General features: G+C 69.5%; 113 protein-coding genes and 1 pseudogene (1 of these 114 cut by a window edge). 67 read left to right on the forward strand and 47 right to left on the reverse strand.

Annotated elements, in window-relative coordinates:
* Nucleotides 1-180: 180 nt before the first annotated feature.
* Together ACIBTM_RS43025 and asnB are read right to left on the reverse strand one after the other, a co-directional pair.
* Nucleotides 181-753, reverse strand: a pseudogene (locus tag ACIBTM_RS43025) (alpha/beta fold hydrolase); the annotation flags it as partial.
* A gap of 54 nt (nt 754-807) precedes the next feature.
* Entirely contained in the window at nt 808-2742 is a 1935-nt protein-coding gene (gene asnB, locus ACIBTM_RS43030) for an asparagine synthase (glutamine-hydrolyzing) (protein WP_395882900.1), read from the reverse strand.
* A gap of 192 nt (nt 2743-2934) precedes the next feature.
* Between asnB and ACIBTM_RS43035 the strand changes: the two genes are divergently transcribed.
* Together ACIBTM_RS43035 and ACIBTM_RS43040 are read left to right on the forward strand one after the other, a co-directional pair.
* Nucleotides 2935-3873: a cytochrome c oxidase subunit II gene (locus ACIBTM_RS43035; RefSeq protein ID WP_395882901.1), complete on the forward strand. Its 939-nt coding sequence runs from the start codon at nt 2935-2937 to the stop codon at nt 3871-3873.
* A gap of 40 nt (nt 3874-3913) precedes the next feature.
* The gene (locus ACIBTM_RS43040) at nt 3914-4333 is read left to right on the forward strand and encodes a cytochrome c oxidase subunit 4 (RefSeq protein ID WP_240594082.1); all 420 of its coding nucleotides are present in this window, start codon (nt 3914-3916) and stop codon (nt 4331-4333) included.
* A gap of 64 nt (nt 4334-4397) precedes the next feature.
* On the opposite strand, the gene ACIBTM_RS43045 is transcribed toward ACIBTM_RS43040, so the two are convergent.
* The gene (locus ACIBTM_RS43045) at nt 4398-5273 is read right to left on the reverse strand and encodes a DMT family transporter (protein ID WP_395882902.1); all 876 of its coding nucleotides are present in this window, start codon (nt 5271-5273) and stop codon (nt 4398-4400) included.
* An 82-nt stretch (nt 5274-5355) separates the two neighbouring features.
* Here ACIBTM_RS43045 and ACIBTM_RS43050 point away from each other — a divergent pair, with 82 nt between their 5' ends.
* A complete protein-coding gene (locus ACIBTM_RS43050; RefSeq protein WP_395882903.1) occupies nt 5356-6318 on the forward strand; it encodes a GlxA family transcriptional regulator in 963 nt (320 codons plus the stop codon).
* Here the strand turns inward: ACIBTM_RS43050 and ACIBTM_RS43055 are convergent.
* Nucleotides 6315-6710: a cupin domain-containing protein gene (locus tag ACIBTM_RS43055; RefSeq protein WP_395882904.1), complete on the reverse strand. Its 396-nt coding sequence runs from the start codon at nt 6708-6710 to the stop codon at nt 6315-6317. The two genes, ACIBTM_RS43050 and ACIBTM_RS43055, sit on opposite strands and share 4 nt — an antisense overlap.
* A gap of 52 nt (nt 6711-6762) precedes the next feature.
* Here ACIBTM_RS43055 and ACIBTM_RS43060 point away from each other — a divergent pair, with 52 nt between their 5' ends.
* Nucleotides 6763-7728: a helix-turn-helix domain-containing protein gene (locus ACIBTM_RS43060; protein WP_395882905.1), complete on the forward strand. Its 966-nt coding sequence runs from the start codon at nt 6763-6765 to the stop codon at nt 7726-7728.
* Nucleotides 7729-7913: 185 nt separating this feature from the next.
* Here the strand turns inward: ACIBTM_RS43060 and trpD are convergent, their stop codons facing one another.
* The 3 genes from trpD to ACIBTM_RS43075 form a co-directional block, all read right to left on the reverse strand.
* Nucleotides 7914-8945 (reverse strand): anthranilate phosphoribosyltransferase, encoded by a 1032-nt coding sequence (trpD, locus tag ACIBTM_RS43065; protein ID WP_395882906.1) that lies wholly within the window; start codon nt 8943-8945, stop codon nt 7914-7916.
* A 4-nt stretch (nt 8946-8949) separates the two neighbouring features.
* Nucleotides 8950-9360, reverse strand: a complete 411-nt coding sequence (locus ACIBTM_RS43070; RefSeq protein ID WP_016336048.1) for a hypothetical protein — start codon at nt 9358-9360, stop codon at nt 8950-8952.
* A 61-nt stretch (nt 9361-9421) separates the two neighbouring features.
* A complete protein-coding gene (locus ACIBTM_RS43075) occupies nt 9422-9838 on the reverse strand; it encodes a hypothetical protein (protein WP_395882907.1) in 417 nt (138 codons plus the stop codon).
* 95 nt (nt 9839-9933) lie between these two features.
* Between ACIBTM_RS43075 and ACIBTM_RS43080 the strand changes: the two genes are divergently transcribed.
* The 4 genes from ACIBTM_RS43080 to ACIBTM_RS43095 are packed head-to-tail and all read left to right on the forward strand — an operon-like array spanning nt 9934 to nt 14225.
* The gene (locus tag ACIBTM_RS43080) at nt 9934-10557 is read left to right on the forward strand and encodes a heme-copper oxidase subunit III (RefSeq protein ID WP_076168078.1); all 624 of its coding nucleotides are present in this window, start codon (nt 9934-9936) and stop codon (nt 10555-10557) included.
* A 55-nt stretch (nt 10558-10612) separates the two neighbouring features.
* Complete coding sequence (locus ACIBTM_RS43085) at nt 10613-11431, forward strand: c-type cytochrome (protein ID WP_395882908.1); 819 nt, start codon at nt 10613-10615, stop codon at nt 11429-11431.
* Nucleotides 11428-12561 (forward strand): ubiquinol-cytochrome c reductase iron-sulfur subunit, encoded by a 1134-nt coding sequence (locus ACIBTM_RS43090; protein ID WP_395882909.1) that lies wholly within the window; start codon nt 11428-11430, stop codon nt 12559-12561. Before ACIBTM_RS43085 ends, ACIBTM_RS43090 begins: the two co-directional genes overlap by 4 nt.
* Nucleotides 12558-14225 (forward strand): cytochrome bc complex cytochrome b subunit, encoded by a 1668-nt coding sequence (locus tag ACIBTM_RS43095; protein ID WP_125794857.1) that lies wholly within the window; start codon nt 12558-12560, stop codon nt 14223-14225. Before ACIBTM_RS43090 ends, ACIBTM_RS43095 begins: the two co-directional genes overlap by 4 nt.
* 148 nt (nt 14226-14373) lie before the next feature.
* Here the strand turns inward: ACIBTM_RS43095 and ACIBTM_RS43100 are convergent, their stop codons facing one another.
* Nucleotides 14374-14658: an Lrp/AsnC family transcriptional regulator gene (locus tag ACIBTM_RS43100; protein WP_016336037.1), complete on the reverse strand. Its 285-nt coding sequence runs from the start codon at nt 14656-14658 to the stop codon at nt 14374-14376.
* 37 nt (nt 14659-14695) lie between these two features.
* A complete protein-coding gene (locus ACIBTM_RS43105; RefSeq protein WP_395882910.1) occupies nt 14696-16417 on the reverse strand; it encodes a DEDD exonuclease domain-containing protein in 1722 nt (573 codons plus the stop codon).
* A gap of 96 nt (nt 16418-16513) precedes the next feature.
* Between ACIBTM_RS43105 and ACIBTM_RS43110 the strand changes: the two genes are divergently transcribed.
* The 4 genes from ACIBTM_RS43110 (at nt 16514) to ACIBTM_RS43125 (ending at nt 20960) form a co-directional block, all read left to right on the forward strand.
* Nucleotides 16514-17902, forward strand: a complete 1389-nt coding sequence (locus ACIBTM_RS43110; RefSeq protein WP_395882911.1) for an NYN domain-containing protein — start codon at nt 16514-16516, stop codon at nt 17900-17902.
* An 81-nt stretch (nt 17903-17983) separates the two neighbouring features.
* Nucleotides 17984-18226 (forward strand): hypothetical protein, encoded by a 243-nt coding sequence (locus ACIBTM_RS43115; RefSeq protein ID WP_395882912.1) that lies wholly within the window; start codon nt 17984-17986, stop codon nt 18224-18226.
* A gap of 446 nt (nt 18227-18672) precedes the next feature.
* Nucleotides 18673-19725: a C40 family peptidase gene (locus ACIBTM_RS43120; protein WP_395882913.1), complete on the forward strand. Its 1053-nt coding sequence runs from the start codon at nt 18673-18675 to the stop codon at nt 19723-19725.
* A gap of 77 nt (nt 19726-19802) precedes the next feature.
* Nucleotides 19803-20960 (forward strand): glycosyltransferase family 4 protein, encoded by a 1158-nt coding sequence (locus ACIBTM_RS43125; protein ID WP_395882914.1) that lies wholly within the window; start codon nt 19803-19805, stop codon nt 20958-20960.
* A 4-nt stretch (nt 20961-20964) separates the two neighbouring features.
* Here the strand turns inward: ACIBTM_RS43125 and ACIBTM_RS43130 are convergent, their stop codons facing one another.
* Nucleotides 20965-21588 (reverse strand): uridine kinase, encoded by a 624-nt coding sequence (locus tag ACIBTM_RS43130; RefSeq protein WP_395882915.1) that lies wholly within the window; start codon nt 21586-21588, stop codon nt 20965-20967.
* A gap of 124 nt (nt 21589-21712) precedes the next feature.
* On the opposite strand from ACIBTM_RS43130, the gene ACIBTM_RS43135 reads away from it, so the two are divergent.
* The 10 genes from ACIBTM_RS43135 to ACIBTM_RS43180 all read left to right on the forward strand — a co-directional run bounded on the left by ACIBTM_RS43135 (nt 21713) and on the right by ACIBTM_RS43180 (nt 33515).
* The gene (locus tag ACIBTM_RS43135) at nt 21713-22066 is read left to right on the forward strand and encodes an SRPBCC domain-containing protein (protein ID WP_378371447.1); all 354 of its coding nucleotides are present in this window, start codon (nt 21713-21715) and stop codon (nt 22064-22066) included.
* 25 nt (nt 22067-22091) lie between these two features.
* Entirely contained in the window at nt 22092-23291 is a 1200-nt protein-coding gene (locus ACIBTM_RS43140) for a cytochrome P450 (RefSeq protein ID WP_395882916.1), read from the forward strand.
* Nucleotides 23292-23316: 25 nt separating this feature from the next.
* A complete protein-coding gene (locus tag ACIBTM_RS43145) occupies nt 23317-24597 on the forward strand; it encodes an adenosylmethionine--8-amino-7-oxononanoate transaminase (RefSeq protein WP_395882917.1) in 1281 nt (426 codons plus the stop codon).
* Nucleotides 24598-24836: 239 nt separating this feature from the next.
* Nucleotides 24837-27089, forward strand: a complete 2253-nt coding sequence (locus ACIBTM_RS43150) for a bifunctional SulP family inorganic anion transporter/carbonic anhydrase (RefSeq protein WP_395882918.1) — start codon at nt 24837-24839, stop codon at nt 27087-27089.
* A gap of 318 nt (nt 27090-27407) precedes the next feature.
* A complete protein-coding gene (locus tag ACIBTM_RS43155; RefSeq protein WP_395882919.1) occupies nt 27408-29594 on the forward strand; it encodes a SulP family inorganic anion transporter in 2187 nt (728 codons plus the stop codon).
* 49 nt (nt 29595-29643) lie between these two features.
* Complete coding sequence (gene bioD, locus ACIBTM_RS43160) at nt 29644-30366, forward strand: dethiobiotin synthase (RefSeq protein ID WP_395882920.1); 723 nt, start codon at nt 29644-29646, stop codon at nt 30364-30366.
* An 84-nt stretch (nt 30367-30450) separates the two neighbouring features.
* Nucleotides 30451-31467, forward strand: coding sequence for a biotin synthase BioB (gene bioB, locus ACIBTM_RS43165; RefSeq protein ID WP_395882921.1), 1017 nt, complete (start codon nt 30451-30453; stop codon nt 31465-31467).
* The gene (locus tag ACIBTM_RS43170; RefSeq protein ID WP_395882922.1) at nt 31454-31657 is read left to right on the forward strand and encodes a hypothetical protein; all 204 of its coding nucleotides are present in this window, start codon (nt 31454-31456) and stop codon (nt 31655-31657) included. Before bioB ends, ACIBTM_RS43170 begins: the two co-directional genes overlap by 14 nt.
* Nucleotides 31658-31804: 147 nt before the next feature.
* On the forward strand, nt 31805-32410 hold the full coding sequence (locus tag ACIBTM_RS43175; RefSeq protein WP_395882923.1) for a DUF2567 domain-containing protein: 606 nt from the start codon (nt 31805-31807) through the stop codon (nt 32408-32410).
* A 46-nt stretch (nt 32411-32456) separates the two neighbouring features.
* Entirely contained in the window at nt 32457-33515 is a 1059-nt protein-coding gene (locus ACIBTM_RS43180) for a M48 family metallopeptidase (RefSeq protein ID WP_395882924.1), read from the forward strand.
* Nucleotides 33516-33593: 78 nt separating this feature from the next.
* On the opposite strand, the gene ACIBTM_RS43185 is transcribed toward ACIBTM_RS43180, so the two are convergent.
* Both ACIBTM_RS43185 and ACIBTM_RS43190 read right to left on the reverse strand, forming a co-directional pair.
* Nucleotides 33594-34310: an LON peptidase substrate-binding domain-containing protein gene (locus ACIBTM_RS43185; protein WP_395882925.1), complete on the reverse strand. Its 717-nt coding sequence runs from the start codon at nt 34308-34310 to the stop codon at nt 33594-33596.
* Nucleotides 34311-34350: 40 nt separating this feature from the next.
* Nucleotides 34351-34986: an NUDIX domain-containing protein gene (locus tag ACIBTM_RS43190; protein WP_395883007.1), complete on the reverse strand. Its 636-nt coding sequence runs from the start codon at nt 34984-34986 to the stop codon at nt 34351-34353.
* A gap of 115 nt (nt 34987-35101) precedes the next feature.
* Here ACIBTM_RS43190 and nadA point away from each other — a divergent pair, with 115 nt between their 5' ends.
* From nadA to ACIBTM_RS43210, 4 genes are read left to right on the forward strand one after another with little or no spacing between them, the layout of a single operon-like run.
* On the forward strand, nt 35102-36112 hold the full coding sequence (gene nadA / locus ACIBTM_RS43195; protein ID WP_063277377.1) for a quinolinate synthase NadA: 1011 nt from the start codon (nt 35102-35104) through the stop codon (nt 36110-36112).
* Nucleotides 36109-37764 (forward strand): L-aspartate oxidase, encoded by a 1656-nt coding sequence (locus tag ACIBTM_RS43200; RefSeq protein ID WP_395882926.1) that lies wholly within the window; start codon nt 36109-36111, stop codon nt 37762-37764. Before nadA ends, ACIBTM_RS43200 begins: the two co-directional genes overlap by 4 nt.
* A complete protein-coding gene (gene nadC, locus ACIBTM_RS43205; protein ID WP_395882927.1) occupies nt 37761-38651 on the forward strand; it encodes a carboxylating nicotinate-nucleotide diphosphorylase in 891 nt (296 codons plus the stop codon). The genes ACIBTM_RS43200 and nadC overlap by 4 nt, the downstream gene beginning before the upstream one ends.
* 46 nt (nt 38652-38697) lie before the next feature.
* Nucleotides 38698-39882 carry a S8 family serine peptidase gene (locus ACIBTM_RS43210; protein WP_395882928.1) on the forward strand — a complete coding sequence of 395 codons (1185 nt, stop codon included), beginning with the start codon at nt 38698-38700 and terminating at the stop codon, nt 39880-39882.
* A 64-nt stretch (nt 39883-39946) separates the two neighbouring features.
* Here the strand turns inward: ACIBTM_RS43210 and ACIBTM_RS43215 are convergent, their stop codons facing one another.
* From ACIBTM_RS43215 to ACIBTM_RS43240, 6 genes are all read right to left on the reverse strand, one after another.
* Nucleotides 39947-40324, reverse strand: coding sequence for a hypothetical protein (locus tag ACIBTM_RS43215; protein WP_395882929.1), 378 nt, complete (start codon nt 40322-40324; stop codon nt 39947-39949).
* 10 nt (nt 40325-40334) lie between these two features.
* The gene (locus ACIBTM_RS43220) at nt 40335-41681 is read right to left on the reverse strand and encodes an alpha/beta hydrolase (RefSeq protein WP_395883008.1); all 1347 of its coding nucleotides are present in this window, start codon (nt 41679-41681) and stop codon (nt 40335-40337) included.
* A gap of 30 nt (nt 41682-41711) precedes the next feature.
* Nucleotides 41712-43016 carry a WXG100 family type VII secretion target gene (locus ACIBTM_RS43225; RefSeq protein WP_395882930.1) on the reverse strand — a complete coding sequence of 435 codons (1305 nt, stop codon included), beginning with the start codon at nt 43014-43016 and terminating at the stop codon, nt 41712-41714.
* Nucleotides 43013-43417, reverse strand: coding sequence for a hypothetical protein (locus ACIBTM_RS43230; RefSeq protein WP_395882931.1), 405 nt, complete (start codon nt 43415-43417; stop codon nt 43013-43015). The genes ACIBTM_RS43225 and ACIBTM_RS43230 overlap by 4 nt, the downstream gene beginning before the upstream one ends.
* A 109-nt stretch (nt 43418-43526) precedes the next feature.
* Entirely contained in the window at nt 43527-43829 is a 303-nt protein-coding gene (locus tag ACIBTM_RS43235) for a hypothetical protein (RefSeq protein ID WP_005155348.1), read from the reverse strand.
* Between the two features lie 21 nt (nt 43830-43850).
* On the reverse strand, nt 43851-44192 hold the full coding sequence (locus ACIBTM_RS43240) for a WXG100 family type VII secretion target (RefSeq protein ID WP_076153289.1): 342 nt from the start codon (nt 44190-44192) through the stop codon (nt 43851-43853).
* Nucleotides 44193-44422: 230 nt separating this feature from the next.
* Here ACIBTM_RS43240 and ACIBTM_RS43245 point away from each other — a divergent pair, with 230 nt between their 5' ends.
* Complete coding sequence (locus ACIBTM_RS43245) at nt 44423-45376, forward strand: hypothetical protein (RefSeq protein ID WP_395883009.1); 954 nt, start codon at nt 44423-44425, stop codon at nt 45374-45376.
* Nucleotides 45377-45426: 50 nt separating this feature from the next.
* Here the strand turns inward: ACIBTM_RS43245 and ACIBTM_RS43250 are convergent, their stop codons facing one another.
* On the reverse strand, nt 45427-46125 hold the full coding sequence (locus ACIBTM_RS43250) for a S1 family peptidase (protein ID WP_378371463.1): 699 nt from the start codon (nt 46123-46125) through the stop codon (nt 45427-45429).
* Between the two features lie 182 nt (nt 46126-46307).
* On the opposite strand from ACIBTM_RS43250, the gene cpt reads away from it, so the two are divergent.
* Nucleotides 46308-46844 (forward strand): chloramphenicol phosphotransferase CPT, encoded by a 537-nt coding sequence (gene cpt / locus ACIBTM_RS43255; protein WP_395882932.1) that lies wholly within the window; start codon nt 46308-46310, stop codon nt 46842-46844.
* 386 nt (nt 46845-47230) lie between these two features.
* On the opposite strand, the gene ACIBTM_RS43260 is transcribed toward cpt, so the two are convergent.
* Nucleotides 47231-48271, reverse strand: coding sequence for a DUF222 domain-containing protein (locus tag ACIBTM_RS43260; RefSeq protein WP_395883010.1), 1041 nt, complete (start codon nt 48269-48271; stop codon nt 47231-47233).
* Nucleotides 48272-48861: 590 nt separating this feature from the next.
* Between ACIBTM_RS43260 and ACIBTM_RS43265 the strand changes: the two genes are divergently transcribed.
* Complete coding sequence (locus tag ACIBTM_RS43265; RefSeq protein ID WP_395882933.1) at nt 48862-49353, forward strand: hypothetical protein; 492 nt, start codon at nt 48862-48864, stop codon at nt 49351-49353.
* Nucleotides 49354-49382: 29 nt separating this feature from the next.
* On the opposite strand, the gene eccCa is transcribed toward ACIBTM_RS43265, so the two are convergent.
* Nucleotides 49383-53324, reverse strand: a complete 3942-nt coding sequence (eccCa, locus tag ACIBTM_RS43270) for a type VII secretion protein EccCa (protein WP_395882934.1) — start codon at nt 53322-53324, stop codon at nt 49383-49385.
* A 152-nt stretch (nt 53325-53476) separates the two neighbouring features.
* On the opposite strand from eccCa, the gene ACIBTM_RS43275 reads away from it, so the two are divergent.
* Genes ACIBTM_RS43275 through eccD form a run of 6 tightly spaced genes read left to right on the forward strand, consistent with a single transcriptional unit; the run spans nt 53477 to nt 58897 of the window.
* A complete protein-coding gene (locus ACIBTM_RS43275) occupies nt 53477-54256 on the forward strand; it encodes a WXG100 family type VII secretion target (RefSeq protein ID WP_395882935.1) in 780 nt (259 codons plus the stop codon).
* A 21-nt stretch (nt 54257-54277) separates the two neighbouring features.
* Complete coding sequence (locus ACIBTM_RS43280) at nt 54278-55306, forward strand: hypothetical protein (RefSeq protein ID WP_395882936.1); 1029 nt, start codon at nt 54278-54280, stop codon at nt 55304-55306.
* A gap of 18 nt (nt 55307-55324) precedes the next feature.
* Entirely contained in the window at nt 55325-56674 is a 1350-nt protein-coding gene (locus ACIBTM_RS43285) for a WXG100 family type VII secretion target (protein WP_395882937.1), read from the forward strand.
* A 14-nt stretch (nt 56675-56688) separates the two neighbouring features.
* The gene (locus ACIBTM_RS43290) at nt 56689-57198 is read left to right on the forward strand and encodes a hypothetical protein (RefSeq protein ID WP_395883011.1); all 510 of its coding nucleotides are present in this window, start codon (nt 56689-56691) and stop codon (nt 57196-57198) included.
* Nucleotides 57195-57524: a YbaB/EbfC family nucleoid-associated protein gene (locus ACIBTM_RS43295; protein WP_360971370.1), complete on the forward strand. Its 330-nt coding sequence runs from the start codon at nt 57195-57197 to the stop codon at nt 57522-57524. Before ACIBTM_RS43290 ends, ACIBTM_RS43295 begins: the two co-directional genes overlap by 4 nt.
* Entirely contained in the window at nt 57521-58897 is a 1377-nt protein-coding gene (gene eccD / locus ACIBTM_RS43300; RefSeq protein WP_395882938.1) for a type VII secretion integral membrane protein EccD, read from the forward strand. The genes ACIBTM_RS43295 and eccD overlap by 4 nt, the downstream gene beginning before the upstream one ends.
* A gap of 98 nt (nt 58898-58995) precedes the next feature.
* Here the strand turns inward: eccD and ACIBTM_RS43305 are convergent, their stop codons facing one another.
* Nucleotides 58996-60069, reverse strand: coding sequence for a type VII secretion protein EccE (locus tag ACIBTM_RS43305; protein ID WP_395882939.1), 1074 nt, complete (start codon nt 60067-60069; stop codon nt 58996-58998).
* A gap of 147 nt (nt 60070-60216) precedes the next feature.
* Between ACIBTM_RS43305 and eccB the strand changes: the two genes are divergently transcribed.
* The 3 genes from eccB to ACIBTM_RS43320 are packed head-to-tail and all read left to right on the forward strand — an operon-like array spanning nt 60217 to nt 63031.
* Nucleotides 60217-61641 (forward strand): type VII secretion protein EccB, encoded by a 1425-nt coding sequence (eccB, locus tag ACIBTM_RS43310; protein WP_395882940.1) that lies wholly within the window; start codon nt 60217-60219, stop codon nt 61639-61641.
* Nucleotides 61638-62378 (forward strand): response regulator, encoded by a 741-nt coding sequence (locus ACIBTM_RS43315; protein WP_395882941.1) that lies wholly within the window; start codon nt 61638-61640, stop codon nt 62376-62378. Before eccB ends, ACIBTM_RS43315 begins: the two co-directional genes overlap by 4 nt.
* On the forward strand, nt 62375-63031 hold the full coding sequence (locus ACIBTM_RS43320; protein ID WP_016335996.1) for a response regulator transcription factor: 657 nt from the start codon (nt 62375-62377) through the stop codon (nt 63029-63031). The genes ACIBTM_RS43315 and ACIBTM_RS43320 overlap by 4 nt, the downstream gene beginning before the upstream one ends.
* Here ACIBTM_RS43320 and ACIBTM_RS43325 read toward each other — a convergent pair.
* Nucleotides 63028-63924 carry an SMP-30/gluconolactonase/LRE family protein gene (locus ACIBTM_RS43325; RefSeq protein WP_395882942.1) on the reverse strand — a complete coding sequence of 299 codons (897 nt, stop codon included), beginning with the start codon at nt 63922-63924 and terminating at the stop codon, nt 63028-63030. The two genes, ACIBTM_RS43320 and ACIBTM_RS43325, sit on opposite strands and share 4 nt — an antisense overlap.
* A gap of 68 nt (nt 63925-63992) precedes the next feature.
* On the opposite strand from ACIBTM_RS43325, the gene ACIBTM_RS43330 reads away from it, so the two are divergent.
* The gene (locus ACIBTM_RS43330) at nt 63993-64481 is read left to right on the forward strand and encodes an Lrp/AsnC family transcriptional regulator (protein ID WP_395882943.1); all 489 of its coding nucleotides are present in this window, start codon (nt 63993-63995) and stop codon (nt 64479-64481) included.
* Here ACIBTM_RS43330 and ACIBTM_RS43335 read toward each other — a convergent pair.
* Nucleotides 64429-65223: a carbon-nitrogen hydrolase family protein gene (locus ACIBTM_RS43335; RefSeq protein ID WP_395882944.1), complete on the reverse strand. Its 795-nt coding sequence runs from the start codon at nt 65221-65223 to the stop codon at nt 64429-64431. The two genes, ACIBTM_RS43330 and ACIBTM_RS43335, sit on opposite strands and share 53 nt — an antisense overlap.
* An 84-nt stretch (nt 65224-65307) precedes the next feature.
* On the opposite strand from ACIBTM_RS43335, the gene hisD reads away from it, so the two are divergent.
* The 3 genes from hisD to hisB are packed head-to-tail and all read left to right on the forward strand — an operon-like array spanning nt 65308 to nt 68326.
* The gene (gene hisD / locus ACIBTM_RS43340) at nt 65308-66633 is read left to right on the forward strand and encodes a histidinol dehydrogenase (protein ID WP_395882945.1); all 1326 of its coding nucleotides are present in this window, start codon (nt 65308-65310) and stop codon (nt 66631-66633) included.
* Entirely contained in the window at nt 66630-67730 is a 1101-nt protein-coding gene (locus tag ACIBTM_RS43345) for a histidinol-phosphate transaminase (RefSeq protein WP_395882946.1), read from the forward strand. Before hisD ends, ACIBTM_RS43345 begins: the two co-directional genes overlap by 4 nt.
* Entirely contained in the window at nt 67727-68326 is a 600-nt protein-coding gene (gene hisB, locus ACIBTM_RS43350) for an imidazoleglycerol-phosphate dehydratase HisB (RefSeq protein ID WP_007029930.1), read from the forward strand. The genes ACIBTM_RS43345 and hisB overlap by 4 nt, the downstream gene beginning before the upstream one ends.
* A gap of 59 nt (nt 68327-68385) precedes the next feature.
* On the opposite strand, the gene ACIBTM_RS43355 is transcribed toward hisB, so the two are convergent.
* The 3 genes from ACIBTM_RS43355 to ACIBTM_RS43365 are packed head-to-tail and all read right to left on the reverse strand — an operon-like array spanning nt 68386 to nt 69763.
* The gene (locus tag ACIBTM_RS43355) at nt 68386-68958 is read right to left on the reverse strand and encodes a dihydrofolate reductase family protein (RefSeq protein WP_395882947.1); all 573 of its coding nucleotides are present in this window, start codon (nt 68956-68958) and stop codon (nt 68386-68388) included.
* Nucleotides 68958-69422 (reverse strand): SRPBCC domain-containing protein, encoded by a 465-nt coding sequence (locus ACIBTM_RS43360; RefSeq protein ID WP_395882948.1) that lies wholly within the window; start codon nt 69420-69422, stop codon nt 68958-68960. The genes ACIBTM_RS43355 and ACIBTM_RS43360 overlap by 1 nt, the downstream gene beginning before the upstream one ends.
* Nucleotides 69423-69424: 2 nt before the next feature.
* Complete coding sequence (locus ACIBTM_RS43365; protein ID WP_395882949.1) at nt 69425-69763, reverse strand: ArsR/SmtB family transcription factor; 339 nt, start codon at nt 69761-69763, stop codon at nt 69425-69427.
* A gap of 88 nt (nt 69764-69851) precedes the next feature.
* On the opposite strand from ACIBTM_RS43365, the gene ACIBTM_RS43370 reads away from it, so the two are divergent.
* Nucleotides 69852-70007, forward strand: coding sequence for a hypothetical protein (locus tag ACIBTM_RS43370; RefSeq protein ID WP_016335988.1), 156 nt, complete (start codon nt 69852-69854; stop codon nt 70005-70007).
* Nucleotides 70008-70113: 106 nt separating this feature from the next.
* Here the strand turns inward: ACIBTM_RS43370 and ACIBTM_RS43375 are convergent, their stop codons facing one another.
* Nucleotides 70114-72288 (reverse strand): MMPL family transporter, encoded by a 2175-nt coding sequence (locus ACIBTM_RS43375; RefSeq protein WP_395882950.1) that lies wholly within the window; start codon nt 72286-72288, stop codon nt 70114-70116.
* 160 nt (nt 72289-72448) lie between these two features.
* Between ACIBTM_RS43375 and ACIBTM_RS43380 the strand changes: the two genes are divergently transcribed.
* Both ACIBTM_RS43380 and ACIBTM_RS43385 read left to right on the forward strand, forming a co-directional pair.
* Nucleotides 72449-73018 (forward strand): TetR/AcrR family transcriptional regulator, encoded by a 570-nt coding sequence (locus tag ACIBTM_RS43380; protein ID WP_395882951.1) that lies wholly within the window; start codon nt 72449-72451, stop codon nt 73016-73018.
* A gap of 46 nt (nt 73019-73064) precedes the next feature.
* Nucleotides 73065-73937 (forward strand): hypothetical protein, encoded by an 873-nt coding sequence (locus ACIBTM_RS43385; RefSeq protein ID WP_395882952.1) that lies wholly within the window; start codon nt 73065-73067, stop codon nt 73935-73937.
* Here the strand turns inward: ACIBTM_RS43385 and ACIBTM_RS43390 are convergent.
* Nucleotides 73934-74482, reverse strand: a complete 549-nt coding sequence (locus ACIBTM_RS43390) for an RNA 2'-phosphotransferase (RefSeq protein WP_395882953.1) — start codon at nt 74480-74482, stop codon at nt 73934-73936. The genes ACIBTM_RS43385 and ACIBTM_RS43390 overlap by 4 nt on opposite strands.
* Nucleotides 74483-74528: 46 nt before the next feature.
* On the reverse strand, nt 74529-74990 hold the full coding sequence (gene soxR, locus ACIBTM_RS43395) for a redox-sensitive transcriptional activator SoxR (RefSeq protein WP_395882954.1): 462 nt from the start codon (nt 74988-74990) through the stop codon (nt 74529-74531).
* 52 nt (nt 74991-75042) lie between these two features.
* On the opposite strand from soxR, the gene ACIBTM_RS43400 reads away from it, so the two are divergent.
* From ACIBTM_RS43400 to ACIBTM_RS43410, 3 genes are read left to right on the forward strand one after another with little or no spacing between them, the layout of a single operon-like run.
* The gene (locus ACIBTM_RS43400; RefSeq protein ID WP_395882955.1) at nt 75043-75735 is read left to right on the forward strand and encodes a transketolase; all 693 of its coding nucleotides are present in this window, start codon (nt 75043-75045) and stop codon (nt 75733-75735) included.
* 4 nt (nt 75736-75739) lie between these two features.
* Nucleotides 75740-76630, forward strand: a complete 891-nt coding sequence (locus tag ACIBTM_RS43405; RefSeq protein WP_395882956.1) for a transketolase family protein — start codon at nt 75740-75742, stop codon at nt 76628-76630.
* A 10-nt stretch (nt 76631-76640) separates the two neighbouring features.
* Nucleotides 76641-77069, forward strand: a complete 429-nt coding sequence (locus ACIBTM_RS43410; protein ID WP_395882957.1) for an NUDIX hydrolase — start codon at nt 76641-76643, stop codon at nt 77067-77069.
* Here ACIBTM_RS43410 and ACIBTM_RS43415 read toward each other — a convergent pair.
* The 3 genes from ACIBTM_RS43415 to ACIBTM_RS43425 all read right to left on the reverse strand — a co-directional run bounded on the left by ACIBTM_RS43415 (nt 77055) and on the right by ACIBTM_RS43425 (nt 79218).
* Nucleotides 77055-77723 (reverse strand): NIPSNAP family protein, encoded by a 669-nt coding sequence (locus ACIBTM_RS43415; RefSeq protein WP_395882958.1) that lies wholly within the window; start codon nt 77721-77723, stop codon nt 77055-77057. The genes ACIBTM_RS43410 and ACIBTM_RS43415 overlap by 15 nt on opposite strands.
* 44 nt (nt 77724-77767) lie before the next feature.
* The gene (locus tag ACIBTM_RS43420; RefSeq protein ID WP_395882959.1) at nt 77768-78940 is read right to left on the reverse strand and encodes an acyl-CoA dehydrogenase family protein; all 1173 of its coding nucleotides are present in this window, start codon (nt 78938-78940) and stop codon (nt 77768-77770) included.
* Nucleotides 78941-79038: 98 nt separating this feature from the next.
* Nucleotides 79039-79218 (reverse strand): hypothetical protein, encoded by a 180-nt coding sequence (locus ACIBTM_RS43425; protein ID WP_395882960.1) that lies wholly within the window; start codon nt 79216-79218, stop codon nt 79039-79041.
* Nucleotides 79219-79353: 135 nt separating this feature from the next.
* Between ACIBTM_RS43425 and hisH the strand changes: the two genes are divergently transcribed.
* The 3 genes from hisH (at nt 79354) to ACIBTM_RS43440 (ending at nt 81152) form a co-directional block, all read left to right on the forward strand.
* Complete coding sequence (gene hisH / locus ACIBTM_RS43430) at nt 79354-79977, forward strand: imidazole glycerol phosphate synthase subunit HisH (protein WP_395883012.1); 624 nt, start codon at nt 79354-79356, stop codon at nt 79975-79977.
* Nucleotides 79978-79986: 9 nt separating this feature from the next.
* Nucleotides 79987-80724 (forward strand): bifunctional 1-(5-phosphoribosyl)-5-((5-phosphoribosylamino)methylideneamino)imidazole-4-carboxamide isomerase/phosphoribosylanthranilate isomerase PriA, encoded by a 738-nt coding sequence (priA, locus tag ACIBTM_RS43435; RefSeq protein ID WP_007029948.1) that lies wholly within the window; start codon nt 79987-79989, stop codon nt 80722-80724.
* Between the two features lie 80 nt (nt 80725-80804).
* Nucleotides 80805-81152 carry a DUF1330 domain-containing protein gene (locus tag ACIBTM_RS43440; RefSeq protein ID WP_395882961.1) on the forward strand — a complete coding sequence of 116 codons (348 nt, stop codon included), beginning with the start codon at nt 80805-80807 and terminating at the stop codon, nt 81150-81152.
* 80 nt (nt 81153-81232) lie between these two features.
* Here the strand turns inward: ACIBTM_RS43440 and ACIBTM_RS43445 are convergent, their stop codons facing one another.
* From ACIBTM_RS43445 to ACIBTM_RS43485, 9 genes are all read right to left on the reverse strand, one after another.
* Complete coding sequence (locus tag ACIBTM_RS43445; protein ID WP_395882962.1) at nt 81233-81619, reverse strand: PPOX class F420-dependent oxidoreductase; 387 nt, start codon at nt 81617-81619, stop codon at nt 81233-81235.
* Nucleotides 81620-81628: 9 nt separating this feature from the next.
* Nucleotides 81629-82363: an ABC transporter permease gene (locus ACIBTM_RS43450; protein WP_395882963.1), complete on the reverse strand. Its 735-nt coding sequence runs from the start codon at nt 82361-82363 to the stop codon at nt 81629-81631.
* Nucleotides 82360-83085 (reverse strand): ABC transporter ATP-binding protein, encoded by a 726-nt coding sequence (locus tag ACIBTM_RS43455; RefSeq protein WP_395882964.1) that lies wholly within the window; start codon nt 83083-83085, stop codon nt 82360-82362. Before ACIBTM_RS43455 ends, ACIBTM_RS43450 begins: the two co-directional genes overlap by 4 nt.
* Nucleotides 83086-83134: 49 nt before the next feature.
* Nucleotides 83135-83695: a putative glycolipid-binding domain-containing protein gene (locus ACIBTM_RS43460; RefSeq protein ID WP_395882965.1), complete on the reverse strand. Its 561-nt coding sequence runs from the start codon at nt 83693-83695 to the stop codon at nt 83135-83137.
* On the reverse strand, nt 83692-84615 hold the full coding sequence (locus ACIBTM_RS43465) for an NADP-dependent oxidoreductase (RefSeq protein ID WP_395882966.1): 924 nt from the start codon (nt 84613-84615) through the stop codon (nt 83692-83694). Before ACIBTM_RS43465 ends, ACIBTM_RS43460 begins: the two co-directional genes overlap by 4 nt.
* Before the next feature lie 28 nt (nt 84616-84643).
* The gene (locus ACIBTM_RS43470; protein ID WP_395882967.1) at nt 84644-85642 is read right to left on the reverse strand and encodes a hypothetical protein; all 999 of its coding nucleotides are present in this window, start codon (nt 85640-85642) and stop codon (nt 84644-84646) included.
* On the reverse strand, nt 85639-86148 hold the full coding sequence (locus ACIBTM_RS43475) for an RNA polymerase sigma factor (RefSeq protein WP_395882968.1): 510 nt from the start codon (nt 86146-86148) through the stop codon (nt 85639-85641). The genes ACIBTM_RS43470 and ACIBTM_RS43475 overlap by 4 nt, the downstream gene beginning before the upstream one ends.
* A 90-nt stretch (nt 86149-86238) precedes the next feature.
* On the reverse strand, nt 86239-87459 hold the full coding sequence (locus ACIBTM_RS43480) for a phytase (RefSeq protein WP_395882969.1): 1221 nt from the start codon (nt 87457-87459) through the stop codon (nt 86239-86241).
* Between the two features lie 10 nt (nt 87460-87469).
* Nucleotides 87470-88072, reverse strand: coding sequence for a TetR family transcriptional regulator (locus tag ACIBTM_RS43485; RefSeq protein ID WP_395882970.1), 603 nt, complete (start codon nt 88070-88072; stop codon nt 87470-87472).
* Nucleotides 88073-88110: 38 nt separating this feature from the next.
* On the opposite strand from ACIBTM_RS43485, the gene hisF reads away from it, so the two are divergent.
* The 5 genes from hisF (at nt 88111) to ACIBTM_RS43510 (ending at nt 90932) form a co-directional block, all read left to right on the forward strand.
* On the forward strand, nt 88111-88884 hold the full coding sequence (hisF, locus tag ACIBTM_RS43490) for an imidazole glycerol phosphate synthase subunit HisF (RefSeq protein WP_395882971.1): 774 nt from the start codon (nt 88111-88113) through the stop codon (nt 88882-88884).
* The gene (locus tag ACIBTM_RS43495) at nt 88881-89270 is read left to right on the forward strand and encodes a hypothetical protein (RefSeq protein ID WP_395882972.1); all 390 of its coding nucleotides are present in this window, start codon (nt 88881-88883) and stop codon (nt 89268-89270) included. Before hisF ends, ACIBTM_RS43495 begins: the two co-directional genes overlap by 4 nt.
* Nucleotides 89260-89622, forward strand: coding sequence for a phosphoribosyl-AMP cyclohydrolase (gene hisI / locus ACIBTM_RS43500; RefSeq protein WP_126733711.1), 363 nt, complete (start codon nt 89260-89262; stop codon nt 89620-89622). The genes ACIBTM_RS43495 and hisI overlap by 11 nt, the downstream gene beginning before the upstream one ends.
* On the forward strand, nt 89619-89981 hold the full coding sequence (locus ACIBTM_RS43505) for a DUF1304 domain-containing protein (RefSeq protein WP_395882973.1): 363 nt from the start codon (nt 89619-89621) through the stop codon (nt 89979-89981). Before hisI ends, ACIBTM_RS43505 begins: the two co-directional genes overlap by 4 nt.
* 222 nt (nt 89982-90203) lie before the next feature.
* Nucleotides 90204-90932 (forward strand): hypothetical protein, encoded by a 729-nt coding sequence (locus ACIBTM_RS43510; RefSeq protein WP_395882974.1) that lies wholly within the window; start codon nt 90204-90206, stop codon nt 90930-90932.
* Nucleotides 90933-91069: 137 nt separating this feature from the next.
* Here the strand turns inward: ACIBTM_RS43510 and ACIBTM_RS43515 are convergent, their stop codons facing one another.
* Complete coding sequence (locus ACIBTM_RS43515; RefSeq protein WP_395882975.1) at nt 91070-91675, reverse strand: TetR family transcriptional regulator; 606 nt, start codon at nt 91673-91675, stop codon at nt 91070-91072.
* A gap of 95 nt (nt 91676-91770) precedes the next feature.
* Between ACIBTM_RS43515 and ACIBTM_RS43520 the strand changes: the two genes are divergently transcribed.
* The 5 genes from ACIBTM_RS43520 to trpA all read left to right on the forward strand — a co-directional run bounded on the left by ACIBTM_RS43520 (nt 91771) and on the right by trpA (nt 96902).
* Nucleotides 91771-93333, forward strand: a complete 1563-nt coding sequence (locus ACIBTM_RS43520; RefSeq protein ID WP_395882976.1) for an anthranilate synthase component I — start codon at nt 91771-91773, stop codon at nt 93331-93333.
* Entirely contained in the window at nt 93326-93886 is a 561-nt protein-coding gene (locus ACIBTM_RS43525; RefSeq protein ID WP_395882977.1) for a Trp biosynthesis-associated membrane protein, read from the forward strand. The genes ACIBTM_RS43520 and ACIBTM_RS43525 overlap by 8 nt, the downstream gene beginning before the upstream one ends.
* 192 nt (nt 93887-94078) lie before the next feature.
* Nucleotides 94079-94888 (forward strand): indole-3-glycerol phosphate synthase TrpC, encoded by an 810-nt coding sequence (gene trpC, locus ACIBTM_RS43530; RefSeq protein ID WP_191257522.1) that lies wholly within the window; start codon nt 94079-94081, stop codon nt 94886-94888.
* On the forward strand, nt 94885-96114 hold the full coding sequence (trpB, locus tag ACIBTM_RS43535; RefSeq protein ID WP_395882978.1) for a tryptophan synthase subunit beta: 1230 nt from the start codon (nt 94885-94887) through the stop codon (nt 96112-96114). Before trpC ends, trpB begins: the two co-directional genes overlap by 4 nt.
* A complete protein-coding gene (trpA, locus tag ACIBTM_RS43540; RefSeq protein ID WP_395882979.1) occupies nt 96111-96902 on the forward strand; it encodes a tryptophan synthase subunit alpha in 792 nt (263 codons plus the stop codon). Before trpB ends, trpA begins: the two co-directional genes overlap by 4 nt.
* A gap of 67 nt (nt 96903-96969) precedes the next feature.
* Here trpA and ACIBTM_RS43545 read toward each other — a convergent pair whose 3' ends face one another.
* A complete protein-coding gene (locus ACIBTM_RS43545) occupies nt 96970-98343 on the reverse strand; it encodes a glutamine synthetase (RefSeq protein WP_395882980.1) in 1374 nt (457 codons plus the stop codon).
* 96 nt (nt 98344-98439) lie between these two features.
* Here ACIBTM_RS43545 and ACIBTM_RS43550 point away from each other — a divergent pair, with 96 nt between their 5' ends.
* The 3 genes from ACIBTM_RS43550 to lgt are packed head-to-tail and all read left to right on the forward strand — an operon-like array spanning nt 98440 to nt 101836.
* On the forward strand, nt 98440-99582 hold the full coding sequence (locus ACIBTM_RS43550; protein ID WP_395882981.1) for an amidohydrolase family protein: 1143 nt from the start codon (nt 98440-98442) through the stop codon (nt 99580-99582).
* On the forward strand, nt 99579-100748 hold the full coding sequence (locus ACIBTM_RS43555) for a M20 family metallopeptidase (RefSeq protein WP_395882982.1): 1170 nt from the start codon (nt 99579-99581) through the stop codon (nt 100746-100748). Before ACIBTM_RS43550 ends, ACIBTM_RS43555 begins: the two co-directional genes overlap by 4 nt.
* A gap of 29 nt (nt 100749-100777) precedes the next feature.
* Nucleotides 100778-101836 (forward strand): prolipoprotein diacylglyceryl transferase, encoded by a 1059-nt coding sequence (gene lgt / locus ACIBTM_RS43560; RefSeq protein ID WP_395882983.1) that lies wholly within the window; start codon nt 100778-100780, stop codon nt 101834-101836.
* Between the two features lie 248 nt (nt 101837-102084).
* Here the strand turns inward: lgt and ACIBTM_RS43565 are convergent, their stop codons facing one another.
* Both ACIBTM_RS43565 and ACIBTM_RS43570 read right to left on the reverse strand, forming a co-directional pair.
* Complete coding sequence (locus ACIBTM_RS43565) at nt 102085-103149, reverse strand: diacylglycerol kinase (protein ID WP_240593913.1); 1065 nt, start codon at nt 103147-103149, stop codon at nt 102085-102087.
* 13 nt (nt 103150-103162) lie between these two features.
* Complete coding sequence (locus ACIBTM_RS43570; RefSeq protein ID WP_395882984.1) at nt 103163-103948, reverse strand: SDR family oxidoreductase; 786 nt, start codon at nt 103946-103948, stop codon at nt 103163-103165.
* 325 nt (nt 103949-104273) lie between these two features.
* Here ACIBTM_RS43570 and gltB point away from each other — a divergent pair, with 325 nt between their 5' ends.
* The 3 genes from gltB (at nt 104274) to ACIBTM_RS43585 (ending at nt 111911) form a co-directional block, all read left to right on the forward strand.
* Nucleotides 104274-108842, forward strand: coding sequence for a glutamate synthase large subunit (gene gltB, locus ACIBTM_RS43575; protein ID WP_395882985.1), 4569 nt, complete (start codon nt 104274-104276; stop codon nt 108840-108842).
* Nucleotides 108835-110343 (forward strand): glutamate synthase subunit beta, encoded by a 1509-nt coding sequence (locus ACIBTM_RS43580; protein WP_395882986.1) that lies wholly within the window; start codon nt 108835-108837, stop codon nt 110341-110343. Before gltB ends, ACIBTM_RS43580 begins: the two co-directional genes overlap by 8 nt.
* Before the next feature lie 173 nt (nt 110344-110516).
* Nucleotides 110517-111911, forward strand: a complete 1395-nt coding sequence (locus ACIBTM_RS43585) for an alpha/beta hydrolase (protein ID WP_395882987.1) — start codon at nt 110517-110519, stop codon at nt 111909-111911.
* On the opposite strand, the gene ACIBTM_RS43590 is transcribed toward ACIBTM_RS43585, so the two are convergent.
* Nucleotides 111912-111928 carry the 3' end of a hypothetical protein gene (locus ACIBTM_RS43590; protein ID WP_395882988.1) on the reverse strand. 400 nt of this gene lie beyond the right edge of the window, so 17 of the gene's 417 nt are visible here — the last part of the coding sequence; its start codon lies off the right edge, out of view; its stop codon occupies nt 111912-111914. It abuts the gene before it with no gap.

Here is a 111928-nt window from a genome sequence, read left to right on the forward strand (position 1 = left end):
GCCGGGGGGGCCCCCCCCCCCCCCCGGGGGGGCGGGGGCGCCCCCCCCCCCCCGCCGGCCCCCCCCCCGCCCGGGGCGGCCGGGGGGGGGGGGGGCCCCCCCCCCGCGTCCGGTCAGGATGGCGGCGAGTTCGGCGGGCCTCGAAAGGTGCGGGCAGTGCCCCGCGTCGATCTCGATCGCGGTGACCCCGAGCCGTTCCCGGGCGGCTCGTCGCAGCCATGCCAGCCGGAGAGTGCGGTCCCGGGTGGGGACGATCACCGTCGACGGGATCTCCGGCGCCACCCCGGCCCGATGCGCCGCGAGCACCGCGGGGTCGAACAGCCGCAGACTGTCCAGCGCCAGCCGTTCGGTCTCGGGATCGCAGTCGTGGAAGAGGAATTCCGACGCCTTCGCGGGATCGGTCGTCGGGTCCACCCCGATCCAGTCCGGTTCGAGCACGTCCCGCGCCTCGTCTCGCAAGCTCCGGCCACCGGCGAAATCGGGGATGTAGGCGGCGACCCACACCAACGCCCGCGCGTCGAGCGCTTCGGCGATCGAGGGAAGCAGGACTCCGGCCCCGGAATGGGCCACCACGACCGGCCGTTCGCCGTCGTACTGGTCTCGCGCGTGCTGCGCGTAGCCTTCGACCTGCAGTTCTCGCGAGGTCAGCAGATCCACCGCGATCGTGCGGTGCCCGGCGGCGGTGAGCAACTTCGCCACCCTGTCCCAGCCCGCCGGGCTCTGCGTCGTGCCGTGCACGAGGACGAAGTCCATCGCTCCATGCTGGCCTCCACCGGGTGAACGGTGAAGGCCAGTGCGGAGTCGTGACTAGAGTTTCACCGGGTAGACGGGTTCCGGCACCTCGGGCTTGATGCGGTTCTCGACGAAGATGCCGTGCCACAGCATGAACACCAGCAGCGCCCACAGCTGACGGCTGCGGTCGAGCTGCCCGGCCTTGTGCTCTTCGAGCAGCGCCAGGACGGCCTTCTTGTCGAGCAGCGCGTCGGTCTGCGAGTCCGAGATGATGCCCTTGGCCCAGTCGTACATCTCGTTGCGCAGCCACAGCCGGATCGGCACCGGGAAGCCCAGCTTGCGCCGGTTCAGCACGTGGCCGGGGATGATCTTCGCCAGCGCCTGGCGCAGCGCGTACTTCGTGGTGCCGTGCGCGAGCTTCTGGTCGAGCGGGATGGTCGAGGCGACCTTGAACACCTCGGCGTCGAGGAACGGCACGCGCAGTTCCAGCGAGTTCGCCATGGTCACCTTGTCGGCCTTGACCAGGATGTCGCCGCGCAGCCAGGTGTAGAGGTCGACGTGCTGCATCCGCGCGACCGGGTCCCAGTTCTCCGAGATCTTGTACCAAGGAGCGGTGACGTCCTTGAAACCGATCCCGTCCTCGTACGTGCGCAGCACCTTGCGGAGCTGGTCGTCGCGGAAGTTGCGGGCGTTGCCGTAGTAGCGGTCTTCCAGCGGCAGCGCCCCGCGCCGCAGCAGGTCCTTGCCGCGGGTGCCCTCCGGGATCTTCGTGGAGACCTTGCCGATGATCTTCCGCATGCCGCCGGGGATCTTCTCGAACGGCGCCAGCGAGATCGGCTCGTTGTAGATCGTGTAGCCGCAGAAGAGCTCGTCGGCGCCTTCGCCGGACAGCACCGCCTTGACGTGCTTGCGGGCCTCGCGCGCGATGAACCAGAGCGGTACGAGCGCCGGGTCCGCCACCGGGTCGTCGAGGTACCAGACGATGAGCGGCAAGGCCTCCATCATCTCGTCGGCCGACACCGTGCGGATCACGTGCTTCACGCCGATCGCGGCGGCCGACTCGGCGGCGACGTCGACCTCGGAGTAGCCCTCGCGTTCGAACCCGGTGGTGAACGCGATCAGGTTCGGGTTGTGTTCCTTGGCCAGCGTCGCGGTCGCCGTGGAGTCGATACCGCCGGAGAGGAACGCGCCGACCGTGACGTCCGGGTCGGAGATCATGTGCTTGCCGACCGAGTCGCGCATCACATCGGCGATGCGCTCGTACAGCTCGTCGGCCTCGGCCTGGCTGTTCACCGGCTTCGCGTTGAACTGCGGGTGGAAGTAGCGCGTGAACTCGACGTCACCGCCGGGGGCCACCCGGAACGACGTGCCGGACTCGACGCGGCGGACACCGGTGTGCATCGACTCGGGTTCCGGCACGTACTGCAGCACCAGGTAGTGCTGCAGGGCCGTCTTGTCCAGCTCGTCCTCGACGCCGAGCACGCTCGAAAGCTCCAGCAGGCTCTTCTTCTCGCTGGAGAAGGCGACCTTGCCGGGACCGGCCGAATAGAAGAGCGGCTTGATGCCGAACGGGTCCCGCGCGCCGAAGACGACCTTCTCCTGCGAGTCCCAGATCAAGAAGGCGAACATGCCGCGCAGCTTCTTGACCGCCTCGTCGCCGAGGTAGTGGTACGCCGCGACGATGGCCTCGCCGTCGCCTTCTGTGGCGAACTTCGCACCGTGCTCGGCGGCCAGCTCGTCGCGCAGCTCTTTGTAGTTGTAGATCTCGCCGTTGAAGTTCAGCGTGTAGCGCTCGGGAGCCTCCGGCGGACCCCACACCAGCGGCTGGTGGGCATGGTCGACGTCGATGAAGGCCAGCCGGTTGAAGCCGTAGACCACCTCGGCGTCGGCCCAGGTGTCGTGCTCGTCGGGGCCTCGGTGCCGCTGGCAGCGCATGGCCGCGTCGACGGCGTCACGGGCGCTCGCAGCGTCGGCTTCGGTCGAACAGATCAGTCCAAGCAGGCCGCACACGTCTAGTTCACACACCTCTTGTTGGCCGAGCGGGGAGAAGGGCCCAGTATGCCGGTGGGTGTGTACACCCGGATGTGGTGGGGGATACGCGTGTTGGGGTTACCCCTTAGTCAGCGCGGCGCCGCAACTCGGCTAGGCTCCGGCTGTCACGAAGATCGGTCGAGGAGGCTCTGGGTGAAAGGGCAAGGCGCAGTGGGAAATCCAGAGCGCACCCCAGTTAAGCGGGCTGGTCGCGTCGCAGCGCTCGCCGCGCTGGTGATGCTGACCGCGACGGGCTGTTCCGGGGACGAGATCCTCCGCTTCGGCTGGCCGGTCGGGGTGACCCCGCAGGCGCACGACATGCGGAACCTGTGGACGTGGACCGTCATCGCCGCGCTGGCCGTCGGTGTCATCGTCTGGGCGCTGATCTTCTGGACCGCGATCTTCCATCGCAAGAAGAAGACCGCCGACGGCGCGGAAGAGGAACTGCCCCGTCAGTTCCAGTACAACATCCCGCTGGAGCTCTTCACGGTCGTCGTCCCGACGATCATGGTCTGCGTGCTGTTCTTCTTCACCGCGACCACCGAGAACCGCGTGCTCGCCGAGACGGACAACCCGGACGTCACGGTCGACATCGTCGCGTTCCAGTGGAACTGGGAGTTCAAGTACAAGAGCGACTCCAAGAACCACGAGGACCCCGAGATCACCACGGTCGGCAGCTCGACCGAGATCCCGCTGCTGGTCCTGCCGACGAACAAGACGATCCAGTACAACCTGCGGTCGGCCGACGTCATCCACTCGTTCTGGGTGCCGGAGTTCCACTTCAAGCGGGACGTCATGCCGGACCCGGAGAAGAACAACCAGGACTTCACCTTCCAGAACTCGATCGACAAGGAAGGTTCGTTCGTCGGCCGCTGCGCCGAACTGTGCGGCACCTACCACTCGGGGATGAACTTCGAGGTCAGGGCCCTGTCGCCGGACAAGTACGCGCAGTACATCCAGCTCCGCGGCACAGTGAACCCGAAGAGCGGCAAGCCGAACACGGCTTCCGAGGCGCTGACGGCGATGAACTGCGGCGACCTGTGCTCGCCCTACGCCGTCACCACCACCCCGTTCAACACCGACCGCACCGCGCGGGTCGCGTCCAACTGACCCGGCTGTTCGAGCCCGAAACAGGAGTGAGGCAACGTCCATGAAGGTCGAAGGACGGATTTTCTTCCTCGTCGCGGTCTTCTCCGTCATCGTGGCGGGTATCTACGCGTACATGACCGGAACGATGACCCGGGACGGCGTCGAGCCGGTCGGTGTGGTGGCCCTGATCCTCACCGGTGGCCTGGCCTTCCTGGCCGGGAGCTACCTGCAGTTCGTGGCGCGGCGCATCGAGCCGCGGCCGGAGGACCGGGAAGACGCCGAGATCAGCGACGGTGCCGGTGAGCTGGGCTTCTTCAGCCCGGGCAGCTACTGGCCGATCGGTCTCGCGGCGGCCGCCGCGCTGACCGGTGTCGCGCTCGCGTTCTTCCACATCTGGCTGCTGATCATCGCGCTGGGCCTGGTCATCATCGCCATCGGCGGGCTGGTGTTCGAGTACCACACCGGTCCGAATCACGAGTGACGTTCTGACGCCGAAAGCGGCGCCTCGGTCTTCGGACCGGGCGCCGTTTTTCGCATTCAGAGGACTAAACGCGGGCGGGTTGACGTGCCGGCGTGCGCTTCGGCGCCAGTGCGGCCGCCAGGACGGCCAGCATCCCCACCCCTTCCGGCCAGGTCGGCCGGTGGCCGTAGGCGAGGATGTCGACGACCACCGCGACCACCGGATAGACGTAGGACAGCAGCGCCACCGTCGTGGTCGGCAGCTTCCCGATACTCGCGTACATCAGCACGTACATCAGCGCGGTGTGCACGGTTCCCAGCAGGACCAGCCACAGCAGGCCTGAGGTGTCCGTGGGCAGCGGCGTGACCAGCAGGGCGGGTGCGAGCACGATCGTGCCCGTCACGAGCTGTACGGCCGCGAGGACGTGCGGACGGACGTGCTTGAGCTGCTTCGCGACGAACGAGGCGCCGGCGTAGAGCGCGGCCGCGCCGAGGGCGAGCGCGATGCCGGCCAGCCGTACGGGCTTGCCGTCGGCGCCGTGCGCGGACAGGGAGATGAGCGTCACCCCGCCGAACGCGATCAGCGCCCGGACCAGCTGGCTCTTCGCCATCTTTTCGCCGAGGAACGCCGCCGCGAGACCGACCAGCATCAGCGGCTGGGTGTGGTAGACGACGGTGCTGACCCCGATCGAGGACAGCGAGTACGAGGCGAACAGCAGCACCCAGTTCCCGACGAGGAACAGGCCGCCGAGGACGGCGAGCAGCAGGTCGCGGCGGCTGAGCGTCCACGGGCGGAGCCAGCCGCGAGCCGCGCTCCACACCAGGAGCAGCAGACCGCCGACGAGGCTCCTCGCGAACGCCACGGCGGGGGCGTCGGCGCCGCTTTCGAGGACGACGGCGCCGATCGTGCCGGACAGCGCCATCGCGGCCGTCCACTGCAACACGGGGTTGTTCTTGTTCATGGCGACCACTTTCGCCCTGGTGACCGCGGTCGGCCAGTGTCAGAGATGACATCGACCGCAAAACTTGTGACACACTGCCCGGATGGATGTGAAGAAGGTCGCGGTGGTGCTCGCCGACCAGGTCTCGCCGTTCGAACTCGGTGTCGCCTGCGAGGTCTTCGGCACCGATCGCAGCGCCGACGGCATCGAGGGCTGGGACTTCGCGGTCTGCTCGCCCGGCGGCGCGAACGTCCTGAGCTGGTCCGGTTTCGGGCTCGACGGGCTGCGGGGCCTTGACTTCGCGGCGTCCGCGGATCTGCTGATCGTCCCGACCTGCGCACCGCGCAGCGCGAGCCCGCCGGAGCCGGTGATCGAGGTCCTGCGTGACGCGGCGAGCCGGGGCGCCTGGGTCGCGGGTTTCTGCGCAGGCGTCTTCTCGCTCGGCTACGCGGGGCTGCTCGACGGGCGCAATTGCACCGTCCACTGGGTCTACGAGCAGGAGTTCCGGTCGCGCTTCCCGACGGCGAAGGTCGATCCGAAAGCGTTGTACGTCGACGACGGTGGCGTTCTCACCAGCGCGGGAACCGTCGCCGCCGTCGACCTGTGCCTGCATCTGGTGCGGGAACTGCGCGGCGTCGCCGCGGCCACGACGCTGGCCAGGCGGATGGTCGCGGCACCGCACCGGGTCGGCGGGCAGGCCCAGTTCGTGCAGGCGCCGGTGCCCGAAACGGCCGCGCCGGACGACACCGTGCTCGCCGAAGCGCTCGAATGGATCGAGCGGCGCTTGGACCGGCCGTTCACCGTTTCGGAGCTCGCCCGTCGCAGCGGTTTGGGGGAGCGCACGTTCCTGCGCCGGTTCTCGGCGGCCACCGGTACGACACCGCACCGATGGCTCACCGAGCGCCGCCTCGACCGCGCGCAGTCACTGCTCGAAGAGGGTCGTCTGTCCATTGAGGACATCGCGGTCGCCTGCGGGTACGCCTCCGCCGCGGCGTTGCGGCATCAGTTCGGCAAGCTGCGGGGGACCAGCCCGAGTGCTTACCGCAGGACGTTTTCCGCCGGCTAGAAGGAGATTTCCTGTCCGACGGTGACTTGGACGTGGTCGGGGACCTCGTCGTGCTCGTCGCCGACGGAGAGCGTTCCGGTCGGCTCGAACAGCAACAGCGACGCACCGTCCACTGAGGACGGTTTGTGGAAGGTCCCGCGCGGGACGACGAACACGGAGCCGCGCGGCAGCGTGACGACGCGTTCGCCGTCCTCTTCGCGCAACGCGATGTCCAAGGTCCCGTCGAGAACGAGGAAGAACTCGTCGGTGTTCTCGTGGACGTGCCAGATGTGCTCGCCCGCGACCTTCGCGAGACGGACGTCGTAGTCGTTGACGTGGGCGACGATCCGCGGGCTCCAGATCTCGTCGAATCCGGCCAGTGCGGTTTCCAGATCGATCGGCTGCTTGCTCATGATCCGATCCTCGCCGCTGGACCGCCGGAGACGTGAGTGCTAGGAATCGCATATGTCGCATGATTCCTCGCACAAGGTCGCCGTCCTGGTCGACGAGGGCTCCAACCCCTTCGAAATGGGCGTCGCGACCGAGCTCTTCGGCCTGCGGCGGCCGGAGCTGGGCAGGCCTTGGTACGACTTCACGTTGTGCGCGGCCGAGCCGTCCGTGCGCATGCACCTGGGCATGTTCACTCTCACCGGGGTCGCCGGGCTCGAAGCCGTGGAAGCCGCCGGCACGGTGATCGTGCCCAACCGGCCCGATCCGGAGAGCCCGGCCAGGGAGTCGGTACTGAGCGCCATCCGCGCCGCGGCCGCGCGGGGTGCACGGCTGGTGAGCTTCTGCACCGGCGCCTTCACCCTCGCGCAGGCGGGGGTCCTGGACGGGCGGCGCGCGACGACGCACTGGAAGTGGGCCGGACGGTTTCGCGCGCTGTTCCCCGACGTGCTGCTGGAACCGGACGTGCTCTTCGTCGACGACGGCGACGTCCTGACCGCGGCGGGCAGTGCGGCCGCGCTCGATCTGGGGCTGCATTTGATCAGCCGCGACCACGGCGCCGAGATCGCGAACGCGGTGAGCAGGCGGCTGGTGTTCGCCGGGCACCGTGACGGCGGTCAGCGGCAGTTCGTCGAACGCCCGCTGCCGCCGGTGCCGGACACTTCGCTGGCGCCGGTGCTCGCGTGGGCGCGTGAACGGCTGGACCGGCCGCTGACCGTCGCCGACCTCGCCACGCGTGCGGCGGCCAGCCAGGCCACGCTGCACCGGCGGTTCCGTGCCGAACTGGGGACGACGCCGCTGGCGTGGCTCACGACGGAACGGATCGCGCTGGCGTGCCGGCTGATCGAGCGCGGGGAGCAGCGGCTGGACCGCGTTGCACGGGCTTCGGGGTTCGGGACCGCTGCGAACCTGCGTACGCAGCTTCGGCGGGCTACGGGACTGACGCCTACGGCTTACCGGGCGCGTTTTAGTACCGCTTCGTGATGGGTCGCCGATGCTATGAACGGTCCGTTCCTTGCAAATTTTGCAAGGAACGGACCTTTCATAGCGCTCTCTGGAGGGGGCGGCGTCCGGAGGGGAGCCGGCGGTCGCGGAGTGTCATGAAAGGGTCGTTCAGGACGAAAAACGTCCTGAACGACCCTTTCATGACACTCTCGGGTCCTGAGGCGTCAGGCGAAGGCGATCCACCGGTTCAGCAGGTCCGCCGCCGCACCCGAATCGATGGCCGAAGCCGCCCTCGTGAGCCCGGCCGCCAGATCGTCTTCCAGTGACCCCGAGAACCCGGCGAAAACCGCCAGCGCGGCCGCCGAGTTGAGCAGTACCGCGTCCCGCACCGGCCCGGTCTTCCCGGCCATCACCTGACGGAACACGTCGGCGTTGTGGGCGGCGTCCCCGCCGCGCAGGTCCTCCGCGGTCGCCCTGGCGATGTCCAGCGAAGCGGGGTCGAAGCTCCGCTCGGTGATCTCGCCGCCGGAGACCACCCACACCGAACTCGTGGTCGTGGTCGTGATCTCGTCCAGTCCGTCGTCGCCGCGCACGAGCAGGACGGTCATACCGCGCCGCGCGAACACCTCGGCCAGCACGCGGGTCTTGTCCTCGTACGCGCAGCCGATCAGTGAACTGCGCGGCTGCGCCGGATTGGTCAGGGGACCCAGCAGGTTGAACGTCGTCGGCACGCCGAGCTCGCCGCGGGTCGGGCCCGCGTAGCGCAGGGCCGGGTGGAACTTCGGCGCGAAGCAGAAGCCGATGCCCAGCTCGTTCACGCTGCGCTGGACCGTCTCGGGCGGCAGGTCGATCGTGACGCCCAGCTCCTCCAGCACGTCCGCCGCGCCGGACTTCGACGACGCGCTCCGGTTGCCGTGCTTGGCCACCGGGGCACCGGCCGCTGCCGTCACCACCGTGGCCATGGTGGAGATGTTGACCGAGTTGGACCGGTCGCCGCCGGTACCGACGATATCCACCGACGGCCTGTCGATGGTCACCCGTTTGGCGTGCGCCAGCATGGCGTCGGCCATACCGGAGATCTCCGCCGGTGTCTCACCCTTCGCGCGCAGCGCGACGGCGAATCCGGCGATCTGGGAGGGCGTCGCCGCCCCGCTCATGATCTGGTCCATCGCCCACGCGGTGTCCTCCTCGGACAGATCCGCCCGCGCGATGAGCTGGTTGAGCAGGGACGGCCAGGTCTTGGCTGCCGCGCTCATCGGCTCAGCCGTGCACGGCCGGCACCCGCCGGGCGCGCAGCACGTCGGCGACGGTCTCGGCGGCGGTCAGCGGGTCGAGCGGGTGGACCAGCACCGCGTCGGCCTGCGACCAGGTCGCGAGCCAGCGGTCGTCCTTGCGCCGCACCGAAACCACGATCGGCGGGCAATCCTCGATCTCGTTCTTCAGCTGACGGGTCAGCCCGATGCCGCCGGTCGGCTGGGCCTCGCCGTCGAGGATGGCCAGGTCCACGTTGCCCGCGTCCATCTCGACGAGGACCTCGGAGATGCCGGACGCCTCGGTGTAGTCCACCCGGCCGAGGTCGGCGGCGGGCCTGCGGCCGACGGCGTTGATGATCGCCTCGCGCACTTCCGCCTTGTGGCTGAACACCAGGATCCGCATCGCCTGCTCGCCCATGAGCGCGCCTCCGCCTCGTCTAGTCATGTCGACCCCGCGATGTTATCCGCCATGACCGACATCACGTCGACGCACCCGACGGCTGGAGCGCGTCCCAGCCCAGCGAATCGCCGCCGAGCCGTTGCGCGAGCCCCGCCATCCGTGACCGTTCCTGCGCGCAGTGCAGCGCGTCGAGGGTCTGGACCCTCAGTGCGTGCGCGAGGGCGAACTCGCCGTCGGGCTCCTGTTCTCGCAGCTCCCAGCCGTCCTGGGCGAGGATCGAGGCCGCCTCCGCCACCTTTTCGGGCGGCAGCTTCAAGTGATGGCGCAGGATCGCGGGCGCTTCGGCGACCCAAGCGGGTGATCTCGCCAACGCCGAAGAATCCGCCTCGGCCGGATCGAAGGCCTCCACGACGATCTCCACGCCGGGCGTGTCGACCGTCAGGCCCGGCACGGAAGGCTTCCTGACCAGGTCACGAAGCCGATCTAGTAAACCCATGAGTAGCCCGGTTCCCACTTTCGTTCAGATGTGACCCGACACGCACGCGACCCGCCGTGGACCCACCCGGCGGGCGCCATGCGTGAGAGGACATAATGCGACGCGTGACAACGGCAGCTCCCACCATCAGCCAGCGGGTCCACTCGCTGAACCGGCCGAACATGGTCAGTGTCGGCACCATCGTGTGGCTGTCCAGCGAACTGATGTTCTTCGCCGGACTGTTCGCCATGTTCTTCACCGTGAAGGCGCAGAACGCGTCCGGCCAGTGGCCGCCGCCGCTGCACGGTGAGCCCTTCCACCTGAACATCGCGCTGGCGATCCCGTTCACCGTGATCCTCGTGGCGTCGTCGTTCACCTGCCAGTTCGGCGTGTTCGCCGCTGAAAAGGGCGACGTCTTCGGCCTTCGCCGCTGGTACATCATCACGTTGATCATGGGCGCGATCTTCGTCGGCGGCCAGGGTTACGAGTACCTGAACCTGATCCACGAGGGGCTGACGATCCCGTCCGGCGCGTACGGCACGGTCTTCTACCTCGCGACCGGGTTCCACGGCCTGCACGTCATCGGCGGGCTCATCGCGTTCGTGTACCTGCTCATCCGCACCAAGCTGAGCAAGTTCACCCCGGCCCAGGCCACCTCGGCGATCGTCGTGTCGTACTACTGGCACTTCGTCGACATCGTGTGGGTGGGTCTGTTCGCGGTGATCTACATCCTTCCGTGAACGAAGCCGCCACCACGACCTATCGGCCTGAACTGACAGCAAGGGTTGCCGCAAGATGACCTCCAGCAAGAACAACACGGAGCGCCGCTTCCGCAAGCGGTCGAAGGCACGCAGGCGTTTCGCCGGCGTGCTGGCGCTCGGGATCGCGCTGCTCAGCGTGGGCGGGTTGTACGCCGTTTTCGCCCCGGAGCCGCAGACCGCGCAGGCGCAGGGCGAATCCGCCCTCCTGCGCGAGGGCGAGAAGCTCTACAACAACACGTGTATCGAATGTCACGGGCCGAAGCTCGAAGGTGTCACCGACCGTGGCCCGAGCCTCATCGGCATCGGCGACGCGGCCGTGTACTTCCAGACCTCCACCGGCCGCATGCCCGCGGTGCGTCAGGAAGCCCAGGCGCAGCGGAAGCCGCCGAAGCTGTCCGAGGCCGAGATCAACGCGCTCGGCGCCTACATCCAGGCCAACGGCGGCGGCGCGCAGCGTCCCGCCGAGAAGGGTGACGCGCTGCGCGGCGACGACGTCGCGCGCGGCAGCGAACTCTTCCGCCTCAACTGCGCCTCCTGCCACGGCTTCACCGGCCGCGGCGGCGCGCTCTCCTCGGGCAAGTTCGCCCCGAACCTGGACCCGGCCACGGAAGAGCAGATCTACACCGCGATGCTCACCGGGCCGCAGAACATGCCCAAGTTCTCCGACCGGCAGCTGTCGCCGGAGGAGAAGAAGGACATCATCGCGTTCGTGAAGTCCGTGAGCGACGGGAACAACGCTCCCGGCGGTAGCTCGCTCGGCGGACTCGGCCCGGCTTCGGAGGGCGCGATCGCGTGGATCGTCGGGATCGCCGCGCTGATCGGCGTGACGTTGTGGATTGGATCGAAGGCATGAGCGCCGAAGGGCCGAAGCCGCCGACAGAGGCGGAATTGGCGGACATGGATCGCGACCAGCTCGTCAAGCTGGGTACCGCGCTCGACGGGGTCGAGATCGTGGAGTACCCGAAGCCGTGGCCGGTCGAGGGGACACGGGCGGAGAAGCGCGCCGAGCGCGCCGTCGCCCTCTGGTTCGTGCTGGCCGCGCTGTCCGGCCTCGCGTTCGTGGTCCTCATCGCGTGGCCGCACTGGTTCGAGTACAAGGAGCCGGGTACGACCGGCTACACCAAGTACACGCTGTACACGCCGCTGCTCGGGGTCACCCTCGGGCTCGCCGTGCTCAGCCTCGGTATCGGTGTGATCCTCTACACCAAGAAGTTCATCCCGGCCGAGGTCGCGGTCCAGGAGCGCGGGGACGGCGGTTCCAAGGAGGTCGACAAGGCCACCATCATCGCCCAGCTCGCCGACTCGGGCAGCCGCAGCACCATCGCGCGCCGGTCGATGATCAAGCGGTCCGCGGGCGCCGGTGCCGGCGTGCTCGGCCTCGCCGTCGCGGCGCTGCCGATCGCGTCCTTCATCAAGGACCCGTGGAAGGACACCGAGAACCGCGACTCGCTGTGGCACTCGGGCTGGAAGAAGAACTTCCCGGACGAGGTCGTCTACCTGCGCCGCAACACCGGCCGTCCGCACGAGATCTCCCTGGTCAGGGCCGAGGACCTCGACGCGGGCGCGATGGAGACGGTGTTCCCGTACCGCAAGTCCGAGGAGCACGACGAGCACGCGCTGTCGGCCGCCTTCAAGCGGGTCGACAACCCGGTCATGCTGATCCGTCTCCGCCCGACCGACGCCGCCAAGGTCGTCAAGCGTCAGGGCCAGGAGGACTACAACTTCGGCGACTACTACGCGTACACGAAGATCTGCAGCCACGTGGGCTGCCCGACTTCCCTGTACGAGCAGCGGACCAACCGCATCCTCTGCCCGTGCCACCAGTCGCAGTTCGACGCGCTCCACTACGCCAAGCCGATTTTCGGTCCGGCGACGCGGCCCCTGGCCCAGCTTCCGATTACAGTGGACTCTGAGGGCTACCTGATCGCGCGCGGAGACTTCAACGAGGCCGTCGGACCGGCCTTTTGGGAGCGTAAGTCATGAGTTCACTCACCACCCCGACCAAGGGGACGAACCCGGTCGAGAAGGCCGCGGGCGCTGGTGCGAAGTGGGCCGACGACCGGTATCACCTGGCCAAGGGCATGCGGCACCAGCTCAACAAGGTGTTCCCGACGCACTGGTCGTTCCTGCTCGGCGAGATCGCGCTCTACAGCTTCATCATCCTGTTGCTGTCGGGTGTCTATCTCACGCTGTTCTTCGACCCCTCCATGGAGGAGGTCGTCTACAACGGCAGCTACACCGGCCTGCAGGGTGTCGAGATGTCGCGGGCCTTCGCGACCACGCTCGACATCTCGTTCGACGTCCGGGGCGGTCTCTTCGTCCGCCAGCTGCACCACTGGGCCGCGCTGATCTTCGTGGCTTCGATGATGGTGCACATGTTCCGGATCTTCTTCACCGGCGCGTTCCGCCGCCCGCGTGAGGCGAACTGGGTCATCGGCGCGCTGCTGCTGGTCCTGGGCATGTTCGAAGGCTTCTTCGGCTACTCGCTCCCGGACGACCTGCTCTCCGGTACCGGTATCCGCGCGACCCTCTCGGGCATCGTGCTCTCGGTGCCGGTCATGGGCACCTGGATCCACTGGGCGCTGTTCGGCGGGGAGTTCCCCGGCAACGAGATCATCCCGCGCCTGTACACGATCCACATCCTGCTGCTGCCGGGCATCATGCTCGGCCTGGTCGCCGCGCACCTCGCGCTGGTCTGGTACCAGAAGCACACGCAGTTCCCTGGCGTGCGCCGCAAGGAGACCAACGTCGTCGGCGTCCGCATCATGCCGGTCTTCGCGCTCAAGGGCGGTGCGTTCTTCGCGCTGGTCACCGGCGTCATCGCGCTGATGTCGGGTCTCTTCCAGATCAACCCGATCTGGAACATCGGCCCGTACAACGCGGCGCAGGTCTCGGCGGGTTCACAGCCCGACTGGTACATGGCCTGGGCCGACGGCATGCTGCGGATCTGGCCCGCGTGGGAGCTCTACCTCGGGAATTACACGGTCCCGGCGGTGTTCTTCCCCGGCGCGGTCGGGATGCCGCTGCTGATCGGGTTGCTGGTGATGTATCCCTGGATCGAGCGAAAGCTGTCCAAGGACACCGCGCACCACAACCTGCTGCAGCGTCCGCGCGACGTCCCGGTCCGGACCTCGCTGGGCATCATGGCCCTGACGTTCTTCGCGGTCATCATGCTGTCGGGCTTCAACGACATCATCGCGTTCGCCTTCGACATCTCGCTGAACGCGACGACCTGGGCCGGCCGGATCGGTGTCCTGCTGCTGCCGCCGATCGCCTACTACATCACCTACCGGATCTGCCTCGGCCTCCAGCGGGCCGACCGCGAGGTGCTGGAGCACGGTGTCGAAACCGGCATCATCAAGCGCCTGCCGCACGGTGAGTTCATCGAGATCCACCAGCCGCTCGGCCCGGTGGACGACCACGGCCACGCGATCCCGCTCGAGTACCAGGGCGCTTCGGTGCCGAAGAAGATGAACAAGCTCGGCTCGGCCGGACACGCCGTCGCCGGTTCGACCTGGTCCCCGGACCCGGTCGAGGAGACGATCGCGCTGGAGCGCGCCCGGTCCAACGGGCACGGCAACGGCAAGGTCGACGACATCGGTGGCGAGCCTTCCGAGGAGCGCAAGGAGATCACCTCCGGGCACTAGACCCGGGAGACACGCGTGAAGGCCCCCTTCCCTCGGCTGAGCTGAGGGAAGGGGGCCTTCACGCGCTTACGGACGCTATGAAAGGTCCTTTCCTTGCAAAATTTGCAAGGAAAGGACCTTTCATGGCACGTGCGGCGGGGAAAGCGGCTCAGGCGCCTTCGACGCCGATGTCGAAAGCAGACTCCTTGTCGGCCTTCGAGTACGAACGGAACGCGATATGCGTGACGGTGCTCAGCACGCCGGGGACCTTCCCGATCTTCGCCGGGATCAGATCCGCGAGGTCTTCGTGGGCCGTGACCCGGACCGAAGCGACCAGATCGACGTCGCCCGCGCAGGAGTAGACCTCGCGGACACCCTCGATGTCCGCGATCGCCTGCGCCGCCTCGGGGATGGCATCGGCTTCGACCTGGATCAACACGATCGCCGTGATCAAAGGGTCCTCCTACATCGGTGAATCCGGTGCTGAAATCCTAGCCCGCCACGCGTTCCAGTGCCGTCGCGCTCGCCGCGAGATCGAGCCACTCCTGCCAGCCGCCCGCGACGGCCGCCGGCTCCGCCCAGGGATGTGTGGTGCGCACTAGCCGGACGCCGGGACGGGTCAGCCAGCGCAGGAGGATGCCGATCTCCTCCGGGATCGCGCCGAAGAGCGGCCCCTGCCCCGGGAGCACCGTCTCCGCCGAGGCCACGAGCATCTCGACGACCGGCATCGGCGGCACCCCGCGCCGGGCGACCCCCGCCGACGCGAGCCTGCCGTGCCGGATCACCGCCAGTTCCCAGCCGCCGTTCCCGTCCGGCCCGGCGGCGATCAGCTCGGGAATACCCGCCAGCGCCGACTGCCGGTGCGCCCGGCCGACCGCTCGGATCAGCCCGGCCAGCTGATCGCGATGCTGGGCGGCCTGTTCGTAATGTTCCGCCGCGGAGAGCCGGGCCAGCTGGTCGGCGGCGGCCCGCAGCGGCCGTCCGTCCGTTCCGGCGATGAGGCCGGACACCGCCAGCACTCCCGGCCGGTACGCCTCGGCCGTCTGCAGCCCGGCGCACGGCGCCCCGCAGCGGCCGAGTTCGGCGAGGACACAGGGTGTCCCGCTCGGCGCGGTCGCCGAGATGCGCTGGGTGCACGTCCGCAGCCCCGAGGCGCCGGCGAGGGTGTCCGCGGCGGACCGGGCGTCGGTCTGGGTGCGAAAGGGCCCCAGCGTCCCGTCTCGCGGCATGCGGACCACCGACAGGCGTGGGAACGCCTCCTCGGTCAGCGCGACCCACCACGCGTGCCGTGGGTTCTTGGAACGGCGGTTGTACATGGGACGGTGGGCGGCGATCAGCCGAAGCTCCCGGACGGCGGCTTCGAGCGCGTGCGCGCATTCGACCGCGTCGACCCGCTCGACCAGCGCGACCATCTCCCGGATCCGCCCTCGGCTCTCCGAACCGGTGAAGTACTGCCGGACCCGGCGGCGCAGATCGGACGACGTCCCGACGTAGAGGACCTCGTCGCTCGGGCCGCGGAACAGGTAGACGCCGGGCCTCGACGGCAGATGCTCGGCAAGTGACCGTTTGCGGCGCTGGGCCGTGGTCACTTCGGGCAGGTAGTCCAGCAGCTCTTCGAGGGTGTGGACGCCGAGATTGCCCACCCTTTCCAGCAGCGCGTGCAGGACGTCGACGGTGGCGCGCGCGTCCGCCAGCGCGCGGTGGTTGGGCGTCGTACGCGCCCCGAACAACGCCGCCAGCGCGGAAAGCCGGTAGCTGGGCGTCTCGTCGCGGGAGATCACCCGGCGCGCGAGCCGGACCGTGCAGACGACGGCCGTCTTGGGCCAGTGGTAGCCGTGGCCCTCGCAGGCCGCGCGCATGAATCCGGTGTCGAAGGCGGCGTTGTGCGCCACGAGCACGGCACCGGAGATGAATTCGAGGAACGCGGGCAGCACGCGCTCGATCCGGGGAGCGTCGTAGACCATCGCCCCGGTGATGCCGGTGAGTTCGACGATCTGGGGCGGGATCGGCATCCCCGGGTTGACGAAGGTGGCGAACTCGCCGATCACCTCGCCCGCGCGGATCTTGACCGCGCCGATCTCGGTGATCCCGTCCGGACCGGGTTTCGTCCCGGTGGTCTCCAGGTCGAATACGACGAAAGTGATGTCCCGCAAAGGAGTTCCCAGCTCGTCGAAGGCGAGTTGCGCCGCGCCGGGCCGCCGTCCGGTGTCCATGGTCGGGCACAGTAGGGGCGGGTACCGACAATCCCAGGATGCGCGCACGCCGTCCCATCGAGCGCGCCCGGAGGGCATGGGGCCTACGCTGGAGCGATGCAACCGCAGCCCGCAGTGCCCGAATCGCCCGAGGACGCCACCGGCGGCCCCTCGGGTGTCGTGGCGTCGGCGGGTGCGCCGGAGACGTCCGAAGAGGTGCCTGCCGAAGGCTGGACGGCGTTGCCGGAGACCGTGCGGGAACGGATCGCCGAGCTGGCGGCCGCCGCCGTCGGCAAACTGCCGCTCGCCGACGTGCCGAGGCAGCTGCGCCCGGTCGCGAAGTTCGCCCCGGCGAAACGCGCGAAACTCGGCGGGACGGCGTTGCTCACCGCGTTGGGGGAGTCTTCGCAGTTCCGGGTCGCGGTCACCGAATGGCTGCGCGACCACCGCAAGGACGCCCTCGACCCGAACGCCCCCGATTCCGTCGCCGCCGCGGCCGCCGCCGTGCTGCTCGGCGAGGCGGGCGCGGCCGGACGGGTCCGGCTGGTGGCGAAGAACGCCGAGGAGACGGCGTTGCGCGCCGAACGAGATGCCGCGTTGGCCCGCAACCAGCGGCTGGAGACCGAGCTCGCGCAGCTGCGCGAAGAACTGCGCGAAGCCAAGGAGATCGCCGGTGGGGCGCGGGGCGAACGCGACGCCGAGGTCGAAAAGCTGTTGAAGCGCCTGCGGGAACAAGGTGTCCAGCTCCGACAGGCGAAGGACGCCGTCGCCGAGGCGCACGATCGGCTCGAAAGCGGAGGCGCCGAGACCGCCGAAGAGATCAAGGCGCTGAAGGCCCAGTTGGACCGTGAGAGGCAGCGTGTCGCGACAGAGCGGGCGCGGGCGGAGAAGGCCGTCACGGACGCCGAGATCGCCCGTCAGTCCGCCCGTGAGGCGCGTCAAGCCGACGAGGTCAGGCTCGGGCTGCTGCTGGACACGATCGAAGGCGCCGTCGGCGGGCTGCGCCGCGAACTTTCGGTGAGTGCCAGGGGCAGGCGTCCGGCGGACATGGTGCGCGGCGCGACGTCGGGTCTCGGGGCGGGCGGCAAGATCCAGGACGTCACCGCGCTCGACCGGTACCTCGCGCTGCCCAACGTGCATTTGATCGTCGACGGCTACAACGTCACGAAGACCGGGTATCCGGAGCTGGCGCTTTCCGACCAGCGCGACAGGCTGATCCACCAGCTGTCCGCGCTCGCCGCGCGGACTTCGGCCGAGGTCACCGTCGTATTCGACGGTGCCGGTGTGCTTTCCGTGCCCGCCGCGGTGCCGCGCGGGGTGCGGGTGCTGTTCTCCGAACGCGGCGTGCTCGCGGACGACGTCATCCGGTCCCTCGTCGCGGCAGAGCCGCCAGGACGGCCGATGGTGGTCGCGAGCACGGACCGGGCGGTGGCGGATTCGGTACGGGGCAAGGGCGCGCATCCGGTGCCGTCGGCGGTACTGGTGTCGCGGCTCAGCCGGGTTTGACGGCGGCGCGTCCCACGAGGCCCGAAACTGTCGGTGGTCGCTCTTAATGTGCACCTCACCACTGAAAGTGAGGAGCCCGAGATGGACGACAAGGCCATCGCCGATATAGCGGACATAGAGACGCTCGTCATCGATTGCGACCGGTGCGCGGTCCGGGGTGACGCATGCCATGACTGTGTCGTCAGCGTCCTCCTCGGCGCGCCGCTCGCGCTCGAATGGGACGCCGACGAGCGGAAAGCGGTCGACGCGCTCGCCGAAGCCGGGATGGTGCCACGCCTCCGGATGGTCGAGATCGTGGCGCAGGAGCGCCGGAAATCGGCCTGAGGACACACCCCGACCGGGGCATTCGACGAGTGGTCGATCCGATCGGGTGAACGGTAGGTAGTCGTGATCGGCCCCAGGTTGTAACGCCCGTCACACCTTTCCGCTCATGCTGGTCCGAAGGTGTTTCGGCGCATCACGGAGAGTTTTTGCGCTTTCCATGGTGGACGCGGTGCCCGTGGTTTCGTAACCTGTCCGAGATCTCGTGGCCGGAAGTCGTCGCCAGACGGCGACACGGGATCGCCACTGAGGCAGCTTTGTCGGGGAGCTGCACCGGAATCAGCCACGCGCCAAACCTGTTGCGATAGCACTCGGCCAGGCGCGAGGCGGGAACGCGGGGAACCGCGCGGGCCTCACGGTCGGCGTCGCGGCTTCGCGGAAGAGGGCCCCCGACCTCTTCGTCCCGGGTTCCGAGTCGGTGGCCGACAGCAAAGGAGACACGCGCGACCGTGCAGTCGCATCCAGTCAAGCGCGTGGTGTCAGGAGCTTTGGCCGCGGCCGCGGTGATCACCGCGGTGACAGTGGCCCAGCCTTCCGCCACCGCTGCCCCAGGCCCCGCCCTCCAACAGCCCCCGTCCGGCTCGGACGCGCTCGCCAAGTACCGCGACCTCGCGGCACAGGCCGAGAAGGCGAACGAAGACCTCCTCAAGGCGAAGGACGACCTCGCCGCGAAGCAGGGTGAGCTCGACAAGGCGACCGCCGACGCCGCCGCGGCCAAGGATCTCGGTATCAAGGCGGCCGGTGACGAGAAGACCTTCCAGGCCGAGGTGAACAAGTTCGCCGGTGCCTCGTTCACCAGCGGTGTGCAGCTGAACAAGCTGTCGTCGCTGCTGTCGGGCGCGTCGACCCAGGACTTCCTGGAGCGTTCCTCGGCACTCGAGGTCCTCGCCGCGAACAAGAACACCGCTCTGACCAACCTGAGCGGTGCCGTCGCCCAGGCCGCGGCCGCGGCCAAGCAGGCGGCGGACGCCCAGAACACGGCCACCACCGCCCGTGACGCAGCCGCAAAGCTGACCACGGACATCGAGGCGCGCCAGAAGACGCTGAGCGAGCAGATCAAGGAGATCGAGCGGGCCGGCGGCAACCTGAGCGCCGCGGACCGGGCCGCCCAGAAGGACAAGGGCGGCGCTTTCCCCAACCTGCCCGCTCCGGGACCGGCCGCCGCGGCGGCCCTCCAGGCCGCGAAGAGCAGGCTCGGCAGTGCCTACGTTTGGGGCGCGACCGGTCCGTCCACCTTCGACTGCTCGGGTCTGATGCTGTGGGCGTACAAGCAGGCCGGTCTCACCCTGCCGCGGTCCAGCCGTCAGCAGTCGACCTTCGGCGCCCCGGTGCAGAGGTCGCAGCTCCAGCCGGGCGACCTGGTGTTCTACAACTCGCCGGTCTCGCACGTCGGTATGTACGTCGGCAACGGCATGATGGTGCACGCACCGACCTCCGGTGACGTCGTCAAGGTGTCGCCGCTGCAGAACAACTACGTCGGCGCCCGTCGCCCGACGGCCTGACGAACAGACGCGAAGGGGCGGTACCGCGCAGGCGGTGCCGCCCCTTTCGCCTGCGGCGGGCCAAGTAGCCTGCAGGGGTGCTGAGGACCCTGCTGGTGACCAACGACTTCCCGCCCCGGCCGGGCGGTATCCAGAACTACCTGAACTCGCTGGCCACCCGCCTGCCCGCGGACGACCTGGTCGTCTACGCCCCCTCATGGGAGTCGAGCACCGGCTCGCACGGCGAGTTCGACGCCGCCGCCCCGTTCGAGGTGGTGCGCCATCCGACGTCGCTGATGCTGCCGACCCCGGACGTGCTCAAGCGGGCGAAGGAGATCATGCGCGCCCGTGACTGCGAAGCCGTCTGGTTCGGCGCCGCGGCGCCGCTGGCGTTGCTGGGGCAGCCGCTGCGTTCGGCGGGCGCGCGCCGGGTGCTGGCGTCGACGCACGGCCACGAGGTCGGCTGGTCGATGTTGCCGGGCTCCCGGCAAGCGCTGCGGCGGATCGGCGACACCGTCGACGTGATCACGTACGTCAGCAAGTACACGCGCTCGCGCTTTTCGGCCGCTTTCGGCCCGATGGCGGGGCTGGAGATGCTCCCGTGCGGCGTGGACACCGCGCTCTACCGGCCGGATCCGGCCGCGGGCAAGGAGATCCGCGAGCGGCACGGTCTCGCCGACCGGCCGACGATCGTCTGCGTTTCGCGGCTGGTGCCGCGCAAAGGCCAGGACATGCTGATCAAGATCCTGCCCGAGCTCCGCAAGCGGATCCCTGATGTGGCGCTGCTGCTCGTCGGCGGCGGCCCGTACCGCAAGACGCTCACGGGGCTCGTCGAAGCGCTGGGCGTCGAAGACAGCGTCGTCATCACCGGATCGGTGCCGTGGAAGGAGTTGCCCGCGCACTACAACGCGGGCGACGTCTTCGCGATGCCCGCGCGGACGCGCGGGAAAGGGCTCGACGTCGAGGGGCTGGGCATCGTGTACCTGGAAGCCTCGGCGACCGGGCTGCCGGTCGTCGCCGGGAATTCCGGCGGTGCGCCGGAAACGGTGCTGGACGAGGTCACCGGGCACGTCGTCGACGGCCGCGACGAGCGGCAGCTGAGGGAGACGCTGGCCGCGTTGCTGGCCGATCCGGTGCGGGCACGGCGGATGGGGGCCGCCGGTCGCGACTGGGTCGGCGAGAACTGGCGGTGGGACACCATGGCGAGCCGGCTTTCCGGCCTGCTCGACGGCGACGCCGTCGCGGCGGTGCGCTGAGGAGTCAGGGTTCGTAACGCGCCGGATGTTTCGGATCGTCGACGCGGATGACCACGTCCGACAGCGCCGACGGGTCGACTTCCTGTTCGTAGCGCGCATAAGCGGGGAGCGCCCACGCGTCGGGCACCCGCCGCTTCAGCGCGCCGGGCGAGAGCCACAGGTGCACGCTCAGGTCGAACGCGAGCCCCGCGCCGAACAGGAACTCGCCGTCCACCAGGACGACGCCGCCTTCGGCCAATTCGACGCGTTCGGCGCGGGTGGCGCGATCGCGCACCGGATCCCACAGCGACGGGAGGACCAGGCCGCTGCCGTCCTCGGCGAGCGGGTCGAGCACCTCGCGGCGCAGGGCCCCGAGGTCGAGCCAGTCGCTGTAGCGCGAATCCGGGTCCTCTTTGCCCCGTTCGAAGCGCAACGAGGCGGGGCGGAGGAAGTCGTTCGCCGAGATCCGCAACACCGCGTGACCGGCGATCCGCAGGGGATCGACCAGGGCGTCGGCGAGTTCTGTGGTGTTGGTCGCACCGGCCGCGCCGTCGATCGCGACCGCGATCCGGCGGCGGCCCGTGATCGCCGTGATGCGCTCGGTCAGCTCGGACACCAGCAGAGCGGGAGAAATCGGACGGTAGCGCACGGAAAGACATCCTCCACCCGGACCGGTGACCGTCGCACGCTACACCCGATGGGATGATGGCCCGGTGACCAAAACAACGGCCAAAACAGCCGGAAGTGGTTGGCAGGTAGGCGTTTCCCAGACGGTGCCGTACACCAGCACTCAAGTGTGGGACTTCCTGGTCGGACGCGAGGGTGTGGGCATCTGGCTCGGACCTGGTGCCGAACTCGGCCACGAGCTGGGCGCGGCGTACGAGACGGCCAACGGGACGACCGGCGAGATCCGCGGTCGCTCCGAGGGCGACAAGCTCCGGCTGACCTGGCGCCCGAAGGACTGGGACCACGACTCGACCTTGCAGATCACGGTGAGCGGTACCGACCAGAAGACCACGCTGCGTTTCCACCAGGAATGGCTCGCGGGCGCCGACGAGCGCGAGGAACAGCGGGCATACTGGACCGAAGTGACCGAGCGAGTGGTGGCCGCGCTGGCCGAACGCTGACCGGCGCGCCGGGGGAGGCGTACCGATGGGGGAACCGAAGAACCTGGACTGGGATTTCGTCCAGGATCCACACCGGGTTTCGGCACTGCTGCGTGAAGAGGGCCCGGCCCGCAAGGTCCGGCTGCCGCGCGGCCTGAACGTCTGGCTCGTCACCGGGTACGCCGAAGCCCGCGCGATCCTCTCGGATCCCCGGGTGGGCAAGGATCCGGCGGCCGTCCAGCGGCTCTTCGAACGCGACGGCTTCGAATCCTCCGGTGACAGCGCCGTCCGGGCGTTGAACGGGCATATGCTCAACTCCGACCCGCCGGACCACACGCGGCTGCGCAAACTGGTCAACCAGGCCTTCACCACCCGCACGGTTTCCCGCCTGCGGCCGAGGATCGAGCAGATCACCGCGGAACTGCTGGACGGCATCGGCGACGCCGAGCGCACCGACCTGCTGCCCGCTTTCGCGGTCCCGTTGCCGATCCGGGTGATCTGCGAACTGCTCGGCGTCCACGCGGGCGACCAGCCGGCGTTCGCGACCTGGTCGAACACGATGCTCGCCTGGTCGACGCCGGAGGAGCTCCAGGCCGCGGCCGCGAAGATGCACGCGTACCTCGTCGACCTCATCGAAGAGAAACGCGCCGAGCCCGCCGACGACCTGCTTTCGGGCCTGATCCACGCCAGCGACGAAGGCGATTCGCTCGCCGCGGACGAATTGCTGGCCATGGCGTTCCTGCTGCTGGTGGCGGGCTTCGAGACGACGGTCAACCTGATCGCGAACAGCGTCTTGGCACTGCTCCGGGAGCCGGAACAGCTGGCCGCCCTCCGCGCCGATCCCACCCTGCTTCCCGGCGCGGTCGAGGAGTTCCTGCGCTACGACGGCGCGATCCACCTGGCGACCATCCGGTTCACCAAGGAACCCGTCCTGGTCGGTGCCGTCGAGATCCCGGCTGACGAGTTCGTGCTCGTCTCCCTCCTCGGCGCGAACCGGGACGCCGGACGGTTCGAAGACCCGCACCGCCTGGACGTCACGCGCTCGGCGGCGGGGCATCTCGCGTTCGGGCACGGTATCCACCACTGCGTCGGTGCCCCGCTGGCCCGCCTGGAGGCCGAGATCGCCTTGCGCGGGCTGCTGGAGAGGTTCCCCGCACTCGGCCTGGACGCCGAACCGGAAACCTTGCGATGGCGGGAAAGCACCCTGGTCCACGGCCTGGAGACCCTCCCTGTGCGCCTGCGCTGAGGAGGGCGTGTCGTAGGGTCGCCGGATGGACGCCGCCGAACTCCTCGCGCTCGACGCGGAACACGTCTGGCACCCGTATGGGCCGATGCCGAGCACGATCGGCTCCCTGCTGGTCCGCGAGGCGAGCGGGGTGCGGCTCACCCTCGACGACGGCCGCGAACTGGTCGACGGCATGTCGTCCTGGTGGGCGGCGATCCACGGCTACCGGAACCCGGTGCTGGACGCGGCGCTGGCCGAGCAGGCGGGCCGGATGAGTCACGTGATGTTCGGCGGGCTCACCCACGAACCGGCCATCAGGCTGGCCAAGACGCTGGTCGACCTCGCGCCGGAGGGCTTGCGGCACGTCTTCCTGTGCGATTCGGGGTCGGTGTCGGTCGAGGTCGCCGTCAAGATGTGCCTGCAGTACTGGCAGTCGGTGGGGCGCAAGGAGAAGCGGCGCCTGATGACCTGGCGCGGCGGCTACCACGGTGACACGTTCACCCCGATGAGCGTCTGCGACCCCGAGGGCGGGATGCACGCGCTGTGGCGCGGGATTCTGCCGGAGCAGCTGTTCCTGCCCAAACCACCCGGCGGTTTCGCCGACGAGCCGGATCAGGGCTATCTGGACCTGCTCGCGACCGAGATCGAGCGGCACGCGGGCGAACTGGCCGCGGTCATCGTCGAGCCGGTCGTGCAGGGCGCCGGCGGTATGCGGTTCCACCCGCCCGCGTACCTGCGCGCGCTGCGCGAGATCACCGAGGCCAACGACGTCCTGCTCGTCTTCGACGAGATCGCCACCGGTTTCGGCCGCACCGGCCGGATGTTCGCCGCCGAGCACGCCGGGGTCACTTCCGATGTCCTGTGTCTCGGCAAGGCGCTGACCGGTGGATACCTGACGATGGCGGCGGCGTTGTGCACGCCGGAGATCGCCGACGGGATCTCGCGCGGTGAGCTGCCCGTGCTGGCGCACGGCCCGACGTTCATGGCGAACCCGCTGTCCTCGGCCGTCGCCAACGCTTCGCTGGGGATCCTGGCCGGAGGCGGCTGGAAGTCCGACGTCCCGCGGATCGAGGCCGCGTTGACGGCCGGTCTCGAACCGGCTCGCGAGCTGCCCGCGGTCGCCGACGTGCGGGTGCTCGGCGCCATCGGCGTGATCGAACTGGACCATCCCGTGGACATGGCGGTGGCGACGGAGATCCTCACCGGGAACGGGGTCTGGCTGCGCCCGTTCCGGAATCTGATCTACACGATGCCGCCCTACATCTCCGAGGCGGACGACCTCGCCGCGATCACTTCCGCAATGGTCTCGGCCGCACAAAAAGCGTAAAAAGGGCAAAGTTCAGCCCAAAGAGTGTGACAGCGGCCACAGCAATCCGGAGAGGCCACGCTCGGTACAGAGCGTGGTCGCGAGTTGATCTTGGTCAGGCGAACGGGCGAGTCCGATCGAGGTCCATCTCGGGCGGTTTGCCGCTAAAGCGTGATATGTCCTAGTTCGCGGGCGCACAAGCAAACCTGAGAAACCTTTGCGTAGCGGACTTTTGCGCGCCGATCGGGTTTCCTGCCCCCATGATCGACATCGTTGGTGATGAGCACGACACCGGGCCTCCGGGCCGCCGCAATCCCGCATCGACCCTCCTGAAGAACCTTCGCCACGACGTCCCGGCTTCGGTCGTCGTCTTCCTCGTGGCGGTCCCGCTTTCGCTCGGCGTCGCACACGCCGCCGGAGCCCCCTTGCTCGCCGGACTCGTCTCCGCCGTCGTCGGCGGGATCGTCGCGAGCTTCTTCGGCGCCTCCGCCCTGCAGGTCAGTGGTCCCTCCGCCGCGCTGACCATCGTCATCGCGGAGACCATCGCCACCTTCGGCTGGGCCGCCACCTGCGCGATGACCGTCGCGGCGGGCGCGGTCCAGATCCTCTTCGGCCTCACCCGCGTCGCACGGGCGACCCTCGCGATCTCACCCGCGATCGTGCACGGCCTGCTCGCCGGGATCGGCCTGATCCTCGTCCTCGGCCAGCTGCACGTCGTACTCGGCGGGGTGGCGCGGGGTTCCACGATCGAAAACATCCTCGCGCTGCCGGGCCGGATCGTCGGTCATCACGACCAGGCCGCGCTGGTCGGCGTGGTCACCGTCGGGGTCCTGCTGGCTTGGACCCGGATGCCGCGTGCGGTGCGCCGCGTGCCCGGCCCGCTTGCCGCCGTCGCGCTGGCGACCGGCCTTTCCGTCGCGGCGGGGATGGACCTGCCGCGCGTCGACCTCCCGAACGGGCTGCCGGGGCTGGGTTTCGTCCCCCAGGCGCCGTCCGGATCCTGGGTGGCGATCATCGCCGCCGTCCTCTCCATCGCGCTCATCGCCAGCCTGGAGAGCCTGCTTTCCGCCGTCGCCATCGACAAGCGCCGCGACGGTCCGCGCACCGACCTCAATCGCGAACTGGTCGGCCAAGGCCTGGCGAACGTCGCCGCCGGTTCGCTCGGCGGCTTCCCGGTCACCGGTGTCGTCGTGCGCACCATGACCAACTTCGAAGCGGGCGCCCGCACCCGGATGTCGGCGATCCTGCACAGCGTCTGGATCCTCGGCTGCTGCCTGTTCCTGGCGGGCGCGCTGCGGTTGATCCCGCTCGCCGCGCTCGCCGGTCTCCTCGTCCACGTCGGCGCGAAACTGGTCAACCTCACCAATCTCCGCGAGGTCCGCCGCCACGGCGATCTGCCGGTCTATCTCGCGACCCTGCTCGGCGCGGTCGCCGTCAACCTGCTGACCGGGGTCGCCGCGGGGATCGTGGTGGCGCTCGCCTTGATGCTGCGCCGGATGTTGTTCTCCGGGATCCACGTCGAACGGGACGGCTCGCGGACCAGGGTCGTCATCGAAGGCGCGCTCACTTTCCTTTCCGTGCCAAGGCTCACGACCGTGCTGGCCGAAGTTCCCGAGCGCGCGGAGGTGACGCTGGAACTGTTCGTCGACTACCTCGACCACGCCGCTTTCGACTGCCTGCGCGGCTGGCAGCGCGCGTACGAACGCGCCGGGGGAACGGTGATCGTCGACGAGGTCGGGCATCCGTGGTTCGAACGCGGCAAGGCGGGCGTGCCGACCGTGCGCCGCGGTGTGGCGTCCCGGGTGGTGCCGCGCTGGCTCGCGCCGTGGTCGCAATGGCAGGCCGAACATCTCGAACTGCCGAGCCAGCGCGGCGGCAGCGTTCCGTTGTGCCGCGGCGCTTCGGAGTTCCAGCGGCGGACGGCACCGCTGCTGCGGAGCACCTGGGACGGGCTGGCGAACGGGCAACAGCCGCATACGCTTTTCATCACCTGCGGCGACGCGCGGATCGTGCCGAACCTGATCACCACGAGCGGGCCGGGCGACCTGTTCACCGTGCGGAACATCGGGAATCTCGTCCCGCGCGCCGAAGCGGATTTCTCGGTGGGGGCGGCGATCGAGTACGCCGTCGGGCTGCTGCGGGTGCGGGAAGTGGTGGTGTGCGGGCATTCCGGCTGCGGAGCGATGAAGGCGTTGCTCGGGGACGCGCCCACCGGCCTCGCGCACCTCGGCGGCTGGCTGCGCCATGGCGAGGCGACCATGCGGCGCAGGGACAGCGAAGGGCCGGTGCTGCTCGACGGCACGCGGCCGGCGCACGAAGGTGATCAGCTCGCCCTGCACAACGTGGTGCAGCAACTGGAAAACCTGCGCTCGTACCCGGTGGTCGACGCCGCGCTTGCCCGAGGGGAACTTCGGCTGACCGGGATGTACTTCGACGTCGGGAAGGCGAACGTCTATCTGTTCGACGATGCGCTGCGGTCGTTCACCTCGGCCGCGACCCCGGTGAAGTCCTGAGGTAAGGCGACCACGCGTGCTTGGAGACCGATCTCGCGTGATTGGAGGCGGAACTCGCCGGTCGCGTGAGTTTCGCCCCGAAGCACGCGTGATCCGGCTTCAAGCACGCGTGATCCGGCTTCGCGTTCGGGGCTTTGGGTTGACCGGGCGGCCGACCGGTACATCCCAGGATTCGGGAGCCGGTAAGGCTTTTCGCAACTCGGGAGACATCTTCGGGCAACAAATCGAGCCGAAAGTGGGCCACGCCACCCGTCTGTAGGGTGATATTCACTCGATCAGGTGGTGCATATCGGACAATTCACCAGTTTCCTGGTGATCATGAAACAACCTCTCGCCGTGCTTCGTCACGACCTGCCCGCCTCGTTGGTGGTGTTCCTCGTCGCCGTCCCGCTTTCACTCGGGATCGCTCTCGCGTCAGGGGCGCCGATCGTCGCGGGGCTGATCGCGGCGGTGGTGGGAGGTGTGGTCGCCGGCGCGCTGGGCGGTTCCCCGCTTCAGGTGAGCGGCCCGGCCGCCGGGCTGACGGTGATCATGGCCGAGACCATCGCGACCTTCGGCTGGGCGACCACCTGCGCGATCACCGTCGCCGCGGGCGCGCTGCAGATCCTGCTGGGGCTGAGCCGCATCGCCCGCGCGGCGCTCGCCATCTCGCCCGCCATCGTCCACGGCATGCTCGCCGGGATCGGGGTCACGATCGTTCTCGGTCAGCTCCATGTCGTGCTGGGTGGGTCGGCGCAGAGTTCGGCGCTCGAGAACATCGCCGAGCTGCCCGCACAGGTCGTCGGCCACCACGACACCGCCGCGCTGATCGGTGTGCTCACGATCGGCATCCTGCTCGTATGGCCGCGGCTGCCCAAAGCCGTCCGCAAGGTGCCCGGCCCGCTCGCCGCGATCGCGCTGACGACCGTGCTGTCCGTCGCCATCGGGATGACCCTGCCCCGGGTCAACCTGCCGGGTGACCTGCTCAACATCCGCTTCGCGCCCGAATTCCCGGACACCGGCTGGGGCGCGTTCACCGTCGCGGTCGTCACCATCGCCCTGATCGCGAGCGTGGAAAGCCTGCTGTCGGCCGTCGCCGTCGACAAGATGCACACCGGGCCGCGGTCGAACCTCGACCGCGAACTGATCGGCCAGGGCGCCGCGAACATGACCTCCGGCGCGCTGGGCGGTCTCCCGGTCACCGGTGTGATCGTCCGCAGCTCGACCAACGTCGCGGCCGGCGCCCGCACCCGGGCGTCCGCGATCCTGCACGGCGTCTGGATCCTGGTGTTCGTCGCCGCGTTCGCCGGGCTCATCCAGAACATTCCGCTCGCCGCGCTGGCCGGTCTGCTCGTCCACGTCGGCGCGAAACTGGTGAACCCCGGCCATATGAAGCAGGTCCTCAAACACGGCGATCTGGGGCTGTACCTGGTGACGCTCGCCGGCGTCGTCGTCTTCGACCTGCTCACCGGCGTCCTGCTCGGTATCGCGCTTTCGGTGCTGCTGATGCTGCGGCGCACGGTGTGGTCCGGGATCCACGCCGAGCGCGATGGCGACGAATGGCGCGTCGTCGTCGAAGGCGTCCTGACGTTCCTTTCGGTGCCGAGGCTCAGCCGTGTGCTCGCGACCGTGCCCGACGGCGCGAAGGTGACCTTGGAACTGGTCGTCGACTACCTCGACCACGCCGCCTTCGAGAGCCTGTCGAACTGGCAGCAGGGCCACGAACGCGGCGGCGGCACGGTGCTCGTCGACGAGGTCGGGCATCCGTGGTTCGCCAAGGGCAAGTCCGGCGATCCCACGCTGACCCGGACTGCCGCGGCGCGTTCGGTGCCGCGGTTCCTCGCGCCGTGGTCCGACTGGCAGGCCAAGGACCTCGAACTGCCCGGACAGCGTGGCGGGCCCACCCTGCGCGGGGCGACCGAGTTCCAGCGGCGCACCGCCGCGCTCATGCAGCCCGCGCTCAGCAAACTCGCCGGTGGCCAGTCGCCGCACACCCTGTTCATCACCTGCGGCGACGCGCGGATCGTGCCGAACATGATCACCACGAGCGGTCCGGGTGACCTGTTCACCGTGCGCAATATCGGGAACCTGGTGCCCGCCCGCCGGGCCGATCCGTCGATGGGCGCCACCGTCGAGTTCGCCGTCGGCGTGCTGAAGGTGCGCGAGATCGTGGTCTGTGGTCATTCCGGCTGCGGTGCGATGCAGGCGCTGGCCACCGGAGCCCCGGACGGCGCGCCGATGCTGGCCTCCTGGCTGCGGCACGCCGAGCCGAGCGCGCGCCGCGAGGCCCCGGTGACCCTCGACGGCGAACGCCCGGACACCGAGGTCGACCGGCTGGCGCTCAAGAACGTGCTTCAGCAGCTGGAGCACTTGCGTCACTATCCGCTGATCGCCGAGGCGGAGGCGCGCGGCGAGCTGCACCTGACCGGGATGTACTTCGACGTCGGGGCGGCGCAGGTCTATCTGTCGGACGGCGAGAGCCCGGCGTTCGCGCCAGTCGGGGCCGTCGCCACATCCGGGGGCTAACGGACGCCGTTCAGCGCGACTCGATCCGGACCCACTAAGTTCAACGCACGTGAGCATGCTGGTCATGACCGGCACCGGTACGGGTGTCGGCAAGACGATCTCCACCGCCGCCATCGCCGCTCTGGCCGCCGGGCAGGGCCAGCGTGTCGCCGTGCTGAAACCGGCGCAGACCGGAGTGGGCCCGGACGAGCCGGGCGACCTCGCCGACGTCCTCCGCCTCGCCGGTCCGGTCACCACTCGTGAGCTGCGGAGATACCCGGATCCGCTGTCGCCGGAAGCGGCGGCCAGGCTCTCGGGACTGCCGGCGCTGGCCCCGAGCGAGATCGCCGCCGCGGCGAGCGCCCTCGACGGCGAACACGACCTCACCCTCATCGAGGGCGCGGGCGGGTTGCTGGTCCGGTTCGACGCCGACGGGGCCACGCTGGCCGACGTCGCGTGGTCGCTGGGCGCGCTGGTCATCATCGTCGCCGAGGCCGGGCTGGGCACGCTCAACGCGACCGCACTGACCGCCGAGGTCGCCACCAGACGCGGCCTCACCGTGGCCGGGGTGATCATCGGGTCGTGGCCGGACGAGCCGGACCTGGCGGCGGTGTCGAACCTGCGGGACCTGCCGGTCGCCGCCGGGGCCCCGCTGCTGGGCGTGCTGCCTGCCGGGCTGGGCACGGCCGACCCCGAGGAGTTCGCCGAGCGGGCCAAGGCGGGTCTCTCGCCGTGGTTCGGTGGCGAGTTCGACCCGGAATGCTTCGTCGGCCGCGCCTCGGCACAGAAGTGACCTGCGTCGCTGTGGCCGAGCCGCCCGGTCGTGCACGATGATGTGCCTTCGCTTCACCGCCCCACCCCGAACAGGAGCCGCCTCGTGACCACTGCCCCGGAGACCGTCGACATCCTCGCCGTGGCGCGTGACCAGGTCCTCGAGCGTGGTGTCGGGCTCAACGAAGAGCAGCTCGTCGAAGTCCTGCGGCTCGGCGACGACCACCTGACCGATCTGCTGGCGCTGGCCCACGAGGTCCGGATGCGCTGGTGCGGTCCCGAGGTCGAGGTCGAGGGCATCATCAGCCTCAAGACCGGCGGCTGCCCGGAGGACTGCCACTTCTGCTCGCAGTCCGGCCGGTTCCCGACGCCGGTGCGTTCGGCGTGGCTGGACATCCCCGGCCTGGTCAAGGCCGCCCGCCAGACCGCCGAGACCGGCGCGACCGAGTTCTGCATCGTCGCCGCCGTCCGCGGCCCCGACAAGCGGCTGCTCTCGCAGGTCCGCGAGGGGATCAAGGCCATCCGCGAGGACGGCAACGACATCCAGATCGCCTGCTCGCTCGGCATGCTCACCCAGGAGCAGGTCGACGAGCTCGTCGAGATGGGCGTGCACCGCTACAACCACAACCTGGAGACCGCGCGCTCGCATTTCGCGAACGTCGTCACCACGCACACGTGGGAAGAGCGCTGGGAGACCCTGCGCATGATCCGCGAGGCGGGCATGGAGGTCTGCTGCGGCGGCATCATCGGCATGGGGGAGAGCATCGAACAGCGCGCGGAGTTCGCCGCGCAGCTGGCCGAGCTGAACCCGGACGAGTGCACGATGAACTTCCTCATCCCGCAGCCGGGCACGCCGTACGAGGGCTACGAGGTCGTCGAGGGCAAGGACGCGCTGCGCACCGTGGCCGCGTTCCGGCTCGCGATGCCCCGTCCGCTGCTCCGCTTCTCCGGCGGCCGTGAGCTGACCTTCGGCGATCTGGGCACCAAGCAGGGCATGCTCGGCGGTATCAACGCGATCATCGTCGGCAACTACCTGACCAACCTCGGCCGCCCGGCCACCGCGGACCTGGCGATGCTCGACGAGCTGAAGATGCCGGTGAAGGCGATCAGTGACGTCCTCTGACCCAGCGGCGTACTGCGTCCACTGTGGACAGCCGTCCGACGGTGGCGCGGAACATCCGGCCTGCCACAACCCGAGAACAGCGCTCGAGCCGCCGCGGTACTGCACGTACTGCGCGCGGCGGATGGTCGTCCAGATCACCCCGGTCGGCTGGACGGCCCGGTGCAGCCGGCACGGCGAACTCGCCGGCTGACCCGCGTTTCGTCCTCTGAATGCGGTACTTGCACGCGCAACTACCGCATTCAGAGGACGAAACGCGGGTGATGCGGTGCCGGGTTGCGTGCGCTGGGGGCGTCATTGGTTACGCTCTGCACAAGCAGCTCGAGGGAGGAGTCCGGGGTTGGGCGAGACGACGGGTAAACCGGCGCACCTGTCTTCCAGCGTGCCCGACCCCTGGTCGGTGCCCGTGCTGCCGAGGCCGCGCCGCCCGTACCCCAAGGTCGTCGTCAAGGCCGATCTGCTGCCGGCGGTCAGCGTCCTGTCCACGGCGGGGCTGCTCGGTTTCCCGTTGGCCTGGCTGTGGGCGCGGCTCGCGCCGCCACAGCGGATGCGGGTGATCAACGACCACGGCGGCCTCGCCCCGCTGGAGCTGGAGAGCTGGCACCGCTTCGACGACCTCGCCATCTACGGTTTCCTCGCGCTCGGCGCCGGGCTGCTGATCGGCATCGTGACCTGGCTGCTGCGGGAACGCCGCGGGCCGGTCGTGCTGATCGCCGCGACCGGTGGCGCGACCCTCGCGGGCTGGCTGGGGACGACGATGGGTGTCTCGTTCGCCAACGGCCGCTACGAGATCGGCGCGGCGCCCGCCGTCGGCGACGTCATCGCGAAGGCGCCGCAGATCGAATCCCCGTGGATCATGCTCGCCGCGCCGTTGATGACGACACTGGCGTACACGCTGCTGACCGCGTGGAACGGCAGGGAAGACCTGGGCCGCCGACTCGGCTGACGAAATTCCTCTAGGGTGGGCGGCAACTTCTCTAGGGGGCTTTCTCTTGACCGACGACATCGAGGTTTCCCGGCACAACGCCGTCCGCTTCCCGGGTATCAGCCCGCGCGCGTACGAGCACCCTGTCGATCGCGGCGCTTTGGCCACGCTGCGCGCCGTTCCGGGGTTCGCGCAGGTCGTGAAGGCGGTTTCCGGCTTCTACACCGAACGCGGCGAGCGGCTGATGGCGCTCGCGTCCGCGATCCGGGTCGGCCCGAAGCAGTATCCGGAACTGGACAGGCTGCGCAACGAATGCGCGGAGACCCTCGACCTCGACCGCGTGCCGAACCTGTTCGTCGAGCGCAGCCCGGTCCTCAACGCGCAGACGATCGGAATGGACGAGCCGTTCATCGTGCTCAACACCGCGACCGTCGAGTCGATGGACCTGGCGTCGCTGCGGTTCGTGATCGGGCACGAGATGGGGCATGTGCTGTCCGGGCACGCGGTGTACCGCACTATCCTGATCCGGCTGATCAAACTGCAGATGTCGATGTCGTGGACGCCGGTGAGCGCCATCGGTATCCGGGTGATCATCGCAGCGCTGAGCGAGTGGTACCGGAAGGCCGAGTTGTCCTGCGACCGCGCTGGGCTGTTGTGCTCGCAGGACCCGACCGCCGCGCTGCGGTCGCAGATCCTGACCGCGGGCGGCATCGACCCGGCGAAGATCGACATCCCGTCCTTCCTGCAGCAGGCCTCGGAGTACGAGTCGGTCGAAGACCTCCGTGACAGCTACCTGAAGCTGCGCAACGTCGAGACGATGACGCATCCACTGGCCGTCGTGCGCGCCGCCCAGCTGCAGAAGTGGGCCGCGTCCGAGGAGTACCGGGGGATCCTGGCAGGCGAGTACCCGCGCCGCGACGCGGACGCGCCTTCGTCCACCTGGACCGACGACCTGAAGTCGGCCGCGAAGTCGTACAAGGACTCCTGGAACAGCTCGGCCGATCCGCTGACGAAGGTGTTCAGCGACGTCGGCGAGGCGGTGTCCGGGGCGGCGGGCAAGGTGTGGAACAAGTTCGGCGGGGGCAACGGGGCGGACGAGGGGTCTTCCTCGGAGCCCGGCAAGTAGCGTCTCTCGCGTGCTATGAACGGGACGTTCCTTGCAAATTTTGCAAGGAACGTCCCGTTCATAGCACGTGAAGGGGGTTCAGTTCAGGTTCGAGGGGCGCGTGAACTCGCCGAGTTCCCCCGGCGGCATCGGGACCGCGCCCAGTGTGCTGAGGAAACCCGCCTCCCGCGTCAGCAGGCGGCACGCGATCCGCAGCCGCCGCAGCGGGTTCGTCTCCTCCAGCAGGCGCTGCCGGTCCTCCAGCGGGAGCAGGCAGTCGGCGGTGAGCCGGTACGCGAGCGCCGCGATGTCGCCGTCCTCGGGTGGTGTGGTCCAGTCGTCGGCGTTCCAGGCGGACTCGCAGTAGCGCCGGTGCGCGGCCTTCGCGACGTCGGCGAGCCTGGTGACGGTGTCGCCGTGCACCGTGGCGACCCGGTCGTCGGGCACCCATTCGACCGAGCCGATCAGGTACGGCGCGGAAACGCGGTCGATCTCCAGCAGCCGGAACCGGCGCCGCGCGGTGGTGACGACGTCGAATCTGCCGTCCGGCAGCCGTTTCGCCTCGCGCAGCACCGTGCTGCAGCCGACCTCGTGGACGTGTTCGGGCCCGCTGACCTCCCTGATCATCGCCGAACGCAGCGCGACGACGCCGAACTCGCGGTCCGGGACGACTTCGGCGACGAGGTCGGCCATCAGCTGCCGATACCGCGGTTCGAAGATGTGCAACGGAAGGTGTGTTCCGGGCAGAAGCACTGTCTGTAGCGGGAACAGCGGCAAGATCGCCTTCCCGGTGGACTCCTCGCTCGGCTCGGTCACCCGTTCAAGGTACGGGGACCGGGAGGACTTCGCAGGTCGGTCACTTCCCGCTCGGCGGACGGAACACCGCGAACGGGTCGGTGATCTGCATCCCCTTGCCCGCGAAGGAGAACAGCGCCGCCGGACGGCCGCCGCTGCGCCCGGGCGGGGCGGTGTGGCCGGTGGGCACGAGCAGCCCGCGCCGGGACAGCACACGCTGCAGGTTCGTCGCGGACACGCGGTAACCCAGCGCAGCCGAGTACAGCCTCCGCAACGCCGAAACGGTGAACTCTTCCGGGGCGAGCGCGAACCCGAGGTTCGTGTAGCAGAGCTTCGAGCGGAGGCGGTCCCGCGCGCGCAGGACGATGGACTCGTGGTCGAACGCCGTCCGGGGGAGCTCGGAAACGTCGTGCCACTCGGTGTCTTCGGGGATCTCGGGGTCCACATCGGACGGTACGAGGCCGAGGAACGCCGTCGCGACGACGCGGGGGCCAGGCACCCGGTCCGGCGCGCTGAAGACCGCCAGCTGCTCCACATGCTTCAGCTGGCGTACGTCGACCTTCTCCGCGAGCTGCCGCCGGATGGACGCCTCGACGTCTTCATCCGGGCGAAGCCTGCCGCCGGGAAGGGACCAGCGACCCAGATGCGGATCGAGCGCGCGCCGCCACAGCAGGACCCGGAGTGTGTCCGAGCGCACTTGAAGGACCGCTCCCAAGACCTCGTGGGCGAGGGGGGTCTGGGTGTTAAGATGACTTCGCACGGTTTTCGATTATAAGGCGAAAACCGGAGACAGGTCCAGGAGGGCCAGAACGATGACGAGCACTCTGCAGAACGACTTGACTCCGTACGGTGGCGTGGTCGCCGACGCGGCTTGGGCGGAGGAGGTGCGAAGCCTCGCGCGCAAACGCGACGCCGTTCTGCTCGCGCACAACTATCAAGTCCCCGAGATCCAGGACATCGCCGATTTCACCGGCGACTCCCTCGCGCTCAGCCGCATCGCGGCGAGCAGTGACGCGTCCACCATCGTCTTCTGCGGCGTGCACTTCATGGCCGAGACGGCGAAGATCCTGGCACCCGAAAAGACGGTCCTGATCCCGGACGCGCGGGCGGGCTGCTCGCTCGCGGACTCGATCACCGGCGCCGAACTGCGCGCCTGGAAGGCCGAGCACCCCGGCGCGGTCGTCGTGTCGTACGTGAACACCACGGCCGAGGTCAAAGCGGAGACCGACATCTGCTGCACCTCGTCGAACGCCGTCGACGTGGTCGCCTCCATCCCCGCTGACCAGGAAGTTCTCTTCCTGCCGGACCAGTTCCTCGGCGCGCACGTCAAACGCGTGACCGGCCGGGAGAACATGCACATCTGGGCCGGGGAGTGCCACGTGCACGCCGGGATCAACGGCGCCGAGCTGGCCGAGCGGGCTTCGGAGAACCCGGACGCCGACCTGTTCATCCACCCGGAATGCGGCTGCGCGACCTCGGCGCTGTACCTGGCGGGCGAGGGCGCCGTCGCCCCCGAGCGGGTCAAGATCCTCTCGACCGGCGACATGGTCCACGCCGCCCGCGACACCAAGGCGAAGTCGGTGCTCGTGGCCACCGAGATCGGGATGATCCACCAGCTGCGCAAGGCCGCGCCGGAGATCGACTTCCGCGCGGTGAACGACCGGGCGTCGTGCCGGTACATGAAGATGATCACGCCAGCCGCCCTGCTGCGGTCGCTGCGCGAGGGGGCCGACGAGGTCCACGTCGACGCCGAAACCGCCGCCCGTGCCCGCGCTTCCGTGCAGCGCATGATCGAGATCGGGCAGCCTGGCGGCGGAGAATGACCGACCCGGTTACCGCTCTTCAGGCGAAAACCCATCCGGTCTGGGAGGCCGCCGCCGATCTCGTGGTGATCGGCAGCGGGGTGGCCGGGCTCACCGCCGCGCTGCGCGCGCACGAGCTCGGCCTGCACGTCCTGGTGGTCACCAAGGCGACGGTCTCCGACGGCAACACCCGCTGGGCGCAGGGCGGCATCGCGGTCGTGCTGGAGGGCGAGCACGAGCGAGGCGACTCGGTCGGCAAGCACGCCGAGGACACGCTCACCGCCGGTGCCGGGCTCTGTGACTCCGACGCCGTCCGGTCCATCATCGCCGGTGGCCCGGCCGCGGTGGCCCGGCTGCGTGCCGAGGGCGCCCGCTTCGATCTGGCGGCCGAAGGGCGGCCCGAACTGGCCCGCACGAGGGAAGGCGGGCACAGCGCGTTCCGCGTCATCCACGCGGGTGGTGACGCGACCGGCGCGGAGGTCGAGCGGACACTGGTCGCGACGGCCGGTGACCGCCGGATCCCGGTGCTGGAGCACCACATCGCCGTCGACGCGATCCGCACGCCCGCGGGCGAGGTCGTCGGTGTGACCGTCCTGGACCACAACGGGGTGCCCGGTGTCGTCCGGGCGCCCGCGGTGCTGCTGGCCAGTGGCGGACTGGGGCAGCTCTACCAGGCGACGTCGAATCCGGAGCTCGCCACGGGGGACGGGCTGGCGCTGGCGTTGCGCGCGGGCGCGCAGGTCGCGGACGTCGAGTTCGTCCAGTTCCACCCGACGGTCCTGTTCACCCCCGGCGCGCGCGGCCGGCTCCCGCTGGTCACCGAGGCGGTGCGCGGCGAGGGTGCGACCCTGCACGACGCGACGGGCGCCTCGGTGATGCGCGGGGTCCACCCGCTCGGCGATCTCGCGCCGAGGGACGTCGTGTCGGCGGCGATCACGCGCCGGATGGCGCAGGCGCCGGGCGGTGTCGACGACCACGTCTTCCTCGACGCCACCGGGATTTCCGGCTTCGCCAAACGGTTCCCGACCGTGCACGCGGCGTGCGCGGCGATCGGGCTGGATCCGGCGAAGGAGCCGATCCCGGTCACGCCCGCGGCGCATTTCGCCTGCGGCGGGGTGGTGGCCACTGTGGACGGACGTTCCGGTGTTCGCGGTCTCTACGCCGCGGGCGAGGTCGCGAGGACGGGCCTGCACGGCGCGAACCGCTTGGCCTCCAACAGTTTGCTCGAAGGTCTCGTGGTCGGGCGGCGGGTGGCCGAAGCGGTCGCCGCCGATCTCGCCACCGGGCGGCTCGCCGACCCGCGCCGAGGTGTGCTCGCGCCTCCGGTGCTGGCGCCGGTGGCCGACCGCGACGCGCTGCAGCGGGCGATGAGCCGGTACGCCGCCATCGGCCGGGACGCCGAAGGTCTGTCGGTCGTCGGATCGGTGCTGGATCTTTCGGTGGTCGAGAGTCCTTTGTGGACACCGAAGATCGTGGAGGACGCGGCGCTCACCCTGGTGGCGGAGGCGCTGGTCGCGGCCGCCGCGCGCCGGACGGAGTCCCGTGGCTGTCATGTGCGGACCGATTTCCCCGGCCGCGACGACGACGTTTGGCAACGCGGTCAGCTCATCCGGCTCAGCCCCTCCGGGCAGCCGGTGCTGGCCGATCCGATCGCTTTGGAGGGTGTGGCATGAGCGAGTTCTCCCCGTGGGTCGTCAAGGCGCTGGCCGATCACGGCCTCGATGTCGCCGATGTACAGCGCGTCGTCACGACGGCGCTGGCCGAGGATCTGCGGTACGGCCCCGACGCGACGACGAACGCCACCGTGCCCGAAGCCGCCTGTGCGCTGGCCGAGCTCAGGCCGAGGACGGCCGGGGTGGTCGCCGGGATCCCGGTGGCGCTGGCGGTGTTCGACGTCGTGCTCGGTTCGAGCCTGGAGATCCTGGCCGCCCGTGACGACGGCGATCGGCTGACCGCCGGTGAGCCCGCGCTGGTCGTCCGCGGTCCGGTGCGGGGACTGCTCACCGCCGAACGGACCGCGCTGAACCTGCTGTGCCACCTGTCCGGTATCGCCACCGCCACCGCCGCCTGGGTGGCCGCGGTGGAGGGAACGGGTTGCCAGGTCAGGGATTCCCGCAAGACCCTGCCCGGGCTGCGGCTGCTGGAGAAGTACGCCGTCCGCGCGGGCGGCGGGGTCAACCACCGGCTCGGGCTCGGCGACGCGGTGCTGATCAAGGACAACCACGTGGTCGCCGCCGGTTCGGTGACGGCCGCGCTCGCCGCCGCGCGCGAGCACGCGCCCGAATTGCACTGCGAGGTCGAGGTCGACGACCTGGCCCAGCTGGAGGAGGCGCTCACCGCGGGCGCCGACGAGGTGCTGCTGGACAACTTCACGCCCGACGAATGCGCGAAAGCGGTCGACCGGCGTGACGAGGTTTCCCCGAAGACCCGCCTGGAATCCTCGGGCGGTCTGCGGCTGGACGTCGCGCGGGCGTACGCGGAGTCCGGTGTGGACTTCCTCGCCGTCGGGGCACTCACGCATTCCTCACCCGCGCTCGACCTCGGGATGGACCTGCGCTGACGTGACCCACTAGAATTCCCTTGTGTGACAAGGGAATTCTGGAGGAATGGTGGGCTTTGCCGGTAAAAGTGCCGTCGCGGGATGCGTCCTGTTTGTGGGATCACTCAGCGTGGCACTGCTCGGCACTCCCGTCCCGTCGACGGCGGTCGCCGAGCAGTGCGCCAACCCGACGGGCACTTACACCGCGGCGGTCCCGTGGGGACAGCGGCTGATCGATCCCGGCCGGCTCTGGCCGCTGTCCCGCGGCACCGGCCAGCTGGTCGCGGTGATCGGCACCGGCGTCGACGGCGGCAACGGCCAGTTCGCGCCGGGGCAGCTCCTCGGCGGACAGGGCACCGAGGCCGAAGACTGCGACGGCCGGGGCACGATCGCCGCCGGGATCGTCGGTGCGCAACCGGATCCGTCCACGACGTTCACCGGTATCGCGCCCGGCGCCAAGATCCTGCCGATCCGCTACACCCAGGTGAACGGCGGCGGCGATCCCGGGCAGCTCGCGGGCGCCATCGAAACCGCGCTGAACCGCGGCGCCGGGATCATCCTGATCGCCGTCCCGGCCGCTTCCGACAGTCCCGCGCTGACCGGCGCCGTCTCGCGCGCCAAGGAGAAGGGCGCGCTGATCATCTCGCCCGCCGCGGGGAGCCAGCAGGGCCAGACGTCGTACCCGACCGCCACACCGGGCGTGCTCGCCGTGGGGTCGACCAATCAGGCGGGCGAGGCCGTGCAGACGGAATCCGGTTCCTACGTGGGGATTTCCGCGCCTGGCGCCGAACTGGTCAGCACGTCCGCCGGCGCGGGCGGGACGGTGGCGCACCGGTGGCCGGTGAGCGACCCGAGCCTGGCCGCCGCGCATGTCGCCGGTGTCGCCGCGCTCGTACGCGCGTACCACCCCGAGCTGTCGCCGGAGCAGGTCGTCGCCCGGCTGACGCTGACCGCGCACCGCGGCCCGAGCGGTGGGCACGATCCCCGGCGGGGCTGGGGCGCGATCGACGCCTACGCCGCCGTTTCCGCCTCGATCCCGGCTGGTACGCCTGGCCCGGGAGGACCGCCGAGCGTCGGTCCGGACACCTTCGTCGTCCCTGCGGCTGCCCCGGCTCCCACCAGGGCGGACAAGGTCTCCGGTGTGCTCGCCATCGCCGGGGTGGCCCTCGCCATCGCGGCGGGCGTGGTGGTGGCCGCGGTCCGTCGGGGCAAGCGCCGGGGCTGGAAACCTTCGCGATTCCGCGCCTCGTGAGCGGCAGCGGTGTACTGGGGGACACCACTGCCGCTCACGAGGTCTTTCGCGACCCCCTGGGGTTTTAGGGGACGGATACGCAGGCCGTCGAGCCCACGATGGCCACGCCGTCACCGGCGCGGGAGACGTGCACGTTGAAGTCGGCGCCGTCGCGGCTGAACTGCGCGATCAGCTCGCGCGGGTTGCTGCGGTCGCGCCACCGCCAGCCCTGGCCTTCCAGCATGGGCAGGACGACGTCGACGAGTTTGCGGATCGCGTCGGTCGCGTCGTCCACGCGGAGGCCGTACTGCCAGCAGAGCGTCCGGCCCGGCTGGGCGGGGTCGCAGTCCAGTTCGCCTTCCACGGTGCGCTCCGCGGCGGTGCCGAAGGTGCCGGCGACACCGTCGATGACCGCCGTGAGGTCCTCGGCCAGCGGGTCGAGTTCCGTGTTCCTGGTGAGCATCACAAACCCCTCACAAGCCTCGTCCGACGCCTTCGATGACCATCTCGCGCAGCGAGCCGCCGGTGAAGCCTTCGTGCGTGACCGCGCCACCCGTGATCACACCGTAGATGTTGTTCCACGAATCGGAGCCCGGCTTGAGCACACCGCTGTGGGAATCGAAACCCCACTGCAGATCGCCGTTCGCGTCACGGCCGGTTTCCAGTTCGACGACGCCGGGGAAGCGGTCGGGGTCCGCTCCGTGCCCGGCGCCGAGCCATTCGACCAGCCCCGCGTTGCCCTGCGCGATCACGATCGGGTCGAAGGGGGCCGTCATGGAGTACCGCTGCACACCGGCCTGACTGGCCGGGAGGTCGCTCGGGCTCCAGATCCCGTGTCCCATACCCGCGGACTCGACATGCAGCACCTGATCGGCCCTGAGCCCGAGCTGCTCGGCGAGTCCCACGGTCGCACCGCCGTAGCTGTGCCCGACGGCGGTGACCACGACACCCGGTCCGGCGTGGCTGTCGATCTGGCCGCGCAGCTCGTCGCCGAACGCCTTGAGATCGGGCGCCATCGTCTGCGCGTAGTGCGCGGCCGGGCCTTCGGTGACGACGTTCTGGGGGAAGACCCCGTCGGCCCAGACCACCATCGCGGTCCGGCCGGTGGCGTCCGCGGCGACCAGGCTCTTGCCGAGGTCGGCGTAGCTCTGGAAGTTGTCGAACGAGGTGTTGACGCCGGGGACGAACAAGCCGACGTTGCGGGTGCCCGGCTCGATGCGGCCGACCAGTTCGACGATGCGCCCGTTGCCGGACGGGTCGAACCGCAGGATCTGCCGGTCGTTGGCGAGGATGTCCTCGTACAACGCGATCCGGGTGCGCGCGCTCGCGATGTCGTCGGCTTTCCCGCCCTGCGCCAGCAGATTCGCGAGCCGTTCGCGTTCGGCGGTCAACGCGTCGGTGACCTTCGCGCGGTTCTCGGCGATCGCGGTGGCCCACGACCCGGTGTCGGCCGCGCCGCCGACGCCTGCCGGATTCCCGGCCTTGGGCAACGGGTTCTCCGGCATCAGCGACCGGTACGAGGCGGCGACCTGGACGTCGGCGCGCCGGTAGCCGCCACCCGCGGCCGTCAGCCCTTGATGGATCACCGTCGCCTTGGTGATCTGGCCGTCGAGTTTGCCCGCGACGTCCTTGATCGTCTTGGTGTAAGTCGCCGAAGCCGCGCTGGAAGCCGAAACCTGGCCGAACGCGGTCGCGGGGACGTTCTCACCCGCCAGCGCGGTCTGCGCGGTCTTGAGCACACCGGCGCGCTGTTCGAGTTCGGCCGCCGCCGCTTCGAGCCTGGCGGGGGCGACTCGGTAACCGCCCGCACTGGATGCCATCACCGAGCCGCCTCTCCTGGTCGAAATAGATCAGTACTGTTCGGGTTCTTCGCCGAGCACGGCGGGAGCGACCGGGGACGACTGGCCCCAGACGTTCTCGGTCTCCACGAGCCACGGCGGGATCCGCCGTCCGGACCCCATGTCGCCGCCCGCGCCCATGCCCATCGGCATCATGGGCATCATCGGCATCGCGCCCTTGGCCGCCGCCGCGCCCGCGGCACCGGCCGCTCCGCCCGCCAGACCGCTCATCGCGCTGCCCGAGCCGCCGTCGCCCGCCAGACCGGAGAACGCGGCCGGAGCCTCGCCGGGGCCGGAGAACCCGCCGCCACCGCCGGCGCCGATCGCGCCACCGTCCAGCGACGGCGCGCCGCCACCGCCGACCGGGATGCCGCCGCCGGCGCCGCCCGCGGTCGCGCCCGCCGCACCGGCACCGCCGCCCGCGGGCTCGCCGTTCTTGTCCTTGTCGTTCTTGCCGTTCGCCCACGCGGGCACCCGCGGCATGATCGAGCCGAACCGGCCGAACGCGGCGGCCGAGGCCGCGGCGAGACCTGCGGTGAACATGTCGCCGAACAACGGGTTCGACTTGGGCGGCTGGCCGGGCTGCCCGGTGGTGGGCGGCGTGGAGCCATCCGAGGGCAGCGGATGCGTGTTGTCGCCCGGAACGACGCCGACGCCCGGGGTGCCGCCGATGTTGTTGCCGATCGAGCCGCCCGGGGCCGTGCCGCCACCGGTGACCGGCGGCGGGGCGACGGCGTTCGGCGAGGCCGGGATCGACTCCTCGGCCGTGGAGTACTCGCCCGCGAGCTGGGTCATCACCACGATCGCCTTGCTGTGCGCCGCGCTGGCCGCGCTCGCGGCCTGCTGCTGTGCTTCGACGTTCGCGATGGCCTGCTGTCGTTGCTGGGCGGCGCTGATGATCGTCGCCTGCGACGAATCCGGCGGCAGGAGCGGCGGATTGACGGCCAGCGCGAGATCGGCGGGGGAGACGTCCGGCACCGCGACCGGCGGCGGCATCTCCTTCTTGGCCTTCACCAGCGCGTCCGCCGCGTCCTCGAGGAGGTGGTTCATCGCGTTCGCGGTCTGGGCGACCTTGCGGATTCCGCCGACGAGGTCGGTGATCATCGTGTGGTACTTGTCGGCCGCTCCGCCGGTCCAGCTGGTGGAGAAGTCCTTCAGCTCGCCGGTCAGGTTCTCGGCCTGTTCGAACAGCCCGGAGCCGGTGGACTGCCATTTGTGGGCCGCGTGGCGTGCCGTGTTGGGGTCGCCCGCCTGCAGCATCGCGTAGAGCTGCTGGTGCGAATACGCGGCGAAGTTCGTGTGCGCGGTGCCGGTCATCCCTTGTTCCCCCCGCCGTTCGAGCCGCTGTTACCGCCCAGCACGCCCCCGAGGACGTTGAGCAACGGATCGAGCAGCCCGGTCTGCTGGCTCGAGTGGTTCATGTCGCCCGCCACCGAATCGTCGGCCGCCGCGTAACCGTCGGCGACGGTCGTCGTGACGTCCTGCGCGAACGTGATCGCGCCCTTGACCTGATCCAGCAGGCCCTGCATCTCGGCGACGGCCTCCTGGTGCGCCTTGTTGAGTGAACCCGCCTCCCCGAACTCGCCGAACAGCAGCGGCTGTTCGCTCAGGGTCAGCAGGAAGTCGTTCGGCTTGGACATCGCGTGGATCTGGGTCTCCAGTTCCCGCACGAAGTCCTTCAGTGATTCCAGATGGACGTAGTACGACTGGTCTTGCATTGATCCCGGCTCTCTCGTGATCGGCCATGCCAACAAGGGACGACTACGCGCAAAGCCGGCCGGCCGGTGCCGAGGGGGGTGAAAGCACCGGCCGGCCGACGGATGGGGATCAGCCGGCGAACAGGCCCTGGTTGCGGTTCTCCAGGCTGTGCTGGAGATCGTGGGCGTCGCCGACCTTGCCACCGAACTGCGCGATGATCGCCACGATGTCCGCGGTGGCCTGGCGCAGGCGGGTTTCAGACGCACGGGCGGCCTCACCGGCGGAGCTGCCGGAGGCGTACCAGGTCTGGGTGATCGGCTGCAGGTTGGTGTGCAGCTGTTCGAGCTGTGAGGTGAGCGCCTTGGCCTTGGCGGCCAGCGAGGCCGAGCTGTGCTGCAGCGCGGCGAAGTTGATTTCGACGACGTCAGCCATGATTGGTGGTCCTCTCGCGGATCAGGGGTTCAGCCGGTGGATCACGGTCTGGTCGACGACTCCGCTGACGCCGGTGAGGCTTTCCCGGACCTGCTCGTCACCCGAGTTGTAGTTCCGGTTGCTCTCGTGAACGAGGCGCGACATCGTGTTGAGCTCGTTCACGGCGATGGTCATCTTCTCCTGCAGGCGGCGCTGCAGGTCCCAGAACGCGACGGCCTGGTCACCCTTGTAGTTGTGCAGGGTCTGGGTCAGCTCGCTCTCCAGGCTGGCCATCGTGGTCTTGGCGTTCGACGCGGTCTCCTCGAACCCCTGGACGGCGCGCGCCATCGCAGCTGCGTCTGCCTGATATCCCGTACCGGTCATTGATGGGCCACCTCCTCTCATCTCGCTGGAAATCCCGGTGAGCACCAGGGGACGCCCTGTCTGCTCTTGTGAAGGACACGCTAGAAAAGAGGGGAGTGCGGTCAAACGGCACAACTGCCGGTCGCGGTGACGGCACTATTACCCACAGGTCGGCGGTAGGGCTTCCCCCACCTTCGATCTGGGGGAGTACTCCAGTGTCCGGATCGGAGCTTCCCGGCACGCTCGAATCCATGGTGGACAAGGGATCCAGGGCAGTACCGCATCGCCCGTTGATGATCTTGGCGGCGGCGATGGCGGTGCTCGGGGTGATCGCGCTCGGCGGCCTGGTCTTCGACGATCGCAGCCTCGTCAACGCGCCCATTTGGCTCAAACCGCTCAAGTTCACGATTTCCGTGGGGCTCTACGCGGTGACGCTGGCCTGGTTGATCGGGCAGCTGACCCGGGGCAAGCGGCTCGGCTGGTGGCTCGGGACGGTGTTCGCGGTCGGCCTCGGCCTGGACATGGCGCTGCTGTTCTGGCAGATCGCCGTCCGCGGGCGGACGCTGCACTTCAACCGGGAGACCCCGCTCGACCAGTGGATCAACAACATGGTCGCGAACGGCGCCTTCACCGGTTGGGGAGTGACGGCGGCCATCGCGATTCTCCTGCTGTTCCAACGTCTTCCCGACCGGGCGATGAGTTCCGCGTTGCGCGCGGGTGCCGCGTTGTCGGTCGCCGGAATCGGGATCGCGCTGCTGATGTTCGGGCCGAACGAGCAGCAACTGGCCCAGTTCCGCGCCGGCGAACGGCCGTCGATCGTCGGCGCCCACGCGGTCGGTGTGCCCGACGGCGGGCCGGGGCTGCCCGTGCTGGGGTGGAGCACGGTCGGCGGGGACATGCGCATCCCGCATTTCTTCGGGATCCACGCGATCCAGGTGTTGCCGCTGGTCGCTTTCGGGCTGCTCAAACTCGCCCGGCGGTATCCGGTGCTCGAATCGGAATTCGTGCGGCGGAATCTGGTGCGGACCGCTTCGGTGGGCTTCGCGGGACTGCTCGTGCTGCTCACTTGGCAGGCTCAGCGAGGACAGTCCATCGTGCACCCGGATTTCTGGACGCTGGTCGCCGGCACCGGGATCATCGCCGTCGTGGCCGCGGGATCGGCGCTTTCGCTCAGGGCTTCGCGGCCGATGCATCAATTGACATGAGAATCCGGAAAGGGGCCGTTCGCCATGAACGGCCCCTTTTCCTTTTCGGGTCAGACTCCAGCGGTGGTGCGGATCCAATCGCGGCTCGCCGCGACACTGGCGTAGTTCTGGGTGCCCTGCGGGTTCGTACCGGAATTGCTGCCGGTCGAGCAGACGCCGACCTGGACGCCGTTCGAAAGCTGCGGGCCGCCCGAGTCGCCGTGCCAGGCGGAACCGTTGATGCCGACGCTGGCGATGGCCTGGCCGCCGTACGCGTCACTGCTGGTGCCGGTGATGCGGACGTCGGCCGTCTTCAGGACGCTCGAAGGCGGATTGTTGCCCTGGGTGCGGCCCCAGCCGTAGATCTGATTCGTGGTGCCGTTGGCCGGGTTCGCGGTGCCGAGCTTCATGTACGTCGTGCTGACCGCGGTCGTGAGGTGCAGCAGGGCGATGTCGCCGCGCGGGGCGGCCTTCTGCTGGTCGACGTCGGCCTCGGTGCCCTGGTTCAGGTTGACGTTGCCGACCTTGACATGCATGCCGGGCTTGTTGAGGCAGTGTTTCGCGGTGAGGACCCATTGCGGCGCGATGATCGTGCCGGAGCAGTTGAAACCGCCGAACGCGGTGGCGTCGTCCCAGTAGATCTGGGCGCCCCACGGCGCGGAACTCACGGTGCCGCCGCCGATGATGTCCTGACCCGCGTTCGCGGCGGGGGTGGCGGCAAGGGTCAGTGCCGCGGCGGCGCCCGCCACCGTAGCGACAATCTTGGACATACGCATGAATACGCCCTTCGGCCTGCGTCGGGGAAACCGTTTCGAGTCGAAACGGTTTCACCAAGTTAGGCGGCGGTAAGGGTTTTGGTAACCTACCGAAGTCGGTAAACGTCGCGAGGAAAGTATTGAGCCGTCCGTTGTATCCGTTTTGTTGGAAAAGCGTTCGTCTTTAGGCTGTCAGCGTGACGACAACGGTGATCGTGCTGAACGGCGGCTCCAGTTCCGGCAAGTCGGGGATCGCCCGGTGCCTGCAAGCGGTACTGCCGGACCCCTGGCTCACCCTCGGCGTGGACACCTTGATCGACGCCATGCCCGCCGCGGTGGACAAGGGGATCGATTTCGCCGCGGACGGCGGGGTGAATGTCGGATGCGGCTTCCGGCGGCTCGAGGACGCGTGGATGGCCGGTGTCGCGGCAATGGCGCGGGCGGGTGCCCGGGTCATCGTCGACGACGTTTTCCTGGGTGGCGCCGCATCACAACGGCGGTGGCGTGACGCGTTGGACGGGCTTGAGGTGCTGTGGGTCGGGGTCCGATGTGACGGTGTCGTGGCAGCCGGACGGGAAACGGCGCGCGGGGACCGGGTCGCGGGAATGGCGGAGGCGCAGGCCGAGAGCGTGCACCGGGGCGTGGTCTACGACTTCGAGGTGGACACGGGGGTGAACGAGGCTCTGGCCTGCGCCCGGGAGATCGCCGCGCTGACGTTCGCTGCCGAAGAGTGAGAGGCGCTTTCCGGCTGCTCATTGTCGGCGTGGTGCTCTCGCTGGGAGCTCTTTCGTTGCCTCCCAGGGTGAGATCAACGCTCGCGTGTGGACGCGCTTTTCGCGCTTCGCCTGGCGGACCCATTGGCAACGAAATGACCACCGCCATCGCCGTGCGTTGCGTCAGTACATGCCCTGCTGAGCGCTTCGGTGAAGTTGGGCCGGGTCGTTCTTCGTGGCGGAGGGATGCGCGGTCGTTCCGAGTCGCGCGCACGACGGAGGGCATGCCGGTGTCGCTGGCAGGCGCGCTCTCGGGCGTGTGCACCGCACGACTTCCGGACCGGGTTTTGGGCGTGCCGGTGTTGCCGCCCGGTGTGTTTCCGGGTGGCTTCAAGGGTGTGTGTGGGTTAGAGGGGTGGGGTGTTGTCGTCCGGTGGTTGGGGTCGTGGGTGGTGGAGTGGTTCGGGGGTGGTGGTGTGGGTGTGGCCGGTGGGGGTGGTGATGGTCATGCCGCCGTTGCCGGTGGGGTCGGTGGTCCAGCCGGGTTCTTCTTTGAGCATGTTGTGGATTTTGCAGGCGGTGTGGCAGTTGTGGTGGTCGGTGTTGCCGTCACGGGCCCAGGTGGTGATGTGGTCGATCTCGGAGAACGCGGCGGGGCGGTGGCAGCCGGGGTGGGTGCATTCTTGGTCGCGGGCTGTGATGAGTCGGGCGAGTGAGGCCGGGGGCCGGTAGGTGCCGGGGCTGGCTTCGAGGAGTTGACCGGTGGCGGGGTCGGTGATCAGCCGGGACCAGGTCGAACCAGGGTCGGTGGCGATCTCCCGGGTGAGCCAGCCGGGGATGGGTCCGTAGCCTGCCAGGGTGGCGGGGTCTTCACGGGCGCCGGTCAGGGTGAGCAGGTCGACGTAGACGTGGATGTGCGCGCGAGGGGTGCCGTGCCCGTCCTCGGCCAGGAGCCGCTCGGCGAAAACGTCCGCGCGGTGCTGATCCAGCGTTCGGGACTTGTCGGAGTGGCGGCGGGCCTTGGCCGCGCGGGACAGCGATGCGTACACCGAACTCGCCACTTCGGCGGGAAGATAGCCAGACAGCTTCGACATGGTCTCGTCTTCGTGTTCCAGCGAGACATGCCGCAGCGCGCGTTTCCGCTCGGCGCGTTCGCGGTAGCCGTCGGGGTCGAATTTCTGTACCGCGTGATCCACCGATTTCCGGATCGCCGTGGGATCACGGCCGGCGAGCCGTTTGGTCATGAACGCGTCCACCAGTGCGGCGACCTCGTCGGAGACCTCACGGGTCAACTGGCTGACCTTCGACGCCTTGTACAGATCGATGTCACCCTTCTCCAGCGCCGCCAACGTGTTCGGCAACCGCGCCACCAAAGCACACGAGGTCTCGACCAGCAGATACGCCTGATTACGAGAGACCGAGAAAGCCAAAGCGACCTCCTCGGTCACCGATCTTCGCGAACCACCCACCGCGGCGAACCCGGCTATCGAATGCACCTGCCGCCCCTGCGCACGACGAAGCACCACCTCTTCGTCATACGCGGCATCGAGAAGACGAGCGGCTTTCGGATTAAAAGCAAGAGACTGGGTCATAACCATGATCGTACTCGAACGTGAGTTCGATCACCACTGAATCCGCGCCTGTACGCGATCTGCATTGGCGACCACTTCTTCCGCGGCCCCTCATGCACCACGCGAGTCAGAAACGGCGATTTCAGCACCTTGCGTTCCTTTGGACGCTTTCGCATCCGATCAGCCCGGCGCTGCGCAACCAACGGCGAATACGCCTCCCGATCACCTGCCTCAACCCGAACGCGATCAACTCACGCTCCATCGACCGCTACGGAACAGTGCGACGGACCACGCTATTCGTCACTTCGGGGTTTGAAGGTTCCGTGACTTAGGGCTTGGCCCTCGACCGCCGCTCCTGCGGGCTACATCCCGGAATTCCGCCAACCGCGCACAGCGGTCGCGATCCATGAGTAGGTTCCACCGTGTCCATGACCCTCACACGTAGGAACCGGCGGATCATGACAGTTTTGAACACCCTGATCACAACGGCTGCCGGTGCGCTGGCGGCCACCGTCGGTGTCGTGGTCGGAGGTCTCGTCACTCGTCGCAGCCAGGACCGGCATTGGCTGAGGGAAAAGCAGCTTGCGGCATATGCCGAGCTTCTGGGGCACTATGCCCAGTTCACGATGGTTCTCAAGCGTGCCCATGCCGACCGGCAGGGGTGGGACTACGAGTGGGGCGAGTGGAGCGCGGCGTTGGTCTCGGCCAGCATCGTGTCGCCGCCGAAGGTCGCGGCAGAGATCATCGACTTCGCCCAGGCGGTCAACACCTTCCTGGATCGCGCCAGCGTGGATACGACCGAGCACGCCTTGACGGCGCACGAGTTCGAACAGGCGAGTATGGCGCCGGCTGCGGCCCAGCTCAACCTGATCAACGCGATCCGACGATCACTGGGAAGACGCCACGGAGCGCTGTCGGAGGCGATCGGTGGATCGCTGGGCCCATCCTTGACTGGCTAACTGAAGCGCCGCCCACGAGGCGGCCCAGCTCAATCCTCCACAGGCTTCGTCCACGCCACCTGTACCAGCCCCGTCCCATGCCGTCGCGACACCAGCACACCCCGTCCGGCGGGCTGCGGTCCCGGCTTCACGTCCCCGAGCAGTGCCCCTTCGTCCCGGGAGCCGGACATCACGAGGCCGGGCGAGCCCAGCTCCCGGATCCGTTGCAGCACAGGTTCGAACAGGGAACGGCCGGCGCCGCCGCTGCCGCGCGCGATGACGAGGTGGAGCCCGATGTCCCTTGCCTGCGGCAGGAATTCCAGCAGCGGCTGCAACGGGTTCCGGCCAACGGTCGCGACCATCTCGTAGTCGTCGACGAGCACGAACAGCTCCGGGCCCCGCCACCAAGACCGGTTCCGCAGCTGCTCCGGCGTGACGTCCGGGCCGGGCAGCCGGTTCCGCATCGCCTGCTGACACTGGTCGATCAGCCCGTTCAGCACGGTTTCCGAACCCGCGTAGCCGAGCAGATGCGAATCCGGCACCGCGCCCAGCATCCCGCGCCGGTAGTCGGCGACCACGATCGCCGCTTCCTCCGGGGAGTACTTCGACACGATGCCTTGCGCGATCGCCCGCAGGAGCGAACTCTTGCCGGATTCCACATCGCCGAAGGCCACGAAATGCGGTTCGGTGGCGAAGTCGAGATGCACCGGCCGCAGGTTCGATTCCGCGATGCCGAGCGTGACCTGCTTGCGGGGCCCGGCTTCCAGCGAGTCCAGCGGGACCTCGGCAGGCAGCAGCCGGACCTGCGGCGCCGCCGCACGATTCCAGGCCGCCGAAATCCGGCGGTTCAGATCCAGGCCACCGGCGCCGACGGTATCCGGGCGCTGGTCCGAGTCGATCCGCGGGAGCGCCGCGAGGAAGTGCAGTTTGTCGGCGGTCAATCCGCGGCCCGGCCGGTCCGCCGGGACGTTCTGCGCGATCTTGCGGTCGATCAGCGAGTCCGCCGGTTCACCGAGCCGCAGTTCGAACTTGGTGCCGATCGCGTCCCGCAACGGCGCACGCATGCCCATCCACTGGTTGATCGAGACGACGACGTGGATGCCGAAACCGAGCCCGCGTGACGCGAGGCTGGTGATCTGTTCCTCCAGCTGCTCGTATTCCTGGCGGATCGTGGTCCAGTTGTCCACGAACAGGAAGACGTCGCCGAATTCGCGGCCTTCCGTACTCTCCCGGAACTCCGAGCGCCGCTGGCGGAACGTCGTGATCGACTCGATCCCGTTGGCGGAGAAGAACTCCTCGCGCTGTTCGAGCAGGGTCGTCAGCTCCGCCACCACCCGGCGGCACCGCTGGGCGTCGCGCCGCGTCGCGTAGCCGGACACGTGGGGCAGCCCTGCGATCGGTGCCAGCGCGCCACCACCCATGTCCAGCACGAACAGCTGGACCTCTTCCGGCGTGTGGGTCAGCGCGAGCATCGCCGCGATGTCGCGCATCAGCGTGCTCTTGCCGCTCTGCGGCGCCCCGACGATCAGCGCGTGCCCGGCGGCGCCGGAGAAATCGGCCCACAGCATGTCGCGCCGCTGCTCGAAGGGCTTGTCCACCAACGCGACCGGGATCATCAGCTTGCCGTTGCCGCCCCAGCCCAGCGGGCACAGGCCGCGTTCGGGGTCTTCGCCGAGCGGCGGCAGCAGCTGGTCCAAGGTGGGCGGTTCGGCCAGCGGCGGAAGCCAGATCTGGTGCGCCTCCGGGCCTTTGCCTTCGATCCGCGAGATCATCGCGCCGATGATCGTCTCGCCGGTGCCCTTTTCGACCGGCTCCTCGGCTTCGACGGTCACCGGGATCTCGACCGGTGCCAGCGTGAACGGCATCAGCCCGAGACTCTGCCCGTCCTTGCGCACGATCTTGCTGCGCGGCGGCAATTCCCCCGAGACGTACGCGGCCTTGAGCCGGATGAGGGTGTCGTTGTCGGACTTCAGATACGCCGAACCCGGCACGGGCGGCAGCTGGTACGCGTCCGCGACGCCGAGGACCGCACGGCTCTCCGACGCGGAGAACGTCCGGAGGCCGATCCGGTACGAGAGATGCGAATCCAGCCCGCGCAGCCGCCCTTCCTCCAGCCGCTGCGAGGCCAGCAGCAGGTGGATCCCGAGACTCCGGCCCAGCCGCCCGATCGCGACGAACAGGTCGATGAACTCCGGCCGCGACGACAGCAGCTCGCTGAATTCGTCGATGATCACCAGCAGCGACGGCAACGGCCGCAGGTTGACACCCGATTCCCTGGCCTTTTCGTAGTCCCGCACCGACGCGTAGTTCCCGGCGGCGTGCAGGAGTTCCTGACGCCGCAGCAGTTCGCCGTTCAGCGCGTCCGCCATGCGGTCGACCAGCGCGAGATCGTCGGACAGGTTGGTGATCACGGCGCAGGTGTGCGGCAGCCCCGTCATCCCCGCGAACGTCGCGCCGCCCTTGAAGTCGATCAGCGCGAGGTTGAGCTTCTCCGAAGAATGCGTGACGGCGAGCGCGGTGACCAGTGTCCGCAGCAGCTCGCTCTTGCCGGATCCGGTCGCGCCGATGACGAGGCCGTGCGGGCCCATACCGCCTTCCGCCGACTCCTTGAGATCGAGGTCGACGGGCCTGCCTTCGGGGTTGATGCCCAGCGGGATCCGCAGGCGGTCCCGCGCCGAACGCGGTGCCCAGGTGACCGCGGTGTCGGTGTCGCGCGGATCGCCGATGCCGAGCAGCCCCGCCAGCCCGAACGTCGCCGACATCGGCGCCTCGCTGACCACCGCCGCCCCCTGGAACAGCGGCGTCAGCATCCGGGACAGCGCCTCCGCGGCCCCACGGTCCAAGGTGTCCGGCTTGCCGAGAAAACCGAGCCGCTGTTCCGTCCCGTCGCCGACGACCATCCCGAGCTGATCGGGACTCATGTGCAGGCTCAGCAGCCGTTCCGACGAGACCGAACGCGGCTGCTCGGTGCCGATCTCCACCACGGTGACGCCGAGCCTGCCTTCTTCGGCGACGAGCCGGGTGTCGCCGTGGACGTGCCCGCCGTCGACGATCACGACGATCTGGGGCAGGTCCAGCCGGGCGTCCGGCCGACGGGTGAACGCGGGCCGGTCACCGAGGTCGGCGCCGAGGAGGTCGGCGAGCTTCCCGGAGTCGGCGTCCACGAGCCGCCGCGGGCCTGCCGCGTCGGCGGCGGTCGAGGCGACGTGCGGCAGCCACTTCGCCCATTCCCAGTCGTGCAGCCTGTCGTTCTTGACGCATAACGCGATCCGCAGGTCACCGGGCGAGTGGAAGGTCGCGAGCTGGGTCAGCAGCGCCCGCGCCGTGCCGAGGGTGTCCGGGCGCCGTCCGGACAAACCGACCTGCGCGAACGACCGCAGCGAGATCGCGACCGGGAGCCCGTCCACCGTCGAGTAGGTGCGGATGAAGTGCTTGAGGTTCGTCGAGCACACCGGGTCGAGGTCTTCCAGCGGCACGGTCTGCGGCGCCTTCAACGGGGTCGCCAGCCGCTGCGGCCCCGTCCCGACGCGCACCTGCCCGAACTGCGGATCGGACCGGCGGCGGTCCCACAGCCTCCCCGTCTCGATGTACGCCCACAGATCCGCCGGGTCGGGCTGCAACGCCGCCATCGCCGCGCGCTGGTTGTCCGCGATCTCGCGGACCTGGCCGCGCAAACCGGTCAGATACCGCTGGTAGTCCCGGCGTTCCTCGTTGATCTGCGCCTTCTTCTGCGCGCCGCCGCGCCCCAGCGACATCACGACCATGCCCACCATCGCGGTGAGGAACAACGCGCCGAAGATGTAGGTCATCACCCCGCCGTCGCGTCCGATGTAGACGAACGACATGGCGCCCATGCCCAGCATCATCGGCATGAACATCAGCAGCTGCATGGCTCCGCCGCCAGCGCCCTTCGGCAGCATCGGCGGGGACTGCAGGACGATCTCTCCGGGCTGCTCGCCCAGGGCCGGCAGGCGGTCGCGAGTGGCGCTCATCAGGGTCTTTCTGGCCGCTTGTGGGTAATCCTGCCGATCATTCTGGCCACTCGTGCCGCCCTCTTGGTGGGTACTTTTGCCGTCCGCTCACGTCTGGTGGCGAACTTACGCTGCTGGTCACGCAGACGTGGGGGAACGAGAGAAGGAGAGTCATGGTCGGCACGGGCGAGTACCGGGCGGAGCCCGAGGCCATGCGCTCGGCGGTCGGGAACCTGGGCGGCATCATCATGCAGGGCATCAACGTCGTCGCCGACCTGGAACGCACCGTCCTGCAGCCGATGTCGTTCGCCACGTTCGGCAGCGCGGTGGCGGCGGCCAACACGGCGATGCAGAGCCAGCAGGTGGTCGCGGTCCGCACGCTCCTGCAGCTGCTGCAGCAGATCAACGGCTTCATCAAGAGCAGCGCCGACGCGTACCAGGCCGCCGACGAGGCGGTCGCGGGCGGATACGGCGGCCGTCCCGGCGGCGGTGCCGGATCGACGTCTTCGTCGATCTGGGGGAACTCGCACGCCTCCGAGCTGGCGACGCTGGCCATCAACGACAGCGCCGGGGGCGACGGCGAGCCGTCTTCGGTCGGCAACGTGCTGCGCTACCTGCAGGACGCGCGGCTGGGACAGCTCGGCGACCACCCGATCACCGACACGCGGTTCCACGGCGTCTCGGATTTCAACGACTGGCTGGCCGGTGACGCCGACAACCAGGCGCGGGTCGGGGTCATCGAGGTCTACGCCGGTACGGCCCGCAATTTCGGCGACGTGCCGGGCGGCGTGCACAGCGGCGACGTCGTCGTGGTCGAACCGCTCCTGTTCACCGACAGCAAGCCGATCATCGCCATCGCCGGAGAGGGCGGGCTGCTCTACAACCACGGAATCGTCGACGCGGACATCAACGGCCTGGCGAAGGTCAGCGTCTACCGCCCGGCTTCCGTCTGACTTCCGGCCTGAGGAGCGACCATGCTGACTTACCCCAATTCCAGCGCGATGGACGCCACGGCGTCCTCGGGCGGGCCGATCACCATCCTGCCGCAGATCCTCACCGGCCAGCCGGAGCAGATCGCGAAGCACGTGCTCGAAGTGCTCAAGAAGGCCAACGAGTTCCTCACCATGTACAACGAGGTGACGAAGGCCGCCGAGCAGCTGGGCAAGATCTGGTCCGGCGGCGCGTCGGATTCCGCGCTGAAGAAGATCACCGACTCCCTGAACTCGCTGACCAAGATCATCCAGGTCGTGCAGAAGGGCGCCGAACTGCTCGGCATCGCCGGGACGCTGATCAAGACCGCGCAGACCGCTTACAAGGCGGTGGTCTCGGCGGTGAACCCGACCGTCGCGGGCCTGATGTCGAATCCTTGGACCTACGGCGCCGCTGTCGCGCTTTCCACCGCCACCAGCGCTTCGCTGCGCGCGTTCATCACGGCGATCGGCGCGCTGCTGAAGGCGCTCGGCGTGGTCGACCTCGCCAACCAGATCACCCAGATCGCCACCATCATCGGCGAGGTCCAGAAACTGTTCGGGCACAACGACGCCGGTGACAACGGCGCGGCGGGCAACTCGGCGGTCTCCGGCACCCCGGTCACCAATCCGCAGGCGCCGGGGTCGGTCGCCAGCGGTTCGGGACAGGCCGCGATCGGCGGCTCGGGCGGCGGTTCGGCGCCGGGCGAGACGCCGCCGTTCACCCAGTACCGGCCGCCCGCGCTGGGCGGCAACGGTTCCCAGGGCAACTGGCCGGGCGGCGCCGACGCCTGGATCCCGGTGGACAGACCCTCGGGTGGCGGTGCGGGTTCCGGCGGCTCGTTCCCGGGAGCGGGCGCGGGCAACGGGAACACGGTCACCATCACCACCGACCTGAGCACCGGGAAGTCCACCGTGCAGGCGCCGGGGGGTCAGGACATCGATATCGACATCGACATGAACTACGGCGGAAAGCACTTCGAACAGCACATCGACATCGACGCAGGCGCGGATTCACCGGCGAAGGGCAGGTAAACCGTGTGGGGGAGCGGTGTGGTCGACGCTTCGGGCGTCGTCAGCTCGATCCTGTCGAATTACCGGCGGCTCGTGGTCGAGTACCAGCGGCGGGTCACCGGTGACCCTTCGGCGCTGACCGCGGCCGGTCAGCGGTGCGGCGACCGGGCGTCGACGGTTTCCGGCCGGGCGGACGAGATCGGCAAGGCGTCGAAGGCGCTCAACGCGTCTTGGGAAGGCGACGCCTACACGGCGTTCTCCGCCTCCGCCACGAAACTGAGCCAGGAACTCGGCGAGCTCGGCGCGAAACTGAGCGACCAGTCGAACCGGCTGCGGGCGGGCGCGCAGGCGCTGCAGGGCGCCAAGTCCTGTGTGGACTCGATCCTCGCCCAGTTCGACCAGTACGCCGCGCAGCTCACCAGCCAGGCACGGACGGCGAACGCGAACGCGGTCAACGCGTTCATCTCCGCGGCCCGTCAGCTCGGCGAACGGGCCGCGCAGGCGGCACAGGAGATCGCCGACGAGCTGAGCGAGGAACTCGCGCGGCTGTTCCCGCCGGAGGGCACCGGCCGGATCGAGCACGAACTCGGCAAGTGGGGCCGCGGCCCGTTGTACTGGCTCAACGGCGAAGCGCTCGACGGCCGCAAGCGCCCGCGTTCGCATCCTTCGTGGTTCGGCAATTCCGGCTGGAAGAAGCTCACCTGGGACGGTCTCGAAGGCACGCGCGCCCCGCGGGCCGGCGAAACCCCGTTCGGCAGGCCGAAGCCGGAAGGCCTGCGCGACAAGGTCTGGGGCAACACCGAGATCACCTACGCCAAGTGGAAGCAGGAGCAGGACGGCTTCACCCCGGGGTGGGACGCCAAGATCTCCACACAGGGCTGGGACTTCAAAGCGTCCGGGCACGCCGAATTGGCCGCCTTCAAGGAAGAACTCGAACGTAAGGGCGAGTGGGGCGTCGCATCGGCCGGTGCCAAGGGGACCGCGTTCGTCGGTGGTGAGGTGAACGGTTCGCTGCAGGCGGGCGCGCACGGTGTCGGCGTGCACGCCAACGCGTTCGTGGGCGGCAAGATCGAAGGCGAGCTCGCGGCGGACGTGGCCGGTGTCGGTGTCGGCGCGAGCGGCACCCTCCAATATGGACTCGGCGCGCAGCTGGACGGCCAGGCCGTTTACGACGCCGGGCATATCAAGGTCAACTTCAAGGCGGGTGTCGCGCTCGGTCTCGGTGCCGGGCTCGGCGCGAAGATCGACATCGACCTGCCCAAGATCGCGGACACCGTCGGCGAATACGGCGGCGCGGCCGTCGACGCGGTGAGCGGCGCGGCGGGCCAGGCGGCGGACGCCGTCGGCGAGGCGTGGGACGACGCGATCTCCTACGTGGGCACGTGGTGACGGGAATGAACGACATGGCGACGCAGGACCGGGTCTCCCTTCCGCTCGGCTTCGACATCCCCGACGGCTGGGTGCCGGTCGAGCCGTCGTCCGTCGGCGCCGAGGGCGCGGTCTTCGTCGCGGTGCACCGCGGAACCGACGCGGAGTTCATCCCGAACATCACCCTGAGCGTCGGGCAACGCCCGGACCAGGCACAGATCACCGACATCGCCGACGAGGCCGTCGAACGCCTCGGCAGGTCCATGGCCGCGCTCGAAGTGGTGCGGCGCAAGGTGATCGGCACCGGCATCGCGCCGGGGGTGACGCAGGTGCTGCGTATCCGCACCGGCGAAGGACAGGATCTCGTACAGACGCAGGTGCTGCTGACCGTGCCAGGGGCGAACCCGGCCGAGCGGCTGATCCTCGAGATCGCCTGCACCGCGACCCCCGAGGCGGCCCGCGGCCTCGGCGACGACTTCCGGCGGTTCGTGGGCAGCGTCCACGTCCGGCGGGGTACCACCGCAGATGAAGGAGAAGACTCGTGACCACCGACCCCTACGCCATGCCGGATATGGACGAGTTGCTGGACCAGGTCCGCAAGCAGACCGAAGAGGTGCAGCGCATCCAGCGTTCGGTCGAGGCGATGGAGGTCAAGGCGCACTCCCGGCAGAACGAGGTCACCGTCGTGCTGCGCGGAGACGGCCGGTTCACCTCGATCGACATCGACCCGCGCGCGATGCGTCAGTACGACGCGCGCAACCTCTCGGAGATCGTGCTGGAGGCGGTCAACAACGGGCTGCAGAAACTGGCCGAGGCCAGCAGCGCCAAATTCGCCCCGGTCATCGAGTCCGCCAAGTCGATCGAAGCATGACGGCCGCGATCGCGGGCTCCACCCGGCGCGTCACGGTGGTGACACCGCGGGCGCGCGTCGATGTGGCGCTGCCGCAGCAAAGCACGTTCGCCGAACTCGTCCCGCAGCTCGTGCGGCTCGCGGGTGCTTCGGGGCAAGCGTCGGCAGAGCATCCCGGCTGGGTGCTGTCCCGGCTCGGCGGCGCTCCGCTCGCGCTCGGGCTCACGGTGGCCGCCGCGCAGGTGCGCGACGGCGAAGTCCTCCATCTGACCCCGCGGGAACGCCCGCGGGGTCCGCTGCTGTTCGACGACGTCGTCGACTCGATCGCCAGCGTGGCCGAGTCGGGCACCGGCCGCTGGGGGCCGTCGGTGGCGCGCAAGGCGGGCATCGTCGCGTCCGTGGTGCTGCTGCTCGCCGGTGGGCTGCTGGTGCAGGCGGCGGCGTCCGGGAGCGTGCTCGCGCCGATCGGGACCGGGCTGCTCGCGCTGGTCCTGGTGCTGGGCGGTGGCGCGCTGAGCCGCGCGTACGGCGACGCGGAGGCCGGTGCCGCCGGTGCGCTCGCCGGGGTCGGCGCGGCTCTGCTGGCCGGGATGTCGATCCTGTCGCCGCATCCGCTGTTCTCCCTGTCGGCGGGACCGCTGGCCGCCGGGCTCGCCGTGGTGACCGTGTACGGCGTGATCGCGGCCGTTTCGGTGGCGGATCGGCTGCCGTGGTTCGTCGCGGTGACCGTCGCGGCCGGGCTCGGCGCGATCACCACCGCCGTCGTCCTGCTGGCCGACGTCCGCCCGGTCTCGGCGGCCGCCGTGGTCGCCGTCGTGGCGACGGCACTGGCAGCGGTGGCGCCGATGATGGCGCTGCGGCTCGGCAGGCTGCCGCTGCCACGGGTGCCGGACGACATGGACTCGTTCCGTGCCGACGAGAACCCTTCGCTCGGCGAGGACATGGTCGGCGGCACGACCTACGCGCAGGCGTTGCTGACCGGCCTGCTCGTCGCGCTCGGGCTCGTCGTGGTCTCGGCGTCGGTGGTCCTGTCGTCGTCCGGCGGGGCTTGGGAAGCGGGTCTGTGCGCGCTGCTGGGGCTGGCGCTGATGCTGCGCTCGCGCGCGTTCGCCGGCCGTTCGCAGCGGCTCGTGCTCGTCGGGTTCGGTGCGGCGGCACTGGCGGCGGCCGGTTTCTGGCTCGCCGCGGGCGGCCCGCGCTCGTTCATCTTCGCCGCCGGTTGTGCCGTCGTGGTCGCGGCGGGCGTCTGTCTCACCTACGCGACGCGTGTCGCGAAGGGACGTCGTTCTCCTTACTGGGCAAGGACTCTCGATATCGTCGAGTTCCTCGTGCTGCTCTCGCTGGTCCCGTTCGTCGGCATGATCGCCGGGGTCTACGAGGCCGTGCGGGGCTGATCTTCTCTTCCCGCATTCAGAGGACGAAACGCGTCGCGTCCGTGGAGGACTCCTTCCCTACCCTCAGAGAAGAAAGGAATCCTCCACGGACCGTCCCCTCAGTTCTCCAGCGCCAGCGGCAGGGTCCGCCGCACCGCCGCCGCGTGCCGTCCGTGCAGCGGGGTCACCGCGATCCCGCTCGGCCGCACCGTTTCCGCCCCCGGCCGACCGCCGACCCGGATGGTCACCTCGGACTTCTCGCGCCCGCCAGGAGAGCGGTACAGCGTGTACGAAGTCGCGGTGAACGCCGAGCCGGGGACGTGAAGATCCAGTGTCCGCGCGAGATCCCGCTCCGACCGGGGCCGGTAACAGACCTGCGACGCGCCGCCCCCGTCCCAGGACCGCCAGCCGTCCACCGGCGCGCCCTGGCCGCTGCCGAGCGCGACGCGCAGGTTTTCCGCCACCTCACCGGCTTCGAGCACGGTGCTTTCGAAGCCGGCTTCGGCCAGCGAGCCCATGAGCGACAGCGCCGCGCAGGCGGTGCTCCGCAGCGCGCCCAGTTCCCCGCCGCCCCTGGCGAGCGCCGCGATCGGCGCCTCCTCGGGCCGGTACCGGACGGTGAGCCAGCGGACGCGCAGCACCGAATGTCCATTGGGGACGGTCCAGGTCAGCAGTTGCGCGCTGGACAAAGGGATCCCGGTGCTCGTGTACGCGTCACGCAGGATGCCGACGAGCGTGTCCGATGCGGGCGCCACGGCGCCGGGGGTGAGCCGGACGATCGCGCTCCATCCGTCACTCACCTCGGCGACGCCGAAACGGTTGCCCGCGCGGTCGACGTGCTGACGCACCCGGACCGGACCGGCGAGCCGGTGCAGCGGATCGGGGACTTCGGATTTTTCCCGGCGCTTCAGCCGGTAACCGGCCCAAGTGAGCACCCAGCCCGCGGCATGGCGTCCGGCGAAACGGACCGAAGTCGTCAGCACGAGGACGCCGGCGACGGCGGCGATACTGATCCGCGCGGCCTGCGGGATCCCGTCGACGGTGAAGGCCAGTAGGATCGCGATCCCGGCGATCTCCCAGAGCGCCGCCTGCGGCGGGCGGATCGGCAGCAGCCAGCGCAGTGGCGCCGCACCCGCGACGGCATGCGCGGGAGCGTGTTCTTGGGCCGGGCGGGCCGGGGCATCAACCGACAAGGAATTCCCCTTCTCCGTGCACGCGCCCGACGGTAACCCCGCCCCGCGCGGGGGAGGGGCGTAAAAAATACCCTCACCGCGAACCGGCGCCTGAACCTAACGTGAGCACCCTCGAACGGGTGGGCACGAACGGCGGGGGACGGGAGCGTGTGGACGCAGCGGGACCAGATCCAGGCCTACCAATTCCTCCGCAGGAGACTGGTTTCGGCACTGGTCTCGGCTGACGCCAACCATCCGGTCGCCCCGAGCCGCAGGCTCGTCATCGGCACCCTGTGCGGCCTCGGCGTGGCGTTGCTGGTCACCGCGGTGTTCGGCGTGATCGGCCTGCTGAACCCTTCCGGCGGCAAGGACTGGCTGGCCGGCGGCAAGGTGATCGTCGAGGAGGGCACCGGCGCGCGCTACATCCTCGGCCAGGACGGCGCTCTGCATCCGGTGCTCAACTACGCCTCCGCGCGGCTGATGGCGGGCGGCAACGGCGAGGCCACTGTGACCGTCCCTTCGGACAAGCTCGCGAAGGCGCCGAGAGGTTCGCAGATCGGTATCCCCGGTGCCCCCGACTCGCTGCCCGCGTCGGCCGCGCTGGTGAACACCCCGTGGACGAGCTGCTCGCGGACGACCCAGGACGCTCCCGCGTCGGCCGAACCGGAGACGACGGTGCTCCTCGGCGCGCCCGCCGCCGGGATCGACCTGCCGAGGGACCAGGCCGTCGTGGTCCGCGTTCCCGAGGGGGAGCGCTACCTCGTGACGGCAGGGCGCCGCTACAAGCTCACTTCGGAAGCCGCCACGGCGTTGCAGTTCGACACCTACCCGGCGATCGCGGTGTCCTCCCGGTGGATCGGCACCGTCCCCGCCGGACGCGATCTGGCCTACCGCGCGGTCGACGACGCGGGGCGCCCCGGCCCGAAGGTCGGCGGCACCGCGACGAAGGTCGGTTCGGTGCTCGGCGTCGTCGACGCGATGGCGTCGCCCAACGACGCGACGTCGTACTACCTCGTCCATGCCGAAGGGCTCGAACCGATCGGCCAGACCGAGGCGAGCCTGCTGATCAACACCCCGCAGAACGCCGATGCCTACACCGGTGTCCCGGCGCCCGTCGCGGTGCGCGCGGCCGACGTCGCCGCGGTGCCGAAGGTCGGCACGGCGAGGGCGGGCGGGGCCGATCCCGCGGAGTATCCGGACCGGATCCCGCGAAAAGCGCCCGTTACCGGACAGTCCGTGACGTTATGCGCACAGGGTTCTCGAATCGTTATCTCCGCACAGGTCCCGTTGCCGCAAGGTGCGAAGGCGATCCCGGTGACGGCGCGGACGGACGCGTTGGTCGCCGACGCCGTCTTCGTGCCCCCGTCGGGAGGCGCGGTGGTGGCGGAATCCGGTTCCGGCACGGTCTACGTCGTCACCGACACGGGCCAGAAGTACCCGGTGGCGAGCACTGAGGCACTCGCTTCCCTCGGCTACGGCCAAGCCGAACGGCAACCGGTTCCGAATGGATTGCTGGCACTGGTTCCGCGCGGGCCCGCGCTGGATCCGGCACAAGCGGGACGTGCGGTGTCCGCGGCGGGTGGGACGGGGTGATCGGGAACGTGCAGAGGACTGAAGACAGGCCGGAGACCGACCGGGTCGACGTCGCGGTGATCGAAGACCATCCGTTGTACCGGCACGCCGTGGTCCGGGTCCTCACCGAGGCCGAAGGCATCGAACTGGGCGCGGTGGTCGATTCGGTCGCCCGGTTCCACGTGCATCCGCAGCCGCCCGGCAGCGTGGTACTGCTCGACCTCGGCCTGCCGGGGACCGCCGGGGCGGCTGCCGTACTCCAGGTGTGCGAACTGGGTCATCACGTGCTCGTGGTGTCCGCGCAGGCCGAGCCCGAGCAGGTGCTCGGCGCGATCGCGGCCGGTGCCAAGGGTTTCCTGTCCAAGGACGTCGACGTCGACGAACTGCTGACCGCGATCAGGACGGTCGCGCGAGGCCGGGCCTACGTTTCCGCGGTGGTGGCCGGAATGATCATCAAGGACAACGCCGACCGTCCCGTGTCGGCTCCGGACGTCGCGCTTTCCGCGCGGGAGAAGCAGGTCCTGCGGCTCGTCGCGGCGGGCGAACGCGACGTCGACATCGCCCGCATCCTGGGCATCGGAGTTCGGACGGTCCGCGGTTATCTGGACCGGATCCGTGACAAACTCGGAGAGAGAAGGCGGGCCGGTCTGGTCCGCAAGGCCATCCAGCTCGGGCTCGCGTCTCCGCCGGAGGTGCCCGGTCCGTCTCGGCCGGTCGCGCCCCGCGCCGACGCGGGCGGATTCGAAGGACGCCGGTGAACGCAGACGAGCAGCAGCCGAAACGCAGTACGCCGATCAACGTCGGGGTGATCGAGGATCATCCGTTGTACCGGGACGCCGTCGCGCGTGTCCTCACCGAAGCGCCCGACATCGAGCTGGGCGCCGTCGCCGACTCCGTCGCGCGGTTCGCCGTCCAGGAGCAGCCTCCCGGCAGCGTCGTCGTCCTCGACCTCAAGCTGCGCGGTGTCCAGGACGCCGCCGCGGTGCTCGAGGTGGGGCAGATGGGGCACAAGGTGCTCGTGGTGTCGGCGCACGCCGAGCAGCCCGAGGTCTTGGGCGCCATGCAGGCCGGGGCGAAGGGCTTCCTGTCCAAGGACGTCGACGGCGACGAACTCCTGCGCGCCATCCGCACCATCGCCGAAGACAACGCGTACGTGTCGCCGACGCTGGCCGGGATGATCATCCAGGACAGCGAAGACCGCCACGCCGGGCCCAAGATCGTCCTGTCCGAACGGGAGAAGCAGGTCCTGCGGCTGGTCGCGGCCGGTGAACGGGACGTCGACGTGGCGGAGATCCTGAACATCAGCGTGCGGACGGTGCGGTCCTATCTCGACCGGATCCGGGACAAGACCGGCGAGCGGCGGCGCGCCGGCTTCGTCCGCGTGGCGATCCGGGAAGGCCTGCTGCGCTAGAACCGCGGCCCCGAGAAGTTCACCCGCAGCGTGTACACCGAACTGGACGCGGTGATGAACAGGTCGTTCCGCCGCGGCCCGCCGAAGGTCAGGTTCGAACAGACCTCCGGCACGCGCAGCTTCCCGATCCGCGTGCCGTCGGGTGCGAAGCAGTGCAGGCCGTCGTGCGCGGCGGCCCAGACCCGCCCGGCGGCGTCCAGGCGCACGCCGTCGAAACCACCGGCGTCGCTCGTCGCGAAGACCTCGCCGCCGGAGAGCCGCCCCTCGTCCACCGAGAAAACCCTAATGTGGCTGGGATTCTGGCGTGTGTCCGCGATGTAGAGCCGCGACTCGTCGAGTGAGAACGCCAGCCCGTTCGGGCGCGAGAAGTCGTCCGCGACGATCCGCACCGAACCGTCCACCGGATCGACCCGGTAGACGTGACAGGCGCCGATCTCGCTCTCGGCTTGATGGCCCTCGTAGTCGCTGTCGATGCCGTAACTGGGATCGGTGAACCAGATCGCGCCGTCCGAGGACTCGACCACGTCGTTGGGGCTGTTGAACCTCTTGCCCTGGTAGGTCTCCGCGAGGACGGTGGTCGTGCCGTCGTGCTCGGTGCGTGTCACCCGGCGGCCGCCCTGTTCGCAGCTGACGAGCCTGCCCTGCCGGTCGACGGTGTGCCCGTTGTGGAATCCGGCGGGCTCACGGAACACGCCGACCGCGTCCGTGGTCTCGTCCCAGCGCAGGACGCGGTCGTTCGGGATGTCGCTGAACACCAGATACCGCCCGGCCGGGAAGTAGGCGGGCCCTTCGGTCCACCGGCAGCCGGTGTGCAGGCGTCGCATCCACTCGTCCCCGTTGACCCGGGCGAACCGCTCGTCGAGCATTTCGAACCGCGCCTTGACCATGTCCATGAGAACCCCAGTGTTCCGAATGAGATATTGCGATCATCATGAACCGCCGAACTTGATATGGTCAACCCATGGATGACATGGATCGCATGTTGCTCACCGCGTTGCAGCAGGACGCGACCCAGGCGTATGCCGCGCTCGGCAAGGCGGTCGGGCTGTCCGCGGGCGCCGCGCACGAGCGGGTCCGCAAACTGCGCGAACAGGGCGTCATCCGGCGCACGACCGTCGACGTCGACCCGGCGGCCGTCGGCCGAGGGGTGATGGCGTTCGTGCTGGTCGAGGCGGGCTCGTGGATGGGCGACGCGCCGACCAAGGCCGCGCTGGAGGCGCTGCCGGAGGTCGTCGAGGCGCATGTCATCGCGGGCCCGGCCTCGCTGCTGGTGAAGGTGCGCACGCCGACCACCGAGGAGCTGCAGGCCTCCCTGCGCAGGCTGTACGCGATCGAGGGTGTCACCGGGACACAGACGATCGTGGTGCTCGAATCCTTCTTCGAACGATCGGTGGACGCTACAGGCGACGGTTCGCCAGAACCCCCGTCGCCGCCCGCGCCTTCCCGCTGACCGCGGGATCGATGTCGACGATCACCAGTTCCGGTCCGGCGCCCAGCTGGGTGTGGAGGCGGCCGAAACCGTCGGACACGGTGGAGTAGCCGATCCCGGTCGGTGCCTTGGGGTTCACCGGGGTCGAGGTCGTGGCCGGATCGGCCTGCCCGCAGCCCAGCACCCAGCAGCCCGAGTCGAGTGCGCGGGCGCGCACCAGCACCTCCCACTGCTCGCGTTTGCCCTCACCGGCGCCCCAGGACGTGGGCACGAGGACGATGTCGGCGCCGTCGTCCGCCAGCTTCCGGAACAGCTCGGGGAAGCGGATGTCGTAACAGGTCGCGACGCCGAAGGTGACCCCGTCGACGACGAAGGTGGCCGGCGCGGTCCCCGGGGCGACCGTGTCGGACTCGGCGAACCCGAACGCGTCGTACAGATGGATCTTGTCGTAGCCGAAATGGTGCCCGGCGCCGGTGACGAGCAGCGTGTTGCTCACGCGCCCGTCGGGTGACGGCGTGAACATGCCCGCGACGACCACGACGCCGTACTCGTCGGCGAGGGACGCCACCGCGGACGCCCACGGACCGTCCAAAGGCTGCGCGACGGGCGCGAGCGGGATGCCGAAGCGTGCCATCGCGGCTTCGGGGAACACCACGATCCGCGCGCCCTCGGCCACCGCGGCCGTCACGCCTTCGCGAATCAGCTTCAGGTTCGTTTCGGGATCCTCGGCCGCCGTGAGCTGGCACAACCCGATTCGCGGCACGGAGGCCTCCCTCATCGTGGGATCGCTGGTCACCACCCCAGTGTGCCTGCTCGGGGCGATCCGGCCACCTCGTACCCTTGACCCATGCTGAACCGTACCGACCTGCGTGGACAGGTCCCGTCCGTTGCCGAACTCAGGAGCACGCTCCCACGTGCCGAGTACGACGTGGACGCGGCGCTGCATCACGTACGGCCGGTGGTCGAGGCGGTCCGCGATCGCGGCGTCGAGGCGGTCCTGGAGTACACCGAGATGTTCGACAAGGTCCGTCCCGGCGGTGTCCGCGTGGCCGCCTCGGAGCTCACGAGCGCGCTCGCGAACCTGGACCCGGCCGTCCGCGAGGCGCTGGAGGAGTCCATCGCCCGCGCCCGCAAGGTCCACGGCGATCAGCGCCGTCAGGACGTCACGACCGAGGTCGTCGACGGCGGCACCGTCACCGAGCGCTGGATCCCGGTCGAGCGTGTCGGGCTGTACGCGCCGGGCGGGCTCGCGGTGTACCCCTCGACCGTGGTGATGAACGTCGTCCCGGCGCAGATCGCCGGCGTCGGCACGCTCGTGTTGTGCTCGCCGCCGCAGGCCGCGTTCGGCGGGCTCCCGCACCCGACGATCCTGGCCGCCGCCGAACTGCTCGGCGTCGACGAGGTCTGGGCCGTCGGCGGCGCGCAGGCCGTCGCGCTGCTCGCGTACGGCGACACCGACACCGACGGCGCGACACTGGAGCCCGTCGACATCGTCACCGGGCCCGGCAACATCTACCTCACCGCGGCCAAGCGGCTGCTGCGCGGCATCATCGGCATCGACTCCGAGGCGGGCCCGACCGAGATCGCGATCCTCGCCGACGAGACCGCCGACCCGGTGCACGTCGCCGCCGACCTGATCAGCCAGGCCGAGCACGACCCGCTCGCCGCGAGTGTGCTGGTGACCACCTCCGAAGGGCTCGCGGACGCCGTCGACAAGGAACTCACCGGTCGCGTGGCCGCGACCAAGCACTCCGAGCGGGTGACGGAAGCACTGGGCGGCAAACAGTCCGGCATCATCCTCGTGTCCACTGTGGACGACGGGATCCGCGTCGTGGACGCGTACGCCGCGGAACACCTGGAGATCCAGACCGCGGACGCGCGCTCGGTGGCGGCCCGCGTGCGCAACGCCGGCGCGATCTTCGTCGGGGCGTACGCGCCGGTTTCGCTCGGCGACTACTGCGCCGGATCCAACCACGTCCTGCCCACCGGCGGGTTCGCGCGGCACTCGTCCGGGCTTTCGGTGCAGAGCTTCCTCAAGGGCGTGCACGTCGTCGACTACAGCCAGGACGCGTTGCGCGAGATCGCCGGTCGCGTCGTCGCGCTGGCGAACGCCGAAGACCTGCCCGCGCACGGCGAGGCCATCACGGCACGGTTCGAAGGGGAGCGGGCATGAGCATCGGCGAGGAGATCACGCTCGACGCGCTCCCGCTGAGGGAGGACCTGCGGGGCAAGACCCCGTACGGCGCACCGCAGCTCGACGTGCCGATCCGGCTCAACACCAACGAAAACCCGTACCCGCCGCCGGACGCGCTGGTGGCCGACGTCGCCGAGGCGGTCCGCGCCGAGGCCGCTTCGCTGCACCGGTACCCGGATCGCGACGCCATCGCGCTGCGCCAGGACCTCGCGGACTACCTCGCGGTGTCCACCGGCGTGCTGGTCTCGGAGTCGAACGTGTGGGCCGCCAACGGGTCCAACGAGATCCTGCAGCAGGTCCTGCAGGCCTTCGGCGGTCCCGGCCGGTCGGCGCTGGGCTTCGAGCCGTCGTACTCGATGCACCCGATCATCTCGGCGGGCACCCGCACCGACTGGCTGCCGGTGCCGCGCCGCGACGATTTCACGCTCGACACCGAGAAGGCGGCCGCGCTGGTGGGCGAACGCCGACCGGACATCGTGTTCGTGACCAGCCCGAACAACCCGACCGGCGGGTCGATCCCGTTCGACGAGCTGCGCGGGCTGCTCGAAGCGGCGCCGGGCATCGTGGTGGTCGACGAGGCGTACGCGGAGTTCTCTTCGCAGCCGAGCGCCGTCGAGCTGATCGAGGAGTATCCGGCGAAGCTGATCGTGTCGCGCACGATGAGCAAGGCGTTCGCCTTCGCGGGCGGACGGCTCGGCTATCTGGCCGCCGCGCCCGCGATCGTCGACGCGCTGCAGCTGGTGCGCCTGCCGTATCACCTGTCGAAGCTCACGCAGGCCGCCGCGCGCGCCGCGCTGCGGCACGCGGACGCCACCCTCGCCTCGGTCGCCAAACTCGCGGCCGAACGCGACCGCGTGGTGGAATCGTTGCTGGGCTTGGGATTCACGCCGGTCCCGAGCGACGCGAACTTCGTCCTCTTCGGACGGTTCGCGGACGCGCCCGCGACCTGGAAGTCCTATTTGGACAACGGCGTGCTGATCAGGGACGTCGGCATCGCCGGGCACCTGCGGGTGACCATCGGCACGCCGGAAGAGAACGACGCCTTTCTCGAGGCCAGCAAGGAGGTGCCGCGATGAGTCGCGTCGGCAAGGTGGACCGCACCACCAAGGAATCGTCCATTTCGGTCCAGCTCGACCTGGACGGCACGGGGCAGGTGGAGATCGACACCGGTGTCCCGTTCTACGACCACATGCTCACCGCGTTCGGCGTGCACGGCTCGCTCGACCTCAAGGTGCAGGCGACCGGGGACGTGCACATCGACGCGCACCACACCGTCGAGGACACCGCGATCGTGCTCGGCCAGGCGCTGCGGCAGGCGCTCGGCGACAAGAGCGGTATCCGCCGGTTCGGCGACGCGTGGATCCCGATGGACGAAACCCTCGCGCACGCCGCGATCGACGTCTCCGGGCGGCCGTACTGCGTGCACCTCGGCGAACCCGAGCAGTTCAACAGCTTCACCATCGGCGGGAACTACCCGTTCGTGCTGACGCGGCACGTGTTCGACTCGCTGTCGTTCCACGCGCAGATCGCGCTGCACGTCCGCGTGCTGCACGGCCGGGATCCGCACCACATCGCGGAGGCCGAGTACAAGGCCGTCGCGCGGGCGCTGCGTGCGGCCACCGAGCCGGACCCGCGGGCGGGCGGCATCCCCTCGACCAAGGGCGTCCTCTAGCCCCCGCGTTTAGTCCTCTGGATGCGTTCCTTGCGCGTGCAACCACCGCATCCAGAGGACTAAACGCTTCCGGTGGGCTTGTAGGTGTTGAGCTGGACGCCGGACGGGGTCGTCGTGGAGCCGGTGAAGTCCAGGGCCTGGGCAGGCGTTCCCTCGGCGAAGAAACGCTTGCCTGTGCCCAAAAGAAGCGGATAGACGGCCAGCACGACTTCGTCCGCGAGCCCGTTTTCGAGCAGCGTCGACGTCAGCGTGGAGCTGCCCGAGAGGACGAGGTCCGGACCGTCCGCCGCCTTGATGCGGCGAACGCCTTCGACGAGGTCCGGGCCGACTCCCTCGAACGGACCCCATTTCAGGCTCTCCGGCCGGTGGGTGACGACGAACTTCGTCGCCGCCTTGAGCCGGTCCGCGAACGGGTCGCTCGGCGCGTCCGGCCAGTATTCCGACCACAGGTCGTAGGTGTGGCGGCCGAGCAGCAGATCGAAGCTTTCGGTGTGCGCGGCCAGGAGGGCTTCCCGGCCGGCGGGGGTCCGGTACGGCAGGTTCCAGCCGCTGTACGGGAAGCCGTTCTCGTCGGCGGAGTGCTGGACAACGCCGTCGAGCGAGATGTGCTCGATGATCTTGAGCTTTCTCATCACGCCTCCAGCAGTGCGTCGAGCTGGGGCATCGCGGCGCGGAACCCCTCTTCCATCCCGGGGATCGTCTTCTCCATGGCTTCGACACTGCGAAAGCACGTCACATGGATCATCCGGGATCCCGTCGATGTCGTCTCGAAGGTGAAAGTCATGGACGTGGGCATGTCCTCGTCGTGGTCGTCGCCGTCCTCCGCCTCGAAGAAGTCGATGGGATTCACCGCGGCGAACTTCCAGGAATTGGGCCACTTCTCCCCGTTGGGCCCGGTCAGGAAGTACTCGGCGCGGCCGCCCGTCCGGAAATCGTGATGGGTGAACGTGGCGGGCGCGAACGGCGGCCCCCAGAAGCGCTCTAGTTGCCTTGGATCTTCCCAGGCCGCCCACAGGCGCTTTTGCGAAACGGGAAAGTCCGCCACGACGGTGAGATGGAGTTTCTCGGGATCTTTGGTGACCGAGGTGATCGGCATCGTCATTCCCCTTCCAGGAGGACATCGTCGAGCTGCGCCACCCGCTGGCGCCAAAGGACTTCGTAGGAATCGAGAAGCTCGGTGGCGTGCTTGAGGCGCTCACGATCGGTCGACACCAGTTGTTCGCGGCCGTGGGCGCGCTTCCGTACGAGACCCGCGCGCTGAAGCACGGCGACGTGTTTCTGCACGGCGGCGAAGCTCATCTCGTAGTGCGCGGCGAGATCGGAGACCGACGGCGCTTCCGTGATCGCCCGCGCCAGGATGTCGCGGCGGGTGCCGTCGGCCAGGGCGCGGAAGAGCTGGTTGAGCGACTCCTCGCTCTCCTCTCGAAGTACAACCATGTGGTTGTACGTTAGCCGGGGCCTGCCCCCGTGGCAAGGCCGGAGCCCGGCGCGGTCACGGTCGCGGGCGTGTGGCAGGGTGGCGGGCGTGAGTAACACGACCATCGCTGTGCTGCTGTTCGCGCTCGGCGGCTTCCTGATCGGCGGCGTCTACGCGACCTGGAAGAGCGTCAAGTTCATGGCCGTCGTGCTGGGGATCGGCGCGCTGCTGGCCATCGGCGGCGCCATCGCCTGGCTGGCCTGACCGGCCCGCGGCTTCCGACCCGAGTACGTGAAGGCCCCCTTCACTGCGTCTAGCGCAGTGAAGGGGGCCTTCACGTACTTATGCGGGTGCCACGCTGCAACGGCACCTACTTCGAGGCGTCGACCAGCTCCCGCTCATCAGGCGCATCGAGCTGCTTCGCGAGCTTCTCGCCTTCGACGTCGACATCGGGCAGCACGCGATCCAGCCACTTCGGCAGCCACCACGCACCGCGGCCGAGCAGCGACATCAGCGCCGGGACGATGGTCATCCGGATCACGAACGCGTCCACCAGCACCCCGAAGGCCAGTGCGAACCCGATCGATTGGATCAGCGAGGACTCCGCGAGCACGAATCCGGCGAACACGCTGATCATGATCAGCGCGGCGGCGACCACGACGCGGGAGCCGTGCCGGAAACCGGTCACCATCGCCTGCTGCGGGTCGGCGCCGTGGACGTATTCCTCCCGCATCCGCGTCACCAGGAACACCTGGTAGTCCATCGCGAGCCCGAACAGCACACCGATCAGCAGGATCGGCAGCATGCTCATGATCGGCCCGGTCGTCTTCACTCCGAGCAGGTCGGTGAGCCAGCCCCACTGGAACACGGCCACCACGGCGCCGAACGTCGCGACCACGGAGCCGAGGAAGCCCAGCGTCGCCTTCAGCGGGACGACGATCGACCGGAACACCAGCATCAGCAGCAGGAACGCGAGCCCGACGATCAGCGCGAGATAGGGCAGCATCGCGTCGGCGAGTTTCTCCGAGACGTCGATGTTGGCCGCGGTCTGGCCGGTCACCGCCAGCGACGCGCCGGTGGCCGAACCCAGCCCCGCGTTCAGGCCGCGGATATCGCTGACCAGGTCTTCGGTCGCGGTGCTGCTCGGACCACTCTTCGGGATGACGGTCAGCAACGCCAGGTCATGGCCGACCTTCGGCGGCATGACGATCGGGCGCTCCTCAAGACCGCTGATCCCGGCGGTGGCCTGCTGGAGCGCGGCCTGCGGGTCGCGGCTACCGGCGAGGTCGACGACGATCACCAGCGGGCCGTTGGCGCCCTCGCCGAAGCCGCGGGTGACGGTGTCGTAGGCCTTGCGCTGGGTGGTGTCCGGCGCGGCGGTGCTGTCGTTCGGCAGGCCGAGCTGCATGCTCGCGGCCGGGACGGCGACGATCGCGAGCCCGGCGATCGCGGCGATCAGCACCGGGATCCGGTGGCGGGCAACGAACTTCGCCCAGCGCTCGCCGTGTGTCGTCGTGCTTTCCTTGCGGCGCAAGCGGATCTTTCCGCCCGCGAGCTTGGCACCCGCGAAACCGAGGACGGCGGGCAGCAGGGTGAGCGCGATGACGACCGCGATGGCGACGGTGATCGCCGCCGCGATCCCCATCTCGCCGAGGAACGGGATACCGACGACGGTCAGGCCCGCCAGCGCGATGATGACGGTCAGCCCGGCGAACACCACGGCGGAGCCCGCGGTACCGGTGGCGCGTCCGGCGGCTTCCTCCGGATCGCGGCCGATGGTGAGTTCGTGCCGATAGCGGGAAACGATGAAGAGCGCGTAGTCGATGCCGACGGCCAGGCCGATCATCAGCGCGAGCACCGGCGTGTTCGTGTTCAGTTCGAGGAAACCGGACGCGGTCGTGATACCCGCCATGCCGATGCCGACGCCGATGAGCGCGGTCAGCAGCGGGATCCCGGCCGCGAGCAACGAGCCGAACGTGATGATCAGGACGACCGCGGCGACGGCGACACCGAGGCCTTCGGTGGCGTTGGTCGCGGGCATCGCCTGCACGGCGTCGCCGCCGAAGTCCACGGTGTACCCGGCCGCCTTGGCGGAATCGGCGGCGGCCATCAGGCCGTCGCGGTCGGCGTCGGTGAGCTCGAAGCCCGGCACGCGATAGCTGACCTGCGCCATCGCGACATGTTTGTCGGGCGAGATCGCCTGGACCTGCAGCGGGTCGACAACGCCGGCGACCTTCGGCGCGTCCTTGAGCCCGGTGACGAGACGGGTGATCGCCGCCTTCCCGGCGGCGTCGGTGATGTCGCCGGGGGTCGAGATGACGACACGCGCCGTCGCGCCACCGGCGGCGGCTTCCGGGAACCGGTCGGCGAGCTGGTCGATCGCCTTCTGCGACTCGGTTCCGGGGATGGTCACCGAGTTCGAAAGCTGGCCGGACAAGGTCAGCGCTCCCGCGCCGAGGGCCACCAGAACGGCGGCCCACACCGCCGTCACCAGTGCCCGGCGCCGGAACGAGAACCGGCCGAGGCGGTAGAGGAAGCTGGCCACGAAAGTCTCCCGTTCACTCGATCAGGTTCATTCCAAGCTAGCCGATCGGCTAGGGGCCTACAAGCCGATCGGCAAGTGTGTGACTAGCCGCACGGCTAGTACTCGTTTGGCCACGCGGGCACGCTTGACGTAATCTCCGACGGCTGATCGAGGAGGGAACATGGACGTCGTCCACGCGGAGGACACCCGCACGCGACTACTGGGCACGGCGCTGCGGTTGTTCACCGAACACGGCGTGGAAGGCACCTCGCTGCAGATGATCGCGGACGCCCTCGGCGTCACGAAGGCCGCTGTCTACTACCACTTCAAGACGAAGGCGGAGATCACCGAATCGGTCGCCGAACCCGTGCTGCGCGAGCTGGAGGGCATCGTCGACGACGCACGGGCGCAGCGCACCCGGGGCGCGCAGATCGACCACCTGCTGGACGGTTTCGTCGATCTCGTGGTGCGGCACCGTTCGCTGGTCGCCCTGTTCTCCAGTGACCCGGGCATCGCCCGCGCGATCGAGAAGTCCGTGCACAGCTCGGACAGTTTCAAGAACCGGCTGCTGGAGATCCTGGTCGGCCCCGATCCGGATCTCACCGCGATCGTGACCGCGCAGGTACTGCTGGCGGGAATCGCCATCGCCGGCGGCTCGCCCGAGGTCGCCTCGCTCGACGACGAAACGCTGCGCGAAACGCTCCTGGCCGTCGGGCGCAAGCTCTACAACCGCCCGCGACGCCGCTCGTGACCGATGTGTTCAAGACAGCGGCCGCGATCCACGCGACCCTGTCGGTATGAACATCGATCTGAAGACGGCGGCCACGTTCATGGCCACCCAGGCCAGGCTGCTCGACAGGCGGCGCTTCGAGGTCCTTTTCCGCGACGGTGACCCGGCGGCGGCGCTCGCCGCGCTGGAGGCGTACCGCAATCCCGACGGCGGTTACGGCCACGGGCTGGAACCCGACTGCCGCTCGGTGACGAGCCAGCCCGGTGGCGCGCTGCACGCTTTCGAGGTCTTCGCCGACGTCGGCCCCATGACCAGCCCACGTGCGGCCGAACTCTGCGACTGGCTCGCCTCGATCTCCTTGCCCGACGGCGGGATCCCGTTCGCGTTGCCGATGCCGGATCCCGACGGCAGCGCGCCGTTCTGGGCGGACGCGGATCCGTCGGTCTCCTCGCTGCAGATCACCGCGATCGTCGCGGTCACCGCCCATCGCGTCGCGGCGCACGATCCCGCGGTCGCCGCGCATCCGTGGCTGGCGAAGGCGACGAGCTACTGCCTCGGCGAGATCGAAAAGCTCGACGAGGCACCGCACGCGCTCGTCCTCGCCTTCGCGATGAAGCTGGTGGACGCCCTGGGCGACACGCGTCTGGTCGAGAAGCTCGGCCGGTTCCTCCCGGACGACGGGGTGGTCGCCGTCGGCGGCGGGATCGAGGGCGAGGCCATGCGCCCGCTCGATTTCGCCCCGGAACCCGGTGGCCCGGCACGGAAGCTGTTCCGGCCCGAGGTCATCGAAGCGGATCTGCGGCGAGTGGCGGGCGGACAGCACGAAGACGGGGGCTGGCGGGTCGACTACGCCAGTTACTCGCCCGCGGCCGCGCTGGAGTGGAACGGCATGTTCACCGTGGGCATGCTGGGGCTCCTGCGGGCGAACGGCCTGGTTTAGGGGAGGCGCCGCAGGAACTCCGGCGGAACGGCGGCGGTGAGCCAGACACCGTTGGCGCTCACCTGGAATTCGTGCCCGGCGGCGGTCATCTCCCGTGCGTCGACGGCGAGCAGCACCGGGACACCACGCCGGGCTCCGACGGCCCTCGCGGTGTCCACGGTCGCCGAGAGATGCACGGCGTGCCGTTTCATTGGCCGGAGTCCCTGAGCCATGATCGCGTCGAGGAACCGGGAGACCGTGCCGTGGTAGAGCACGTCCGGCGGGATCGCCGCGGGCAGCGCGAGGTCGACGTCGACACTGTGGCCCTGGCTGGCACGGATCCGCAGCCCGTCCTCGTCGAAGGCGAAGCGCCGCTTGTCGTTGCCTTCGACGACTTCGTCGAGTTCGGCGCGGGTGACTTTCAAGCCGTTGCGCCGCAAGGCCGCGAGAAGCGTGTCGACTTCGACCCAGCCGTCAGGGGTGAGGGTGATCCCGATGTCGCCGGGTGCGTGCCGCAGATGCCGGGAGAGTCGTTTCGAGACCCGGATGAGGTGTTTCTTGTCCATTTCGCGTCCCAGTGACGCATATCCGGCACCCTGGTGGCAACGGAATTCAGATACCGCCCTCGGAAGCCGGGCGCAGTTTGCCCGCACCAGGGCCGAACCGGGACATCTGGTCGTCGGCGTTGTAGAGCCCGCAGCTGCGCAGGGAAAGGCAACCGCAGCCGACGCAGCCGGTCAGCCTGTCGCGCAGGCGTTGCAACGCGTCGATCCGCGCGTCGAGCTCGTCCTGCCAGCCCCGCGAAAGGCGGGCCCAGTCGGCCTTGGTGGGGGCGTGGTCCTTGGGCAGGGTCTCCAGCGCCGAGCTGATGTCGTCCAGGGTGAGGCCGACCCGCTGCGCGGCGCGGATGAAGGCGATCCGGCGCAGCACCGAACGCGAGTACCGCCGCTGGTTGCCCGCCGAGCGCTCGGAGCTGATCAGCCCTTTGTCCTCGTAGAAGCGCAAAGCCGTATGGGGCACGCCGCTGCGGTCGGCGACCTGTCCGATGCTCAGGTGTTCAGCCAGTCTCGTCACGTCGCCAGGCTAGCCTTGACTTCGACTTAAGTCGAGGTTGCAACCTCGGTTCATGACCACTGACATCAAGACCGGCTACGAGGATCTGCCGAGGCTGATCTCGCTGATGACCGGGGACGAGAAGCATCAGGCGGCCGCCGAGTCCACTGTGGACGTATTGTGGGTGCTCTACGACCGTGTGCTCGACATCACCCCGGAGAACATTCGTGAGCCCGGCCGGGACCGCTTCCTGTTGTCGAAGGGCCACGGCCCGATGGCCTATTACGCGGTGCTGGCGAAAAAGGGCTTCATCCATGAGGAGGAACTCGCCGACTGGACTTCGGCCGAGTCCCGGCTCGGCCACCATCCGGATCGGGCGAGGCTGCCCGTGGCCGAGATCTCCAGCGGTTCGCTCGGGCACGGGCTCCCGCTGGCCATCGGGACCGTGTTCGGCCTGCGCGCCAAGGGGTTTCGTGACGCCAAGGTCGTCACCCTCGTCGGCGACGCGGAACTCGACGAGGGTTCCAACCAAGAGGCCATCGCGATCGCCGGCCGCATCGGCATGCCGCAGCTGACCGCCGTCGTCGTCGACAACTCCTCGGCCACGCACGGCTGGCCCGGCGGGATCGCGCGCCGGTTCGAGGTCGAGGGCTGGGCGACGCGCACCGTCGACGGTCGCGACCACGACGCGCTCCACGAAGCCTTCACCACACCCCATCCGGACCGGCCGCTCGCCGTGGTCGCGACCGTCGAGCGAAAGGCCTGAACCCGTGAACATGCGTGAAACGTTCCTGGAAGCCGCCGCCGAGGTGCTCGACACCGACGCGAACGTCGCCGTCGTGCTCGCCGACATCTCCGCGGCACAACTCGCCTTCGCCGCGAGGAAACACCCCGACCGGGTGCTCAACGTCGGCATCCGCGAACAGCTGATGATGAGCACCGCGGGCGGACTGGCGCTGGCCGGGATGCGCCCGATCGTCCACACCTTCTCGTCGTTCCTCGTGGAGCGGGCTTTCGAGCAGGTCAAACTCGACCTCGGGCACCAGGACGTCGGCGCCGTGCTGGTGTCGTCGGGCGCGTCCTACGACATGCCGACCGCCGGGCGGACGCATCAGGCACCCGGCGACGTCGCCCTCATCGACACGTTGCCGGGCTGGACCGTGCACGTGCCGGGGCATCCCGAGGAAGCACGGCGGCTGCTGCTCGAATCCATCCCCGGCACCGGGCGCGTCTATCTCCGGCTTTCCGCGCAGGAGAACGCGAAAGCGCATCTCGGCGCGGGCCTCCAGACGTTGCGCGAAGGCGGGCGGGGTGTGGTGGTGGCCGTCGGGCCGATGCTCGACAGGGTGCTGGAAGCGACCGCCGACCTCGACGTCACCGTGCTCTACACCTCGACGATCCGGCCGTTCGACGCCGCCGGGCTGCGCTCGGCCGTCGAGGCCGCGGGGAGCACCGACGTCGTACTGGTCGAGCCCTACCTCGCGGGAACCTCGGCGCACGCGGTGGCGGACGCCTTGTCCGAAACGCCGCACCGGCTGCTCTCCCTCGGCGTCCGGCGCGACGCGGAGGTCCGGATCTACGGCGAAATGGCCGATCACGACCTCGCGCACGGTCTCGACGCCGGCTCGATCACCTTGTCCGTCAAGGAATTCCTCCGCTAGCGTCACCAGGATGACGACGATCCGCCCGCTCGCGCTCGGGGTCATCCGCCGCGGCGGAGACCTTCTCGTGTTCGAAGGTCGCGACAACACCAAAGGCGTGACCTACCACCGGCCGCTCGGCGGCGGGATCGAGTTCGGCGAAACCGCCGCGGAGGCGCTGCACCGCGAATTCCAGGAGGAACTCGCGGCGGAGCTGACCTCGGTCGAGCAGATCGCCGTGCTGGAGAACGTGTACACCTTCGAGGGCAGGCCGGGGCACGAGATCGTGTTCCTGTTCACCGCCGACCTCACCGACAAGGCGTTCTACGAGCGCGACGAGGTCGGCGTCGTCCTCGACGACGGCGCGCGCGTGCACTGGCTGCCGATGGCCGACGTGGCGAGCGGCGAGGCGATTCTCTACCCGGACGGACTCGCGGACCTCCTTTCAGCGCAGGGATGAGCGCGCGGTCGGTGTCAGTTCCAACTGTTGCCAAGGTCGTTCGAGCCTGTCCGCGAGTTCCGCGCCCACCCGGCCGAGGACTTCCCGGTGCTCCGCGGCGACCTTCGAGAACCAGACAAACACCGTCTCGTTCTCCCGCACGGGAAGCCGGGGGAAGGTGTTCTCCGCCGGCTCCGTTTCGAAATGGCCGAACGTGTCCACGCCGGACTCCCGCAGCTTGGGGGCCACGGTGTCCGCGAAGTACTCGGAGAACTCCTTGACCGGCCCGACCGGATGGCACACCGTCGCCAGCACCCGCGCTTCCCCGCCACCGCCGGGAGCGGGGAAACCGGGCCCGGACGGGCGCAGCAGGAGGACGTCGGAGGCGTCGATCATCGTCTCGTTCGCCGCCGGGCCGTGCTCCCGCCAAACGGGCCCGTAATAGAACGCTTCGAGGGCGGCCCGCCTGGCTTCCATGTCACGGAAACCGCGCAGCCACACGAACTTGTCCGGCTCCGCCGGTTCGCGGAAGAGGCCGAACAGGCGCATGCCGCAGGCTTCCTGGCTCTCCACGAACTCGCGCTCGAAGAGCTCGATCAGCTCGTCCCGGCGGCCGGGGTGCAGGGTGTACCGGCGCAGCTCGACGACGGACTGGAACCCGGGGGAATCGGTCATGCGCGGACCATAGAGGCCCGCACCGACAGTTTCCGGCGGACGGCTCAGCGGAAGGCGGCCAGCCCGGTGACCGACTGGCCGAGCGAGAGCGCGTGCATCTCCTCGGTGCCCTCGTAGGTCAGCACGGTTTCCAGGTTCGACATATGCCGCATCACCGGGTACTCCAGCGAGATCCCGTTGGCGCCGAGCATGCCGCGCGCGGTCCTGGCGACCTCCAGCGCGGAGCGGACGTTGGCGAGCTTGCCGAAGCTGACGTGGTTGTGGTGCAGCGTCCCGGCGTCCTTGAGCCGTCCGATCCGCAGCGCCACCAGCCCGGCGCGGTTGACCTCGACGACGAGATCGGCGAGCTTGCGCTGGGTGAGCTGGAAACCGGCCAGCGGTTTGCCGAACTGTTCCCGGCTCAGCGTGTACTCCAGCGCGGACTCGTAGCAGGAGCGAGCGGCGCCGACGACGCCGAACAGGATCCCGTAGCGCGCCTCGTTCAGGCAGGACAGCGGCCCGCGCAGCCCCCTGACCTCGGGGAACGTCGCCGAATCCGGCAGGCGGACACCGTCGAGCACGAGTTCCGCGGTCAGCGAGGCCCGCAGCGACAGCTTGTGCTTGACCTCGTTCGCGGTGAAGCCCGGCGTGTTCGTGGGGACGACGAAACCGCGCACGCCTTCGTCGGTCTGCGCCCAGACGACCGCGACGTCGGCCACGGTTCCGTTGGTGATCCACATCTTCGTGCCGCTCAGCACCCAGTCCGCGCCGTCGCGCACCGCGCGCGTCCGCATGCTGCCGGGGTCGCTGCCGGCGTCCGGTTCGGTCAGGCCGAAGCAGCCGAGCGCCTCACCGGCGGCCATCCGCGGCAGCCACTCCTGCTTCTGCTCTTCGGTGCCCCATTTGTGGATCGCGTACATCGCCAGCGAACCCTGCACCGAGACGAAGCTGCGCAGCCCGGAGTCGACGGCCTCCAGCTCACGGCAGGCGATGCCATAGGCGACCGCGCTGGTGCCCGCGCAGCCGTAACCCTCCAAATGCATGCCGAGCAGCCCGAGCTGCCCGAACCCCTTGGCGAGCTCGGCGGCGGGCAGGGCGCCCGTTTCGTACCATTCGGCGACATTCGGCAGGAGCTGGTCGTGTGCGTACGAACGCACGGCGTCACGCATGGCCCGGTCCTCGGCGGAGAGCTCGGCGTCGAGATCGAGGAAGTCGCGCGGATCCGGGCTGCTGCTCATGCGTCACTCCTGGTCGGCTCGGTGGGGCATCTCAGGCCGCGTCCTGCGAGCAGGACGCGGCCTATGAAGAAAACCACACACACGACCGGAGTCGAGTGTCAGCGATCGCGCCATCCGGTGGTCTTCGTCACCTGAACCGATGCCGTGGCCGTCCGGGCGGGCGCGGAGCGCCGCTTCTGTGCCGGGATCAGCAGTTCCGCGAAGGTCGGGAAAGGCACGCTGTCGATGTCTTCGCGCCAGGCGCTGAGCAGGCGAGTCAGGTCGTCGGCGTCCCGCATCGTTCCTCCAAAAGTGCAGGGCGGTCCTACGCCGGCCTTTCACTTGGAGGCGTTATTACCCAGAAGAGTGAACGTCGAAACAGGAAATCCGGAGAAAATCCGGTCCGCTAACCTGGGCGGGTGGCTACTCCTCGCGTGGTGATCCTGGACTACGGGTCCGGCAACCTCCGGTCCGCCGAACGCGCCGTCCAGCGCGCCGGCGCCGACGTCGAGGTCACCGCGGACCCGCATGCCGCGCTCGAGGCCGACGGCCTGGTCGTGCCCGGTGTCGGCGCCTTCTCCGCCTGCATGGAGGGGCTGCGGTCGGTGTCGGGGGAGAAGATCATCGGCAAGCGCCTCGCGGGCGGCCGTCCCGTGCTGGGCATCTGCGTCGGCATGCAGATCCTGTTCGAACGCGGCGTCGAGCACGGCGTGGAGGCCGAGGGCGCCGGTGAGTGGCCGGGCACGGTCGACAAGCTGGAGGCCGACGTCCTGCCGCACATGGGCTGGAACACCGTCCGCGCCCCGGAGGACTCGGAGCTGTTCGCCGGGCTCGACGCGGACACGCGGTTCTACTTCGTGCACTCCTACGCCGCGCGGACCTGGGAACTGGACTCCGGCCTCGCCGGGCGGCAGCCCAAGGTGACCTGGGCGAACCACGGCCAGGACTTCGTCGCCGCGGTCGAGAACGGGCCGCTGTGGGCGACGCAGTTCCACCCGGAGAAGTCGGGGGACGCCGGGGCGCACCTGCTGCGCAACTGGCTGAACACCCTCGCTTAGAGTGGGTGCGTGACTTTCACGCTCCTTCCCGCCGTTGATGTGGCCGATGGCCAGGCCGTGCGACTCGTCCAGGGCGAGGCCGGCACCGAAACCTCCTATGGCAGCCCGCTGGAGGCGGCGCTCGCCTGGCAGCGTGACGGGGCGGAATGGATCCATCTGGTGGATCTCGACGCCGCGTTCGGCAAGGGTTCCAACCGCGAGCTGCTCGCCGACGTCGTGGCGAAGCTCGACGTCCAGGTGGAGCTGTCCGGTGGCATCCGCGACGACGCCTCGCTGGAGGCCGCGCTGGCCACCGGCGCCCGCCGGGTCAACCTCGGCACGGCGGCGCTGGAGGACCCGGAGTGGACCGCGAAGGTCGTCTCCTCCTACGGCGACCGTGTCGCCATCGGGCTGGACGTGCGGATCACCGAGGCCGGGCACCGGCTGTCCGCCCGCGGCTGGACACAGGACGGCGGTGACCTCTGGGAGGTCCTCGACCGCCTCGACCGTGACGGTGCGCAGCGCTACGTCGTCACCGACGTGAGCAAGGACGGCACCCTCCAGGGCCCGAACATCGACCTGCTCCGCGAGGTCGCCGCCCGCACCGACGCACCGGTCATCGCCTCCGGCGGTGTGTCCAGTGTGGACGATCTCCGCGCGCTGGCCGCGCTGGCCCGCGACGGTGTCGAGGGTTCCATCGTCGGCAAGGCGCTCTACGCCGGCGCGTTCACCCTGCCCGAGGCGCTCGCCGCCGTCGCGGAGTTCTGAGCTTTACCTCCCGGGTAATCGACGCCACCCGCCCGCTCGGTCAGGATTCCTTCCAGGACAACGAAACCTGGGAGGAAATCATGACCGCGTACGGTATCGCCCACCTTCGCCCCACCGGCGCGCCGACCGAGGAAGTCCTGGAGTATCTGGAGCGGATCCAGGACACGCTCGATCCCTTCGACGGGAAGTTCCTCGTGCACGGGGCCGAGGTCGAGGTCGTCGAGGGGGAGTGGCCGGGAGCGCTGGTGATGATCGGCTTCCCGAGCCTTGCCGTTGCCCGCGAGTGGTACGCGTCGGCCGCCTACCAGGAGATCCTGCACCTGCGGGCGGACCACATCCCGGGCGATCTGATCCTGGTGGACGGCTGCGGGCCGGACCACGACTCGGCGGCGATGGCGGCTCGGTTACGGGCGCTGCAGAACGCCTGATCGCGGTACCTCGCGTGCCAGGAAAGGACCGTTCCTTGCAAAATTCGCAAGGAACGGTCCTTTCCTGGCACGCGCTGGGGTTACTCGGCCAGCTTGATCGCGATCCCCACCGTCCGGTCCTTCGGCCCCCGCAGCTTGCTGAAGAACATCGTGACCCGGCCGGTGATCCCGTACTTCCGCGCGATCACCTTGCGCACGCGTTCGGTCGCGTCGAGGTCCAGCAGCCGCGCCTCGCCCGAGACGACGTCGCCATGGGTCTTGTTGCCCCGGAAGTCGCAGGCCTGGATCTCGACCCGTCCGCTGTTGCGGATGCGCTTGACCTTGCCCGCCTTCCGCTCGGACCAGAGCACCAGTTCGCCGCCGTCGCCCGCCGCCCAGACCGGCGTCGGCACCGGGGTGCCGTTCTTGCGGAAGGTGGTCAGGACGACGTACTTCTCGGCGGCGATCCGCTCGAACTCCGATCCCATGCGGCGAGTCTAGGGCGTCCGCCTGCGCAGGGTCGCCGCGCCGAGGACCAGCGCCGCCAGGGCACAGGCCGCGACGATGATCAGATTCCGGATCAGCGTCGCGTCCACGGTGCCCGACGTGGTGACCCGGGTGAGGGCTTCGACGGCGTACGAAAGCGGCATCACGTTCGAAAGCCAGTTCAGGAGCCAGCCCATCTCCCCGCGCGGCACGAACAGGCCGCACAGCAGGATCTGCGGCAGCACGAACAGCGGCATGAACTGCACCGCCTGGAACTCCGTCCGCGCGAACGCGCTCACGAAGAGGCCGAGCGCCATCCCGAGAAGCGCGTCGAGGACGGCGATGAGGAGCAGCATCCCGATCGAGCCCGCGATGTCGAGGCCCAGCCAGGCGAGCGACACCCCGGCGGCGACGCCGACCTGCACGATCGCGATCGAGCCGAACGCGAGCGCGTAGCCGAAGAGCAGGTCCATCCTGCCGATCGGCAGGGTCATCAGGCGTTCCAGTGTGGCCGTGGTGCGCTCGCGCAGTGTCGTGATCGAGGTGATCAGGAACATGATCAGGAACGGGAAGACGCCGAGCAGTGCCGGCGCGACGCGGCTGAACACCGCTTCGGAGTTGAAGACGAAGCGCAACAGCACCATCAGCAGCGACGGGACGACGATCAGCATCGCGACGGTGCGCGGATCGTGCCGTAGCTGCAAGAGGATGCGGCGAGCCGTGGCCAGGGTCAGGGCGGGATTCATGACGGGCTCACCTCGGTCTCGCGGACCAGCCGGAGGAACGCCTGTTCCAGATCGGTCGTCCCGGTGCGCTCGCGCAGCCCGGCAGGGGTGTCGTCGGCGAGGATCCGGCCTTCGCGCATGAGCAGCAGACGGTCGCATCGCGCGGCCTCGTCCATGACGTGGCTGGACACGAGCAGTGTCGCCCCGCCCTCGGCGAGACGGCGGAAAAGTGCCCAGAGTTCGTCGCGGAGCACGGGATCCAGGCCGACGGTCGGTTCGTCGAGGACGAGCAGCTCGGGCTTTCCGAGCAGCGCGACGGCGAGGTTGGCCCGGCTGTGCTGGCCGCCCGACAGGGAGCCGACGAGTTTGCCCGCGTGATCGGCGAGCCCGACCTCGCCGATCACTCTGTCCACATCGGACACCGGCGCGCGGAGCACGGAAGCGAAGTAGCGCAAGGCTTCCGTGATGGTGAGGTCGGCGTAGATGGCCGGGTTCTGGGTGGCGTAACCGATCAGGCGGCGCAGCGGCGGGCTGCCCGCCGGGTGGCCGAGCACGGTGACCTCCCCGCCGGCGACGATCTGCACGCCGACGATCGAGCGCATCAGCGTCGTCTTGCCGCAGCCGCTGGGGCCGAGCAGGCCGGTGATCCGGCCGCGCGGCGTCGCGAAACCGACGTCCCTGACGACCTTACGGCCGCCGCGGACGACACGCAGGCCCGTCACGGAGATCGCTGAATTAGCCATGCGTTTAATTCTGCGCCCGTTGAGAAGCGCGAGTCAAGAGGTGCGTGGGTCAGGACAGTCGCACGGCGATACCCGGGTAGTCGTGCACCAGCAGGTGCCGGTCGTACCGCAGCACACAGGAGAAATCGAAGATCGGTGCCGAATAGGCGAAATCGCGGTCACCGATCCGCTCATAGCGTTGCTCGAGCCGCTCCACGGCGAGGTCGCCCGCCCGGACGTACACGGCGGGGGCCTCGGCGGCGGCGTCCGCCGCCAGGCCGAGCCGGTGCACCGGCAGCGTGTTCGTCATCGACGACGACTCGAGGTCCACGTCGAAACAGCCGTCGAGCCGCGGATCCGCGACCCCGTCGACCCGCCATCGTCCGTCGCCGCCGGATTCGAGCACCGTGCGCCGGGCGCCGCTCGCCGACCGGCCCGAGATCTCCGCCGACCGCGTATGCCAGTCGGCGTCGACGGTGATCGCGTACTCGACGAACCAGGATTCGCTGTTCTCGACGGCTGTCGTGGCCCCGCTGATCCTCCAGCCGCCTTCGTGTTCCTGGAAGAACGCGACCTCGAGCCCGGTCCTCGCGTCCCGATGCAGCCAGCTCGCCGCCGCCGGAAGGCTCACGGGACCAAGACGAGCTTGCCCCGGACGTGGCCCGCTTCGCTCTCGTCCTGGGCCGCGGCCGCTTCGGCGAGCGGGTAGACCCGGGCGATCGGCAGGTCGAGCTTGCCTTCGGCGGCGAGCGCGGCGCCTTCGGCCAGCGAGCCGGGTACCTGCTCGGCCGGAGATCCCGACGTGAAGCGGACGCCGTGGTCGGCCGCGTCCGGCGCGGCGATGGTGATGACCCGCTTCGGGCCCCCGGTCAGCTCGACGAGGGTGGCCAGCGAGCCACGCCCGGAGGCGTCGAAGGACGCGTCGATGCCCTGGGGCGCGACGTCGCGTACGCGTCCGGAGAGTCCTTCGCCGTACTGCACCGGGACAGCGCCCAGCGAGCGCAGGTACTCGTGGTTCCCTTCGCTCGCGGTGCCCACCACGGTCAGCCCGCGCGCGACGGCGAGCTGGACGGCGATGGTGCCGACACCTCCCGCGGCGCCATCGATCAGCAGCGTCTCGCCCTTCTGGAGATCCAGCAGGTTGAGGGCGCGATAGGCGGTGTTGACGACAGCGGGCAGCGCCGCGGCCAGCTCCCACGAAAGCGTCTCGGGCTTGCGGATCAGGCTCGCGGGCTTCGCGAGGACGTACTCCGCGTAGCCGCCGATTCCGCTCCCGAGCACCTCGTCACCGGTCGCGAAACCGGACACGCCCTCGCCGATCGCGTCGATGACGCCGGCGATGTCGCCACCGGGGACGGCCGGGAACTCCGCCGGGTACACCTCGGCCATCAGCCCGGAGCGGATCTTCCAGTCGATCGGGTTCACGCCCGCGGCCCGGACGGCGACCCGCACCTGGCCCGGGCCCGGCTCGGGCAGTTCCCGATCGAGGACGCGCAGGACCCCGGAGTCGCCGTACTCGGTGAACGCGATGGAGCGGTAGGTGTCCGTCATGCCGTCGACAACCTCGGCCCGCCCGTCACTATTCCGGCGGCTTCCCGAACCAGCTGTAGTCGCCGGGGATCAGCTGGACGCCGTTCGCGATGTCGAGCAGGGTGGCCTGGTCCCGTTTGCCGGATACGGTGAGCCACCGCCCGCCTTCCACCTGGACGGCGACCGTCGCGTCCTCGTGCCCGAGCCGCCCGGTCCGTTCCGGCAGATAGAAGCCGTCGGCACCCCTGATCTTGAGCGGCACGGGCGCGGCGTCGCCCGAGTCCGGCCGTTCGGCGCGGAGCGTCGCCGTGACGACCGCCGCCGCGGTGGGTGGTCCGATACGGGTGGCTTCGAGTTCGGTCGCGCCCCCGCCGAGGGTCAGGTACGTGTACACCCCGGACAGCTCCAGGTCGGCGGGCAGCCCGCCGAACCGCAGTTCGCCCGAAACCCGGGCACGGTCGTCCCGGACCATCTCGTCCGCGATCCGCTGGCCGACACCGCGCGGGTCCTTGATCCCGTACAACGTCAAGCTCAGCAGGTACGTGTCGTCGGGAGTCCAGGTCAGCATCGTCGCGTCGCCGTAGAGCTCCGAGACCATCCCGACGCGGCCGTGCACGATGATCTGGTTCGGCGCGGGCGCGATCGTCCACGGTCCGCCCCGGACGTCCAGCGGTGTGGTGGTCAGCTGCACCTGCTCGGCCTCGCCGTTGCCCCACGTCCTGGTCTGCGGTCCGGGGTAGGGCTTCGCTCTCCGGGTCAGCTCTTTGAGGCCGTCGGGCAGCCAGCCGGGCTTGTACGGCAGCACCGCCCAGTCGGCGTTGCGCGGCGAGGCGGGGGTGACCGTGGTGTAGGCCCGCAGGCCCAGCGGGATACCGAGCGCGATGATCGCGACCGCCGCCGCGACCAGTGCCAAGGCCATCCTCGGACGGCTTCTCGGGCGTTGGGTGAGCGCGTCGCGGACCTCCGCCCCGTCGGGCGCCCGCGTCGCCAGGTGTTCGAGGCTCTCCCGGATGAGGTCCTCGGTGTGCTCGTCACTCAGTCGGGTCATTTGCGGGCTCCCGTGGGCTGCACGGACGAGGACGGCCCGGTTTCCCGCAGCGTCGCGAGCGCGCGCGAAATCTGGCTGCGCACGGTCGACGTCGCGCAGCGGAGCACCGCGCCGATCTCCTCGTCGGAGTAGTTCTCGTAGTAGCGGAGCACGATCGCGGCGCGTTGTTTGCGCGGGAGCTTCGCGAGCCGGTCCAGCATCGCGTCGCGTTCGTCGTACTCGATGGCGTGATCGGAGACCGGCGGGCTCACCAGGTCGAGCACTTCCGGCGACGACGGCGTCACCCGGCGGGCCGCCAGCCGCCTTCGCCACGAGAGGTACTCGTTGGTCACCATCCGGCGGACATACGTCGGTGGCGAGTCGATCTTCGGCCAGCGTTGCTGAGCACGCAGCAGCACCTCCTGGACGATGTCCTGCGCCAGGTAGGGATCGTCGGTCAGGACGGTCGCGTAGCGCAGGAGCCCGTCCAGGCGATCCGCGACGAACTCGTCGAAGGTCGCAGGCACGTGTCTCCCTCAGCCGGGTGGTCTCGCTCTAAGGACGCGCGAGACCACCCGGCTGATGCATCGGGAGCGGAACTTTCTCGGTGAACATGATCACCGCACGGCGGTCTCCAGCCGGACGAAGGCGAACCCGGTCGTCGCGAGTTCCTCACCGGCGGGGCCGGTGGCCGCCGGACGGCGTTCGCCGTCGTGCACCACCAGCAGGCCGTGCGGGAACAGCGGCCCCAGCGGCCTGGTGGTGATCGCGGCGCCGTCGGAGTGCTCGACCGAGTCGGTCCCGCGCCCGGCGACGATCCGGAAATCGCGCCGCGGGGTGCCGTCGCGGTCGTAGACCACGAACCGCGAGTCGCCCTGGCTCGACGCGAGCAGCTTGCCGTCGGCCAGCGCGAGCCCTTCGGCGTCCGCCGTCAGCCACTTGCCGCCGTAGCCCGGGTCGGGGCCGTCGGCGACGCATTCCTCGGTCGCCTCGTCGAAGCGCTGCGGGACCCCGAACGACCGCACCTTGTCGATCAGTTCGGGACGGCCGAAGCCGGCGCCGTTCACCGGGATCCGCCAGATCCCGACGTCCTCCTGCGCGGCGTACAGCACGCGGTTCCCGGCGTCGAGGATCGAACCCTCCAGCTGCGGCCGCTCGCCGGGGTCGCCGCACGGGGACCACGTCTTCCCGTTCGGCAGCCGGAATTCCGACGGGAGGTCGATGGTGCCGATCGGAGCAGTGCCGACGGTTCCGTCCGCTTTGTCGACAAGTCGCAAGAGCGCCACGCGCGTCTCGTGCCGCCGGGTCACCGCGACCCAGCGCGCGCCGGTGCGCGGGTCGCGTCCGGCGGTGAGCCCGTACGCGGTCCGCTGTTCGTCCACTTCGGACTCCGACGCGGAGAAGACCGGTGGGGCGGAAGGATCCGTGACGTCGCGCAGCACCCGTGAGCCGGCCGCGGCACCGGCCGGGTCGATCCGGTAGACGCGTACACGGTCCCGGCCGCGGTCGCTCACCACCGCGAGATCGCCGACGACGTCGACGTTGTTGAACCGGCCGCCTTCGGGAACGGCGAGATGCTGCAGCTGCCGCGCCCGCAGATCGAACGCGGCCAGCCCGCCTTCCTTGAGCGTGCCGAGCACGACGCCGGCCGACGGGTTCCGCGGATGGACCCAGATCGCCGGATCGTCGGCGTCGGCGTTCGCCGGGTCCGCGCCGGCGTCGTCGACGTACGCCCTGGTCTGCGCCACGGGCGAGGGGTTCTGGCCCGCTTCGGCGGGCACGGCGGCGAGCAGCGAAGCCACCAGCAGGGGGAGGGGGAGGAGAGCAGCTATGCGCATCCCCGGGAAGCTAGCCGCGCGGAGTGACCGGATGGTGAACGTCGGGGGTCAGGTAGTACTGCGCGACCGGCGCCAGCATCGCGACGATCTCGTCCTCCGAGGCGGCGGCGAGCGGCGGGAGCCCGATGACGTAGCGCAGCAGCGCGAACCCGATCATCTGCGCGGCGATCCCGGCCACCCGGACCTTCGGCACGCCGCGCGCCTCGGCGACCCGCGCCAGCACCGCCCGTTCCAGGAACTGCCGCATCATGGTCGCGACCTGCTCGTTGGTGGTCGCGGACCGGATCATCGCCAGGAACGGCGCGCGGCCCTCCGGGGCCTGCCAGAGGCCGAGGAACGCGCGGACGAGGCGCTCGCCGATCTCGTCCTCGGGGCCTTCGAGGATCCGGGGGACCAGCTCGCCCGGGTCGACCGGCAGGTTCATCGACATGGCGAAGAGCCGTTGCTTGGTGCCGAAGAAATGGTGCAGCAGCGCCGCGTTCACCCCGGCGTCGGCCGCGATGCCGCGGACGGTCGCCCCGTCGTAGCCCTGTTCGGCGAATCTGCGCCGTGCCGCGTCGAGGATCACCTCCCGCGTCTCGGTCTGCCCCGGCCGCCGCCCCGCCTGTGCCATTCCGCGAGCTTAGAACGCCCTTGACTACGCTTGTCCCCATGTCAGTCGCAGTCAGGGTCATCCCGTGTCTCGACGTCGACGCGGGCCGTGTGGTGAAGGGCGTCAACTTCGCCGACCTGCGCGACGCCGGCGACCCCGTCGAACTCGCCGCCCGGTACGACGCCGAGGGCGCGGACGAGCTCACGTTCCTCGACGTCACGGCCTCCTCCGGGGACCGCGAGACCACTTTCGACGTGGTCCGCCGGACCGCGGAGCAGGTGTTCATCCCGCTCACCGTCGGTGGTGGCGTGCGCACGAACGACGACGTCAACCGGTTGCTGCGCACCGGCGCGGACAAGGTGAGCATCAACACCGCCGCCATCGCGCGGCCGGAGTTCCTGCGCGAGGCGTCCCGCCGGTTCGGCGCGCAGTGCGTCGTGCTGTCGGTGGACGCGCGCCGGGTCCCCGAGGGCACCGAACCGACCCCGTCCGGCTTCGAGGTGACCACGCACGGCGGCCGCCGAGGCACCGGGATCGACGCCGTCGAATGGGCCGCGCGCGGCGAGGAACTCGGCGTCGGCGAGATCCTGCTCAACTCGATGGACGCCGACGGCACGAAGAACGGCTTCGACCTCGACCTCATCGCCCAGGTGCGCGCGGCCGTCCGCGTCCCGGTGATCGCCAGCGGCGGCGCCGGCGCGCTGGAGCACTTCCTGCCCGCCGTCGAAGCGGGCGCGGACGCGGTGCTCGCGGCCAGTGTGTTCCACTTCGGACAGTTGAAGATCGGCGAGGTCAAGAGCGCCCTGCGCGCCGGGGGAGTCGTGGTCCGGTGATCCCGAACAAGTGGAAGGCCGCCGCCGAGGTCAAGGTCGTCTGCGCGCTGCTGCTCGGACTCGCCATCGCGTACCTCGCGATGGCCGGGATCCTCATGTTCGCGCCGTATTCGTCCGCGCGGACGTTCCTGCTGCCGGGGACGTCGTTGGTCCTCGGCGGTCTCGTCGTGGCGGGGCTGGTGCTGAAGATGTCGTCCGCGCGGTTCGCCGGGTTCGCGGTCAGCTTCCTTTTCGGGTTGCTGCACGCGCTGTCGATGCTGGCGGCGGAACTCTTCTGGGTGAAGATCGTCTCCGGGATCCTCTTCGCCGGGTACATCTACACGGCGGTCCTGCTCAACTCGATGCCGGTGAAACGGCACCTTCTCGGAGCCACGAATGACGCTTGACCCCGCCTTGTCGGATCGCTTGAAGCGCAACGCCGACGGGCTGATCGCCGCCGTCGTCGTCGAACACTCCACATCGGACGTCCTGATGATGGCGTGGATGAACGACGAGGCACTCGAACGCACCCTCACCACGCGGCGCGGCACCTACTACTCGCGCAGCCGCAAGGAACTGTGGGTCAAGGGCGAGACGTCCGGCCACGTCCAGCACGTGCGCGAGGTGCGGATCGACTGCGACGGCGATACCGTCCTGCTGCGCGTCGACCAGACCGGCCCGGCCTGTCACACCGGCACGCACACCTGTTTCGACACCGACGAACGGCTGCTGCTGGCCGACGAGAGCGAGAACCCGTGAATGTCGTCGCCAATGTGCTGGTCGGCATCGTCGCACTGATCCACCTGTACATCGTCGTGCTCGAGATGTTCCTGTGGACCACCCCGCGCGCCCGCGCCTCCTTCGGCACCACCGAGGAGTTCGCGAAGGAGAGCTCCGCGCTCGCGGCGAATCAGGGGCTGTACAACGGTTTCCTGGCCGCCGCGCTGATCTGGGGCCTGATCGCGACCGGTGCCACGGCGTGGCAGTTCAAGATCTTCGGCCTCGCCTGCGTGATCGTGGCCGGGCTGTACGGGACGGCGACGGCGAGCAAGAAGATCTTCTTCGTGCAGGTGGTGCCCGGCACGCTGGCGCTGATCGCGGTGCTGCTCGCGGGCTGAGGCGCCTGCTCACTTGCACGCTCATCGAGCTCCTCCGGTTGCCCTGGAGCGAGATGGAACTCGTTGTCCGGAAAAGCCGCGGTTCCCGATTAACCTCAGTACATGAAATCGGGGAGAAGATCGGCCGATCGTGACCGTCCGCGACGGCGTCCGCGCGTCGCCGGGTGGCCCCGGCCGGATTCGGGAAACGAAAGCCCTGACACGTCGGCGGTCCACGATGAAGTGGCCACCCCCTTGATCGAAAAACTGTCGCATTTCAAGGTACGCGCGCTGGCTTTGTCGGTGCTCTGGCTGATCTTCTTCGTCGCCTGCCAGATAGGTCTCGATCTGCTCCGGCCGGATCCCGCAGAGCTGGCGAAGACCGGGGTCTGGGTGCAGGGCACGGTGGGCAAGGTGGAGCCGTCCTCCAAATCCGGACGCAACAAGGTCACGCTCAGCTATTTCGATGGCGCGAATCCGCGCACGATGGCGGTCGGCATGAGAGCGGCGCGCGGGATCGAGGTCGGGGACAAGGTGCCTTTGGTCTACGAGCGGGGGAATCCTGCGAAACTGCTGGCATTCGACGGGGAAGCCGTCGGCGACTCCGATGACATTTTGCTGACTCCGCTGTCTTTCTCGACTCTCCTGGGCTTCCCGGTGTGCCTGTACGCGGCCTATCTCTGGCGGAGCCGGCATCGCTCGGCCTCGAAGACCGGCTTGCGCGAGGCCATGGCGACCGTGCGGCCCGGCTGGCTGTTCCCCAGGATCGACGTCTATCTCGACCGCGACTACAAGCTGCTCCAGACGCGACGGTCGCTGCGGATCGCTCCCCGTTTCAAAGGGCTCGAGAAGGTTCCCGTCTTCATCGGTGGCGAGGAAACGGACATGATCGTGATCTTCCCGCGCGGGCGCTTCTCGAAGGACACGCTTTACACGGTCCCCGTCAAGGAGATCGAGCCGGACACGCGCTGAGCCGGCCGAGCCCCCAGCGACCGTGTCGCGAAAGCCACTTTCGGGACATCAGACGTCGCGAAAGTGGCTTTCGCGACACATCTTGACCATGAGGCACCTTGTGAACCCCGTCGGCGCCGTCCTTGCCGCTCCCGAGCTCAGTCGATGTCGCCGGTGAGATAACGCTGCACCGTCGGCGCGATCGCGGTCACCAGCGGCTCGATCTCGCTCGAAGCCATCGGTTCGAACTTCGCGACGTACCGCACCAGCCCCATCCCGACGAGCTGGGAAGCGCAGAGCGTGGTCCGCAATTCGACGCGGTCCGAGCCCAGCCCGCCGATGACCTTCGTGAAGAAGTTCTGGAAGAAGCCGCGCAGCACGGCCGCGGCCTGTTCGTGCCCGGCGACGCTGCGGACGAGGGCCTGGAACACCTCGCCGCCCGCGCCGTCCCATCGGGTGAGGAAGGTGCGGACGATCCGCCGGCCGAACTCCTCGTCGGGCCCGTTCCGGAGTTCGGCGAGCAGTTCGTGCGGGTCGAACGGCAGTTTCAGGATGGCTTGGGCGAACAACCCTTCCTTGCTGCCGAACCAGTGGTTGACCATCGCCGCGTCGACCCCGGCCCGCGTCGCGATCGCACGCACGGTCGCGCCGTCGAAACCGCTCTCGCCGAACACCGCCCGCGCCGCTTCGATCAGCGCGGTCCGGGTGTCCTGTCCGCCGGGCCGCCGTCCCCGTCGCCGCACGGTAGTGTCTTCACCAGCCATGGCGTCATCATGAACGGACCGGGCCAGAAATTCAACAATCTTTGAATTCATCCCCCCGTCCCGGCCCGTGCGGCCGTTGCAGCACAATGAGCGACATGGTCAGCGCCGCACACGCCAGCCCGTCGGGGCTCGGCTCGGTCAGCCCTTCGCGCGACGAGTTCCGCGCGCTCGCCGAGGGCCGTCGCGTCATCCCCGTTGTCCGTCGCGTGCTCGCCGACGGTGAGACCCCCATCGGGGTCTACCGCAAGCTCGCCGCCGACCGGCCGGGGACGTTCCTGTTCGAATCGGCGGAGAACGGCGCTTCCTGGAGCCGATGGTCGTTCATCGGCGTCGACAGCCCCGCCGCGCTGACCGTGCGTGACGGCGAGGCCGTGTGGACCGGCACCCCGCCGGTCGGCCTGCCGACCGAGGGCGACCCGCTCACCGTCCTGCGCGAGACCGTCGCCGCCCTCCACACCGAGCAGCTGCCCGGGATGCCGCCGCTCACCGGCGGCATGGTCGGCTACATCGGCTACGACGCCGTCCGCTGGCTCGAGCGGCTCCCCGAACTCGCCGAGCGTGACCTCGACATCCCCGAGCTCACCATGCTGCTGGCGACCGACTTGGCCGCCTTCGACCATCACGAGGGCACCGTCACGCTGATCGCCAACGCGGTCAACTGGGACGACTCGGCCGAGCGGGTCGACGCCGCGTACGACGACGCCGTCGCGCGCCTGAACGCGATGACCAAGCAGCTGCACGTCGCCGCCCCGGCCACGGCCGCGGTCTTCGACCGCCCCGCGCCCGAATTCACGCGCCGCCGGTCCAAGCCGGACTTCCACGCGGCCGTCGAGAAGGCCGTCGAGGCGATCAAGGCGGGCGAAGCGTTCCAGATCGTGCCGTCGCAACGCTTCGAGATCGAGACCCAGGCCGACGCCCTGGACGTCTACCGCGTGCTGCGCACGTCCAATCCGAGCCCGTACATGTACCTGCTGCGCCTGGACGGTTTCGACATCGTCGGATCCAGCCCGGAGTCGCTGGTCACCGTGCGGGACGGCCGCGCGACCACGCATCCGATCGCGGGCACCCGCTGGCGCGGCGCCGATCCGGAGGAGGACGCGCAGCTGGCCAAGGACCTGCTCGCGGACGAGAAGGAGCGCGCCGAACATCTGATGCTCGTCGACCTCGGCCGCAACGACCTCGGCAAGGTCTGCAAGCCCGGCACCGTGCGCGTCGTCGACTTCTTCGACGTCGAGCGCTACAGCCACGTCATGCACATCGTCTCCACGGTCACCGGGGAACTCCTCGACGACAAGACGGCTTTCGACGCTGTCACCGCCTGTTTCCCCGCGGGGACGCTGTCGGGCGCGCCGAAGGTCCGCGCGATGCAGTTGATCGAGGAGCTGGAGCCGACCCGCAGGGCGCTCTACGGCGGCGTTGTCGGCTATCTCGACTTCGCCGGGGACGCCGACACCGCGATCGCGATCCGCACCGCGCTGATGAAGGACGGCACGGCGTACGTCCAGGCGGGCGGGGGAGTCGTCGCGGACTCGGTGGCCGACTACGAGGACAACGAGTCGCTCAACAAGGCTCGTACGGTGCTTTCCGCCGTCGCGGCGGCGCAGACGATGATCGCGGCGGACGAACTCGATCCGGCGGGTGACAGCACTCGTGTCTGAGGCCGCGTCGGCGAAGAAGGGCAAGCGTCCACTGTGGATCGCCGTGGTGGGCCTGCTGCTGGGCGCGGTCGCGCTGTGGGGTTCCTCGCAGCTCGTGTGGTTCGCGGAGTTCCGCGACGGCGGCGTGCGCGGCACCGTGCTGTACACGGAAACCGGTTCACAGCGTGCGATTGCGCTGATTCCCCTGGCCTTGCTGGCGCTCGCCGGAACGGCGGGGCTGATCGCCACCGGCGGCTGGCCACGCCGGGTGCTCGGCGTGGTACTCGCCGTGTCCGGCCTCGCCGCGGTGTGGATCGGCGTGGCGGGCGGCTCGTTCGGTGGTTTCGCCGACGGACTGCCCGTCGCCCAGATGCTGGGAGCCCGCGGGCTCGCGATCCTCGGGGGAATTCTCGTGACCGCGGGCGGGTTGGCAGCCATCAAGGGCGCGGGCCGGATGCCGCGCCTCGGCGCGAAGTATTCGGCGCCAGGGGCGAAGAAGAAGGCCGCGAAGGATCCGGAGACCGAGCTGTGGGAGGCGCTGTCCGACGGCGAAGATCCCACCGCCACCCGGTGACGACGACGGAATTCGCGGGTTTCGCGGATCTTTCCCGGCAAAGATGACACGGTTGGCATTCGGAGCAACGGACATACCCGGAACCAGGCCGTATCCGTGCGGGGGTTAGCATCGTTTCGGCGGGAAGGGGAAGGTTTTTGTGAGCGACCTTGCGAAGGAATCCGTGAGTACGACGGCCGGTGAGGAACTCCGGTGAGCGTGCTCGAAGACATCGTCGCCGGCGTCCGTGCCGATCTCGCCGAGCGCGAGGCGGCTCTGCCGTTCGACGAATTGAAGAAGCGCGCGACCCAGGTCGCGCCCCCACGTGACGTGCTCGCGGCCCTGCGTGAGTCCGGTATCGGTGTCATCGCCGAGGTGAAGCGGCGCAGCCCGTCCAAGGGCGAGCTGGCCGAGATCCCGGACCCGGCCGCGCTGGCGAAGGACTACGCCGACGGCGGAGCCCGGGTGATCAGTGTGCTGACCGAGCAGCGGCGGTTCGGCGGTTCGCTCGCCGATCTCGACGCGGTCCGCGCGGCGGTCGACATCCCGGTGCTGCGCAAGGACTTCATCGTCAGCCCGTACCAGGTCCACGAGGCGCGGCTGCACGGCGCGGACATGGTCCTGCTGATCGTGGCCGCACTGGAGCAGAACGCCCTGATCGCGTTGCTGGACCGCGTCGAATCCCTCGGGATGACCGCGCTGGTCGAGATCCACAACGCCGAAGAGGCCGACAAGGCGCTCGAAGCCGGCGCGAAGGTGATCGGCGTCAACGCCCGTAACCTGCACACCCTCGAGGTGGATCGGGACGTCTTCTCGCGGCTGGCTCCGGGCTTGCCGATGGACGTCTTCAAGATCGCCGAGTCCGGTGTCCGCGGCCCCGGTGACCTGATGTCCTACGCGGGTCACGGCGCCGACGCCGTCCTCGTGGGCGAAGGGCTCGTCGCTTCGGGAGACCCGAAGGGCGCCCTGGTCAAGCTCGTGACCGCCGGTTCGCACCCCGCTTGCCCGAGGCCTTCTCGATGAGCGTGGAGTACACCGAGACACCGCACGGCGAGCACGACCCGGACGGCCGGGGCTACTACGGCCCGTACGGCGGCCGGTTCATGCCCGAGGCCCTGATCGGCGTCGTCGACGAGGTCGCGGCGGAATACGACAAGGCGAGGACCGACCCGGACTTCGTCAACGAGTTCCGGCGCCTGCTGCGCGAGTACGCCGGCCGTCCGTCGCTGCTCACCGAGGCCAAGCGCTTCGGTGAGCACGCCGGCGGCGCCCGGATCTTCCTCAAGCGCGAGGATCTGAACCACACCGGTTCGCACAAGATCAACAACGTGCTCGGCCAGGCGTTGCTCACCAAGCGGATGGGCAAGAAGCGGGTCATCGCCGAGACCGGGGCCGGACAGCACGGCGTGGCCACCGCCACCGCCTGTGCGCTGCTGGACCTGGAATGCATCGTCTACATGGGCGAGGTCGACACCGAGCGGCAGGCGCTGAACGTCGCCCGCATGAAGCTGCTCGGCGCCGAGGTCGTCCCGGTGAAGACCGGTTCGCGCACGCTCAAGGACGCGATCAACGAGGCGCTGCGCGACTGGGTCACCAACGCCGACACCACGCACTATCTGTTCGGCACGGCGGCGGGCCCGTACCCGTTCCCGATGATGGTGCGGAACTTCCACAAGATCATCGGCGAGGAGGCCCGCGCCCAGATCCTGGAGCAGGCCGGCCGCCTGCCCGACGCCGTCGCGGCCTGCGTCGGCGGCGGGTCGAACGCGATCGGGATCTTCCACGGCTTCATCGACGACGCGTCCGTGCGCCTGGTCGGTCTCGAACCGGGCGGCGAGGGCGTCGAGGGCAACCGCCACGGCGCCACGCTGACCAAGGGCACCCCGGGCAACCTGCACGGCGCGATGACGTACCTGCTGCAGGACGAGGACGGCCAGACCGTCGAGTCGCACTCGATCTCCGCGGGCCTCGACTACCCGGGCGTCGGCCCGGAGCACTCGTGGCTCAAGGACAGCGGCCGCGCCGAGTACCGGCCGGTGACCGACGCGGAGGCGATGGACGCGTTCAAGCTGCTTTCGCGCACCGAAGGCATCATCCCGGCGATCGAGTCGGCGCACGCGCTGGCCGGCGCGCTGGTGCTGGGCCGCGAACTCGGCCCCGAGGGGCTGATCATCGTGAACCTGTCCGGTCGCGGCGACAAGGACATGGACACGGCCGCGAAGTACTTCGGCCTGGTGGAGAACGCATGAGCGCGCTGGACGAGATCTTCGCGAAGACCCGGGCCGAGGGCCGCGGAGCGCTGATCGGGTACCTCCCGGCGGGCTTCCCGACGGTGGACGGGTCCAAGGATCTGCTGGCCGCGGTGGTCGACGGCGGCGCCGACCTGGTCGAGGTGGGCGTGCCCTACTCGGACCCGGTGATGGACGGCCCGACCATCCAGGCCGCGTCGGTGAGCGCGCTCTCCGGCGGCTTCAAGCTCAAGCACCTGTTCGAGGTCGTCGAGTCGGTGTCGGCGCGCGGCGGCAAGGCCGTCGTGATGACGTACTGGAACCCGGTGCACCGCTACGGCGTCGACCGCTTCGCGCGGGACCTCGCCGCCGCGGGCGGGCTCGGGATGATCACCCCGGACCTGATCCCGGACGAGGCCGACGAGTGGATGGCCGCGTCCGAGCAGCATGGTCTGGACCGGATCTTCCTGGTCGCGCCGTCCTCCTCGGAGGAGCGGATCGCGAAGACCGTCGCGGCCGCCTCGGGCTTCGTGTACGCCACCGCCGTGATGGGTGTGACGGGTGCTCGTGACCAGGTCGGCGTGCACGCCGAGGAGCTGGTCGAGCGGACCCGCGCGCATACGGAGCTGCCGATCGGCGTCGGGATCGGCGTCCGGTCCGGCGAGCAGGCGGCGCAGGTCGCCGGGTTCGCGGACGGCGTCATCGTCGGCTCGGCGCTGGTGACGGCCGCGGCGAGCGGGACCGACGCGGTACGCGAGCTTTCGGCCGAACTGGCCGCGGGGGTGCGGAAGACCGTCGCCCCCGCTTGATCGATCGCGCGTGAAGGCCCCCTTCCCTCGGCTCAGCCGAGGGAAGGGGGCCTTCACGCGCTACAGCTCAATGCCGCCACCGCTGTGCTTCGGTGATCTCCTTGGCGCTCGCGTCCGCGAACCGCTCGATCTCCGCCCGCCGCACGTCCACGATCGTCGTCGCCAGCGGAGCGCCGAACGCGGCCGCCAGATCCTTATCGGCCTCGAACGCGGTGACGGCCTCCTCCAGCCGCTGAGGCAGGCGCTCGATCCCGCGGGTGGCGCGTTCCTCCTCGGTCAGGGTTCCGGGGTCGACGTCGAGTGGATCCGGCAATGACGCGTCCTCGTCGACTCCCGCCATCCCGGCGAACAGCAGCGCGGCCGCCAGCAGGTACGGATTCGCGGTCAGGTCGAAGCATTTGACCTCGAGGTTCGCCGCCGACCCGCGGTCGCCCGCGACGCCGCGTATCAGCCGCAGCGGCGTCTCCCGGTTCTCCAGCCCCCAAGCGGTGTACACGCCCGCCCAATGGTGCGGCTCCAGGCGCAGGTAACTGACCACCGACGGCGCCCCGATCGCGAGCAGCGCGGGCAGCCGCTCCAGGATGCCCGCGCTGAACGACTCGGCGACCGAGGTCAGCCCGAAAACCCTTTCCCCACCGGAGAAAAGGTTCCGCGAGCCGTCCCAGACACTCAGATGCACGTGCCCGCCGTTGCCGACGCCCGCGGGCGCGAACTTCGGGGTGAAGGACGCTTTCAGCCCGTGCCGGTGGCTGAGCGCGCGGATCGTCTCCTTCGTCAGCACGGCGACGTCGGCCGCCCGCACCGGATCGGCCGCGGCGACGGACAGTTCGAACTGGCCGTCGGCGTACTCGGGATGGATCTGCTCCACGCCGACACCCTGTTGGTCCAATGTGGACACCAGGGTGCGGAGGTAGTCCGCGCGCTCGGAGAGCCTCGCGTAGCCATACGCCGGGCCCGCCGTGGCCGACGTCGCGTCGTCCGGGGCGTCGGCGCTGGTGATCACCCATTCGATTTCGAAGCTCATCCGCATCCGGTGACCGCGTGCGGCGAGCCGGTCTGCCGCCGTCGCCAGCAGGGCGCGCGCGTCCTGCGGATGTGGCTCGCCCTCCTGGTCGAGTTTCGTCACCGGCGCCCAGGCCCAGCCGGGCTGCCCGGCGAGCACGGTCAGCGCGTCGAGATCCGGGTGCAGCCGCAGGTCACCGACCGGCCCGAGGGAATGCTCGCCGCCGGTGATGACGTCGTCGAAGCCGAAGAAGTCGAAGGAATTCGAAGCGCCGACACCCCACGCGGCCGCCGACGGCAGCTTCCGCAGCGGCACCGCCTTAACCCGCGCTATCCCGGCGTTGTCCACGAAGGTCAGCGCCACGAGTTCGACACCCCGTGCCCGGAGGTCCCCGGTGAGGGCGGTCGCGCGGGCCGTCAGTGCTTCCCGGTTCACCATGGTTCCTCATCCTGGCCTGTTCTCCAGCCCCTTGCCACGCCCGGATCCGGCCATAGGGTGAGGCCGCAGTCGTCGATCACGAGAAGGGACGCGCTCATGCCGGGAACCCCGATCCTGCCGTTCGTGGCCCGGACGCGGCTGGTGGACCACCACTGCCACGGCGTCGTCACCGGTGATCTCGGCCGGATCGAGTTCGAGCAGATGCTCACCGAGGCCGACACCGTCTCGTCACTGGGCACGACCCTGTTCGACTCGCTGATCGGGCTCGCGGTCCGGGCCCGCTGCGCGCCCGTGCTCGACCTGCCGCCGCACGTCCCCGCCGAGGTCTATCTGGCCCGCCGCGCCGAACTGGGCGCCACGGAGGTCAACGCGCGGTTCCTGCGCGCCACCGGCACGGCCGAATTCCTGCTCGACGGCGGTTTCCTGCCGGACACGCTGACCACGACCGAGCAGTTCGCGGCCCTGTCCGGCGCCCGCGCGCGGGATATCGTCCGGCTCGAACAGGTCGCCGAAACGGTGATCGGCTCGACCACCGCGGCCGGGTTCATCGAGGCCTTCACCGGGGAACTGGCGAAACGCGCCACGACGGCCGTCGGGTTCAAATCCATCGCCGCCTACCGGGTCGGCCTCGAACTGGCGGGAGAACGGCCGACGGACACCGAAGTCACCGAAGCGGCGGGCCGCTGGCTCGCGCGGATCGAGGCGGGCGAACCGGTCCGGCTCGCGGACGAGGTGCTGCACCGGTTCCTGATCTGGACCGGGATCGATCTGGCCCTGCCGATCCAGTTCCACGTCGGCTTCGGCGATTCCGACGTCGACCTGCATCGCTGCGATCCACTGCTGCTCACCGGGCTGCTGCGGGCCACCCGGTCACACGGGGTGCCGATCATGCTGCTGCACAACTATCCCTTCCACCGGAACGCCGCGTATCTGGCGCAGGTCTTCGAGCACGTATTCGTCGACGTGGGACTCGCGACGCACAACGCCGGTCATCGTGCGCCCGCGATCATCGCGGAGACAATGGAGATCGTGCCGTTCGGGAAGCTGCTGTTCTCCACGGACGCGTTCGGGCTGGCCGAGCTGTACCACCTCGGCACCGTGCTGTTCCGGCAAGGACTGTCCGACTTCCTGTCCGCCGGTTTGACCGCCGACGTACTGTCCGAAGTGGACGCGCATCGGATAGCGGCGCTGGTGGGGCACCGCAACGCCGAACGGGTGTACGGGCTGGAGGGGTCATGACGGAGCTGGACGAACTGCACGACCGGTGGGAGGCCGCGGTCGAAGCGGAGCTGCCTTCCGCGATCGAACTGAGGCACCGCGTACACGCCGATCCCCGGTCGTCGGGGGACGAGGAGGACACCGCGCGGGTCGTCATCGAGGCGCTGGGCGTCGACGACGGGGTCCGGGTCGCCAAAACCGGGCGCGCCGTCCTGCTCCCCGGCGCCGGGCCGGGACCGGCCGTGGCGCTGCGTACCGAACTGGACGCGCTGCCGGTCACCGAGCGCACCGGGATCCCGTGGGCTTCGGAGTCATCGCTGATGCACGCGTGCGGACACGACGTGCACATGGCCGCGCTCGTCGCGACCTGCCGCGCGGCCGCCGTCGTCGGGGTGCCGCGGCCGCTCGTCGCGCTCCTGCAGCCACGTGAGGAGACGTCGCCGTCCGGCGCGCTGGACATCGTCGAGTCCGGCGTGCTCACCGAGTACGGCGTCGAGTCGGTCATCGGCGCGCACGTCCAGCCCCGGCTCGCGGCGGGTGTGGTGTCGGCGGTGCCGGGACCGGTCAACGCCTCCACCGACGAGTTCGACGTCGTCGTCCGCGGCCAGGGCGGGCACGCCGGGTACCCGCACCTGCTGCGCGACCCGATCCTCGCGCTCAGCCAGATCGTGGTGAGCCTGCAGCAGCTCGCGAGCCGCCGGGTCGACCCGGTGTTCGGCGCGGTCTGCTCGGTCGGCCGGATCGAGGCCGGGACCACGGCGAACGTCGTGCCGAACGAGGCCCGCCTGTCGGGCTCGCTGCGGCTGATGCGCGTCGAGGACCGCGACCTCGCGCTGGAGGGGCTCGCCGAGATCGTCCACGGCACCGCGAAGGCGCACGGCTGCCGGGCGGAACTGGAGATCAGCCCGTGCGAACCGGTGCTGCACAACGACGCCGGGCTCACCCAGCGCGCGCACCGGCGGCTCGTCCGGACAGGGGCGCGCGTCGACACCGATTTCCGGTCGTTCGGTGCCGACGACTTCGCGCACTACTGCGGGATGACGCGCGGGCTGATGATGTTCGTCGGCCTCGGCGACACGGCGGGCGCGCCGAGCCTGCACGACGAGCGGTTCCTGCCGCCCGACGCCGCCGTCGGGCAGGTCGCGTCGGCGCTGATCGCGGGCTATTTGGCCGCCGTCGAGGGCTGACGCCCCCAAGAAGTGGATGAAGCGCTACGGTGGCCGACGTGAATACCGCCTCGGCAGCGTTCCTCGCGACCATCCCTAGTCCCGACCAGGGCGTCTGGCATATCGGGCCGATCCCGATCCGGGCCTACGCGCTGTGCATCATCGCCGGCATCATCGTGGCGATCTGGCTGGGCGAGCGGCGCTGGGTGAACCGCGGCGGCACGAAGGGCACGGTCATCGACGTCGCGGTCTTCGCGGTGCCGTTCGGCCTGGTCGGCGGCCGGTTGTACCACGTCATCACCGACAACCAGCTGTACTTCGGCGAGGGCAAGAACCCGCTCAACGCGCTGAAGATCTGGGACGGCGGCCTCGGGATCTGGGGCGCCATCGCGCTCGGCGCCGTCGGCGCGCTGATCGCCTGCCGCCGCCGGGGTATCCCGCTGCCCGCGATGGCGGACGCGCTCGCGCCGGGGATCGTGATCGCGCAGGCGATCGGACGGCTCGGCAACTACTTCAACCAGGAGCTCTACGGCGCGCACACCGATCTGCCGTGGGGTCTGGAGATCTACCAGCGCTACAACCCGACCAACCCGGACGACTTCCTGAACGGTGTCGCGCTCGGGCACGTCCCGCTGCCGGACAGCCCGGTGCACCCGACGTTCCTCTACGAGCTGATCTGGAACCTCGGTGTCGCGCTGCTGGTCATCTGGGCGGACAAGAAGTTCCGCCTCGGCCACGGCCGCGTGTTCGCGCTGTACGTCGCCGGGTACACCGCGGGCCGGTTCTGGATCGAGATGATGCGGACCGACACCGCGAACCACATCCTCGGCCTGCGGGTCAACGTGTGGACCTCGATCCTGCTGTTCGCCGCGGCGATCGCGTACTTCGTCCTGGCCGCCAAGCGGGGGCCGAGGGAAGCGCCGGAAACGCTGTGGAGCAAGGACGTGCCACGCGAGGACGAGCCCGCTTCCGCCGAGGGCGCCTCCGAGACCGCCGGGGACGCGCCCAAGGACGAGACGCACGCGGACGTCGCCGCGGCTCCGGACACCGTCCGGGACTCCGCCGCCGACAAAGCGACCGAGGACCCGAAGCCCGAGGCCGAAAAGTAGCGCTCTTTCAGTACGTGAAGGCCCCCTTCATTGCGCTAGACGCAATGAAGGGGGCCTTCACGTACTTCCACCCTCCCGTCGCATCGGGGACTCGCCGCGGTGAGTTGCGTGTCCAGACGGACGACACGTGTGATCAGGTGGACGGCACGCGCCAGGACCTGGCTACGGCCCGTGTCGTCGGTCCCATCACGCGTGTCGTCCGTCTGATCACACGTGTCGTCCACGCAGTCACGTGAAAGCGCCGCCCCTCAGGGAGAGACCAGGCCCCGCCCCGTCACCAAAGGCAGGTCCAGCGCCGTCAGCAGCCCCGGCGGGGCCGCCACCACCGCCGGGATCGCGTTCACCAGCCGCATCGCGGTCGCCTTCAGCCCGGCCGTGTTGTGGTCGCCATCGGTCCCGACCAGCCGCAGGTCCAGCACGTACTCGGGCTCGCCGGTCACCTGGACGCGGTAGCAGCCCTGCCCGGTCGGCTGCGGCCAATCCGGCCCGAGGTCGCCGCGCAGCCGCGTGATGTGCTCCAGCACGCACACCGCTCGCCCGCCGCGCATTCCGCGCACCTCGAACCGCAGCGCCGCCGCCGTGCCCTCCTTGATGGTTCCCGAGGCGATCTCGAACGTCTCCGGCGCCGGAAGCCGTTCGTAGACCTCCTCGACGGCGTCGAGTTCGACGTCCAGCCCGGCCGCGAGCTGCCGCACGACGCTGCCCCAAGCCAGCGACAGCACGCCAGGCTGCAGCAGCAGCGGCAGGTCGTCCATCTCGCGGCCGAAGCCCATGATGTCGAACAGCACTTTGCCGTTGTCGTACGTCGAATAGTCGAGGATCTCCAGGCAGCGCACCTCGTCGATCCGTTCGCAGACGCCGGTGAGCACCAGCGGCAGCCAGTCGTTGGCGAAGCCGGGGTCGACACCGTTGACCCACAGCGAAGCGCCGCCTTCGCGGGCCGCCTCGCGGATCGGCTCGATCATCTCCGGCGGGACGACACCTTCGGGGTACTGGAGGAACACCGGGCTGCTGGACACCACGTTGATCCCCGCGCGCAGGAAGCGTTTCAGGTCCTCGACGGCCTCGACGAGCCTGTCGTCGGCCATCGCCGTGTAGAGCACGCAATCCGGCTTCAGCGCGATGAGCGCGTCCGCGTCGGTGGTGGCCGCGACCCCGAGCGGGCGCCCGAGCCCGGCCAGTTCCCCGGCGTCCACACCCGCCTTGGCCTCGCTCGACACCCAGACCCCGGCGAGTTCGAGATCGGGCCTCGCGGCTATCCCGGCCAGCGCGTGGCGGCCGACGTTCCCGGTACTCCATTGGACCACGCGCACGGCCAACAGCCTCCTACAGATCGGGCAGGCCCAGCTCCAGGTTCGGGGCCTGCAGTCCACCGTCGACTTCGATGATCTTGCCGGTGACGTACCGGCCCGCGCCCGACGCGAGGAACACGACGGTGGCCGCGATGTCCTCGGCCTCGCCGATCCGGCGCAGGGGAGTGGCGGCCTCCATCCGGCCGCGCAGCTCGTCGTTGCCCACCACCACTTCGAGCGCGGAGGTCGCCACCGAGCCGACCGAGATCGCGTTCACGCGCACCTTCGGCGCGAGGTCGGCCGCGGCGAGCCGGGTGTAGTGCGCCAGAGCGGCCTTCGCCGTCCCGTACGCGGCGAAACCACGGCCGGTCACGCGGCCCATGACCGACGAGATGTTGACGACCGAGCCGCCCGACTCCAGTAAGGACGGTGCCGCCGCCACGGTCAGCGCGTGCGCGGTGGACACGTTGAAGCGGAAGGCTTCTTCGAGGAAGCCCGCGGTGGTTTCCAGCAGCGGCCGTGGATACGTGCCGCCGACGTTGTTGACGACCAGGTCCAGGCGCCCGAACTCCGCCGTCGCGATCCGCGCCAGCTCGCCGGCGGCGGCCGGGTCGCTCAGGTCGGCGGGCACCACGTGGGCGCGCCGTCCGGTGGCGGCGACCAGGGCGGCCACATCCCCGAGCTGGGTTTCGGTACGGGAGGAGATCACCACGTCGGCACCGGCCTCGGCGAGCGCCACGGCGGTCGCCGCGCCGATCCCGCGTCCGGCGCCGGTGACCACGGCGACCTGGTCGGTGAGCCGGAAGCGGTCCAGGATCATGGCCGGAACTGTAACACGTTCTACTTCCGGTGTCCTCGGCTCGCGCAGGGCGGCGGGAGTGACTAGGGTCGCCTCACCGTGTCTCGTGACATCCCGGAACAGGACATATACTTAGCGGTACGAACTACTGTGACCTCATCAGGAACTGTGTCGTTCCGGGCATCCAGATCGTTACCCATCGGCGGGCTTTCGCGCCCGCCGAACTGATGCCGACGTGTTTCACAGGTGTTAAAGTCTCGCTAACGAACGGGCCATTGTCGTCCCGTGCGCATCCCCCGGCCGGTCCGCCCGGCCGCTGAGCACAGACGACGAAGGAGGTCCCTTCATGATCTTCTCCGCCATTCCAGGCAAACAGGGTCTCTACGATCCCGAATCCGAACAGGACTCCTGCGGTGTGGCCATGGTGGCCGACGTCCGCGGGCGGCGCTCGCACGGCATCGTCACCGACGGCCTGTCCGCGCTGACGAACCTCGACCACCGCGGCGCCGCCGGCGCGGAGCCGACCAGTGGCGACGGTGCGGGCATCCTGCTGCAGCTGCCGGACGAGCTGCTGCGGGCGGAAGTGGACTTCCCCCTGCCCGAGGCGGACGCCGACGGTCACCAGACCTACGCGACCGGGATCGGTTTCCTGCCCTCGGACATCGAGGAGCGGAACAAGGCCATCGCCCTGATCGAGCGGATCGCCACGGAAGAGGGCCTCGCCGTCCTCGGCTGGCGTGAGGTACCGGTCGACGCGGACCGCGCCGACATCGGCCCGACGGCGCGTTCGGTGATGCCGCATTTCGCGATGCTGTTCGTCGCGGGCGCCGAGACCGACGGGCGATGTCCCGCCGGGCTCGAACTGGACCGGCTGGCCTTCTGCCTCCGCAAGCGCGTCGAGAACGAGAGTGTGACCGCGGGCTGCGGCACCTACTTCCCGTCGCTGTCCTCGCGGACCATCGTCTACAAGGGAATGCTGACCCCCGAGCAGCTCCCGCTCTTCTTCGCCGACCTGACCGACACCCGGCTCACCAGCGCCATCGCGCTCGTGCACTCCCGCTTCTCCACCAACACCTTCCCGTCGTGGCCGCTGGCGCATCCGTTCCGGTTCGTCGCGCACAACGGCGAGATCAACACCATCCGGGGAAACCGCAACCGTATGCGCGCCCGTGAGGCGCTGCTCGAATCGGACCTCATCCCCGGCGACCTCACCCGGCTGTACCCGATCTGCTCGGCCGACGCGTCGGACTCCGCCTCCTTCGACGAGGTGCTGGAGCTGCTGCACCTCGGCGGGCGGTCGCTGCCGCACGCGGTGCTGATGATGATCCCCGAAGCGTGGGAGAACCACGCCGGGATGAACGCACAACGTCGTGCGTTCTACCAGTTCCACGCCAGCCTCATGGAGCCGTGGGACGGCCCGGCCTGTGTCACCTTCACCGACGGCACGCTCGTCGGCGCGGTGCTGGACCGCAACGGCCTGCGGCCCGCCCGATGGTGGCGCACCGCGGACGACCGCGTCGTGCTGGCCAGTGAGGCGGGCGTCCTCGACGTCGCCCCCGCGGACGTCGTGGCCAAGGGCCGCCTCAAGCCCGGCCGGATGTTCCTGGTGGACACCGAGGCGGGCCGGATCGTCGACGACGAAGAGGTCAAGTCGGCGCTGGCCAAGGAACTCCCGTACGAGGGCTGGCTGCACGCCGGCCTCCTGCAGATCGCCGACCTCCCGGACCGCGACCACATCGTGCAGAGCCACGACTCCGTGCTGCGGCGCCAGCTTTCCTTCGGCTACACCGAAGAAGAGCTGAAGATCCTCCTCGCGCCGATGGCGGTCAAGGCGGCCGAGCCGATCGGTTCGATGGGCTCCGACACCCCGCCCGCCGTGCTGTCGCAGCGTTCGCGGCTGCTCTACGACTACTTCAAGCAGAACTTCGCGCAGGTCACCAACCCGCCACTGGACGCGATCCGCGAAGAGCTCGTCACCTCGATGAGCCGGATCATGGGCCCCGAGCGGAACCTGCTCGCCCCCGGCCCGGCCTCCTGCCGCCACGTGCAGCTGCCGTACCCGGTGATCGACAACGACGAACTCGCCAAGCTGATCCACATCAACGACGACGGCGACCTTCCCGGCTTCGCGTGCAGTGTCCTTTCCGGACTGTACGAAGTGGACGGTGGCGCCGAAGCGCTGGCGTCCGCGATCGAGCGGGTCCGGCGCGAGGCCTCCGAGGCGATCGCGGCGGGCGCGCGCACCCTCGTGCTGTCCGATCGCGACTCCGACCACCGTATGGCGCCGATCCCGTCGCTGCTGCTGGTGTCCGCGGTGCACCACCATCTGGTGCGCACCAAGGAGCGGCTCCGCGTCGCGCTGGTCGTCGAGACCGGTGACGCCCGCGAGGTCCACCACATCGCGCTGCTGCTCGGCTACGGCGCCGCGGCGGTGAACCCGTACCTGGCCTTCGAGACCATCGAGGACATGATCTCGACCGGTGCGGTGACCGGTATCGAACCCGCCGCGGCCGTCCGCAACTACGTCAAGGCGCTCGTGAAGGGCGTCCTGAAGATCATGTCGAAGATGGGCATCTCGACCGTCGGCGCGTACACCGCGGCGCAGGTCTTCGAATCCTTCGGCTTGGCACAGGACCTGCTCGACGAGTACTTCACCGGGACGTCGTCGAAACTCGGCGGCGTCGGGCTGACCGTGCTCGCCGAAGAGGTCGCCACGCGGCACCGCCGGGCGTACCCGGACAACCCGACCGATCGAGTCCACCGTGGACTCGAAACCGGCGGCGAGTACGCGTACCGCCGCGAGGGCGAACTGCACCTGTTCACCCCCGAGACCGTCTTCCTGTTGCAGCACGCGACGAAGACCGGCAGGGAAGAGGTGTACAAGAAGTACTCCGACGAGGTGCACCGCCTGTACCGCCAGGGCGGCGCGCTGCGCGGGCTGTTCTCCTTCCGCGAGGGTGCCCGCGAGCCCGTCCCGCTGGACGAGGTCGAGCCCGTCGAGGCGATCTTCAAGCGCTTCAACACCGGCGCGATGTCCTACGGTTCGATTTCGGCCGAGGCGCACGAAACGCTCGCCATCGCGATGAACCGCATCGGCGGCCGGTCGAACACCGGTGAGGGCGGGGAAGATCCCGAGCGGCTCTACGACCCGGCGCGCCGCAGCGCGATCAAGCAGGTCGCGAGCGGCCGGTTCGGTGTCACGAGCGAGTACCTGGTCAACGCCGACGACATCCAGATCAAGATGGCGCAGGGCGCGAAACCGGGCGAGGGCGGGCAGCTGCCGCCGAACAAGGTGTACCCGTGGATCGCGCGCACGCGGCACTCGACGCCGGGCGTCGGGCTCATCTCGCCGCCGCCGCACCACGACATCTACTCGATCGAGGATCTGGCCCAGCTGATCCACGACCTCAAGAACGCCAACGAGAACGCCCGTATCCACGTGAAGCTGGTGTCCTCGCTCGGGGTCGGCACGGTCGCGGCCGGTGTGTCCAAGGCGCACGCCGACGTCGTGCTGATCTCCGGCCACGACGGCGGCACCGGCGCCTCCCCGATGAACTCGCTCAAGCACGCGGGCACGCCGTGGGAGATCGGCCTCGCCGAAACACAGCAGACGTTGCTGCTCAACGGTTTGCGCGACCGGATCACCGTGCAGGTCGACGGCGCGATGAAAACCGGCAAGGACGTCGTCATCGCCGCGCTGCTCGGCGCGGAGGAGTACGGCTTCGCGACGGCGCCGCTGATCGTCGAAGGCTGCGTCATGATGCGCGTCTGCCACCTCGACACCTGCCCGGTCGGCGTCGCGACCCAGAGCCCGGATCTGCGCAAGCGGTACACCGGGCAGGCCGACCACGTCGTGAACTACTTCCGGTTCGTCGCCGAAGAGGTCCGGGAAACGTTGGCGGCGCTCGGTTTCCGCACCCTCGACGAGGCCATCGGGCACGCGGAGGTGCTGAACACCGACGAGGCGATCGAGCACTGGAAGGCCTCCGGTCTCGACCTCGCGCCGATCTTCGAGATGCCGGCCGACACTCCGTACGGCGGGGCGAAACGGCGCACGCGGTCGCAGGACCACGGCCTGGAGCACGCGCTCGACCGGACGCTGATCCAGCTCGCCGAGGCGGCGCTGGAGGACGCGCATCCGGTGCGGCTGGAACTGCCGGTGCGGAACGTGAACCGGACCGTCGGCACGCTGCTCGGCTCCGAGATCACCCGTCGCTACGGCGGTGAGGGGCTGCCCGAGGACACGATCCACGTGCTGCTGACCGGTTCCGCCGGACAGTCGCTCGGGGCGTTCCTGCCGCGCGGCATCACGCTCGACATGGTCGGCGACGCGAACGACTACGTCGGCAAGGGCCTTTCGGGCGGGCGGATCATCGTGCGCCCGCATCCGGACGCGAAGTTCGCCGCGGAGGGCCAGACCATCGCCGGGAACACCCTCGCGTACGGCGCCACCGGTGGCGAGATGTTCCTGCGCGGCCAGGTCGGCGAACGGTTCTGCGTGCGCAACTCCGGCGCGGTGGTCGTCGCCGAGGGCGTCGGCGACCACGCCTTCGAGTACATGACCGGCGGACAGGCCGTGGTGCTCGGCCCGACCGGGCGCAACCTCGCGGCGGGCATGTCCGGCGGCGAGGCGTACGTACTCGATCTCGACCGCGGCAAGGTCAACGAGGAGATGGTGAACCTCCTGGCACCGTCGTCCGACGACCTCGCCTGGCTCAAGAAGACCGTGCAGAAGCACTACGACCTCACACGTTCGGCCGTGGCCGCGTCGCTGCTCGGCGACTGGCCGCGTCGCTCGGCGGCGTTCACCAAGGTGATGCCCCGCGACTACCAGCGTGTCCTTGACGCGGCGAAGGCGGCGCGTGCCGCGGGCCGCGACGTCGACGAAGCGATCATGGAGGCCGCTCGTGGCTGATCCGACGGGTTTCCTGAAGTACGACCGTGAAGAGCCGAAGAAGAAGTCCAAAGAGGACCGTCTCGCCACCTGGGGCGAGGTCTACGCCGACGTGGAACCCGGCGAGCGCAACGAACAGGTGCGCAAGCAGGCTTCGCGGTGCATGGACTGCGGCATCCCGTTCTGCCACTCCGGTGGTTCCGGCTGCCCGCTGGGCAACCTGATCCCGGAGTGGAACGACCTGGTGCGCCGCGGCGACTGGGCCGCGGCGAGCGACCGGCTGCACGCGACCAACAACTTCCCCGAGTTCACCGGGAAGCTGTGCCCCGCGCCGTGCGAGGCGGGCTGCGTCCTGTCGATCTCGCCGCTTTCCGGCGGTCCGGTGTCGATCAAGCGGGTCGAGCAGACGATCGCGGACCAGTCCTGGGAAGCCGGTTACGTGCAGCCGCAGGTCTCGGCGGTTTCGTCGGGGCAGCGGGTCGCGGTCGTCGGCTCCGGCCCGGCCGGGCTCGCCGCCGCGCAGCAGCTGACCCGCGCCGGCCACGAGGTGACCGTCTTCGAACGGGACGACCGGCTCGGCGGCCTGCTGCGGTACGGCATCCCCGAGTTCAAGATGGAGAAGAAGGTCCTCGACCGGAGGCTCGCGCAGCTCCGCAAGGAGGGCACGAAGTTCGTCACCGGCTGCGAGGTCGGCGTCGACCTGACCGTCGAGGAACTGCGGGCGGAGTACGACGCGGTGGTCCTCGCCGTGGGCGCGCTGCGCGGCCGCGACGACAACACCACGCCCGGCCGTGAGCTGGCCGGGATCCACCTGGCGATGGAACATCTGGTCCCGGCCAACAAGTACGTCGAGGGCGACGGCCCGTCGCCGGTCGACGCGGCGGGCAAGCACGTCGTCATCATCGGCGGCGGTGACACCGGAGCCGACTCCTACGGCACCGCGACCCGGCAGGGCGCGCTTTCGGTGACCCAGCTGGACCAGTACCCGACGCCACCGTCCACAAGGGACGACGAACGCTCGCCGTGGCCGACCTGGCCGTACATCCTGCGCACCTATCCGGCGCACGAGGAGGCGGGCGAGCGCAAGTTCGCCGTCGCGGTCACCCGGTTCATCGGTGACGACGAGGGCAACGTGCGCGCCGTGGAGCTCCGTCAGGTCCGCGTGGTCAAGGATCCCGAGACCGGCAAGCGCGTGGTGACCCCGATCAACGACGAGGTCGAGGAACTGCCCGCCGACCTCGTGCTGCTCGCGATCGGGTTCGAGGGTGTGGAGCATATGCCGCTGCTGGACGGGCTCGGCCTCTCGCTGACCAAACGCGGCACGCTCTCGTGCGGGGCGGACTGGCAGACCTCCTCGCCCGGCGTGTTCGTCTGTGGCGACGCGCACCGCGGTGCCTCGCTGGTGGTGTGGGCGATCGCCGAGGGACGCTCGGTGGCGAGCGCGGTGGACGCCTACCTCACCGGCGCTTCGGACCTGCCCTCTCCCGTGCACCCGACGGCGTTGCCGCTCGCGGTGGTTTGAGCCCGCTGGAGATGTCAGGAAAGGGTCGTTCAAGACGTTTTTCGTCCTGAACGACCCTTTCCTGACACTCGGGGTGGACGAACGGCAGGGGGAGACCCCCACCCAAGGCGGAGGTCCGGGATCAGGCCGTGGTCCGACGCGGTAGGGCGGCCGCCCGCGCCAAGCTCTGCCGCATGAGAAAAACGTTGGCGATACTGGCTTTCCTGCCCTTGGCCGTAGCCGTGCCGGCGACCGCCGAGGCGGCTCCGTCACTACGGTGGACGTCTCCCTGCCCGGACTACGGCATGACACCGTCACCGACCGAGGGCCTCGAATGCGCGAAACTCGGCGTGCCGCTGGACTACGCCGATCCCGGCGGCAGGACCATCGAGCTCACCATCTCCCGCAAGGCGAGTAAGTCGCCGAAGCGGCGTGGCGTGCTGCTGATGAACCCCGGCGGCCCCGGGAGCCCCGGCCTGGCGATGCCCGCGCAACTCGCGCAGCGACAGGGGCAGTCCGGCCTGCTCGACAGTTACGACGTCATCGGATTCGACCCGCGAGGGACCACCTACAGCACGCCGGTGACCTGTGACCTGACCGAGGAACAGCGGTTCATCCTCGTCGGCCCGTACGCGGAGGGCCCGCGTGACGTCGCCGAGAAGGCGGCGAAGTCCCGCGCGGTGGCGAGACAATGCGCTGAGTCGAAGACCGCGGATCTCCTGCCGCAGATGACCACCGCCAACACCGCGCGCGACCTGGACCGGATCCGCGAGGCGCTGGGGGAGCGGAAGATCTCGTATTACGGCGTCTCGTACGGGAGCTACCTGGGCGCGGCGTATTCGTCGATGTTCCCCGCGCGCACGGACCGGATCGTGCTGGACAGTCTGCTCGGTCCCGACGGTCTGGACGTCCGGGCGCACCAACGCTTCGCGGAGGGCTTCGACGACCGGTTCGGCGACTTCACGGCCTGGGCGGCGGCGCGGGACGACGTCTACCACCTCGGGCGGACGCAGGCCGAGGTGACGGCGAAGTTCTTCGAGCTGGTCGAAAAGCGCCCGGGAATCCGAAGCGATACCTGGGGAGCGCTGTACGACGACGCGAACTTCCCCGGTCTAGCCGAGCGATGGTCCGCTCCGGCGGCCAAGGCACAGGGCGGACCACTCGACGGCGACAATCACGCCGCGCTCCAGCTCCAAGTGCTCTGCAACGACTCCGACTGGCCGGAAAGCGTCCGCTACTACCAAAAGGCGGTCGAGCGCGCCCGGGTGACGCATCCGATGTTCGGGCCGGCGGCCGCGAACATCACCCCGTGCGCGTTCTGGCCGGTCGAGCGCCGCGAACCGCCCGTGCGGATCCACGACCGCGGACCGTCGAACATCCTGCTGGTGCAGAACCTTCGCGACCCGGCGACGCCGCTGTCCGGTGCGCGGGACCTGCGTTCGGCGCTGGGCGGTCGGGCGAAGTTCGTCACCGTGGACGCCGGCGGGCACGGCGTCTTCACCAAGGAGAACGCCTGCGGCAACGATTTCGTGGTCCGGTACCTGCGGGACGGCGTCCTCCCGGCCGCCGATTCCCACTGCCCGGCTTGATCAGGAGAACAGGAAGA

The sequence above is a fragment of the Amycolatopsis sp. NPDC049868 genome (assembly GCF_044461365.1).
Lineage (GTDB): Bacteria > Actinomycetota > Actinomycetes > Mycobacteriales > Pseudonocardiaceae > Amycolatopsis.

Coding starts and splice junctions, on each gene's coding strand:
- ACIBTM_RS43040 (WP_240594082.1), top strand. CDS start 3,914: ATGAAGGTCGAAGGACGGATTTTCTTCCTCGTCGCGGTCTTCTCCGTC.
- ACIBTM_RS43045 (WP_395882902.1), bottom strand. CDS start 5,273: ATGAACAAGAACAACCCCGTGTTGCAGTGGACGGCCGCGATGGCGCTG.
- ACIBTM_RS43050 (WP_395882903.1), top strand. CDS start 5,356: ATGGATGTGAAGAAGGTCGCGGTGGTGCTCGCCGACCAGGTCTCGCCG.
- ACIBTM_RS43055 (WP_395882904.1), bottom strand. CDS start 6,710: ATGAGCAAGCAGCCGATCGATCTGGAAACCGCACTGGCCGGATTCGAC.
- ACIBTM_RS43060 (WP_395882905.1), top strand. CDS start 6,763: ATGTCGCATGATTCCTCGCACAAGGTCGCCGTCCTGGTCGACGAGGGC.
- trpD (WP_395882906.1), bottom strand. CDS start 8,945: ATGAGCGCGGCAGCCAAGACCTGGCCGTCCCTGCTCAACCAGCTCATC.
- ACIBTM_RS43070 (WP_016336048.1), bottom strand. CDS start 9,360: ATGGGCGAGCAGGCGATGCGGATCCTGGTGTTCAGCCACAAGGCGGAA.
- ACIBTM_RS43075 (WP_395882907.1), bottom strand. CDS start 9,838: ATGGGTTTACTAGATCGGCTTCGTGACCTGGTCAGGAAGCCTTCCGTG.
- ACIBTM_RS43080 (WP_076168078.1), top strand. CDS start 9,934: ATGCGACGCGTGACAACGGCAGCTCCCACCATCAGCCAGCGGGTCCAC.
- ACIBTM_RS43085 (WP_395882908.1), top strand. CDS start 10,613: ATGACCTCCAGCAAGAACAACACGGAGCGCCGCTTCCGCAAGCGGTCG.
- ACIBTM_RS43090 (WP_395882909.1), top strand. CDS start 11,428: ATGAGCGCCGAAGGGCCGAAGCCGCCGACAGAGGCGGAATTGGCGGAC.
- ACIBTM_RS43095 (WP_125794857.1), top strand. CDS start 12,558: ATGAGTTCACTCACCACCCCGACCAAGGGGACGAACCCGGTCGAGAAG.
- ACIBTM_RS43105 (WP_395882910.1), bottom strand. CDS start 16,417: ATGGACACCGGACGGCGGCCCGGCGCGGCGCAACTCGCCTTCGACGAG.
- ACIBTM_RS43110 (WP_395882911.1), top strand. CDS start 16,514: ATGCAACCGCAGCCCGCAGTGCCCGAATCGCCCGAGGACGCCACCGGC.
- ACIBTM_RS43115 (WP_395882912.1), top strand. CDS start 17,984: ATGGACGACAAGGCCATCGCCGATATAGCGGACATAGAGACGCTCGTC.
- ACIBTM_RS43140 (WP_395882916.1), top strand. CDS start 22,092: ATGGGGGAACCGAAGAACCTGGACTGGGATTTCGTCCAGGATCCACAC.
- ACIBTM_RS43145 (WP_395882917.1), top strand. CDS start 23,317: ATGGACGCCGCCGAACTCCTCGCGCTCGACGCGGAACACGTCTGGCAC.
- ACIBTM_RS43150 (WP_395882918.1), top strand. CDS start 24,837: ATGATCGACATCGTTGGTGATGAGCACGACACCGGGCCTCCGGGCCGC.
- ACIBTM_RS43155 (WP_395882919.1), top strand. CDS start 27,408: ATGAAACAACCTCTCGCCGTGCTTCGTCACGACCTGCCCGCCTCGTTG.
- nadA (WP_063277377.1), top strand. CDS start 35,102: ATGACGAGCACTCTGCAGAACGACTTGACTCCGTACGGTGGCGTGGTC.
- ACIBTM_RS43200 (WP_395882926.1), top strand. CDS start 36,109: ATGACCGACCCGGTTACCGCTCTTCAGGCGAAAACCCATCCGGTCTGG.
- nadC (WP_395882927.1), top strand. CDS start 37,761: ATGAGCGAGTTCTCCCCGTGGGTCGTCAAGGCGCTGGCCGATCACGGC.
- ACIBTM_RS43210 (WP_395882928.1), top strand. CDS start 38,698: ATGGTGGGCTTTGCCGGTAAAAGTGCCGTCGCGGGATGCGTCCTGTTT.
- ACIBTM_RS43215 (WP_395882929.1), bottom strand. CDS start 40,324: ATGCTCACCAGGAACACGGAACTCGACCCGCTGGCCGAGGACCTCACG.
- ACIBTM_RS43220 (WP_395883008.1), bottom strand. CDS start 41,681: ATGGCATCCAGTGCGGGCGGTTACCGAGTCGCCCCCGCCAGGCTCGAA.
- ACIBTM_RS43225 (WP_395882930.1), bottom strand. CDS start 43,016: ATGACCGGCACCGCGCACACGAACTTCGCCGCGTATTCGCACCAGCAG.
- ACIBTM_RS43230 (WP_395882931.1), bottom strand. CDS start 43,417: ATGCAAGACCAGTCGTACTACGTCCATCTGGAATCACTGAAGGACTTC.
- ACIBTM_RS43235 (WP_005155348.1), bottom strand. CDS start 43,829: ATGGCTGACGTCGTCGAAATCAACTTCGCCGCGCTGCAGCACAGCTCG.
- ACIBTM_RS43240 (WP_076153289.1), bottom strand. CDS start 44,192: ATGACCGGTACGGGATATCAGGCAGACGCAGCTGCGATGGCGCGCGCC.
- ACIBTM_RS43245 (WP_395883009.1), top strand. CDS start 44,423: ATGGTGGACAAGGGATCCAGGGCAGTACCGCATCGCCCGTTGATGATC.
- ACIBTM_RS43250 (WP_378371463.1), bottom strand. CDS start 46,125: ATGTCCAAGATTGTCGCTACGGTGGCGGGCGCCGCCGCGGCACTGACC.
- eccCa (WP_395882934.1), bottom strand. CDS start 53,324: ATGAGCGCCACTCGCGACCGCCTGCCGGCCCTGGGCGAGCAGCCCGGA.
- ACIBTM_RS43275 (WP_395882935.1), top strand. CDS start 53,477: ATGGTCGGCACGGGCGAGTACCGGGCGGAGCCCGAGGCCATGCGCTCG.
- ACIBTM_RS43280 (WP_395882936.1), top strand. CDS start 54,278: ATGCTGACTTACCCCAATTCCAGCGCGATGGACGCCACGGCGTCCTCG.
- ACIBTM_RS43290 (WP_395883011.1), top strand. CDS start 56,689: ATGGCGACGCAGGACCGGGTCTCCCTTCCGCTCGGCTTCGACATCCCC.
- eccD (WP_395882938.1), top strand. CDS start 57,521: ATGACGGCCGCGATCGCGGGCTCCACCCGGCGCGTCACGGTGGTGACA.
- ACIBTM_RS43325 (WP_395882942.1), bottom strand. CDS start 63,924: ATGGACATGGTCAAGGCGCGGTTCGAAATGCTCGACGAGCGGTTCGCC.
- ACIBTM_RS43330 (WP_395882943.1), top strand. CDS start 63,993: ATGGATGACATGGATCGCATGTTGCTCACCGCGTTGCAGCAGGACGCG.
- hisD (WP_395882945.1), top strand. CDS start 65,308: ATGCTGAACCGTACCGACCTGCGTGGACAGGTCCCGTCCGTTGCCGAA.
- ACIBTM_RS43345 (WP_395882946.1), top strand. CDS start 66,630: ATGAGCATCGGCGAGGAGATCACGCTCGACGCGCTCCCGCTGAGGGAG.
- hisB (WP_007029930.1), top strand. CDS start 67,727: ATGAGTCGCGTCGGCAAGGTGGACCGCACCACCAAGGAATCGTCCATT.
- ACIBTM_RS43355 (WP_395882947.1), bottom strand. CDS start 68,958: ATGAGAAAGCTCAAGATCATCGAGCACATCTCGCTCGACGGCGTTGTC.
- ACIBTM_RS43360 (WP_395882948.1), bottom strand. CDS start 69,422: ATGCCGATCACCTCGGTCACCAAAGATCCCGAGAAACTCCATCTCACC.
- ACIBTM_RS43365 (WP_395882949.1), bottom strand. CDS start 69,763: ATGGTTGTACTTCGAGAGGAGAGCGAGGAGTCGCTCAACCAGCTCTTC.
- ACIBTM_RS43380 (WP_395882951.1), top strand. CDS start 72,449: ATGGACGTCGTCCACGCGGAGGACACCCGCACGCGACTACTGGGCACG.
- ACIBTM_RS43385 (WP_395882952.1), top strand. CDS start 73,065: ATGAACATCGATCTGAAGACGGCGGCCACGTTCATGGCCACCCAGGCC.
- ACIBTM_RS43390 (WP_395882953.1), bottom strand. CDS start 74,482: ATGGACAAGAAACACCTCATCCGGGTCTCGAAACGACTCTCCCGGCAT.
- ACIBTM_RS43400 (WP_395882955.1), top strand. CDS start 75,043: ATGACCACTGACATCAAGACCGGCTACGAGGATCTGCCGAGGCTGATC.
- ACIBTM_RS43410 (WP_395882957.1), top strand. CDS start 76,641: ATGACGACGATCCGCCCGCTCGCGCTCGGGGTCATCCGCCGCGGCGGA.
- ACIBTM_RS43415 (WP_395882958.1), bottom strand. CDS start 77,723: ATGACCGATTCCCCCGGGTTCCAGTCCGTCGTCGAGCTGCGCCGGTAC.
- ACIBTM_RS43420 (WP_395882959.1), bottom strand. CDS start 78,940: ATGAGCAGCAGCCCGGATCCGCGCGACTTCCTCGATCTCGACGCCGAG.
- ACIBTM_RS43425 (WP_395882960.1), bottom strand. CDS start 79,218: ATGCGGGACGCCGACGACCTGACTCGCCTGCTCAGCGCCTGGCGCGAA.
- ACIBTM_RS43440 (WP_395882961.1), top strand. CDS start 80,805: ATGACCGCGTACGGTATCGCCCACCTTCGCCCCACCGGCGCGCCGACC.
- ACIBTM_RS43445 (WP_395882962.1), bottom strand. CDS start 81,619: ATGGGATCGGAGTTCGAGCGGATCGCCGCCGAGAAGTACGTCGTCCTG.
- ACIBTM_RS43450 (WP_395882963.1), bottom strand. CDS start 82,363: ATGAATCCCGCCCTGACCCTGGCCACGGCTCGCCGCATCCTCTTGCAG.
- ACIBTM_RS43455 (WP_395882964.1), bottom strand. CDS start 83,085: ATGGCTAATTCAGCGATCTCCGTGACGGGCCTGCGTGTCGTCCGCGGC.
- ACIBTM_RS43465 (WP_395882966.1), bottom strand. CDS start 84,615: ATGACGGACACCTACCGCTCCATCGCGTTCACCGAGTACGGCGACTCC.
- ACIBTM_RS43470 (WP_395882967.1), bottom strand. CDS start 85,642: ATGACCCGACTGAGTGACGAGCACACCGAGGACCTCATCCGGGAGAGC.
- ACIBTM_RS43480 (WP_395882969.1), bottom strand. CDS start 87,459: ATGCGCATAGCTGCTCTCCTCCCCCTCCCCCTGCTGGTGGCTTCGCTG.
- ACIBTM_RS43485 (WP_395882970.1), bottom strand. CDS start 88,072: ATGGCACAGGCGGGGCGGCGGCCGGGGCAGACCGAGACGCGGGAGGTG.
- hisF (WP_395882971.1), top strand. CDS start 88,111: ATGTCAGTCGCAGTCAGGGTCATCCCGTGTCTCGACGTCGACGCGGGC.
- hisI (WP_126733711.1), top strand. CDS start 89,260: ATGACGCTTGACCCCGCCTTGTCGGATCGCTTGAAGCGCAACGCCGAC.
- ACIBTM_RS43515 (WP_395882975.1), bottom strand. CDS start 91,675: ATGGCTGGTGAAGACACTACCGTGCGGCGACGGGGACGGCGGCCCGGC.
- ACIBTM_RS43520 (WP_395882976.1), top strand. CDS start 91,771: ATGGTCAGCGCCGCACACGCCAGCCCGTCGGGGCTCGGCTCGGTCAGC.
- trpB (WP_395882978.1), top strand. CDS start 94,885: ATGAGCGTGGAGTACACCGAGACACCGCACGGCGAGCACGACCCGGAC.
- trpA (WP_395882979.1), top strand. CDS start 96,111: ATGAGCGCGCTGGACGAGATCTTCGCGAAGACCCGGGCCGAGGGCCGC.
- ACIBTM_RS43545 (WP_395882980.1), bottom strand. CDS start 98,343: ATGGTGAACCGGGAAGCACTGACGGCCCGCGCGACCGCCCTCACCGGG.
- ACIBTM_RS43550 (WP_395882981.1), top strand. CDS start 98,440: ATGCCGGGAACCCCGATCCTGCCGTTCGTGGCCCGGACGCGGCTGGTG.
- ACIBTM_RS43555 (WP_395882982.1), top strand. CDS start 99,579: ATGACGGAGCTGGACGAACTGCACGACCGGTGGGAGGCCGCGGTCGAA.
- ACIBTM_RS43570 (WP_395882984.1), bottom strand. CDS start 103,948: ATGATCCTGGACCGCTTCCGGCTCACCGACCAGGTCGCCGTGGTCACC.
- gltB (WP_395882985.1), top strand. CDS start 104,274: ATGATCTTCTCCGCCATTCCAGGCAAACAGGGTCTCTACGATCCCGAA.
- ACIBTM_RS43585 (WP_395882987.1), top strand. CDS start 110,517: ATGAGAAAAACGTTGGCGATACTGGCTTTCCTGCCCTTGGCCGTAGCC.